The following is a 114,485-nucleotide window of genomic DNA, read 5'->3' as shown; positions in this document are numbered from 1 at the left end:
GCAGCCGGGCTCCTCCCCGTTTCGAGGGGGTGAAACGGCGTGCAACACGGTGCAACGCGTTGCGCGGACGTTTTAACGAACGCGGGCCCAGGTGTTTGAATACAGGGGCTTTTTCGGACTTTTCGTGCGGCTTTCCCCCGGCCGCGCCGGGGACGGGTCGCAAGTCTCCCGTTACGGTTCTTGCGCGCGAAACGGAGGTTGGCGAGCACCCTTTTCGCACGCCCGGGGGAAATAGGGGAAGCCGGGAGAGGGTCCCGGCCCCGCGCCGTCCGTCAGGCCGGCACGGCCCGGGGCTTGTCCATCGGGGCGAACAGGCCGTCCTCGCCCTTCTGCATGTCGACCTGCCGGTCGTGGAAGGCCGTCAGCGTCGAGCGGTGGCCGATGGACACCACGGTGGTGTCGGGCAGCTTGTCCTTGAGAACCTTGTAGATTTCCGCCTCGGTCGGCTCGTCGAGGGCCGCCGTGGCCTCGTCCAGCAGGAGCCAGTCGGGCTTGGCCAAGAGCGCCCGGGCCACCGCCACCCGCTGCTGCTCGCCGAGCGACAGGGTCTGGGCCCAGGCCCGCTCCTCGTCGAGCCGGTCGGCGAGCGCCGGCAGCTTGGCGGCGCGCAGGGCCTCGGCGATGGCGGCGTCCGGGTACTGGCCCTTCTCGCCCGGATAGGTGACCGCCGCCCGCAAGGACCCCATGGGGATGTAGGGCCTCTGGGGCAGGAGCATCATGGTCTGGCCGTCCGGCACGTGAATCCGGCCTTTCCCGAAGGGCCAAATGCCGGAAATCGCCCGGAACAGCGTGGATTTGCCGGACCCCGACGGGCCCGTGAGCAGGGTCGCCTCACCCTTGCGAAAGCTCACGCCGTCGGCCCGCATGAGCACCCGCCCGTCCGGCAGCGCCACCTGGACGCCCTCCACGGACAGGTCCCGGTTCCGGCCCGGCGTCAGCGCCACGTGGTCCCCGGCCTGCGCGCCCTGGCGCACCGATTCGATGGCCGACTCGAAGGTGATGAGCCGGTCCACCACGGCCTTGTAGTTGGCGATGGTCGCGTAGGACGTGATGAAGAAGTCGAGCGCCCCCTGGACGCTGGAGAACGCCCCCACGGTCTGCTGCATCTGGCCGAGCGTGATCTTGCCGATGAAGTAGTACGGCGCCGTCAGGATGTAGGGCACCACCACGTTGGCCTGGAAATAGCTCGACTGGAACACCTGGAGCCGCATGACCCGGCTCACGATTTGCATGAAGTTGCGCACGATCATGTCGAACCGGCCCCTGAGAGCCTGCTCCTCGGCCTTCTCGCCGTCGAGCAGGGCCACCTGCTCGGTGTATTCGCGCAGGCGCGCCAGGGAGAAGCGATAATCCGCCTCGACCCGCTCCTGCTGGAAATACAGGCGGATCAGGGGCCGGCCGATCACGTGGGTGAGCCAGGTGCCGAGCGCCGCATAGGCGATACACACCCAGACCAGCAAGCCCGGCACCGGGGTCTCGGAGCCCGGCAGGGTGAAGCCCGCCGACAGGGACCACAGGATCGCGATGAAGGACACCAGGGTGGCGGACTGGTTCATCAATCCGATGGAAAGGGTGTAGGTCTGGTCGATGTAGCTGCGCAGGTCGTCGGCGATGCGCTGGTCCGGGTTGTCCGCCTCGCGCCCCACGAGCTGCATCCGGTAATGGGTGCCATCCTTGAGCCATTCGTGGACGTACAGGCCGTTCAGGTACGAGCGCCAGCGGATCCGCAGCACGTATTGCGAGACGATCTCCACCAGCGCGATGGAGATGAACACCGTGGCCAGCGGCACGAAAATCCAGAAGAGCTGGTACCAGAACGCGCCCGCGTCCTTCTCCTGAAGCGCGTTGAACATGTCGCGGCCGAAGAAGTTCAGGCGCACGTTCAGCGCCACCTGGCCCAGGTTGATCGCGATGAGGAAGCCCAGCAGCGCCGTGCCGATCAGGCCCTCGGAGGCCCGCACCGGCCCGATCAGGGGCAGGCGGATCTCGCTCGGGGCCTTGGACGTGAAATACCGGTCGGCGATGCGCATGATCGCCTGGATCACCGGAATGCGGGACACCCCGTAGATCACGAAGGCGAAGATCGTGGCGCCCACCGCCATCGAGACCGGGGGCACGTAGCCCTTCAGGTCTCCCGTGATCCCCCCCGTCGCATCCGCCACCAGCAGGGCCGCGAAGATGAACTCCACCATGGCCAGCATGAAAACGAAGACCTGGAGGAACCGGGGCATGGACCGGGACAGCACCAGCGCCAGGCTCAGGCCCAACAGCGAAAAGGGCAGCAGGATCGAAAACGGAAGCGTCTCTCCCCACCGCAACCCGAAGAGCGCCAGTCCCGCCACAGCGGCCACGATGCCGGCCTTGATCATGAAGACATTCCTTAAAGGTAGCGAAGGATCCGTTTAAGCGGAGGAGCACGAGCCGATCAACCGAGCATATGGCGCTTTTGCGGTCGAGGACCTATCTGACCCATTACAATTCGGACACGTTGCCTCGAGCAAACTTCTATTCAGCCCAATCTGAAGCCAGAAATCGTTCCACAAAACAGAATATTCTTTATAACGGACAAATCCGTTGACATGAGGAACGAAATGGCGCATTTGTTCGCAACTGCAACATGAGACCGTTATGAACGCTCCCTTGGGATATCTCGGCGATCAATCGTTCCAACGCCTCGCGCCCGTGGAATCCATCGTGCGCCTGGAAGGCGTGTCCAAGGTCTATCCGGGCCGTCATGGCGAGCCCGTCACCGCTCTCGAAAGTATCGATTTGTCAGTGCCTCAAGGCTCGGTCTTGGGTGTCATCGGGCGCTCGGGCGCGGGCAAGTCGACACTGATCCGTCTCGTCAACGGATTGGATCGTCCAAGCTCGGGCCGGGTGATCGTGGACGGATCGGACATTGCGGCGCTGCCGGAAACGGCCCTGCGTCATGCCCGCCGCTCGATCGGCATGATCTTTCAACACTTCAACCTGCTGTCCTCCCGCACCGCCGGCGACAATATCGCCCTCCCTCTGGAGGTTGCGGGCTTCGATCGAGCTGCGATTGTGAAGCGCGTTGCCGAGTTGCTCGATCTCGTGGGCCTGTCGGACAAGAAGGACCGTTATCCGTCCGAACTGTCGGGCGGCCAGAAGCAGCGCGTCGGCATCGCACGAGCCCTTGCGACCTCGCCCAAGGTTCTCCTCTCGGACGAAGCGACATCGGCCCTTGACCCTGAAACGACCCGCTCGATCCTTGACCTGCTCACGCGCATCAATCGCGAGCTCGGACTGACCATCCTGCTGATTACCCATGAAATGGCGGTCATCCGCTCGATTGCGAAGGAAGTCGCCGTGATCGAGGCAGGACGCATTGTCGAGCAGGGCGATGTTTTCGACGTTTTTACGCGCCCGCAACACGACATCACGCGATCCTTTCTGGCGGACGAAGCCGGTCGCGCGCTACCGCTCTATGTGGCGAACCGGCTTCTGGACTCGCCGGTTTCCGGTGGGCAGGCCGTCGTCCGGATCGGCTTTCGCGGCCCCCATGCCACGGACCCCGTCCTGGCGCGCCTCGCCCGCGACCTCAACGTCGAAGCCAATATTCTGGCGGGCTCCGTCGACGAGATCGCCGGCCGCCCATGCGGCACCTTGGTGGTTGGGATCGCAGAACACGCCCTCGAAGCAACTCTTGGCTTTCTCGAAGCCCGCGGGCTCGACACGGAGGTGATCGGCCATGTCGCCTGAGATGATCCGCCTGATCGCCGGCGCCACCGGCGAGACCCTTCTGATGGTTGCGATCTCGGCCGGAATCGCAACGCTCTTCGGCCTGCCGCTGGGCGTTTACCTGGCCACCAGCGGCAAGGGCGAACTGTATGCGGCCCCCTGGGTGAACCGGGTCCTTGGCGTGATCGTCAACGCGACCCGTTCGACGCCGTTCATCATCCTAGTCGTGGCCATCATCCCGTTCACGCGCCTGATCGCCGGCACATCGATCGGCACCAACGCGGCCATCGTGCCGCTCACCATCGCGGCAATCCCGTTCATCGCGCGTCTCATCGAGGCCGCGATTCGCGAGGTCGATCAAGGCTTGATCGAAGCCGCACGGGCCTTCGGTGCAAGTCCGCTCCAGATCGTCACGAAAGTTCTCATTCCCGAAGCACTTCCCGGCATCGTGCTCGGCCTGACCCTGGCCGTGGTGTCGCTCATCGGTTTCTCGGCGATGGTGGGCGCAGTCGGCGGAGGCGGTCTTGGCGATCTCGGCATCCGGTACGGTTACCAGCGCTTCATGCCAGAGATGATGCTCGCCGTCGTCGTCGTCCTCATCGTTCTGGTGCAGCTTGTTCAGAGCGTCGGCGACCGGTTGGCCCGTCATCTCAACAAGCGCATCCGTCACGCCTAAGTCAGGTTCATTTCAAGGAGTAGCTCATGTCGTTGAAAAAGCTTACCGTCGCGGCCGTCCTATCGTTGGCGTCCCTGCCGGCACTCGCTCAGACGCAGACGATCCGCGTTGGCGTGACACCCGGGCCTCACGCGCAGATCCTCGAAGCGGTCAAGCCGATCGCGGCCCAGAAAGGCCTCGATATCAAGATTATCGAGTTTTCCGATTACGTCGTGCCGAACACGGCTCTGGCCGACGGCGAGCTCGAGGCCAATTCCTTCCAGCATACGCCATATCTCGACAACCAGAAGGCCGACCGGAAGTTCAAGATCGAGAAGGTGGCCGAGACCGTCAACTTCCCGATCGGGATCTATTCGAAGAAGGTCAAGAGCTTCGAAGCACTGCCCGCCGGCGCGAATATCGCGATTCCGAACGATCCGACGAATGGCGGCCGCGCGCTCCTGCTCCTGCAGGACAAAGGCGTCCTCAAGCTGAAGGACGGCGTGGGCTTCAAGCCGACCGTTCTCGACATCACCGATAACCCGAAGAAGATCAAGATCACCGAAATCGATGCTGCCCAGGCGCCTCGCGTGCTGGACGACGTGGACGCTGCGATCATCAACACCAACTATGCCACCCAGGCCGGCCTCGATCCTGTCAAGGACGCCCTCACACGCGAGAATCCCAAAGGTCCCTACGTGAACATTATCGCGGTGCGCGCCGAGGATAAGGACAAGCCGTGGGTCAAGACCTTCGTCGAGGCCTATCACACGCCCGAGGTGAAGAAGTTCGTGGATGAGAAGTTCAAGGGCGCGGTCCTCACGAGCTGGTAAGTTCTCCTAGTGGAGAACGAACAGGCCGGGTCGGTGCCCGGCCTATTTATTTCTGGCGAAGCTCGCGGAGATTCGATCCGGCCGATGTCATGCGACCGGACCGCTTGGCGATCACGGCCTCGCGCAAGGTTCGAGCGGCGTTGGCGACCTCTTCCTGCACGGCCTTGTCGGCATCGAGTTCCTCGTGGCTCGTCGCATACGGCTTCCAATAACCGATGTAGCGATCAACCTCCGCCAGGTCGCCGGCGGATTCGAGCTCCATATCCTGCAGCCAGTCGACGAGATTGCGCCTGAGAGATTCGGCGCCAGCAGAATCGCCGTGTGTCACGACCGCGAATTGACGGCCCGAAAGGTGCCGCGGGTAAGGCCAACCTGCAAGCTCAAGCTCTTTTGCGAGTTGCGCCTTCTTGCCTTGCGTGCTCGTCGGGTCGGGATTGCCGCCGTCGGCGCACACGAGGCGGTCAATCATGAGCTTCAGCAGTGACGTGGCCTGGTACCAGTTGACCGGCGTCACGATCATGATGCCGTGCGCGCGCACCCATAGCGGATAGATGTCGTTCATCCAATCGTGAGTCTGTCCGAGCGAATAGTTCGGGTAGCAGGAACACGGCCAATGACAAAGCGCTGCGGAGGTCGAGAAGCAGGACTTGCACGGGTGGATCTCACGCCCGTATTCAGCCGTCAGCCGGCTAAGGTCGAGAACTTCGACCTCGACATCACCCTGTTCGGACAGAGCAGCCTTGGCGATCTGCACGAGGCGGTAGCTCTTCGACATCTCGCCCGGACAAGTATGCTCGTTGCGGGCCGATCCATTGATCAGGAGAACGCTGTTGGGAGAGGCCTTGTCCTCGTGTCGCTCCTGGGCTTTTCGAATGGCCTCATGCGCGGCGATCCAGTCGACGGCGAGGTCGTAGTCGGGATCGGCGAAACCCGGCCCGGCCTTGCGTGTGCGAGGGCTCTTGCGATGATGGCTGTACCCATCCCAGGCCGCTGTTGAGATGCGATACAGCTCCTCCTTCAGGGATTCGAAAGCCGGATCCTGGAACTGGCTCAAGAAGCGGGCACGGAACTCCGACTCGCTCAAGGTCGGATCGGGCATGCCCTTACGGGGTTCGGGGGCGCTCACTTGAGAATCCTTCCAGGGATGATCGGGCTTGAGGAACGTGGTCTCTCGGGACTTCGTTCCCGCCACCCGTCCATGGGTCGGAAGGTGGATTGACAAGGAGCCGGCTAATCTTCTTGATCTCACAACCGATATGATCCCGCTTCGATAGAAGGCGGATTACCACCAGGGAGGAAGACACCATGCGCTTGACTGCGCTTCTGGGGCTCGCGATTGCGGCTCATGCTCTGCCCATCGCAGCGCAGGCCCAGGCACCGCTGACGATCTATTGCTCGATCCTCGAGGAGCAGTGCCGCGTAGGCGTATCAGCCTTCGAAAAGGCCACCGGCCAGAAGGTCACCATGGTGCGCAAGAGCACGGGCGAGACGCTCGCGCAGATCCGTGCCGAGGCCTCGATCCCTCGCGCGGATGTGTGGTGGGGCGGCCCGGGGGATTCCCATATCCAGGCCGCGGAAGAGGGGCTGACCGTCGAGTACAAGTCACCCAAGCTGCCAGAACTGTACGATTGGGCTCAGCGCTTCGCCGAGCAGTCCGGTTACAAGGCAACGGGTACCTACCTCGGCGCCCTCGGTCTTGGGTACAATACCAAGGTTCTCCAGAGCCGGGGCCTGCCGGAACCGAAATGCTGGGCCGACCTGCTGGACCCGAAATACCGGGACGAGGTGCAGGTCTCGGATCCGAACTCGTCGGGAACGGCCTATGTTTTCCTCGCGACGCTGGTCCAGCTCATGGGTGAGGACAAGGCGTTCGAGTACATGAGGGGCCTACACAAGAACATCAACCAATACACAAAGTCGGGCGCTGCGCCCGTGAAGGCGACGGCCCTGGGAGAAACCGCCATCGGCATCGCGTTCATGCACGACATGATCACGATGATCGCCGAAGGGGCGCCCGTGAAGACCGTGGCGCCCTGCGAGGGCACCGGCTACGAGACCGGCTCGATGTCGATCGTGAAAGGCGGCAAGAACACGGAGGGAGCCAAACAGTTCGTCGATTGGGCGCTCTCCGCCGACGCCCAAAAACTCGTGGGCGCCGACCTCAAGATCTACTCCATTCCATCCAACAAAAGCGCCCCGATTTCGCCCGACGCGCCGAAGCTCGGCGAGATGAAGCTGATCAGCTACGACACGCCGAAATATGGGTCGGTGGCGGAGCGGACCCGCCTGCTGAAGAAATGGGACGCCGAGGTGAAATCCGCACCGAAATAGGCTGTTCGTCTCAGCGCCAGGGAGCTGGGCCACGTGTCCGGCTTTTCCCTTGCGGGACATGGCAGACCTGCGCGGAAGTGGAGAGACCCATGTCCCCCGGAGGGTTGGACAGAGGCCCGCGAGGCCCTAAATCCGTGCTCGCCCTTCGCCGGCCTCCCGGCACCCCCATGCGACAGGATCTTCCCATGATGGCTTCCCCCACCCTCCCCTTCCACGATGGCAAAGCCATCCCGCAATTGGGCTTCGGCGTGTGGCAAGTGCCGAACGATGAGGCTGCGGCCGTCGTCAGCGAGGCCCTTCGCGTCGGCTACCGCTCCATCGACACGGCCGCCATCTACGGCAACGAAGAGGGTGTCGGCGCGGCCATCCGGCAAACGGACGTGCCCCGCGAGGAATTGTTCATCACCACGAAGCTCTGGAACGCCGACCAAGGCTATGACGAGACCTTGCGGGCATTCGACGAGAGCCTGCGCAAGCTTGGCCTCGAGAGCATCGACCTCTACCTCATCCATTGGCCCTGCCCGCAGAAGGACGCTTACGTGGAGACGTGGCGCGCGTTCCAGAAGCTCAAGCAGGACGGACGGGTAAAATCCATCGGCGTGTCGAACTTCACCATCTCCAACCTGGAGCGCCTGTTCGACGAGACCGGAGAAAAGCCGGTGCTCAACCAGGTCGAGCTGCATCCGCGCTTCCAACAGAAAGCCCTGCGCGATTTCCACGCGGAGCACGGTATCCTGACTGAATCCTGGAGCCCGCTTGGTCGTGGCCAGTTGTTCGACAGCGGCCCCCTGACCACGCTGGCGCGCAAATACGGCAAGTCGGTCGCTCAGGTCATCCTTCGGTGGCACCTGGACAGCGGGCTGGTCGTGATCCCGAAATCCGTCACCCCAGGCCGGATCCGGGAGAACTTCGACGTCCTCGATTTCAGGCTCGAGCCGGAGGACATCGCGCTGATCGCCGAACTCGACGATAAGAACGGTCGCGTCGGCCCTGATCCTGAAACACTGAACTGAGTTTTAGAGCTTGCCCCCGGCGGGCGGCTGGGGCTGCGCCTCGAACTGACGGTAAGCAGCCTCCGCCACCGCGAGAAGCCTCTCGCGGTCCACCCGCCCGGTGACCACATAGGACAGACCGTTGTCGATCCAGGAGAACGCTGACACGCCGTCCTGGTTCTCGAAGCGGAATGACGTGGTCTCGCCAGCCCCGCCCGAGCGGGCATAGAGCGTCAGGCGGTTGCCACGCCCGTCATCGTACATGAACAAAGCGGCGGGCTCATCCCCCGCCGGCAATAGCCGCCCGCCCATGAGCCGGAATCCTTCGGCCGTCAGATTGGGAGCCAGGAGCGGTTTGCCGACCCGGCGCGAGAGCCATTGCACGAGATGGGCTTCCTGCTCGGCCGGAACCTCAACGGCATGAAGTCGCTCGCCCACATAGGTCCGGTAGGCCGTAATCGCATCGGATGCCGCCAATTGAGCGACCGGGGTTGGGGATGCCCCGAGATGGCCGTACCAGGCCATTCCCCCCGCTCCCACGCCGATCCCGATCGCCAGCCATGCCACGGCCGCCGCGATGGACGCCCACGGGAGACGCGGCTCCCGGCTATGCTCGGCCAAGATGTTGGCGACCCTCAGGCGGGAGGGTATCGGCTCCTGAGCCTTGAAGGCCAGACGGGCGCGGAGCAGGTTGCGCTGTTCGATTTCGGCCTGCGCCTGTGCCTCGGCGGCCGGGTGCGCGGCAAGATAGACCTCCACGGCCTCCAGGCGCGTGGGCGGAAGCCGGCCGTCCACATAGGCCTGCAGATCGTCTTCGCCGATAGGCGGCCCGATGGGGCGCTCCTCCGTCACTTCACTCTCCTCAGGACGGTCCTCCGTCCATTCTCCATGAACTGCCGCATCCTCTCCCGGGCCCGGCTCAGCCGGGACATGACCGTCCCGATCGGGAGATCGAGGGCTCTGGCCGCTTGCTCGTAGGAGAAATCCTCCACAGCCACGAGCAGCAGGACCGAGCGCTGTTCCTCGGGCAGCGCCTCGAGCCCGGCGAGAACGTCGCGCAGCTCGGACGACTCGTCCGGGCGGGACTCGGTGGACGGCAGTGTCTCCAGGCTCTCCACACCCACATGCGGGCCGCGCCGCCTGCGCCGCCGCTCTCCGTTGAGAAAGAGGTTGCGCTGGATGGTGAAGAGCCAAGCCCGAAGGTCGCCTTCGCGGCGTCTCTGGGTCCAGTGGCCGATGGCCCGTTCCAGGGTGTCCTGAACGAGATCGTCCGCTGCCTCGTCGTCGCGCAGCAGGGCCCAGGCATAGCGCCTGAGGCCGGGAATCTGCGGCTCGAGAAGGGCGGCGATCTCGTTCAAGAAAGCGTCTTCCACGTGGAACGCGAGGGGACTTTACGGGGTGGCGACGTGCCAGACTTGGTTGACGCCGTCACCGGTCACGTCGCCGGCTTTGGCATCCTTCGCCCAGGTGTAGAGCGGCTTGCCCTTGTAGGCCCACATCATGGAGCCGTCGTCGCGCTTGACGGGCATCCAATCGCCGGCAGCCTTCGCGTCCGCCGAAGCCATCAGCGGCGGCCAGTTGGTGGCGCAGGTGCCGTTGCAGTTGGACTTGCCGGGCGCATCGCGGTCGAACGTGTAGAGGGTCATGCCTTTCGCGTCCACGAGAGCCTTGCCCTTGCTGGTATCAGCCACCTTGGCGGGAGCCATCTGGGCGAAGGCGGCCGTGGAGGCCGCAACTGCCAAAACCGCGAGGACGGAGCGCAGGGGGAATGTCATGGGATCTCTCCTTTGGGTCCATGGAGACCACGAAGCAAAAGACACCCCCTGAACCGCTTTATTCCGGCCGGCGCCGAATATTCTCTGCAGCGGATTATCGGCCGGTCGGGTGAAAGCTTCCCGGCGACCCCAGCGGCTCGCGCAGTTCCACCGTGCGATGTCCGTAATCGCTGATGAGAGCCGAACGAAAGCTGCCGTCGAGATCATCTTCCGGATCCCGCACGATCTCGACCCCGCTCCCGCGAAGGCGGCGAACCTCCCGATCCACGTCGGGCACGAGAAGGCTGACGACGGGGACGCCGGTGGCACTGGTGGTATCCACATCGGCGGCGCCAGCCTGAGGCGTCGCCTTGTGGTCCTCGGCGATCTCAAGCAGGAAGCCCTGGCGCTCGAGGACGACCCTTCGCGCCTGGACCCGGCTGTCCACCGAGACCTGCCGGAATCCCAAATGGGTCTCGTACCAGCGGACCGTCGGGCCAAGGTCGAGGGTCCGAAGCGAGGCCGAGCCGGGGCGGAGTGCCTGTGCGTCGGCGGCCTGTGCCATGGGCAACAAGGCCATCAAGGCGAGGGTGAGCGCGATCAGGCTGTGGAGGGCGCGACGCCGGGGGGCGCACCAGGACGAATGACGATCTCTCATGCCGTTCGCTTTCCTTAGCCGGTTCAGAAAGCAACGTATGGCACATGATTTCGTTCGGGTCGCGGCCAAGAGGGGTCAACGCATCAGGCGCGAATGCTCGACGCTGATGCAGCGGTTCATCACCATGGCGATACCGGCCGCCTCGGCTTGGGCGGCGGCCGCAAGGTTGACAATCCCGAGTTGCAGCCAGATGGCGGGTGCCCCGATCGCGATGGCGTCCTCGACCACGCCCGGGACATGCTCGGGCCGCCGGAACACGTTCACCAGATCCACCTGCTCCCCGATGTCCTGCAGCTTGGCCCGGAAGGGCTCTCCGAAGAGATCCTGCCCCACCGCCATGGGATTGACCGGGATCAGCCTGTAACCCTGCCGATGCAGGTACCCCGTCACGCCGAAGCTGGGCCGCCAGGGATCCATGCTGGCGCCGACCACCGCAATGGTCTTCACACGCCCCAGCAAGGCTCGCAGGTCCTCGGGGCGGTCGGTCAGGCGTGGGGACGGAACGGGTGCGGTCATGGCTGGGCCTCCCGGGGTCAATCGATGGGCGACAACGCCGGTTCCGGGATCCTGATCCTCAGGTCAGCCCGAAGCGCTTGCGGTAGGCACCGGGGCTGGTGTTCAGCCTCGTTCCGAAGTGGTGCCGCATGGTGGCCAGGGATCCGAAGCCGGCCTGTACGGCAACGTCGTCGAGAGATGCGGCGTCGCTTTCCAGCAGATCGCACGCACGGCGCAGCCGCGCCGCAACAAGCCACTCCCCCGGCGTCTGGCCCGTCGCGGCCTGAAACCGTCGCTGAAAGGTGCGCACGCTCATGCCGGCCTGCCCAGCGAGGCGGGCAACCGGTTGCTCCTCGGGCAGGCGCTCGCGCATCCAGTCGAAGAGCCGTCCCATCCGGGCGCCTTCGCGCGGTTCGGGCACAGGCATCCGGATGAACTGGGCCTGCCCACCATCGCGATGGGGCGGCACCACCAGGCGGCGCGCCACGCTGTTGGCAGCCTCAGGCCCGAAATCGCGGCGTACCACATGCAGGCACAGGTCGATTCCGGCGGCGCTGCCGGCGGCCGTCAAGACGGGACCTTCGTCCACGTAGAGCACGTCCGGCACCAGGCGGATGCCGGGGTAGTGCGCCGTCATGGCCTCCGCGTAGCGCCAATGGGTCGTGGCGGACCTTCCGTTGAGGAGGCCGGCCGCTGCCAGCACCGCGATGCCGGAGCACAGGGACATGATCCTGGCGCCGCGCTCGTGAGCGGCCCGCAAGGCGCCGACAAGCCAAGAAGGCACCGGTGCCTCGATCCCCCGCCACCCCGGCACCACGATGAGATCGGCCTCCGCCAAACCCTCGAGGCCCATCTCCACGGTGACCGAGAGGCCACCCCCGGCCCGCAGCGGTCCCGGCTCGATCCCGCAGACGCGGTACCGGTACCATCGATCCCCCAGTTCCGGGCGCGGAAGTCCGAACACCTCGCAGGCGACGCCGAACTCGAAGGTGCACAGGCCGTCATAGGCCAGGACGGCCACGAGGGGGCCATCGGGCTGCTCGGCTACGGCAGAAACTGTGTTCTCCAATGGGTTTGGCATGATCTTCACGGTACTTGGCGTTTCGGCCAGTTGGCAAGCTTTGTCGCGCCCAGGATGATCGACCCCTGAAAACCTCAGGAGTTCGCCCATGCCCAGTCTCGTATCCGACACCGCCGCCGCGGATGCGGAAGTCGCCGCCGCGCACTACGCCCGCCGTCTTTCACTGGAGACGGATTGCTGGGACGTCCACGAATCCCTTCGCACCGGTGCGCCGGACTTCGTGCTCCTCGACGTTCGCGGACCGGCGCTTTATGCCAGCGCCCATGTGCCCGGAGCGATCAACCTGCCCCACGGCAAAATGACCGAGCACCGGATGGCCGAATGGCCAGCGGACACGCTGTTCGTCGTCTATTGCGCGGGGCCCCATTGCAACGGCACCGACCGGGCCGCCTTGCGGCTCGCCCGCCTCGGACGATCCGTCAAGGTGATGATCGGCGGCATGACGGGCTGGGCCGACGAGGGCTTCGCCGTCGCGGCCGGCAGGGACCCGGGACGGATCTCCGAGGCGGCCTGACCGACAACGACGACGCCCCGGAGTTTCCTCCGGGGCGCCGATGAAATTCTGGTTGAACGACCCCTCAGATGACCATGAAATCAGCGGCGGTCAGCGCCGCCTTGGCCTTGAGGGCCGCGAAGGTCACGGCCCGCATGTCACCAGACCCGTCCGCATCGAAGGACAGGGTTCCCTTGACGGCGTCGTAGATGATCCGGTCATCCGCATCGAGAGCCGTCTTCCCGACCCGGAAGGCGTCCTTGTCGAGGGCACCCTTCCTGAGGCCCGTGAAGATGGCCTTGGACAGCGCAATGGTGTCCTCGCCCGAGGTGAAGTCGAGGAGTTTGTCGACGTTGTTCTTGAGCCTAGTGGTGAACGCGAAGGTGTCCTCGCCCAGACCACCCGCGATCTTGTCCCGTCCCAGCCCGCCGTTCAGGTAATCGTCCCCCGACCCGCCTTGCAGCACATCGGCTTTTTTGCCGCCCTTGAGGATCAGCGAGGTTGCAACGGATTGGAATACGGTCGGCAGGACGACGGCCTTGCCGGTGTCCTCAGCAGGCTTGATGACGACAGTGACATCGCTCGTGGTATCGGGTGTCGCCTTCGGGAGGGTGTAAATGCGGTCACTGAAGAGCGCAAACTCCACCCCCCCTAGAACATCTACGCCATCGCCTGACGCGCGCTTGTCGGTGATCGTTAGGCTGCCGCCTCGGTTCACAGCGATTGTGTAATCTAAGAATTTGCCGGTGAACACAGCCGTATCCACACCCGCACCGCCGACAAGGAGATCGTTGCCTGCTCCACCACTCAGAAGGTCGTTACCATCGTAGCCGTCGAGGGTGTCATTGCCTGCATCGCCGACGAGTGTGTTGGCATCGCTGTTACCGATGAAGATGTCCGAAAGCGTGCCGCCTACAAGATTCTCGATATTACGGGCAACGATCCAGCTTGTATGGGATACCTGCTGCTTCTCATGGATGCGTAAATCAACCGTATACCGAACAACCGATCCCAAGCTTCCATAGCTCATGAGCAGGTTATCGACCCCATCCCCTCCATCGATAAAATCGTCGCCCGCACCGGCATAGAAGGTTTCCGATCCTTCCCCGCCGTAAGCCACATCGTCTCCAGAACCGAGGAAAATGTCTCCGTTCACGATACCGCCACGACCGTCATAAGTGTCGTTGTCATATCCTAGGATGATCGATCCGTTGATGACGCCCTTGTTCTTGATGACGTTGGAGCCATAACCAACACCCAGAATGGCGGTTTTATCGCCTTGGATCAGACCTGTATTGGTCAAGGCCATGCTCTGGTTTGGGGTGTTGCTGCCCTCCACCCAGATACCGGCATTTCCAGCAATCGTGCCTGAATTCGAGATGACGCTATGCATAGACGTAATGATGAGACCGGCCGATTGCTGGCTTTTGATCAGGCCGGCATTGATGACGACATTCGGTCGTCCAGCCACCTGATCCTCGAACAACGAAACTCCACCCCACTTGCCGAAGATCTCCGCACTTGCCCCAACAACAAGCGCTCCATGCATCGCGATGCCCAAACCCTGTGCGCTATGAACACTCCCATCGATCAGTAAAGTCGAACCATAAGTGGCGAAGATCCCGTAGCCGCTTTCCCCATACGCATTAATCTCTGCACCGGCGGAGAGAACAAGCGTGCTGTTCTCATCCTGAAGCCAGAAACCAGGTTCCCACTCACCGTAAACTGGAGGAACTGGTCTCGAAGCATCGATCACATGAATGGCCATGGCTACTTCCTATTAATAGGGCTTAGCCATATCTACTCTAAGCTTTTCCAGAAACTCTTCGGACGAATAGTTTCCCAAACGTAAGAAGCCCCGGAGTTTCCCCCGGGGCCTATTTATTTCTGCGAAGGTGCGGGACTTAGAAGTCCATGCCGCCCATGCCGCCCATGCCGCCGCCCGGCATGGCCGGAGCGGATTCACGCTTGGGGGTCTCGGCGACCATGGCTTCGGTGGTCACGAGCAGGCCAGCGACCGAGGCTGCGTCCTGGAGAGCGGTGCGGACGACCTTCGCGGGGTCGACGATACCGGCCTGGAGCATGTCCACGTACTCTTCGGTCTGGGCGTTGAAGCCGAAGGTGTCCGAGCCCGTGTTGTCGGTGATCTTGCCGACCACGATCGAGCCTTCGACACCGGCGTTCTGGGCGATCTGGCGAAGCGGAGCCTCGAGAGCGCGCAGGACGATGTTGATGCCGGCCTTCACGTCGGCGTTGTCGCTCGACAGCTTGGCGACCGCAGCCTTGGCGCGGAGCAGAGCCGTGCCGCCGCCGGGGACGATGCCTTCTTCCACCGCAGCGCGGGTGGCGTTCAGCGCGTCGTCAACGCGGTCCTTCTTCTCCTTGACCTCGACCTCGGTCGCGCCGCCGACGCGGATCACCGCGACGCCGCCTGCGAGCTTGGCGAGACGCTCCTGGAGCTTCTCACGGTCGTAGTCCGAGGAAGTCTCCTCGATCTGAGCCTTGATCTGGCCGACGCGGGCTTCGATGTCGGCCTTCTGGCCGGCGCCGTCGATGATCGTGGTGTTTTCCTTCTCGATGCGGACGCGCTTGGCGCGGCCCAGCATGTTGAGGGACACGTTCTCGAGCTTGATGCCCAGGTCTTCCGAGATCGTCTGGCCGGCAGTGAGGACGGCGATGTCCTCCAGCATGGCCTTGCGGCGGTCGCCGAAGCCCGGAGCCTTGACGGCGGCGATCTTCAGGCCGCCACGGAGCTTGTTGACCACGAGGGTGGCGAGAGCCTCGCCTTCCACGTCCTCGGCGATGATGAGGAGCGGCTTGCCGGTCTGAACGACGGCCTCGAGGATCGGCAGCATCGCCTGGAGGGACGACAGCTTCTTCTCGTGGATGAGGATGTAGGGGTCCTCGAGCTCGGCGACCATCTTCTCCGCATTCGTGATGAAGTACGGGGAGAGGTAGCCGCGGTCGAACTGCATGCCCTCAACGACGTCGAGCTCGGTCTCGGCGGTCTTGGCCTCTTCGACCGTGATCACGCCCTCGTTGCCGACCTTCTGCATCGCATGGGCGATCATCTCGCCGATGTCCTGGTCGCCGTTGGCCGAAATCGTGCCGACCTGGGCCACTTCCTCGGAGGACGCAACCTTCTTGGCGCGGGCTTGGATGTCCTTGATGGCGGCGGCGACCGCGAGGTCGATGCCACGCTTCAGGTCCATCGGATTCATGCCGGCGGCCACCGACTTGGCGCCCTCGCGGACGATGGCCTGGGCCAGAACCGTCGCGGTGGTGGTGCCGTCGCCGGCGAGGTCGTTGGTCTTCGAGGCCACTTCGCGCACCATCTGGGCGCCCATGTTCTCGAACTTGTCGGCGAGCTCGATTTCCTTGGCGACGGTCACGCCGTCCTTCGTGATGCGCGGAGCGCCGAAGGATTTCTCGATCACGACGTTGCGGCCCTTGGGACCGAGCGTGACCTTGACGGCGTCAGCCAGGATGTCGACGCCGCGCAGCATCTTGTCGCGAGCATCGGAGGAGAATTTTACGTCTTTGGCAGCCATGGGCTATGCCTCCAGTTAATGGGAGTAATTCGGGGAGAAAGACGGTTCGCTTGAGGTTTAAGCGATCACGCCCATGATGTCGGATTCCTTCATGATCAGCAGGTCCTGACCATCGATCTTGACCTCGGTGCCGGACCACTTGCCGAACAGGACGCGGTCGCCGGCCTTGACGTCGAGGGCAACGATCTTGCCGCTCTCGTCGCGGGCGCCGGAGCCGACGGCGACGATCTCGCCCTCTTGCGGCTTCTCCTTGGCGGTATCCGGGATGATGATGCCGCCCTTCGTCTTCTCTTCGCTTTCAATGCGGCGGACGACGACGCGGTCGTGCAGCGGACGGAACTTCATGGAACTTCCTCTTCGACTGTTAGCGCTAAGCCCCAGGGGCCGCGGCTCATAATCTTCCAGCTGTTAGCACTGTCGGTCGACGAGTGCCAACGCTGGCCGCGAGATAAGGATGTCCTTGGACCGAGTCAAGACGCCTGTTCATATAAGATGAACGGCGGTGGAATTATGACGGTGGATCCCCCACAAAATGCTACAATATGACAGTCATCGCCGCGAGGTCATGAAGGCTGCGGCGACGATCAGCACGCCACCCACGGCGGTCGCCCAAGTCGGAACCTCGCTGAAGACCCCGAACCCGATGAGGGCCGCCCATATGAGCGCCGTGTACTCCAAGGGCGCGAGGCGAGCCGCGGGCGCCTTGGCGTAGGCCGACACCATCAGCATATGGCCCGCGAAGCCGAGCGCCCCCATGAGGGCGAACCAGGGCAGATGCTCGAGGCGCACGCTCTGCCAGACCCAGACCGCGAGCGGGAGCGACAGCACCATCGGCCCCAGGTTCTGGAACAGCACGATGTGCATGAACTTATCGCGCTGGGCCCGGGAGCGCAGCAGCACGATGCTGAGCGCATAGGTGAGCGCGGATGCCAGGGCCGCCGCCACGCCGGGGATGGACCGGGCCCCGGCTTCCTCGCCGGACTGGCCGAAGACCACGACCAGGGTTCCGGCGAAACCCATGGCCAGTGCCGCGAGGATGCGCCCATCCACCCGCTCCTTCAGCATGATCACGCCGAGCAGCGCGATGAACATCGGGGCCAGGAAGGACAGGAGCAGCGTTTCGGCAAGGGGGAGCTGGCTCAGGGCGTAGAAGAAGCTGAGAGCCGTCACCACGGCCACCACGGCGCGCATGCTGTTGGCCACCACGGTTTCCCGAGACGGCCAGCCCGGCCGCAGGATGCAGGCGGCTCCGACCGCGATGACGCTGCCGCACAGGAAACGCAGGAAGGCCACCTGGAAGACCGGGTAATAGGCTGCCATGCCTTTGATGACCGCATCCATGACGGACAGGACCGCGATGGAAGCGGACATCCTCACGATAGGACCGAACTGCATGGGGGGCTCGACGGTTATGGTTAGCGTAGCGGGTCGAAGGTTTTCGGCCTATGGCGTAGAGGCGTCTTACATCATGTTCGTCCCGGCACCGCCACTTCTTTGTGCAGCTCTGAACAGGAGAGTGCGCAGCGGTGATACGGGCGCCGAAATCCGGATGCCTTCGATCCGACAGTCGAAGGTTTATCGATATTCCAGGAATTGAAAGGGTTTTTCCGATGCGCGGGTGGTTGTGCGGTTCGGCTCTCCTCACTTTGACGGCTTTCACGGTTCCCGGTGCGGCCCTGGCCCAGTCCTATTACGGGGGCCCAAGGGATGTGTACGGGAACCTCTTGGTCGTGCCCGGATATGGGTCGCCGAGCGCCTACGAGCCCGGACTGCCTCCGGTCCAGTCGAGGCGATCCGCCCGGCGCGACCCGCGCTACGCGCCCATCGATCCGGCGACGGGATACCCTTACGGGGCGCTTCCGCCGGATCGGGAGACCGCCTCCCTCCCCTACGATCAGGACATCGGAGGCACTATCGGCATGGAGCCATCCGCCGAGTTCCAGCGTCAGGTCGTGGGGTATCGAGGCCGGGAAAGAGCCGGCACGGTGATCATCGATACACCGTCGAAATACCTCTACCTGGTTCAGGGCGATGGGACGGCCATCCGCTACGGTATTGGGGTCGGACGGCCGGGCTTCGAATGGGCCGGCCGCAAGACGGTGTCGATGAAGCGGGAGTGGCCGAGCTGGCGCCCGCCGGCCGAGATGATCAAGCGCCGCCCCGACCTGCCGCGCTTCATGGAGGGCGGGCCCGAGAACCCGCTGGGGGCCCGCGCGCTGTATTTGGGCTCGTCTCTCTATCGCATCCACGGCACCAACGAGCCCCATACCATTGGGCAGGCGGTCTCCTCGGGCTGCATCCGCATGCTGAACCGGGACGTGATCGATCTCTACAATCGGGTCCCCGTCGGCGCGCAGGTGGTGGTGATCTGATCTGCCCCCCTCCCCACCGGGGTGAAGAGGTGGCGGCGACGGGAGTTTCGGGCTAAGGGGCTTCCAGACGAGGAAGTTTCCCCGCCCATGAACTACGCTTATCTCTTCGCCGCAATCCTCTGCGAGGTCATCGCCACGAGCGCCCTGAAGGCCTCGGAGGGCTTCACCCGCCTGTGGCCGTCCGTCGTGGTCGTGGTCGGGTACGCCCTGGCTTTCTACTGCTTGTCCCTGACCTTGCGCACGATCCCGGTGGGGATCGCCTACGCGATCTGGTCCGGGATCGGAATCGTGCTCATCGCCATCGCCGGCTGGGTGTTCTACAAGCAGACCCTGGACTGGCCGGCGATCCTCGGCATCGGCCTCATTCTGGCAGGGGTGCTGGTGGTGAACCTGTTTTCCACCACGGCCGGACATTCCTAACGGCAGCCTGGAGAACAGGCTCCGCTGGAGGTCCGGCCGCCGGGCTGCCTACGTCCAGTCGCCGCCATCCCCGCCATCGCTGTCGAAATCGGTATAATCCTCACCGCCCTGGTCGTTCTCGTACAGCGCGTCCGTAATCCCCGCATTGCCCGAGTCGGCTGCTCCCGAGGCCTGATCGGTCAGGTTGTTGACACCCTCCGCAGCACCCTGGGCCGAATCCTGGGCTCCGCCGCCGAAGGCATGGGAAAGCGCGTTTGCGATCATGACACCGCCGGCCACGCCCGCTGCGGTCGACAGGGCGCCCTGGAGAAAGCCGCCTCCGCGCGGCTGCATCATGCCACCCCCGCCCCAAGGACCAGATTGCATGGGTCCACCTTGCAGAGGTGCACTCTGCTGAGGACCGCCGGCCAAGCCGCGCGGGTCGCCATAGCCCTGCCCCATGTTGCGGGCCTGAGCCTGTCCCCAGGGTGACGCCCCGCGCGGCGCGTTGTCGTATGACGGCTCCGGACGGGCATTGCCGCCGAAGAGGCCCGACAGGAAACCGCCGCCCGCAGGCTGCTGGCGCGCCTGCGCGGCCTCCGCTCGCAACTGCTCCATCTCGGCCTGGAGGTTCGCGAGAGCCTGCTCCTGGACGTAAATGGCTTGTGCCATCGCGTAAGGCGCATAGGGCTGCTGGCGCACCTTGTCGGCAATGAAGCGCTCGGCCTCGGGATCGCGCGGCTGGTTCGCGACACTCTCAAGCCGCTGGAAAATATCGGAAATGACCTGCCGTTCCTGCTGATCCATGACCATCCTCCTCACGGCAGTCTGACGCTGCCGCTTGGGAGATGGGGATGGGCGCGAGGAATGCTAGAGGATCATGAGGCGAACAGGCGGCTGAGAATACCCTTGCGTGAAGGGGACCTGGAGTCCGTGGAAGAGGCGTTCGCACCTGACTCCTTCAGCGATCCGATGGCCAACGACTTACCGGCGACCTCGCTGCATGCAGGCTTGGCGCGAATACCAATGATATCGCCTGCCATGGCGACCGCACCATCAATGAACTTATCGACATGCATCTTCGAGATGGTGCATCCCATAAATTCGTCTTTATGGATCGGGCGCCAGCATTCAAGACTTTGGAAATTGAATTCTATGAGCTTGCTTCCCGCCACTGGCGCGGCAGCGACATCATCGATGATCCAGACACCACGGTGCTTAGGTCCTAACCCGACGACGGCAACCATAGGACTGCCCCAGTTTTGAAGGCTGTTACGCTGGAATGTGTTCAAAGAAAACTTGTTGCCTGTAGTCGTTTTTACTTCCAAAAGACGCGTTACCTTTCCGCTTTTGCTTGTCACGAGAAAATCCGGCGAAGACCGAATGAGCTTCGCTTCCGATGGCTGGCCGCCACGTTTGACGTTCTCCTTGAGAAGCCCCGCCGTCGATTCCAAGCCATACGGAACGACCTTGAAGCCGAGGCTACTGAGCATACGCTCCACCACGACTTCACCCAAGCAGCCCAACAGCCAGTTTCTCTCATCCGCGCTGTTTTCACGACCCATTTAACTCAACTCCTGATTAAATTCTGCAATCAGGAGCTACAGTGTTCGCCATGCCGAAGGCAACATTTTTCGCTACTTAGTTACTCCCCGTCCGCCGACTTAATCGCCCGCACATTGGACACCTCGATCTCCTCGTCGTCGAACAGGGTCGGGTCTTCCTCCGGCGTGTCGAGGCGGGTTTTCTTGCGGAGCGAGACGTATTTCTTCTGGATCTTGGTCCGGCTCTCGCGGGCGATTTCGAGGGCGCCCTGGATGAGGGAACGTTCGGCCTTCTCGTTCTGCAGCTCTTCCGTCAGCCGTCGGACGGCCGCCTCCAGGGTGTTGCGCTCCTGCTCGGAACGCTTGACGAACTGGTCCATGCGCTCGGCGAGGTTGGACGCCTTGGTGTCGGAGCTCTCGATCTGGAAATCCTTGGCCGCCATGGCTTTGTTGAGCATTTCGATGCGCTCCTGGAGCTCCAGGCGGGAGCGCTGCAGCTCGTTGACCAGGGAGGTCTGGCGCTCGACCTCCTGCTGGGAGGCTTCGAGGCGGCGGTCGAGGGTGTTCTTCTCGATGGTCGTTTCCTTGAGGCCGCGCTCGACCCCGCGCAGGGCCTCGTTCTTGTCCCGCAGCTGGTCCCGGGTGTGGGCCAGGATCTTGTCGGTGGCCGAGAGGCGGGAGTTCAGGCCCTCGATCTTCATGTCGAGGGCGGACAGGTCGGTCTTGTGGGACGAACGCTCCGCTTCCACCTGGGTCTCGAGCCGCTGGCGCGTCACCTGCTCGCCCATGAGCTTGGTCTCGAGATTGGACGCACGCTGGCGGGAGACTTCGAGCAGGGTCTCAAGCTCGCCGTAGCGGTTGGTAAGGCTGGAGAGACGGTAGTTCTGTTCCTCGGTCATCTTCTGGAGGCGCTTGACCTCGTGGTCCATGAGGCCGTTGCGCTCACGGGTCTCGATCAGCTCTCGCTCGGCGCGGGCCACGGTCTGGTCGGCCTCGTGGGCTTCCAGGCGAAGGGCCTGGTTCTCTTCGGTGATGTTGCGGGCGCGCTCGGTCTCGATGGCGAGCTGGTTTTCGAGGTCACCGATGACGGCCTCTTTGTCTTTCAGGCCGAGGCGCAAGTCCTCCAGGAGGGATTCCTGCTCCCGTCCCTTCGCCTCGGCTTTGCGCAGCTGGGAGAGAGCCGATGACAAATCGTCGGTCAGGCGGGCCTGGGAGGAGGTCAGTTCGGAAACCTCGCGGCGCAGGGCCACGGTGGTGTCCGTCTCCTGGCGCAGGACCGCCTCCGCTTCCATGAGACGGGCTTGGAGTTGGGGGTAACTTCGGATGAGGTCGTAGACCGGCTCGGACAGCAGGGCGAAATCATCCTTGAGGCTGCGAATCTCGTCGAGGCGGTCGATCAGATTGGCGAAGCGAACCCGGATCAGCTCATTCTTCTGGCCGACGGAGTCGAGAGCGCCGTCCGGGCGCGGAAGAAGTGGCTCCGGCTTTGCCGAAACGGGTGTGGAAGTGTCGTGATCCTGGGCCTGGGACGCCTGAACGGTCGGCAAAGGCACGATTTCGTCCTCCGGCCTCTTTCCGAACCGATTTTTGAAAGACGTCCAACCGGAGGTCATAGGTCGCCCTCTGAGCGCAAGGATATATACTTGCTATACCCTTACCCGAGAGTTCGCCCGCAAGGAAACAGAATTTCGTAGCGCGACGGTGTCGCAGCCTCATTCCGCCGCTATGCTCAACGGCCCCCGGTGCATATGCCCGAGACCGGCACTTTCGAGGGCGGACGGGATGGGGCCTCCGGTTGCCCAATCCAGCAATTCGACGGTGTGCACGATCGGAATGGCGGTGCCCTGCCCGATCTGGGTCATGCAGCCGATGTTGCCGGTGGCGATCAGGTCGGGCTGCACCCGCTCGATGTTGGCGACCTTGCGCTCCCTCAGCCGCTCGGCGATCTCCGGCTGGAGGATGTTGTAGGTTCCCGCCGAGCCGCAGCAGATATGCCCCTCCGGAACATCCTTTACCGTAAAGCCCGCCTGCTTCAGGAGCGCCTTGGGCTCCGTCCGGATCTGCTGGCCGTGCTGCATGGAACACGCGGAGTGGTAAGCCACCACCAGATCGCTTTCGCGCACCGGCTCCATCAGCTTCAGGCTCGTCACGTACTCCGTCACGTCCTTGGCGATGGCGGAGACCCGGGCGGCCTTCTCCGCATAATCCGGATCGTCCCGGAACATGAAGCCATAATCCTTGATCGTCGTGCCGCAGCCCGATGCGGTGATCACGATCGCGTCGAGCCCCTCCCCGTCCATCTCGGCGATCCAGGCGTCGATGTTGCGCTTGGCGAAGGTATGGCTCTCCTGGTCCCGGCCCATGTGGTGCACGAGGGCCCCGCAGCAGACCTCGCCCTTCGGCTGGACCACCTCGACGCCATGCCGGTTGAGCAGGCGCACGGCCGCTTCGTTGAAGCCCGGCTTCAGGACCGGCTGGGCGCAGCCCGACAGGATGGCGACACGGCCCCGACGGACGCCGTCGGGCCGGAAGGTGCCCGGCGCGTCATAGGGCGAGCGGGGCGGAATGCGCGCGGGCGCGAGGTCGACCATGGCCTTGAGGCGCGCACCCAGGACCGGGATCAGGCCGATGGCTCCCTTGAAGGGCTTCGCCAGCACGGCCAGCAGGATCGCGGCTCGGAAGCGGTTCGGGTAGGGCAGGATGCGAGCGAGCATCCCCCGCAAGAGCCTGTCGTGCCAGGGCCGCACGTAGGTCGCTTCAATATACGAGCGAGCATGGTCCACGAGATGCATGTAGTTCACGCCCGATGGACAGGTCGTCATGCAGGACAGGCAGGAGAGGCAGCGGTCGATGTGCTTGACCACCTCCGGGGTGGCTGGCTTGGCGCCCTCCAGCATGTCCTTGATGAGATAGATTCTCCCGCGCGGGGAATCGAGTTCGTCGCCCAGCAGCAGATAGGTTGGGCAGGTCGCCGTGCAGAAGCCGCAATGAACGCAGGTCCGGAGAATTTTCTCCGAACTCGCCATCGTGGGGTCCTTCAACAGATCGGGGGCGAAGTTCGTTTGCATGGGTGCGCCTCAGATCATCCCCTGCCATCGGTTGATGGCCTCGATCGGATGGATCAGCATGATGATGTTGAGAATGAGGTTATCGCGGATCCAGTATCCCGCGACCACCTCCATGGCGATGGCGGCCGTCACCGTGAGCCAGATCGGCCATACGCGGGCCAGCCAGAAGCCGAGAGCCATGGCAAGGATGTCGGACACGGAGTTGATGACGCTATCGCCGTAATAGTTCAGCGCGATGTTAGTGGCACGGTAGCGCTCGATCGTCATGTTGGTGTTCTCGACGATTTCCCACGCGCATTCGAGGCCAAGAGCCAGGAGCAGGGCCAAGCCGATCGGCAAGGGTTTGCCGCGAAGCCTTCCGACGAGCCATGTCGCCCCGTAGAACAGGAATCCGTGGATCACGTGCGAAAACGTGTACCAGTCGGTGAGATGCTGGGAGTTGCCGGAGTCGTTGACCGTTCCGTGCCAGAACTCGACCGTGCCGCAGGTGCAGATCGGGACCCGTCCCATCGCCAGCAGGATGCAGGCCGTAAATCCGATCACGCCAACAGCCGCGATCGCGTAACCCGTCGTCATGCGGGAGGAGGCAGGTCGGCTCTCCGCGGTCAATGCTGCGTCGGTCATCTAAAGGCTCGCGTACATGCGGCCCGGATTGAGGATCCCGGCCGGATCGAAGGAGTCTTTGATGCCGCGGGTTACGGTCATGACCGGAACGGATGGCGGTTCGAACACATCCACCTCGGCCCGCACCCCATCCGGAGCCCGGACAAGGGTCGCATGGCCGCCGAAGGCCGCCGTCGCCGCGCGGATGACGGAGGCTCCCGCATCGCCGTCCACGGGGGTGGCGAGCCAGATCAGGCCCCCGCCCCAATCGTAGAACCAGCGCGCCTCCCGGCTTTGAGCGATCTGAGCCGCGATTTCCGGGCCCCGTGTCGGCGCGGCCGAGATCCTCCAGATCGCCCGGTCTCCGTAATCGAGGAGCAAGGTCGCGTCCCGCACGGCCTGCCAGAGGCCCTCGGACGGGCGGCCCTCGATGATGTCGCCGGTCCCGAAGCGCTTGAGCAGGCGGCGCATCTCGCCGAGGCGGTAATCGATGGAGACCGAGAAGCCTTCGAGGCGGATCAGCGTGCGCGATCCCTGCACGTCGGCGGAAGGCACATGAGCCGCGCCCGTCACGTCGAAGGGCGAACCGAGAGCCGCCGACAGCGCCTCCACGGCACGCCGGTCGTCGAGGCCCCGCAGTACGAGGGTCGCCGCCCGCTCCGGCTTCGGTAGCACCTTGAAGATGACTTCCGTGATGAAGCCTAGCGTGCCCCAGGACCCCGCCATCAGTTTCACGAGATCGAGCCCCGTCACGTTCTTCATCACGCGGCCGCCCGACTTGACCGCCTCGCCGCGTCCATTGACGAAGCGCACGCCGATGAGGCTGTCGCGGGCCGCGCCCGCCATGATCCGGCGCGACCCGGAAATGTTCATGGCGGCCACGGACCCGATCGTGGGCTCGCCACGGGTGCCCAGGAGCGGCCGGTAATCCATGGGCTCGAAGGGCAGCTCCTGCCCCCGCGACGCCAGCATGCGCACAACCTCGGAAAGCGGGGTGCCGCTGCGGGCGCCGATCACCATTTCGGAGGGTTCGTACAGGGTGACGCCGGTCAGTTCGGATGCCGACACGGCCGAGGACGCTTCGACCGGACGCCCGACGGATGACTTTGTGCCTCTGCCGGCAACGGACAGTTTCGTTCGGGCGTTGAAGGCGTCCGCGATCAGGGACGCGGCCTCATTCTCGTCGCGAGGGGTGTGGATCACGCCACGAGCCTCCCGTCGAGGGGAAACACCTTGGCGGGGTTGAGCAGCCAGAGAGGATCGAACACGCCGCGCACCCGCATCTGCTGGGCGAGATCGACGGCATTGAACTGATAAGTCATCAGGTCCCGCTTCTCGATGCCGACGCCGTGCTCGCCAGTCAGGCATCCGCCCACCTCGACGCAAAGCTTGAGGATCTCCTCTCCCACGGCTTCCGCCTTCTCCATCTCGCCCGGCTTGTTGGTGTCGAACATCACCAGAGGGTGGAGGTTGCCGTCGCCCGCGTGGAACACGTTGGCGACGCCAAGGCCGTAGGACGAGGCGATTTCGCCGATGCGCTTGAGCACGTGCGGCAATTGTCCGGTTGGGATCGTGCCGTCCATGCAGATGTAATCGGCGACGCGGCCCGTTGCCCCGAAGGCGGATTTGCGCCCTTTCCAGATGGCAGCGCTCTCGGCTTCCGACTGCGACACTCTGATCGTGGTGGGATGGAACGGCTCGGCGATGGCGACGATGCGCCGGAGCATGTCGTCGATCTCCGCATCAGAGCCCTCGACCTCGACGATCAGCATCGCCTCGACATCGAGGGGGTAGCCCGCATGGGCGAAGGCCTCGCAGATCTGGATCGCGGGCTTGTCCATGTACTCGAGCGCAACCGGGATGATGCCGGCTCCGATGATCGCCGCCGTGCAGGCGCCTGCGTCCTCGACCCTGGCGAAACCGAACAGGGCCGGACGCGCGCCCTCGGCGGCGCGCAGAATGCGGACGGTGGCCTCGGTGACGATGCCGAGCTGGCCCTCGGACCCTGTGACGAGACCCAGGAGATCGTAGCCGGCGCTGTCGAGGTGATCGCCGCCGATGGACGCGACGGTCCCGTCGAGCATCACCAGGGTGACGCCGAGCAGGTTGTTGGTGGTCACCCCGTATTTCAGGCAATGGGCCCCGCCGGAATTCATGGCGATATTGCCCGCGATGGTGCATGCGAGCTGGCTCGACGGGTCGGGCGCGTAGAAGAAGCCCTCGTGAGCCACGGCTTGGCTGATGCCCAGATTGGTGATCCCGGCCTCGACACGGGCATACCGGTTGGCGAAATCCACCTCGAGGACCCGGTTCATCTTCGCGACGCCCAGCACGATCGCGTCCGCCTGAGGGATGGCCCCACCCGCGAGCGAGGTACCGGCGCCCCGGGCGACGACCTTCACGCCGTTTTCGTGGCAGAACCGCATGATGGCCGACACCTCGGCCGTCGTGGAGGGCAGGACCACGGCAAGGGGCATTTGCCGATAGGCCGTCAGCCCGTCCGTCTCGAAGGCGCGCCTCTCATCTTCGGTCACGATCAGGGCCTCCCGGGCCACGAGGCGGGACAGGCCGTCGAGGATCTCGGTCCGGCGGGCGAGAACGGCTTCATCCGGCGTCGGAAAGGCGATGCCCATCGTGTCTCCCTGGCGGATCCTGGCTTATCCGCATTGTTCGGCTTTGAACGATTCTAGAGCATTTCCATAACCGGAGGGAACGTTCCATGCAAAAAAGCGGCGGAAAAGTCGGCCGCCATGCGATGGTTTTCGGAGCAGAGTGGAATATCTCTAGGGAACGTCCGCCCAGCACAGGAGTGTTTTCCATGCGTCGCCTCGTCCTCTCGGCATTGCTAACCCTAGCCGGGCTCCACGGAGCGCAGGCGCAGGATGCCGCCGCGGGCGAAAAAGTTTTTACCCAGTGCAAAGCCTGTCACCAGATCGGTGAAGGCGCCAAGAACACCATCGGGCCAGTCCTCAACGGCGTGATCGGGCGCCCGGCCGGCAGCGTCGAAGGCTACAGCTATTCCGCCGCGAACAAGAATTCCCACCTGACCTGGGACGAGGCCACCTTCAAGGAATATATCCAGAACCCAAGAGCCAAGGTGCCGGGCACGAAGATGATCTATGCCGGGATCAAGGACGAAAAGCGCATCGATGACCTGGTAGCCTATTTGAAGCAATTCGACGCATCCGGGAAAAGTGCGCCCTAATAAACCTGCCGAGCTTCACGGTATTCGAGCGCATCAGGGCGGCACGCCCGAGTAACCTTCAAACCCCAGTCTAGGAGACCAGAGTACAAGAGCCGATGTTTCGGACACCCGATCTTTTGGGGTGCACGGATCTTGCCGCTCAGCTTGAAGCTCGACAATAAATTCTTCGTCGAGAGGGTCTTGTTCAACTGTTAAACGATATTACGTTAAGTGACCTGATTAGCAAAACGACAGGATTGCATCGTGCCTATCAAGTTTCTCGACAAGCTCTTCGAAGCCAAGCTCGGCACTTTCGTGGCGGGCAACGTTTACGACATCCAACCCGTGGAGCCGACGCCGCCGGCAAAAGTCTTCAACGGTACGAGAGCCGACGACGTCTACACCGGCACGGAACTAGCGGAACAAATCAACGGCAATGCCGGCAACGACGTGCTGCGCGGAGGCGCCGGCAACGACACCATCGATGGTGGTCAGGGCATGAATCAGCTCTACGGCGATGACGGCAACGACGAGATTTATGGTGGTCCCGACGGCAATCTGCTCGATGGCGGCAACGGCGACGACATTGTGGCTGGCGCCGGAGGCATCGACAAGATCAACGGAGGCTGGGGCGATGACATCCTGTATGGGAATGCCGGAAACGACAAGATTAACGGTGGTTTCGGCAACGATGTCATCCACGGCGGCGCCGGGATGGATGTTCTGTCGGGCGGTGCCGGCGCGGACATGTTCGTGTTCGACACGGAACTCGGCGGCGGCAATATCGACGCCATCGGCGACTTCAACCAAGTGATCGCACAAGGCGATAAGATCGCCCTCGACACCGACGTCTTTCAGGCTCTGTCCGGTCGCGCCGGGAATGCCCTGAAGGCCAGTGAGTTCCTCGCCGGCACGACAGCCCAAACAGCAGCCACGCATATCCTCTACGACGCCAAGTCGGGCGTTCTCTCCTATGACGCGGATGGGGCGGGCGGGAAGGCAGCCGTGCAGTTCGCCCAACTGAAAGCTGGCACCATCCTGCAGCACTCGGATCTCATCCTGATCTGAGGATGCGCAGGACGCGCAGGTCGTCCCGCCGGCTTGGAGTTGTCGCGACTGGGAACGGTCGCGGGAGCTCGACGCCGACAACCTCAAGCATTCGCGGGCGGCATTTGCGTCGACCCATCCACGAAAGCTTGAGGTTCATCCATTTCACCCTCATCAGCCTTTTGCCGGACTGTTAGAAATCCTGCGACCTGGTCAAAAAGTTGAACTTTTATAACGGTATTACGTTTAGTTAGCGATGTCACAACCAGGAGATAAATAGTGAAAGTCAGGTCTCTATTTGCCGAACCGAGCTTCCAGTTGCGCGAATTCGAGTCCGGAGGCGTCTATGACCTGCCCACCTACAACTACGAGGGTGGGTCCGGGGCCGATTACTTCGTTGGAGGTCCCAACGACGACCGGATCAATGGCAACGACGGCAACGACGAACTTTATGGAGGCGGCGGCCACGACATCATGAGCGGCGGCTATGGATTCAACATCCTGTTTGGCAATGCCGGCAACGACATTCTGTATGGTGGCCCGGACGGCAACATCCTCTATGGAGGAGAGGATCAAGACATCATTTTTGGCGGAGTCGGCACCGACACTCTCCATGGCAGCTTTGGCGCGGATGATCTGAAAGCCAGCTTCGGCAACGATGTCTTGGACGGCGGCCCCGGCAACGACATCATCAACGGCGGCCATGGGCACGATGTCCTGACAGGAGGAGACGGGTCCGATGTCTTCGCCTTCGATACGGCCCTGGGGCCCGACAATGTCGACCTGATCAAGGATTTCCGCGGCGGAGGCCGTGACTCGATATGGCTCAGCGGCGCACTGTTCGAGTCCGTCGCCCGCGACGGTGCCATCCAACCCGATGAATTCGTCGTGGGACCCCAGGCCTTGGACGCCAACGACTACCTCATCTGGGATCCCACCAGCAGAAGCCTGTCTTACGATGCGGATGGATCAGGGCCCGGAGCGGCCATCATGTTCGTGCGCTTCAGCAAGGTGCTCAACCTCAAGAGCTCGGATTTCCATTTGATCTGAAGCGCAGGGGGCGGGCGGCATCCCGCCCCTTCCGCAATCGGAAGAACTTCCCACCAGTTTGGTCAACCTTGCGGCAGGTGCGCAGTTGTGACGCAGCGGAAATATTGTTACGATATATTATGTGATGTTCGGCACTTTCTCGTGAAGTGAATTCATCCCTAATGTGTGGAGCCAACATGTCCGTCAAGAAGTCAGCCATTCCGTCCGAGGTTCATCCGAGCGGTTTCTCGATAGAAAGCTACAGTTTCAGAGGCGACGCGAAGGGAAATGCGATTTGGGCCGGCAGCGGAAACGACATGCTCGTCGGCCGCGGCGGTGACGATAATCTCAGCGGCGGCCTCGGCCAGGATAGGCTGAAAGGCGGGGCCGGCTACGACAGCTTCATCTTCGATACGGCTCTCGGAGGCAACAACATCGACACAATCGTCGATCTCGACACGAAGATCGGCGAAAAGATCTTCCTGGAGCAGTCCATCTTCCAGGGCATCAAGACCATGCGCAACAGCGAGGTCGAGGGCGACTACACGAACAGGGGCGTCGTCAAGAAAGCCTCGTTTTATGTTGGCGCGGCGGCTCACGATGCGGACGACCGCATCATCTACAACAAGCAGACCGGCGCCATTTCCTACGACGCCGACGGGAACGGGTCCGGCGCGGCGATCCAGTTCGCCCAGATCAAGGCCGGCACACATCTGAAGGCCTCCGACTTCTTCGTGATGTAAGGCCTTGAGCGGGCGAGCGAGGGGCTGCGCCATAGGCGCGGCTCCTCTGCGTCCGGGAACACCCTTGACCAATTCCAGGGAACGATGCTGGTGTACTTCCAACCGGGAGCACACACTTCGTGACGCACAGCAAGAGCGGGAACACCCGCGTCGCCCTCTTCGTGACCTGCCTCGTCGACCTCATGCGGCCCAGCGTCGGTTTCGCAGCCGTGAAGTTGCTGGAGGAGGCTGGATGTTCCGTCGAGGTTCCAGTCCAGACCTGCTGCGGCCAACCGGCATTCAATTCCGGCGACCGGGCCACCGCCCGCGCCCTCGCCGAGCGAATGATCGAGTCCTTCCGGGGTTACGATTACGTGGTCGCGCCTTCGGGCTCCTGCGCCGGAACGATCCGGAAGCATTACCCGGAGATGTTCGACGACGACCCCAACTGGCTGCCCCGCGCCAACGACCTGGCGGCCCGGACCCACGAGTTGACGAGCTTTCTCGTGGACGTGCTCGGGATCACCCGGGTGGAAGCCGCCTTCGACGGAGCCGTGACCTACCATGATTCCTGCTCGGGCCTGCGCGAACTCGGCGTGAAGTCCCAGCCCCGGCGCCTGCTCGCCAGCGTCGAGGGCCTCAACCTTGTCGAGATGAACGACAGCGACGTGTGCTGCGGGTTCGGAGGCACCTTCGCGGTCAAATACAGCGACATCTCCGGCGCCATCGTGGAGGAAAAGGCCAAGAACGTGGCCGCGACCAGCGCCCCGACCCTCGTGGCGGGCGATCTGGGCTGCCTCTTGAACATGGCCGGCAAGCTCAGCCGCGACGGACGGCCTGTCGCCGTTCGCCACGTGGCCGAGGTGCTGGCCGGGATGACCGATGAGCCGCCCATCGGGACCCCGCGAGCCGGCCAGGGAGCCCTCCGATGAGCGTTCATGCAACCTCCCCCCGATTCAAGGAAAACGCCGTCGAAGCCCTCAACGACGCGCAGCTCCAGCGGGCGCTCGGTAACGTGCGGCAGGGCTTCATAGAGAAGCGCCAGCGCACGGCCGACAAGCTGCCGGAATTCGAGGCCTTGCGGGACTCGGCCCGGGACATCAAGAACCACGCCCTCGAGCACCTTGACCTGTATCTCGAAGCCTACGAGGAGAAGGTGAAGGCTTCCGGGGGCCATGTGCATTTCGCCCGCGACGCCGAGGAAGCCCGCGCCATCATCCTGTCCATCTGCCGCGAGGTGGACGCCAAGACGGTCACCAAGGGCAAGTCGATGATCTCTGAGGAGATCGGCATCAACCACCACCTGGAGGCTCACGGCATCCGGCCGGTGGAAACGGATCTCGGCGAGTACATCATCCAGCTTCGCGGCGAGTTGCCGAGCCACATCATCGCGCCGGCCGTTCACCTGAACGCCACGCAGGTGGAGGAGGATTTTCGCCGGGTTCACACCCATCTCGACGCGGACCGCGACCTCTCGGAGCCCGTGAAGCTGCTGACCGAGGCCCGCACCGTGCTGCGGGAGCGGTTCCTCGCGGCCGATGTGGGCATCACGGGCGCGAATTTCCTGGTGGCCGAGACCGGGACCTCGATCATCGTCACCAACGAGGGCAACGGCGACCTCACCCAGATCCTGCCTAAAACGCATATCGTCCTGGCCTCCCTCGAGAAGCTGGTACCGACCCTTGAGGACGCCAGCCAGATCCTGCGGGTGCTGGCGCGCTCCGCCACCGGCCAGGAGATGTCGGTCTACACCACCTTTTCCACGGGTCCGCGCCGCCCCACGGATGCGGATGGGCCGGACAACTACCATGTGGTCATCCTGGACAACGGGCGCTCCTCCATGCTGGGCACGAGTTTCCAGGAGATGCTGCGCTGTATCCGCTGCGGGGCCTGCATGAACCATTGCCCGGTCTACCACGCGGTGGGGGGCCATGCTTACGGCTGGGTCTATCCTGGTCCGATGGGCGCGGTCCTGACGCCAAGCCTCATCGGCGTCGACAAGGCCGGGCATCTCCCCAATGCCTCAACCTTCTGCGGACGCTGCGAAAGCGTCTGCCCCGTGCGCATTCCCCTCCCCAAGCTCATGCGCCATTGGCGCGAACGGGAGTTCGAACGGCACCTGACCCCGGCGACGGTTCGCTCGGGCCTGGCAGTCTGGGGGTTTTTCGCCCGGCGCCCGGCGCTGTACCGCCTCGCTACCCGCCTCGGCATGGGGGCGCTGGGCCTTGCGGGACGCACCAGGGGACGGTTCAAGTGGCTGCCGCTGGCGCGCGGCTGGACCAAGAACCGGGATTTTCCCGCGCCTCAGGGCGAAACATTCCAAGCCCGTTGGGCCCGTGAACGGGGAGGACTGAGCCGATGAGTGCCCGGGATGACATCCTCGGCAATATCCGCCGCTCGCTGGGCGTCACGGGCAAGGAAACGATCCGCCGCCAGATGGTGGCGGACAGGCTCGACCGAGCCCCGAGGGGCCTGATCCCGGCGCGCGGTCAGGTCCAGGGGCGAGAGAGGGTCGACCTGTTCAAGCTGCAGGCGGAGGCCGCCCTGGCGACTGTGACGGAAGTCGCGACGCCAGCCGAGGTGCCCCAGAGCATCGCGGCCTACCTGCGCGACCACAACCTGCCCGCGACGCTGCGCATGGGGGACGATCCGCGCCTCGAGGCCATGCCCTGGTCGGAGACGGCGCTCGATATGTCCCAGGGCCCGAGCCGAGGCTCGGACCTCAACGCCGTCAGCCATGCCTTCGCGGGCGTCGCCGAGACCGGCACCGTCGTGATGGTCTCGGGTCACGAAAACCCGTCGACCCTGAACTTCCTGCCCGACAACCATATCGTCGTCGTGGCCGCCAAGGACTTGGCCACGGATTACGAGTCCGTCTGGTCAAAGATCCGCTTCGCCCAGGGCAAGGGGACAATGCCTCGCACGGTCAACTGGCTCACCGGCCCCTCGCGCTCCGGCGATATCGAGCAGACATTGCTGCTGGGCGCCCATGGCCCACGGCGGCTGCACATCGTGCTGGTGGGCGACTAGGTTCCGACTCGACAGCCTAGCGAGCGCCACCATAATCCTCCCGTTCGACCGGGAGACCCGCATGACGTCCACGCTCATCTTCCGCTCCATCCGCTGGTCGGCCTGGGAGGGCTGCGAGGCCGGAATGGAGCAGGCTGACGTCAGCCCGGCAGAGGGCGGCCTCGACGTGGCCGGCGTGGTCATCGGGACGGAGGATGGGACGAGGTTCGGCCTGTCCTACCGCCTGCGGCTCGACGCACTGTGGCATGTACGCGAGGCGACCCTGTGGACCACGTCCGGGAAGGCCCTGCGCCTCCTCAGCAATGGACGTGGATCCTGGCAGGTCGACGGCCGGGAAGAGCCGGGCCTGCAGGGCTGCATCGACATCGACATCCAGGCCACGCCCCTGACGAACACCCTGCCGATCCGACGGCTCGACATGAAGCCCGGCGACGCGGTTGAGGTCCGCCTCTGCTATGTCGGCGTACCCAATCTGACGGTGTCGCCCCGGTCGCAGCGCTACACTGCCCTGGAGTCCGGGCTCGACTACCGGTTCGAAAGCCTGGACAGCGGCTTCACGGCGGACCTGCCCGTGGACCGGGACGGCTTCGTTCTGGATTATCCGGGGCTGTTTCGCCGGTTGGACTGAAGCAGGGCAGCGCAGCGTGACAACCGGGCGCAGCGGAAGGCCCTTTGCAACCAGCGGACAAATCGGTTAAGTCTCTGATAGATCTACAGTTTTAAACAGTTCTAAACTAGAAACCCCGATGATCGTATGCTCCTGCAATCTCCTGTCGGACGGAGATGTGAAGGCCTGTCTGAAGCCTGGCCCCGGCTGCCCCCGCACGCCCGCCCAAGTCTACACCTGTCTTGGCTGCAGCCCCAATTGCGGGCGTTGCGCGCGCACGATCCGCTCGATCATGGACAAGGCGCTCTCGGAGGCCGCGGAGGCCACCTGCCAGCGGGGTTGCTGCTCGCTGAGCGCCGCGAACGGCGCCGCCAGTTCCGTCGGCGCGGCGATCGCCGCCGAACCCTCGCTCTGAGTGCGCGAACGGAGACGGCCTCTCCCGTCCGGTCTCGGCGCCCCTGAGACTCGCCCTTCGCCAGGATGATTTCGCTTGCGCAGTTTATAGCGACTCTAGATAAAGAGCGCGGAGCGCGACGGCGCCGGTTTCTGACGAGAGGGTAGTATGAAGGGCGACGCAAAGGTCATCGAGTACTTGAATCGGGGCCTCCGCAGCGAGCTGACGGCCGTCAACCAGTACTGGCTGCATTACCGCATCCTGGACGACTGGGGCTACAAGGAGCTCGCAAAGGCTTGGCGCGAGGAATCCATCGAGGAAATGCACCACGCCGACCGCTTCATCGAGCGCATCATTTTCCTGGACGGTTTCCCGAACCTCCAAGTGCTCGATCCCCTGCGCATCGGCCAGACCGTCAAGGAAATTCTGGAATGCGATCTGGCGGCCGAGCACGAGGCCCGGAACCTCTACGGCGAGGCCGCCAAGTACGCCGAGAGCGTCGGCGACCGGGTCTCCAAGAACCTGTTCGAGGATCTGATGAAGGATGAGGAAGGCCACATCGACTTCCTCGAGACCCAGCTCAACCTCGTCGACCAGCTCGGCCTGCAGCTCTATGCGCAGAAGCATGTTGGTGACGTGAAGAGCGAGGGGCATTAAGCGCCCGCCACTTTCAGAATTTCAACCCCAAGCCCCGGGACGATCCGGGGCTTTTCTTTTGCGTGAAACCGACCGTCACGCATTTCGACCATGCGGCGTCACCGATCCGATGGTGCGTCAGGGGAGCGCGCCTCCGTCGATCTGCTCGATTGGCAGCGTCACCACCTTCAGCTCCGGGTCTTCGGGATCGTTCTTCACGGAGAAGCCAAGGCTTCGGCACATGGCCAGCATCGTAGTGTTTTCGCGCAGGACCTGCCCTTCGACGGATCGGATGCCCTCCGCCTTCGCCCACTCGATCATCAGGCGCATGAGGGCCCAGCCGAGGCCGAGACCCTTGAGGTCGGAGCGGAGCAGGATCGCATATTCGCCGGCCTCGTGGTTGGCATCCGCATGCAGGCGCACGGCTCCCATCATGTCGCCGCTTGCGCGGTCGAAGGCCACGAAGGCGATGGCGCGGCTGTAGTCGAGCTGCGTCAGCCGAGCCAGGAAGGCGTGGTTGAAGTCCCGCACCGGGGCAAAGAAACGGAGCCGCAGGTCTTCGTGGGTGATCTGCTGGAAAAAGCGCAGGAAGGCCTCCTCATCCTCGGGCCTGACCGGCCGCACGAAGGCCTTCCGACCATCGCGCAGGTCGAAGGTGCGCTCCCACTCCTTGGGATAGGGGCGAACCGCGAAACGGGGATGCCCTTTGCGTTCGTCGGGGCCGAGAGGCGCGATCGCCACACGGGCATCCACCGCGATCACGCCGTCGTGGTCGGCCAGAAGCGGATTGATGTCGAAGGCACGGACCTCGGGAAGGTCGGCGGCCAATTGAGACAGCTTCACGAGCACGAGCGAGACTGCATGCTCGTCCGCCGCCGGAACGTCACGGTAGGCCTTGAGAATGCGTGAAACCCGCGTGCGGGCCATCTGATCGCGAGCAAGCTTCAAGTCGAGGGGTGGCAGTGCCAGAGCCTTGTCGTTGATCACCTCGACGGCCGTGCCGCCGCGCCCGAACACCACGACAGGACCGAAGACGGGATCGTCCGCGAGCCCGGCGATCAGCTCACGGGCGCGGGGCCGTCGCACCATGGGCTGCACCAGCACGCCGGTGACGGTCGCGCCGGGCTTCAGGCGTTCGGCGCGGCCCAGGATATCGGCGGCGGCAGCCGCCACCTCGCTCTCACTCGAGAGATCGAGCCTGACACCGCCGATATCCGACTTATGGACGATGTCGGGCGACACGATCTTGACCGCCACGCGGCCGCCTTCGGCCAGAACCGGTCTTGCAGCCGCCACCGCCTCGTCCGGCGTCGTGGCGAGGATTATCGGCGCAACCGGAATCGCATAGGCTCGCAGCAGAGCGTTCACTTCCAGGGGGTCGAGCCAGACTCTCCCCTGCCCGATCGCCGCATCCACGATGCGGCGCGCTCCGGCAGCATCCGGGACGAAGTCCTGCGGCAGGCTGCCAGGGGTTTCCATCAGCTCGTTCTGGGCTTCGCGGTAGCGCACGAGTTGCAGGAAGCCGCGCACGGCCTCCGCCTCGGTCGCATAGCGCGGGATGCGAGCCTCCTCGAAAGCGCGAGCCGACGCTGCGTCCTCGCCGAGCCAGACCGCGAAAACCGGTTTCTTGGCGAAGCCGGCAGCGCGATCCTTCTTGACGGCGTTCGCGATCGCTTCGGCCGAATGAGATGCGCCTCCCAGCGCCATGGGCACGTTGAGAACGAGCACCGCGTCGTTGTCGCGGTCGTCCAGCAGAATCTCCAGCGACGCGGCGAACCGATCCGCATTCGCGTCACCCAGGATATCCACCGGATTGGACCGCGACCAGGCGGGCGGCAGCACGGCATCGAGCCGCGCCCGGGTGCTGTCGGAGAGCTCGGAGAGCTGTCCGCCGAGATCGATCAGGCGGTCGACGGCCAGGACCCCGATGCCCCCGCCATTGGTGAGGATCGCAAGCCGTTTCCCGGGAAACGGCTTCTGGCGTCCCAGGGTCTCGGCGGCGGCGAAGAGCTGGTCGAGGTCGAGCACCCGCAGCAGACCGGCTCGCCTCAGCGCCGCGTCGTACACCGCGTCCTCGCCGGCGAGCGCGCCCGTATGGGTCGCGGCGGCCCGGGCGCCGGGCGCGTGACGCCCCGACTTGATGACCACGACAGGTTTCGTGCGGGACGCCGCCCGGGCCGCGGACATGAACTTGCGCGCGTCGCTGATGCTCTCGATGTACAGCAGGATCGCGCGCGTATGGGGATCGGCCGCAAAGTAGTCGAGGCAGTCGCTGAAATCCACGTCGACCTTGTCGCCCAGGGAGACGACCGCCGAGAACCCGATCTGCCGATGGGCCGCCCATTCCACGATGGCTCCCGCCACCGTGCCGGACTGGGAGACGAGCGCGAGATCGCCGACCCGGGCGTTTCGGGCCGCGAAGCTCGCGTTGAGCTTGGCCCTCGGGGCGATCACGCCGATGCAGTTGGGCCCCAGAAGGCGCACGCCATGCCGGCGGGCGGCCAGCCGCGCTTCCTCGGCGAGGGATCCGTCTCCGTGGCCGAGGCCCGCCGTCACGACGATGGCGGCCGCCACGCCCCTCCGGCCCGCGTCCTCGATCACGTCCGGAACGGCCGAAGGCGGGATTGCCACGATCATGAGATCGGGCACTTCGGGCAGCGCCTCGACCGATGGGAAGCACGCCTTCCCGTCAATCTCCGTGTGGCGTGGGTTGACGGGGTAAACGGCTCCCGGAAAACCGCCTTCCGCCAGGTTGCGCAGAAAGGTCAGTCCGAGCGAGCCTTCGCGCGGACTTGCGCCGATGACGGCGATGGATCTGGGCGCGAGAAGCCTGTCGAGGCGGTAGGTGGACATGTCGACCCTGGGCTAAAGCATCGTGCCAAAGCTAATGCCGCTGGCGGCCGGATCAATCTCGCGGCCAAGCGTAGAGGGCGTCCGGCTCGTTCTCCTCGTTTCCGGACCCGTCGGTGAGCCTGACGAGCCCAAAACCGCGAGCTTCGTAGAAACGGCGCGCCGCAACGTTGCGTTGGAACACCCAGAGCCTCACCGCCGAGAGGTCGTCCGTCGCCACCGCGAGAAGCCGCGATCCGATCCCCAAGCCCTGCCAGTCCGGGTGCACGTAGAGGTGATCGAGCCATCCGGGACGCCACGCCGCGAAGCCGACCGCCATCCCGTCCGCCTCGGCCACCTGGACCGTGGAGGCGGGAAGGACGTGGTCACGAAAGAAGGCATGGTCCTCCAAAGGCGAGTGCAGCCGCGGCAGATACGGCAGGCAGGCCTCGCGCACGTGGCGATGAAGCTTGGCGAGCGTTTCGGCATCCGCCGGGACTGCCGGGCGGATCAGGGCGGTTTTCACCCCGCCAGCACCCGCGTCGGCGGAAAGATCACCTCGACCAGGGTTCCTTCCCGAGGGTGACTGGCAATCTGGAGCGCGCCCCGGTTGGCTTCCACGAGGGCCTTCGTGAGGGGCAGCCCCAGGCCCGTGCCGCCCCGTCTCTGGGACGTAGCAATCTGGCGGAAAGGCTCAAGAGCCGCCTCGATTTCCTTCTCGGTCATGCCGATACCCGTATCGCGCACCCGAAAGGCCACCTCGCCCCGGTCCGTCAGGGCTGTCGAGAGGATCACCTGTCCGCCCGCATCCGTGAACTTGATGGCGTTCGATACGAGATTCAGCAGGATCTGGCGGATGGAACGCTCATCCGCCACGACCGGAGGCAGCTTAGGCGCGAAGCTCGTGCGCATGACGATGCGATGGCGCATGGCCTGCGGCTGCATGAGGGTGAAGCAGGCGGATGCCAGGGTGTTGAGGTCGACGCTCGTGAACGACAGGTCCATGCGCCCGGCCTCGATCTTGGCGAGGTCGAGAAGGTCGTTGACGAGGCTCATGACATGGGCGCCGGAGGCGTGCACGTCCTTGAGGTAGTCCTTGTAGCGATCGTTTCCGATCGGCCCGAAACGCTCCTCCAGCATCACCTCGGCAAATCCGATGATGGCGTTCAGCGGGGTGCGAATCTCGTGGCTGATCTTGGCCAGGAGGTCCGACTTCTGCGCGCTCGCCTCCTCGGCCGCCCGCTTGGCGCCCATCAGCTCGCCTTCGGCTTTCTTGAAGGCCGTGATGTCGCGTAGAACGGCGCAAAACTTCCGGCTGGGCCCCTCGCTCACCGATCCCATCGTCATGAAAAGAGCGATCGAGCCGCCCTGGCGCACCCGGCCCCAAACCTCGCGGCCGTCGTTCAGCAGGCTGCCAACCCCTGGAGAGCGCAGTCGGTCGAGATAGTCGAGAGCCACCATGTGGCTATCGGGGGCAAGCAGAACCGTGATCGCGTCTCCGACCACCTCGCGCTGGTCGTAACCGAACAGGGCTTCCGCCGAGCGGTTGAGACCAAGGATGCGGCCGGTCTCGTCGAGGGCGATCACGCCGTCCGTGGCGGTATCGAGGATGGCCTCCAATTCGAGGATGCGGGCGGCTTGGCCCCGCAGATCCAGTTCGGAAGCGCGAAGGATCTGCGGCGCTTCGGGTTCGGGCACCGGGCGCAGGAGCATCAGGGCCGCAGGCGCGCCCTCCCACTCGACGGACGAATGGCGGACCTCGACGGCTTGGCTCGCCTGGTTCCGGTCGGTGAGTGCAACGGCAGGGCCGGCCTCCTCGCCGCGAAGGACGGCCGGGCTGCCCTTGAACAGTCGCGCCAGCGAAGCCTTACCCAAAAACTGCGCGAGGTCGTCGTACCCCGTCAGATCGAGAAGAAAGCGGTTGGCGTGGAGAATCCGCTCGCCCCTATGGATGAGAACTCCGGCCGGAAGCCCGTCGAGCACGATCATGGCGGCCGGCGCGGTCACCGGGACCCTGGTGAGGGGGGCCGGCTCCTCGCGCCCGCCAGCGAGAGGCTCGGACGGCGGATCCGCCGGGTGCTCGGCCTCGACACGGGCACCCAGGGCTCGGGCGATCTCGCGGAACGCGTTGCGCTCGGCGGAGGAGAGGCGCGATGGGGGTTCGCCGGGCTTGTCGTCGTGCCCATCCGACCCCGTCGGAGAGGCCTGCGCTCCCGCTGCTCCGGGCTGCGGCTGCTGGTTCAGGGAGGCGGCTACGCGCTCGCGCAGCTCCTCGAACCAGTTACCGTCCGGGATGGAGGCTTCCGGCGGCATGATCTGGTCGGCCGACAGGATCGAATCCTGCCCGGCCACATCGTCCGGCTCCGAATCCGGCTCAGGGACGGTTTCATGGCTGACGGCAGCTTCTTGACTGACGGCAGCTTCTTGGCCCGGCGCCGCTTCCGCTGCCTCGGAGCCCATCAGTTCGGCCGGGATGGAGGCTTTCGGAAGGCGGGCCGGCTCGCGGGTCCTTCGGCCGGCCGGCCGGATCAGCCCGAACCCGCGAAACCCTGCAAGGCTGCCATCGGCACGCCGGACGGGCATGCCCGCCAGGTCGATCGGGACCTCGTCCTGGCCGCCATCGACGGCCCAATGCACGGCGGCGCCGCTCCAGGTGCGGCCCTCGGCGAGGGCGTCGGCGATCCGCCCCTCCGGGTCGTCGGCCCATCGGCCGCTCACATCCTGCCACGTACGGCCCAGGATGCCGGAGGCCTCCTCGCCAACCACCCCGGCAAGGGGTCTGGAGACCTGCGTGAATCGGGTCTGGTCGTCCATCTGCCAGACGAACCGTACAGGGCGCTCTGGACCCACCTCGTCGGAGGATGCCGCCTTGTCCGGGAAGGGTGCCTTTTCGGGCGCCGCGACGACCCGTTCGGAATCGGGAAGCCGGGCGGGCGCGGAAGGCGGGACCGAGCGAACGGCGACCTTCGGGATCGGCCCGACCACCAGCGTGACGAGCAGCTCACGTTCCTCGAAGTTGACGAGGCGGCATGCGCAGGTCACCGGAGGCGCGAGCCGATCGGGGTTCAGGCCCAAGCGCTCGAGCCTGGTGCCCTGGCGTGGCGCCAGCCCCGACGCGAGAGCCGAAAGCCGATCCCTGCCTTTGACGGTCGGCAGGATCCTGCCCGAGGCGTCCGAGAGGGCCGCCCCTAGGGCGGCGGCCGCCTGCGACACCCAAGCCAGGCGCGTCCCACCCTCCTCCCAAATGAGGATCCCGGCGCCAGGTCGCGCAAGCCCGGCCGTGGCCGGCTCGGCGGACAGCCGTTCGATCAGGGCTTCGTAGGAATGAGGGCTTTCCGCCATGGACGATCTCGTCTCACTGCAAGGGTCGGTCACATCTTAAGGAGATTTAAACGATTGCGCAGGAGAGCGCCTGTGCGGGTGGGGACATCGCCATATTTACTTGATGCCAAGGTTAACGCTAGACCTTGCGGTTGATTTTGCACCGCACCATGTGATATTGCAGTGCACAACAAGCCCACCAGGAGGAGAGATCCATGGCAGCGAACAACCAGACCCCCTACGAAGTCCCGGCCGAAATGCGCGATTTCGCCGAGAAGAGCGTCGAGCAGGCCCGCAAGGCCATCGATGGCTTCATGGGCGCCGCGCAGCGGACCGTCGAGACCTTCGAGGGCTCCACGAACTCCGTCCACAGCAATGCCAAGGATGCGACCCGCAAGACCTTCAGCTACGCCGAGCAGAATATCGCGGCGGCCTTCGACCTCGCCCAGAAGATGGTGCGGGCCAAGGACATGCAGGAGGTCATGCAGTATCAGGCCGAGTACGTGCGAACCCAGTTCGAGGCGATGCAGGCCCAGATGAAGGAATTCGGGTCCCTCGCGCAGGCCGCCGTGAAGCAGCCGACTGCCAAGAAGTAACCCACTCTCTGAAATTTCAGCCGGGAGACAGCAATGGCCGAAACCAAGAAGTCGAGTTCGAACCGTTCCGTGAAGAGGGCCATGCCCGCCAAGGCCGCAACCCCGGCCGCCGATCTTTTGGCCAGCGACGTGCAAAACACGATGCTGGAGGCTGCCGAACCCGTCATGCCCGCTACCGTGCAGGCCGTCGTCCAGGCGGTGAAGCCGGAAGCGATGCTCGACGCCGTGCATATGGTGGCCGAGGCGACGCCCCAGGTCATGCGTCACGTCGCCAAGCGCACCGAGGAGTCCCGCGAGGTTCTGCGGGCCGCCATGCAGGAAGCCGCCACGGCCTCGACGCGCGGGGCCCTCGAGGTCAACGACAAGATGATCGAGGCCTTCCGGGCGCAGAGCGACGCAGCCTTCGACCTGTGGCAGTCCACCCTCCGGGCAGGCTCCCTGCCGGAGGCCGTTCAACTCCAGACCGCAGGGCTCCGCAACGCGTACGAGACCGCTACGGCCCAGTGGCAGGACATCGCGGCCACCACCAAGCGGTGGTTCGGCCAAAGCGTCGAGCCGATCCAAGCGGTTTGGACGAACCGCTGAAATAACTTGAGTCTGGAGAGGGCCGCCGCGGGGCGGCCCTTTCTCATTGGGCCGCGATGACCAAGTCGACGTCCGGGTAGCGGGCGAAGGCCGCGCGCAACGCCTTCTCGTCATAGGGTTTGGTCACCACCGGCACCTGGCGGAAGCGCTCGGGGATCTTGGTGCTCTCGCCATAGCCCGTGGCGAAGATGAACGGCCGCTTGCGATCCTTGAGATCGTCGGCAACCGGAAAGCTCGTCTCCCCCGACAGATTGATGTCCAGGACCGCGGCGTCGAACGAGCCGAGCCTCAAGGCCCGGCAAGCATCCGCGACCGTCCCGGCGATCTCGACCTCCGCGCCTACACCCTGCAGCAGGGCCTGGGCGTCGAGCGCGATCATCATGCTGTCTTCCACGAGCAGAAGGCGCTTGTCGCTCAGCGTCACGCGGGCCACGTCCTTGGGCAGGACCTCGTCCTCCTCCGACCCCGGCGTCACGTGAGCGGCCGGAATCAGGAACGAGGCCCGAAGGCCGGCAGGGTCGAAAGTGATGCTGGTCTTGCCCTGCAGCTCGAACGGGATCGTCTGCTCCGTGACGATGGTGCCGAAGCCCCTGCGCTGCGGCGGGGCCACCGGAGGCCCGTCCGTCTCCCGCCAGTCGATGCTCAGATCGCCGTTGGGCCGGAAATTCCATTCGACGATCAGGTGCCCGCCCGGGGTCGAAAGAGCGCCGTACTTGGCCGCGTTCGTCATCATTTCGTGGAAGACGAGAGCAATGGCCTGATAGGCCCTGCTGTCGAGGAGCGCCGGTGGCCCGTTCAGGTCCGGTCCGCTGGTGCCGTTCTTGGTCCAGGCCCGAGACTCCATGTCGAGGAGGCCGCGCAGGGTAGCGGCATTCCAGCCCGTTCGGGTCAGCTGATCGTGGGCCGAAGCCAGGGCGCGGATGCGGCTGTCGATGTCGCGGGTGAAGTCCTCGATGGTCTCGACGCCCTGGCGGCTCTGGCGCACCAGAGAGCTGATCAGCGCCAGGATGTTCTTGACCCGGTGGTTCAGCTCCTCGATGAGCAGCGACTGGCTTTCCTGGGCGGTGCGTCGCTCGCGCTCCACCAAGTCGGCCCGGCGAAGAATGACCTCCAGCAGCGAGACCCGGAGGGTTTCGGCCACGCGCAGCTCCCAGTCCAGCCAAGGCAGCGACTGGCCACGCACCTTCTCGCGCCAGGCCTCGAAGCTCTTGCGTGGCGAGATGCGCCTGTCGCGGCCGGGGAGATTCTCGACGGCCTTGTGAGGGTTGCCGCCCCAGGTGATGGTCTGCTCGACCTCCCGTCGGAAGAAGAAAAGATAGTCCCGGGGCGTGCGCGCGAATGGAATGGCGAGGAGGCCGCTCACCCGGTCCGCATAGAGCGTGGCCGATGGCAGGACTCGGCCGAGCTCCGCCGTCGCGAAGGGCTCGGTTGGGCTTTTCCCATCCAGGAACGCCACCAGCTTCGGGATCTCGGCTTCGGGAGGCGTGACGCCGACGCCCGAGAAGCGGCCGCCCGACCAACTGCCGACGCCGTCGCAAGCGATGAGATCGTTCAGGAGATCCCGGTACGGCTCGACGGAGTCGAAGACCGTGTCGGACGGGCCCATGCTGGCCAGGAACCGATCCTGGCACTCGCGCAGCCGGTTCGCCCGGGCCAGTTCCACCTCCTGCTCCTTCGCCTCAATCTGGAGCGAGAACACCTGCCCGAACAGTTCCGTCGCCGCGCAGGTCGCGGCCGAGAGGCGCCTGGGAGCGTCATGGTGGCAGGCGATGAGCCCCCACAATTCCTTGCCCCGCATGAGAGACACGGTCAGGCTTGCCCGCACGCCCATGTTCCGCATGTACTCGATGTGGATCGGCGACACGCTGCGAAGGCTGGCGAGGCCAAGGTCCACCGGCAAGCCCTTGTCGTCCAAGCTCGGCTCGAGGGGGACCGGACGATACTCGGCGTCCGGGATCAGGCGAAGCCACTGGCGCTTATAGAGTTCCCGAGCCTGGGCCGGAATGTCCGAGGCCGGATAGCGCAAGCCCAGGAACGGCGGAAGTCCCGACCGGATGGCTTCCGCCACGACCTGGCCCGAGGAATCGTGCAGGAATTTGTAGATCAGGACCCGATCGTACCCCGTCACCGCCCGCATCTGCTGCGCCGCCATTTGGAGGAAGCGGTCGATATTGGTCGCCCGCCGCAGCCGCCCGATAAGGCTCTTGACGAGCATCGTCGGGTCGGCCGTCACCACGTCGGCGCCGCTTTGCGGAATGATCTCGATCACGGCTCGGCTTCCGCTCAGGTGAACGGCGATGTCCTGGCGATCCAGACCGGTCCCGACATCGGCGTCCGCCAGCCGTTCGGCACTGTCCGAGATCATGGCGGACTGGAGCGTGTTGCGGAGGTCGTGCACCGTCTTGGCCGGCAGGACGCCCTCGAGCGTGACGTTCAGGATCTCCTCAAGGGGCCGCTTGAGGATGTCCGGAGCGTTCAGGGACGCGTGGGCAATGGTCCAATCCGGCAGCGTGCAGACCAAGAGGCATCCGTGAGGCTGGATCGCGCCTGGGATGTGGATTGGCTCCCGGTCGCAATTGGTCAGGTCGACGGAGGGGACCAGCGAAGCGGGATCGGTCGAGGGGATCAAGGGGATGTTTCCAAGGGCGGCACGCAAGGCGCTCAGACGGTCGACGAGGCTTGTTTCATCGGAAAAGATCAGGGCTTTTCTCGGGCCCGATGAAGATCCGCCCGACGTATGGTGTAGCCTAATGGACCCAAATCAAGCAAACGGTCCAGGGGGCTGCCCGCCCGGCGCCATTCGTGGACAACCTGTCGCATGAGGGGGACGGTCCGGGCACCCCGCTTCGAGAGGGTTCCGATGATGACCGACCCACCTTCCGTCGCCATGCCGATCGCGGCCGTGATCGCCGTGGTGGTCCGCCAGGACCGTGTTCTGCTCGTCCGCCGGGCGAACCCACCGGATGCCGGCCTTTGGGGCTTCCCGGGAGGCAAGATCGAGCTTGGCGAAACGGTCGCGGCGGCCGCGCTGCGCGAACTCGCCGAGGAAACCGCCGTGGAGGCCAGGACCGAGGCCGTCATGACAACACTGGATGTCTTCGAGAAGGACGGATCCGGGCGCATCGCCCGGCACTTCATCCTGGTCGCCGTCCTCTGCCGCTGGCTTTCGGGGGAGGCCATCGCCGGGGACGACGCTCTCGAGGCGGCCTGGTTCACCCTCGACGCCCTCGACCCGTCGACCTTGCCCATGAGCGCCGACGTGGATGTGATTGCCCGGCGGGCCTTGGGAGCGCCGGATCACACGACGTAGAAATCCTTGTGGGTCAACGCCGCCTTGTTCTCGAGACGGAGAAGTGCTGTCGCGGAGACGCCGCCTGCGCCATCGGGGTCGTAGAGGATTGTGCCGGACGTCCGGTCGTAGATCACGTGATCGTTCGCGTCCCCGGCGCGCGCGCCGAGGGCGAAGCTGGAAGCCTTGAGAGTTCCGGACGGGCCCTTGATGCCTTTCCTCGCCAGGGACGACAGGATGGCGCTGTCGAGGATGATACGGTCCTGCGCGGGAGCGAAGTCTTCGATCAGATCCACGGCGGCCGTGCGTCTGACGGGGTCCGAGGCGAGGAACAGATCCCGCCCGGCCCCACCGATCAACGTGTCGCTCCCGGAGCCGCCATCGAGGATGTCGTTTCCGGCTCCCCCTTGGAGAAGATCGTCTCCAGCAAACCCGAGCAGCCTATCGTTACCAATGCCGCCTGCGACCGTATCGTCCCCCTCGAAGAGGGCCTGGGCGAACCGGTTGTCGTCCCGCTGCGAGACCAGGGCCTCGAACGATCCGGCCCCCATATTCACTCCGATGAAACTGAGGAAGATCTTCTCGTTCTTTTTGACCGACAGGGCGTCGATGCTGCCGGTCATGGCCTGGAAGCGGTCGAGCTTGAGGGTCGTGCCCATGAAGAGCGTCGAAGCATCCTTGCCTTCGACCCGCACCATGCCGGCCTTGGGTGCGCTTCGCTTGCCCATGAAGGAGCCGCACAAATCGAGATCGAGCATGTCGATCGCCTCGCGCCGGTTCGGGTCCAGGGTGCCAAACAACATGGTCAAATCCAATAAAGAAATAATATTACGATTGCCGTAGCGGCTCTCGATCACTCTGTCCACGCCTGATCCGCGCGAAACCGCAACCCGTCACGGCCGTTGTCACAGACAGGTCTGAAAAGGCACATGGCATGAGCCGAGCATTCGTTCGGGAGGCCGACGGGAGCGAGTTCGAGGATCTGCCGGACCGGCCGATCAGCCCTCATCGCAATCTCGTCACGGAGGAGGGACTTGCTCGGATCGACGCCGAGATTTCGGGTCTACGACACCGTTTGGCCGATGCGCAGTCGAAGGGGGACAGGGCCGAGGTGGCGCGGGCCTCGCGAGACCTTCGCTACTGGTCGCAGCGACGCGCGTCCGCGGAACTGGTCGAAAGTGTCGGAGACCACGCCCTGGTTCGCTTTGGCTCCCGGGTCACCATCGAGCGAGAGGACGGCCGGCGCCACACCTACCGCATCGTGGGCGAAGACGAAGCCGACCCCTCCGGCGGCACCCTTTCATACGTCTCCCCGCTGGCACAGGCACTCATCGGCAGGCGGGCCGGCGATATCGTTCAGGCGGGGCGCAATGAAGCCGAGATCATCGCGATCGAGCCGGATTGAGATCGAGCCTCACAAGTCTCCAAGCATCAGCTGAGCCTGGGTGCGGGTCTTGGACGCCGGCTTCTTGGCACTGGTCACGGGCCGGGCGGCCTTCGGCCTGGGCTCTCGCGGCGAGCGGGCGGGCGCCGGCTCGCGCTGCGCCTTCTCCATGCGCGCCTTCGCGCGGTCGCGGGCGACGGCCTCGGGCGCGTGCGGATCCTCGGTGAGCCATTTGCCGCGCTTGATCACCTCGTTCACCCGGCCTTGGTTGACGCCGAGTTCGAACGCGATCTCCTGCTGGGTCATGCCGGTATTGGCGTGCAGCTCCAAGATCTTGCGGGCGAGATCCGGCGTCATCTTGCGGCCGGTGATCCGCCGGGCGGGCATCACCGTCCGGGCGGCTTTGTCCCGTTCGCGAAGCTTCTGCAGGATCGCGAGGGCCATGTTCATGCCTTGCTCGCGCAAAGCCTCCTCGAACTCCTTGAGGGTGGTCACCGGCACCTCCGTGCGCAGGTCTGAGACAGGCCTTGCGACTCAGATCCTTTCCCAGCTTAACGGCAAAGCTGAGGCTTGGTTTCCGCATCTTTCGCCGCCGTGGGCATCAACCCACAGCTTCCGCCGCCTGCTGGGCGAAGCGGGCCCTGGCCCTGGCGTCGGCCTCCAGGCCCTTCTCGGCGCACCAGTGCGGAAATCGATCCGGGTCGATGAACGCGCGCACGACCTGCAGCCCCGCCTGTTTTGCCACTGCCTCGTTGTTGAGGGCAGCCATGAGCCAACCGTCGTAGACAGGCGCGAGGTTATGTGGGTCGGCCATGGCGGCCCTGACGCGGGCATAGTCCTCGCGGGCGTACCAGGGAAGTCCGATCCTGCGAGGACAGGGAATGTCGCCCGAAGTGTCCATGTACATTCTCCGTCGCCTGTCGGCGATCACACCGGCCCTTTGTGGGGCGCGAGACTTCGGTCTCAACCGCCCCAACCCTCCCTTTTCACGATCTCGCCTCAGTTCGGGTGGATTTTTAGTGGTATTCACCGCGAGAGAAACACCATGGATGCTCAATCCCCCTGGACGCTCGAAGCCGTACAATCCCTCGTGGCCTTGGCCAAGGAAGGCGTGCCGATGTCCATCATCAGCCTCAAGCTGAAGCGCTCCATCGTCGATGTGAGGGCCAAGCTGCACGATCTCGGGATCACGGCCCCGGCGGAGGCGTGAAATCCCTCGTCTCTACTGCAAAGCTTTGGAATCGGTAGAGAAAACGTGATCGGCCTATTCTTCGGAGTTCAGGAACCGTTTCCGAGGTCGCGGGGTTGGTCCGTCACAGAGGCAGACCCCGCAATCCCTTGTAGCCTCTGTAAACTTCGGCCCCGTTCCGGCTCCCCTCGAACGGGGCTTTTTCCTGTCCGGACCCTGTCCTCCTCGCAACCATAGTCGATGGTCGAAATCCGCCGCAAAGACTTGACGCGCGGTCGAAAACCGGGAGAAGCGAAGGGATACGAGGGAGATCGACGATGCATCGTGGGGCTTGGGTTGGCGCGTTCCTGCTCGCCATGACATTTCCGGCTGGCGCCCAGACAGCTCCTGCCGCCGAGGAACGCGGTTCCTTCTCGCGCGCCGAGATTCGAGAGCTGATGGATGCCGTCAAGGCGACCGCCAAGGCATCCCGCGAGAATGTCGACTATTCCCGCGTCGTCCCGGACATTCTGTTCCAGATCCTGACGAAACTCGATAAGATCGAAGACAAGCTGGACAAGATCGAAGAGGCGACCAAGGCCAACCAAGCGGCCGCTAAAAAGCGCTGATCCGGACAGGGCGATCTTCTCGGCCGTCACGAGTTCGCCTTTCTCGCATCGCAGGGTATGCGGATTCCATCTCCTGCCGCTCTGGCCAAGGCTCGATCTCCATGCTGACCCGTCCGATCATCGGTCTTCTCGCCCTTACCGTGGGGCTGCCCCTCCTGCTTCTCTTTGCGGTGATCGCGTCTAATCCGAGTGTCAGCGCCTCGATCCTGAACCACATTGTCGGTGGCGGGATCATGGCTGTGTTCATTTTTCTGATGGTTGGCGAGATCAAGCGCATGGCGGACGTGCCCTCCCATCAGCGCGACGAGCGTCACCACTGACGCCTAGGAGGCGCTCCATCTCGGAGCGCCAACCGTTCCTCGTTTTCAAAGTTCAGCTATATCAGCCGACGGCGGGAGACCGTCGAGGGGGTCCCTGCGCGCCTCAACCGAGGCTAACAACGATGTACCTCGGACAACACAAGCTCAGGTAAAATTACAATATAAGTAATGCTCTTTTAAGTTGTATTTGTATTAGTCCTCATTTTCTCGCCTCAACAAATCAAATATTTGCCAGCATACGCAACGGCCAAGCTTGAAAGTCTTACTGGATAAGGCTTTTCAACCGTCGTGTCGCGATCTGTTTCACCGAACTATACTGTCGAATTGGTATTAATTCGGAACCAATAACTGCCTCGTTCGTCATCTGTACTCGACAACAGACGCCAAGCTGGCGTCAGAACTTCAATTTTCCTCGCAGGTATTCACTGATGCGCAAGATGACGCTCGCCATCGCGGGACTGACGACACTTGTTTCGTCGACCGCTCTCCTCGCCGCCGACTTGAGCACGACGGGCAGCCTTTACGGCCGATACGGTCAAGGGGGAGGTGCTCCCTACCAATCGGCCCCGCGAGCGGCACAGGCGACTCAACCCGGTCAAGTCGCGCCCATCGACGGAACGCCGTCGGTGCCCCGTTCGCCAGGGCGTCCGACATCCCTTCCCCGTCAGGCCTCTTCCGCGATCTGTGTACCTGCCGTGCCCAATCCATCCGACTACAGGAACTGCCAGATCAGGCATGTGCGGGGACAGGAGGTGTGCCGGTGTCAGATCGTGCCTCCGTCCCAGCGTCTCTCGGTGAATCCGCTCGACCGTGACGACATCGTGACGGGCACCGTCCCGGGCGGCTACGGCGTCGGCACGCCTGACAATCTGGTCGGCAGCGACAGACCCAATGACCAGGGAAGGCCTAACGATGGGCTTGCGTCGAACAACCCGCCGGGCGGCAATCCGGGAAATGGTGGCCCCGGGAGCGGCAATCCCGGCGCAGGAACCCCGGGGGGCGGCGATCCCGGCAATGGAAACCCCGGAGGCAACAATCCGGGCGGGGGCGGCGCTGGCAATACGCCCGGAGGCAATCCCGGCGGCAATAACCCCGGTGGGGGGAACACGGGTGGCGGAAGTTCCGGCGGCGGAAATCCCGGGGGCGGCAATCCTGGGGGTGGAGCCGGAGGCAATCCGGGAGGCGGCGCGCCAGGCGGTGGGTCGCCTGGGGGCGGCAATCCTGGAGGCGGAAACCCGGGTGGCGGCAGTCCCGGTGGTGGCACTCCAGGCGGAGGCAACCCGGGTGGTGGCGATGCAGGCGGGAACCCTGGGGGTGGAAATCCGGGTGGAGGCGGTCCGGGCGGTAATCCAGGGGGCGGCCATGGTGGCAACCCTGGCGGTGGCGGACATCACGGCGGCAACAACGGCGGAGGCGGCCACGGTGGAGGCGGTCACGGCGGTGGGGGCCACGGTGGAGGCGGCCATGGCGGAGGCGGTCACGGCGGAGGCGGTCATGGTGGAGGCAGTCACGGCGGTGGGGGCCATAACGGTGGCGGTCACGATGGCGGAGGCAAGGGAGATCACGGAGGCGGCAATGGTGGCGACCATGGTGGTGGAAAAGGGGGCGACCACGGCGGAGGCAAGGGTGGAGATAAAGGCGGCGACCATGGCGGCGGCGGTCACGGAGGTGACTCCGGCGGTAAGGGCGGCGGTGGCCATGGAGGCGCTGGCGGTCGTGGGGGCGACGGAAAAGGCGGTGGCGGCCACGGTGATGGCGGTGGACGCGGCGGCGACGGCGGCGGTCACGGCGGACGGAAGTAAGATGTCTATCTGATAGCGCGGCGGACACCCTGTCGACCCGTTCGACAGGGTGTCCGCCGCATCCAGTGGCAGGAATCCGGAGGAAACCGCACTTTTGTAGAATGCCTCAGTCGGCCGGCTTGAGTTCGCCGAGAAGCGTCGGGATGAGTTCCGAGACGGTCGGATGGATCGGCACGGCCCATTGCAGGATCGGATAGGCCGTCTTGGCGTTCATCATGTCCAGAATACCGTGAATGGCCTCGTCGCCATTCAGGCCCAGGATGGCGGCGCCCAGGATCTGCTGCGTCTCGGCATCGGCGACAATCTTCATGAAGCCCTTGGTCTCACCCTTCTCGACAGCCCGACCGACCCGGGTCATCGGACGCTTCGACACGAGAAGCCCGCGGCCCGATCGGCGGGCCTCCGTCTCCGACATACCGACGCGACCGAGCGGTGGGTCGATGTAGAGAGCATAGCCAGGGATCCGCGCATCCACGCGACGGTCCGCGCCATCGAGCAGGTTCGCGGCTACAATCTCGTAGTCGTTGTAGGCCGTGTGCGTGAAGGCTCCTCGTCCGTTGCAATCTCCCAAGGCCCATATGCCCGGAGCGCTGGTGGACAGCTTTTCGTCTACAAGAATATAGCCACGCGCATCCAACGCAACGCCGGCCCTGTCGAGGCCCAAATCGTCCGTGTTGGGCCTGCGGCCGACCGCCAGCAGCACATGGGAGCCGACCACGAAGGGATCGCCCGATGTGCAGTCGACATCCACTGCAACTCCATCGGCATGAGGCTTGAAGCCGATGCAGGTTGCATTCGTGCGAACCGTGATCCCCTCGGCGGATAAGATCTCCCGGATGGCCTCGGACACGTCCTCATCCTCCCGGGCCACGAGGCGAGGTCCCTTCTCGACGACGGTGACCTCAGCGCCGAAGCGGCGGTACATCTGGGCGAATTCGAGGCCGATGTAGCTGCCTCCGACCACCACGAGATGCTCGGGCACGACATCGAGTTGGAGCATCAACGTGTTGGTCAGGAAATCGACGGATCCCACGCCCGGCATGTCCGGCACGCTGGCGCGTCCGCCGACATTGATAAAGATACGGTCCGCCTCAAGGGTCTCGTCCCCCACCCTCACGCGACGCGGATTCTCGAAGCGTGCGTGTCCCTCGAAGACGGTCAGGTTCTTCATGCGCCGAAGCCATGTCTCCACATTGGTCCTGGCGTTTCGTGAGACCGTGTCGGCGCGCTCGCGCACGCGTTTCATGTCGACGATGACAGGCCCTCTCGGCACGATCCCGTAATCGATTTCCCGCCGTGCAAGGTGAGCCGCGTAGGCGCTGGCCACGAGGGTTTTCGTCGGCATGCAACCTGTGTTCACGCACGTGCCGCCGAAGAGCTTGCGCTCGACGATCGCGACCGTCATGCCCGCGGCCGTGAGGCGTGCCGCGAGCGAGGGGCCCGCCTGCCCAGCGCCGATCACGATGGCATCGAACGACTGGATCATGTCAGCACGCTCACGATCAAGACTGCTCCGAGAATTGCGACCGCATCCTCGATCAGGGCGGCTGGACGGTCGCGGCCGAAGGCATCGGCCAGGCGTGACCGGATGGCCGCACCGCCCAAAGTGCCGAGAACGGCCCCTAGGATTCCTGCAACCGCACCCAGCAACAGGGACCCGCCGCTTTCTCCAAGCGCTCCACCCGCGAGCGCGCCCGCGACGAGCCGGGCGCCGAACTGCGTCGGCACCTTACGGCTCGGGGTTGAGGGCAGTTGGTCTGCGATCAGCTCGCCGATGGCCAGCACGGTCAGGACCCAAGGCGTGTAGGGGTGGCTCAGGAAACCAAGCCACGTGTTGCCAAGATCGATCAGGCCGAGAAAGGCCGCCCAGCTGACGGCGGCAGGCGCGGTCATGGTTCTTAGGCCCGCGACGACGCCGATCAAAAGCGCTGAGAGGATCAAAAGCATTGGCCCCTTCCCCATCCATGCCACCGTCCCCTATGGTGGAACATGTTCCCAGGGGCGCGCAAGTCCCTCCATGACGCTCGAATCTGCAAGGCGGCACTGGGACTGGATTGTCCCAGTGCCCTAGGGAGCATCAGTTCGAGACTTTGACCCCCGCCTTGGCCGAAATCGTGCGATAGGCGTTGTCGGCGGCCTCGACGAGCTTTTCCATGTCCTCCGCGTTCCGGTACGCATAGCCGATGCCCGCCGTCGCATAAGCTTGCTTCACGGCTGGATCCTTCATGGTCTCCTCGAGGATCTTGCGCCAGCCCGCCACGATATTGGCCGGCGTCTCCTTCGGCAGCACCAGGGCGCGCCAGATCGAAAGATCGACGGCGAGTCCCTGCGACGTGAAGGTCGGGACGTCCGGCCAGCCTTCGAGCGCCCGGTCGCCGTTATGCGCCAGGATCTTGAGGGCGCCGGCATCGACCTGCGACTTCACTTCGGACGGATACAAGGCGCCGGCCTGCACGTCCCCTGACAGGATCGACAGCACGATCTCGCTGCCGCCCTTCTGCGGCACGCGGAGGAACTTGGCCCCTGACGCGTCCTCGATCTGGAAACGGGTGTAGTCGTGGTTCGTCCAGTTGCCGGAGACGCCGAAGGGGACCTTTCCGGGGTTATCCTTGGCGTAAGCCACGAATTCCTTGACGTTCATCTTGCCGAAAGGCCCGTCAGCCTTCACGACCAAGAGATTCTGGTCGGAGGAAATTTGGCCGAGATAGGTGTAGCTATCCTTGTTGTACGTGACGCCGGAGATCCGAAACTGGTCGGACACGACGGAGACCGAGATCTGTCCGACTGTGTATCCGTCGGGCTTCGCTTTCATCATCTGATTGTAGGCGACAACCCCGCCGCCGGCAGCTTGGTTGACGATGTTGATCGGCTGGCCCGCATATTTCTCCATCGTGCTCGCCAGGATGCGGGCGTTGTTGTCGTGTCCCCCTCCGGGGTTGGACGGCACGATGAGGTTGACGGGACGAGTCGGCTTCCAGTCCTGGGCCAACGCCGGAGAGGCCGCGGCAAGCGCCAGGCCGAAGGGCAGGAGCGCGGCGGCACGGATTGCGGAGCGGACGACGGATTGATGGGAGTGGTTCTTCATGGCGTTTCCTCCTGAGGGTGGTTGATTGAGTGCGGCCCTTAGGCTTCTTGATCTTGAAAAACTTCTTCTCGCTTGCGCCGGATCTTGGGCAGCAGCGCCACGATCAGCAGCAGGGCGACGACAGCCAGGAGCGAGGCGCTGATGGGGCGCGTGACGAACACGGTCGCGTCGCCACCCGAGAGCAGCATCGCCCGCCGCAGGTTGTCTTCGAGCATCGGCCCGAGAATGAACCCCAGCAGGAACGGCACGAGCTCGCAGCGCAATTTCACGAAGACGTAGCCGAGGATGGCGAACAAGATGCCGAAGTAGATGTCCGTCGCGGCATTCTGGATGCTGTAGATGCCGATGCAGCAGAAGAGCAGGATGACGAGATAGAGCAGCCTGTACGGCACTTGCAGGAGTTTCACCCAGATTCCGATGAGCGGCAGGTTCAGGACGACAAGGATCAGGTTGCCGAGCCACATGGAGGCGACGAGCCCCCAGAACAGTTCCGGGGTCGAGGTGATCACCTGCGGACCCGGGCGAATATTGTGCAGCATCATGGCGCTCATCATCATCGCCATCACGCCGTTCGACGGCACGCCGAGGGTCAGCAGCGGAATGAACGACGTCTGCGCCGCCGAATTATTGGCGGATTCAGGCCCTGCGACCCCTTCGAGAGCGCCTTTTCCGAACCGGCTCGGATCCTTGGCGATCTTTTTCTCGATCGAGTATGACCCGAAGGACGCCATGGTGACGCCCCCGCCCGGCAGGACGCCGAGCAGGGATCCCAGAACCGAACCGCGCAGGATGGGTGGCAACGCCTGACGCATTTGCGCCCGCGTGGGCCAGAGGCCCTCAATGGTCTTGGAGACAACGGCGCGCTTCTCGCCGGTCTCAAGATTGGCCAAAATTTCGGAGACGCCGAAAAGGCCCAGCGCGACGACCGCGAAGCTGATCCCGCTCGACACCTCCGGGATCCCGAATGTGTAACGCTCGAGTCCGGAATTGATATCGGTCCCGATAATGCCGAACAACAAGCCCAGGATTATCATCGACAGGGCTTTGAGGAGCGGCCCCGATGAAAGCACGATGGCGGCCACCAGTCCCAGGACCATGAGACAAAAATATTCGGCCGCGCCGAACTTCACGGCGACGGTCGCCAGCAAGGGAGCGAAGGCGCTCAGCACCAAGGTGCCGAACGTTCCGGCGATGAAGGATCCGATGGCCGCTAGCGACAGCGCGAGCTCGGCTTGGCCTTTCTGGGCCATCTGGTAGCCGTCCAGGGTCGTGATGACCGCAGATGACTCGCCCGGCAGTTTGAGGAGGATCGCGCTGGTCGAGCCGCCGTACTGAGCCCCGTAATAGATGCCGGCCAGCATGATGAGAGCCGAGATCGGCTCGAGAGCGTAAGTCGCCGGAAGCAGCATCGCCATCGTCGCGATGGGACCGATGCCCGGCAGGACGCCGACCAGTGTGCCGAGAAGCACGCCGACGAAGCAGTAGAAGATGTTGGTGGGGGATACGGCGACGCTGAAGCCCAACGCGAGGTTGCCGATGAAATCCATCACGGCATCTCCGGCCAGATCGGCATATAAACGCCCAGGCCCTTGACGAACACCAGGGCTGAAAACGCCGCCAGCAGAACCGCCGCTAGGGCGACCTCAGGCCAGCGGCGGTCTGGCGCGACGACACCGGCGACCAGAACGAGAAGCATGGCCGCCACCACGATCCCGAAGGTCTCCAGCGTCGCGGCAAAGACCGCCATGCCGCCAAGGACGAAGATGAGAGGCCTTACATAGAGCCGAGACGCCATCGAACCCCCGTGACCGGCTTCTCTCATGGCGCCGATCACCTGCAGGAGCCCCAAAACGAGCAGGCTCGCGCTGAGCACGCGCGGGAAGTACCCCGGCCCCATTTCCTGAACGGAGCCGTATTCATAGTTCAGCGAGCCGGCGAAAAAGCCGATGCCGAACAGAACGAAAGCCAGGCCAGCCAGAAAATCTGGGCTTGTCGCCAGTCGCCTCAAGAAACCTCTCCTCCGGGAAGAAGGCAGCGCCTCCTGGCGCTGCCCGTTGGGGATGGGCCCCGTTTCAGGAATACCGCTTGCGATAAAGCGGCAGCAGTTCGGAGATGGGACGCTTGTCGACGATCAGCTCCCGCATCTTCGCTTCCTCGTCGTGGATCGAGCGAACCTGCTGGAGTACCGTCTCGACATACTCGGCCGGAATGAAGCACATGCCCGAATCGTCCGCGCAGACCAGGTCTCCCGGATAGACGGCCACGTCGTGCACGGTCACGGGACCGTTGAGCTCGATTGCCTCCATGCGGAATTTGCCCGTGATCGGGGTGACGCCTGCCGCCCACACCGGATAGTCCAGCTCACGGATCGTCGACACATCGCGAACCGCGCCATTCACGATGGCTCCGGCAAAGCCCATGGACTGCGCTACGGTGCAGGACTGGCCACCCATGTTCGATACGTCGAGATTGCCGCCGAAATCGGCGATGAAGACGTCGCCGGGTTCGCCAAGATAGTAGGACTCGCGAGTGGACATGCGGATGATGTCCTTGTCGTAGTAGCCTTTCGTCGACGTCTTGCGCTCGGGAATGCTGCGCACCGTGGTGGCCGTACCGACGATTTTCTTTCCGGGGATGAGAGGCTTGACGAAGGAAGCCGCCACGGCGGCGCGAACGCCGAGAGAGTCGAGAACGTCCGACACGGTCGTGGTCAGGTCCTGCATCTCCATGAATTCTTGGATGATCTGCTTGGAGAAGCGGGGATACTTGATCTTCGCGATGCGTTCGCGGGGGACCTGCCCCCAGAGGCGACCCTGCTGCTTGTACTCGTCGTATTCCTGATCCACTTGAGAGGTCATGATCCTGGTGCTCCTTGGTTGATGATTGAGGTCACTGGGCAGCCGCGAGAGAAACGCCGCCCTGGCCCCTGACATTGGAGAGCGCGGCCGCGAGCCCATGCGCTTCCTTCGTCAGGTGATCGGTGTAGATGGCCACCAGTTCGTCCGTGAGCTTCGCGAGCGGCCCGGCAATGGTGAGCGCGTCGCAGCCTGCCTGGCCCTGCCGTGGCACGGGCACCGATACGGCGAAGCCGTGCGGAGTGGCCTCGCCGCGGCTGACGGCGACGCCTTGGCGCTGCACGCTCGCAATATCGGCAGCAAGACCGGATGGGTCGTTCACCATCGCCGCGTCGTCAAGGACGCGCCGCATCAGGCTGTCCGGGCCGAAAGCCAGCAGCACCTTGCTGGTTGCGCCGATATGCAACGGTCGCGTCTGCCCTTCCTGGATCGTGAAGCGCAATCCATCCGGGGATTCCTCGCGTGCGACGACAAGACGTTCAGTCCCTTGCACGATCGAATAGAAGGCCGTGTCGCCATTCAGCTTGACGAGGCGCTTCAAGCCGGGGCGAACCAAATCGGAGATGCGGGAGAACCGCTCGTGCAGCATCCAGCCGAGCGCATACAGCTTGGGTCCTAGGAAATAGAGCCCCTCATTCTCGTCATATTCCAGGAACCCGGCGGCGCGAAGCGTTCCCGCAAAGCGCAGGATGCGGCTCCGGTTGAGGCCGGTCCTTTCGTGAAGGTCCTTAAGCCGCAGGCCGCGATCCTGATCGAAGGCTTCGAGGATCTGCAGGCCGGACATGAGAGACTGGACGTGGCGTTCCGTTTCCTGGGTCATTTTCTATTGTGTAGAAATCAATTTCTATTTTCTCACGCTAACAGCCTGCCCTCAGCAGTGTCAATGTTGGCTGAATGAGTTTTCGAACAGCAGGAGCCGACGCGATCACAATGCTCCGGGCCTGGGGCTTAGCCGCTGACGACATGATTTCTGAATTTTCGGCCGCTCTAATTCGCTCCCGTCCGCCCCGCGCAGGCGCAGGTCGTCCTCACGCCTTCTGAGAATTCGGAACCTTAGGTCGAGCTTCACTACTTGAGATCAGGAGCTTACTAAACTTGCACGCTAATTGATAAGTTGTCACAACTTGATAAGACAACTGATGATTACGCAATTTTTGCGAGAGACTAAAGACTTAACCTCAATCAACACTCACAATGTCCAGTAATTCCAGAAGTTAATCGGAACGATACATCGTTTATCAAGTTGTCGATCCAACTGTCCAAACTTGGAGGTTGGCACATGAGTTACTTCGAGCCTGACACATACAAGCTGCAATCCGCTGGAAAAGATTGGAGCTATGCCGCCGACGGCAGCACGATGCGTTTCGAATTGCGACCAGGCGACCGGTGGGCGAAAGATTCCGATGGGAGCGTCGAGCGCTCGGAACTCGCGAGTTACAAAACGCTGGATTACGAACAGACCTACACGATCAGCTACAAGTTCATGATCGAGCCCGGCGAAACGAACACGTCTAAATGGATCGTACTCGGGCAACTTCATGCCACCGAAGACGCGGGGGATGACGGTGTGTCGCCGCCCTATGGTCTCGACCTGATCGGCGAACGGATGGAGATCCACGCACGCTGGTCGGATCAGGCGGATACGAACTGGGACAATGTCAACACCCTCGTTGCCTACAAGGACGAGCAGGATATCGAGCGTGGGCATTGGTACGACATGAAGGTCACGCTGAGGCTCGATCCGTTCGGAGACGGAATGCTCGACGTTTGGCGCGACGGCGTCCAACTCGTCGACTACGACGGCCCCCTCGGCTACCACGACGAGGTTGGGCCCTATTGGAAACATGGGGCTTACAGAAAAGCGTCCGACGAGACGATTGCGGTCAACTACAAGGACTTCAGTCTTGTCGAAGAAGCAGGCGGCCAGACACCTCTCGCCTTGGAGGCACAGAGCGATTTTGAGGTCTTGCATGATCCACCAGGTCGCTTCGCGGGTGTTGCGTCGGCGCTGAAGGATCAGTTAGACCTGTATGCGGACATGTTCGCGGAAGGCATCGTAGATACAGGCTCATTCGGCTCAGCGGACGTGTTCCAGAAAGCGTTGGAGAATTCGAGGACGGACTTCGTCCTTTAACCACGAGACCGCTTGACCCCAGCCATGCGGCCGGCTTGTCAATATTCTGCGGGAAGCGCGCAGCAAGCGCCTTTCCGCAGAACCGTTTTCTCGTGGACATCACGATGGACGGAAGGTGGATTGCCGGGCCAACGAGCGACTTCCCCTCTAAATCGTAGCCTGATTGGCTTCGGACGCCTCATGGGTGAAGACCAGTTCGGCGACAGGCTTCGGCACGCCGAAATAGTATCCCTGAATTTCTGTGCACCCGGCTGCGAGCACTCTCCGGTACTGATCCTCCGTCTCGACTCCTTCGGCGGTCGTCGAAATCCGCAGGCTTGAGCCAAGGGTGGTAACGGATTGAACGATCGCCGAGGAGACCGCGCGAGACGACATATCGCGCACGAAGGAGCGGTCGATCTTGATTTTGTCGAAGGGAAAACTGCTGAGATACTTGAGTGACGAATAGCCGGTCCCAAAGTCGTCCATGGCAATCCGCACGCCGCAGGTTCGCAGCTTGTGCAGGGTTGCCAGCGTCACCTCGTTCTTCTGAAGGAGGACGCGCTCGGTAATCTCAAGTTCGAGACGGTTCGGCGCTAGGCCAGACCGGTTCAGCGCCCTGCCGACGCTCTCCAAAAGACCGCGATCCCTGAATTGAACCGGAGACAAGTTGACGGCGACTCCTATCCTCTCGGGCCAACCGACCGCATCGGTGCAGGCTCGCTCGAGCACCCACTCACCGAGGGGGAGAATCAGGCCGATGTCTTCGGCGACCGGAATGAACTCGGAGGGCGGGACCGCGCCGCGTTCTGGATGGTTCCAGCGCAAGAGCGCTTCGAATCCGCAGACCTGTCTCGTGGCTGCGCAAACTTGCGGCTGGTAGTAGATCTCGAAGTCCCTGGCCGCCCAAGCCTTGCGGATGTCTGTCTCCAGGGACCGGCGGTCCTGAAGCCATTGGTCCATGGCCGGTTCGAAGATGCGCACCGCGCCGCGTCCGTCGGCCTTCGCGCGATACAAAGCCATGTCGGCCTGCTTCAGAAGGACGTCCGGCGCCACATTATCCTGGTCGTTGAAAGCGATGCCGATGCTTGTGCCGATGACGATCTCGTGGCCCTCGATCTCGTAGGGCGCTCCGATTTCCTCGATCAAGTGGTGTGCGACCCCCAAGCTCTTCTCGTGCATGCCGAGATCTGTGAGCAGAATTGCAAACTCGTCACCGCCAAGGCGGGCGATTACCGTGTCGCTTGGCACACATGCGCGAAGCCGCTGGGCGACAATCTTGAGGAGATCATCGCCAATACCATGTCCGAGAGCGTCGTTCACATTCTTGAAGAGGTCTAGGTCCAAGTAGAGAAGCGCGATGGTGCGACCGTCCTGCCGCGCCTCGTCCAAAGCAGCCACCAGGGTGTCCCTGAACAGAACGCGATTCGCCAACCCCGTGAGGGCATCGTGATGGGCGATGTGTGTGAGGCTCGCCGTCATGCCCCGCAGGTCCTTGTGGGCCCGCGTCAACAGATGATTATGACGGGCGAGAAGTCCGATCAGCCCGATCCCGAGCGCAATCAGGCATCCGACCAAGCTGGAAAAGATCCAGTGCAGACGCGTCAGCTCATGCTCGTCTTCAGTCGCCAGTTCCGCACCATGGTTGTAGGTCGCCGCCGTCAACCGGTTCAGTTCACCCTGAAGCGGAGTCAGGATGCCCAACATGGCCTCGGCCTGCCCGGGCTCGTTCAACCGGTCTTTATGCGGCACGGCCGTCTTCAGCGCGGCTTCGAGCTTCAGTACGACCGATCCCATATCGGGATAGCGCCTTGCCACATCCTCGAACGCCCCTCTGCTGAGGCCGCTCACGGTTCCGGCGAAGATATCGAAGCGAAGGGCCGCCGTCTCGGCGTCGCCGCTGAAGCTGCGGACCATTTGCAGGCTCTGGTGGAGCCTCATGAATTCTGCGAGCGTCTGGCTGGCCTGCCATGTAAGATTATAACGAGATATACGACGTAACGAGTGCTGGCGTTCGATGACCGCATACGAAAAGTAAGCGGCCGCAGCGGCGAAGCCGCACACCACCACGGCGAGCCAAAGCTTGAGTACGCGCAGCGACAATCGTGCCCCCTGACGCTCACTCCTGCCTTCCGAGGGAATTTCACAACCCGGCTATGGGACTGGCCAAGAGCGCCCGCTTTTATACGCGGACGACGGGGTAAGAGTATATACCTCTTCCGGGGGGCTTCTCATTTGTTATTCTTCGAAACACGAGAAGGGATCTTGATCGCAATACTGTATCGTAGACCGGCATTTAGTCGCGTTCTGGCGCATGCCGACCACGACGCAGGATTGTCCGTTGGATCACCCAGCTTTCTGATCGAGACCTGCCACCTCGTCTCTGCGATCCAAGGGCAGGTCATACGACCCCTTAAATCGGGTTCGGCTCGTCGCGATAGACGAAGAAGTCGAAGTCGGCCGGCAAGGCCCTCCCCGACAGGTCATGAGCGGCCATTCCCACGAATGCGCCAGTGAACGAACCGTGTGCACCGGGCCCAGCTTCGTCGGACAGGATGCTCGCGTCCAGCACCGGCCCGATGGATTGCCAGCGTTCACCGTCTTCCGACCAACGAAAGCGCAGTTCAGACAGGCGAACGTCCACCCCCAGATAGACGCGCCCCAGGGCAGGAATCGGCAGATCTCGCTCCAATCCGTAGGTCATCAGGGCGTCGGGATGATCACCGAGACTCGAAATGACCTGGAGAACGCGGCTTCCGTCATCGGCGACGGAGACCGCCAAGTAATGAAAACGTGCCCGGTCGTAATAGCAGATCAAGCCGGCGAGCTGCTGATAGGTGTCAGGCGAGAATTCGACCACCGTTTCGGCCGAGTAGAACCATGACGTCTGGCGACGGGCCACCAGAGCTTGCTCGAACCAGCTTCCAACCGACTCGCGGCCATAGAGCCGGAGATGCCCTGGCCGCGCTTCCAGCGAGAAGATGCGGTCCGGCTCCGGCGTCCGAAGCCATTGGAAGGCCGACGGCAGTCCGCCGTCGTCGAATTCATGCCGCTCGGGCTCAGCGGGAAAGGGATGCGGCGGCAGGTCGGGGCCGTCGACCTCGACGGCAGGAACCTGCCCACCCTGAGCCAGATGAAGCCAGCCGTCCTCTCCCCACACCACACGCTGAATCGCCGTTTCGCGACCGAGAGGCGAACGCTTCGTCCCTGGCAGAGGGCGACTGCACAGATGTGTGTGAAAGACCTCGCCTGCATCCGTCTCGACGAAGAAGCCGTGACCAGCTCGTTGGAGCGGCGCGTCGGGATCATCCTTGCTCGTGATGAGATGGATGTTGGGATGCAGATCGTACGGACCGTCGATGGTGCGCGATCTCGCCATGGTGACGGCATGATTGTAGGCTGTCCCGCCCTCGGCCACGGTCAGATAGTACCAGCCGTTCCGTTTCGACAGATGCGGTCCCTCGACGAGGCCGAGCGGGCTGCCCTTGAAGACGTTCTTGATCGGCCCCGCGAGACGCCGCTCCTGCGGAAGGTACTCCTGCAAAAGAATACCATCGAACGAGGTGCGGCGGCGGCGATGGTCCCAAACCATGTTGAGAAACCACTTGCGGCCATCGTCATCATGGAAAAGCGACGGGTCAAAACCCGAAGAGTTCATGTAAATTGGATCGGACCAAGGCCCCTCGATCGAAGGGGCGGTGACCAAGTAATTATGAGTATCTTTGAAGTTTCCCAGGCGCCGTTTGACGTCCGTGTAGATCAGCCAAAACAGGCCATCCGCATAGGTGAGCGCTGGAGCCCAAACACCGCAGCTGTCAGGATTGCCGCGCATGTCGAGCTGTGACTTGCGATCGAGGGGCCGGCCGGCCAGCCGCCAGTTCACGAGGTCGCGCGAGTGATGGATCTGCACGCCTGGAAACCATTCGAAGGTCGAAGTTGCGATGTAGTAGTCGCCTTCGACCCTGCAAATCGCCGGATCCGGATTGAAGCCGGGCAAGATCGGATTTCTGATGGTCGTCATGCGGCTTTCCAGGAGGGAAGGTGGGTTAGGGGACTGGGGTCCTCAATCGTCTGCCCGATCAACCAAGCGCTGCTGCCCAACCGTCGCCGGCTTCAGTCGCGGTCGGAAGCGATCAAGTCTCCTCCAGGACGGGAGGTTGAAGATTCTCTTAGCCCTCGACGAGCCATGATCGGATGAAAAGGCCTGAGCATCAGGCTACGACCTTCAGGCCTCGGGCCCTGCTCGGTGCAACTGAGGTCGTGCCGCGTTCGAGCAAGCGCAAGGGCATCCGAACATTCGGAATGCCCGTTGCCGCCTCTCCTTGCATCATGTTCAGGAGGATTTGAGCACCCGCGCGCCCCATGTCGTACATCGGCTGGCGGAACGTGGTGAGAGGTGGCTCGATATAGTCCGAGACCTCGATCCCATCGAAGCCGATGACCGAGACATCTTGCGGAATACGAATGCCGGCCGCCTGAACGGTCTTGACGAACCCGATTGCGCTCTCGTCGCAGGCTGCGAACACGCCGGTGGGACGTTTCTTCAGCCGCAGGAAGGCTTCTGCGGCTGCCACTCCTGTTGCGAATACGAAGGCTCCTTCCCAGCGGACGATATCCCGCTGGCTGAAGCCACCTGCGGCCACTCCTTCCACAAATCCTGCATAGCGCTCGACTTCAATGATGGAAGTAGGAGTGCCCGAGATGTAACCAAACCGCCGGTGTCCCAACCTAACAAGGTACTCCACGGCCTGGCGCGCAGCCTCTCGATCCTGGACGACCACGTTCGGAATGGACGGATCATCGATGGCGGCACACATCGCGACGATGGGCAGTCCCGCCTCTTTCATGTTTCGGTCTCCATCCTGGGGCACGTGGCCCGTCAGCAGGAGAACGCCATCGATCTGGCGCGAGAGCGCGAGCGCCACATAACGCGGTTCCCGCTCGCGCTGATTATCAAGATTGCCGACGATGATGCCATAGCCGCACCGCGTGAGTTCATCGTCTACGCCCCGCAGAACCTGGGCGAAAACCGGATTGGTCAGACGCGGCGCCACCACCAGCACGTTCATGGTGCGCCGCGTCCGCAGGTTCTGGGCTGTCCGATCCGGCGTATAGCCGCTACGGCGGACCGCCTCCATGACAAGGTCGCAGGTCTTTTGCCGCACCTTGTCGGGATCCGACAGGACCCGGCTGACGGTGGCCGTCGACACGCCCGCCAGTCGCGCAACGTCGGCGATACGGATATCCTTGACGGAATGCCATCGCTGGCGGCTCATGACAGTTACCTCAAAGCCCAAGACAAGATATGGCCCCCCTGTTCCAGGAACTCCAGCTTATCTGAACAGACGTCTTGACTAATTTAAAATCCGATTACAACCTATACCTCAAGATGTAATCGATTACAAAAAGTCGGTACAACGCTTCTGGGAGGAAGCCATGAGCCTGAAGACACGCGTGTCCGCGTATACACTTTCTATTGCCCTCGTTTGGAGCTCCGGAGCCTTCGCCCAACAGATGAAGGCGGAGGTGCTTCACTGGTGGACCTCGGCTGGCGAGTCGGCAGCCGTGAGGGTCTTTGCCGACCAGTTCACGAAGTCCGGCGGCACCTGGGTCGACAATGCCATCGCGGGAGGCGTCAACGCCCGGGCAGCGGGCGTCAACCGGATCGTGGGCGGGAACCCGCCGACCATGACGCAGTTCAACACCGGCAAACAGTTCGATGAACTCGTCGATGCCGACCTCCTACGGGACCTCGATGCTCAGGCCAAGGCCGGCAAATGGTCCGAGATCATGCCGAAGCTGATCGTTGACGCCGTGACCCGGGAAGGCAAGGTCTACGCGGTTCCGGTGAACATCCACGGCCAGAACTGGATGTTCTACAATACCAAGGTCTTCGCCGATGCCGGCGTCGAGCCGCCCAAGACATTCCCCGAACTGCTGCAAGCCGGTGAGAAGCTGAAGGCCAAGGGTATCATACCATTGGCACTCGGTGGACAGCCGACCTGGGAGCGCAACCTCTTCAACGCCGTTCTTGTGGGCCATGGGGGGCCGGATCTGTTCCGGAAGATCAACGGCGCCCGTGACCAAAGCGCTGCCAAGAGTCCGCAATTCAAGGAAGTGGTCGAGATCTACGGAAAGATGCGCGGCCTTGTGGACCAGGGCAGCCCTGGCCGCAACTGGAACGACGCCGCATCTCTCGTCATCACGGGCAAGGCCGGCATGCACTTCAATGGCGACTGGGCGAAAGGCGAATTCATCGCCGCCGGCCAAACCGCAGGCAAGGAGTATGGTTGCGCGCTCGTGGGCGCAAGTGGCGGCAAGCTCATCATTGGAGGTGACGTATTCGTCTTTCCCGCCACGAAGGACAAAGGTCAGCTAGCCACGCAGGACAAGCTCGTTGAGGTCCTTCTCGATCCGACCACACAGCTCGAATTCAACAAGAAGAAGGGTTCGATCCCGGTGCGAATGGACGTCGACGTCTCGTCCATGGATGCCTGTGCTCAAAAGTCCAGCGCAGTTCTGAAGGACTCCGCCAATCAGGTGGAAGCCCAGGAACTGATCTCGACCCCGAACTTCACGGGTGCGATGCAGGACGCGATCACCCAGTACTGGAACAACCCCAACATGACGGCTGACACCTTCATCGAGAAAGTGTCAGCAGCGATGCGCGACGCGAGCTAATCCGCTCCGGCTCGCCCTCGCACGGGGGCGAGCCCTTCAATCATGGGGCTTTAGCGCTTGAGGGGACCTTAGCATGGCCACTCTCCCGATCCGTGCCTCCAGCATCGGCGCGGCCGATACAGGAGCTCGACGCCGCATCCGAGCTCGGCTGCCTGCTGCATTCGCCCTCCTGCCGACCGCGCTGATCGTGCTGGTCGTCTACATCGGCTGCATGATCTGGACCGTGCGGCTCTCCTTCACCAGTTCGACACTGCTGCCGAAGTTCGACTGGGTCGGGATGGCGCAATACAACCGCCTCTTCCTGAATGACCGATTCCTGACATCGGCCGAGAACATCGTGATCTTCGGCGTCTTGTTCATCTCGGGGTGTCTGATCATCGGCTTTCTCATGGCCGTCTTCATCGATCAGAACGTGCGGGGCGAAGGTCTTTTCCGAACTGTCTTCCTTTACCCCTATTCCATGTCCTTCGTGGTGACGGGTGTGGCCTGGCAGTGGTTTCTCAATCCTGGCCTCGGACTTCAGAAGCTTGTCAGGGACATGGGCTTCGAAAGCTTCACGTTCGACTGGCTCGTCAACCAGAAGATGGCGATCTACACGATCGTGATCGCAGGCCTCTGGCACGGAGCGGGGCTGACCATGGCCATCCTGCTGGCCGGTCTGCGCGGTGTCGACGCCGATCTCTGGAAAGCCGCGAAGGTTGACGGCATTCCTACATGGCGCGTCTACACATCCGTAATCCTTCCCCTCCTCCGACCGATGGTCATCACGGCGACCGTGCTGCTGGCGACCGGAGTGGTCAAGCTCTACGACCTGGTCGTCGCCATGACGCTTGGTGGCCCCGGCATCGCCACGGAAGTGCCGGCCAAGTTCGTGATGGACCACCTGTTCGAGAGAAACAACATCGCCCTAGGAACGGCGGCCGCCACGATCATGCTGATCACCGTCGTGATCGTGCTCGCCCCTTGGGTCTACGCACGATACGTCCGCCCGCAGGGGAGGCCCGCATGACCGCCGCCATCGAACCGCAGGGCCGTCGTCCGCGTCGGCTCACCGCAGGACGGATCGGCGTCTACATGTTCCTGGTGACGGCGGCCCTCTTCTTTCTCCTGCCCCTTTGGATCATGGTGATGACCTCCCTCAAGCCCATGGAGGAAATCAGGCTCGGCAACATTCTATCGCTGCCCGCCGCCATGACTTTCGACGCGTGGAGCAAGGCTTGGTCTTCCGCTTGCACTGGGCTGGAGTGCAATGGCATCAGCGTCGGCTTCTGGAACTCCGTGCGCATCCTGATCCCCTCCGTGATCCTCTCGATCATTGCAGGAGCGATCAACGGCTACGCCCTCTCTTTCTGGCGGGTCAAAGGCGCCAACGTCCTCTTCGGCGTGCTGCTCCTCGGCGCTTTCATTCCTTACCAGGTCTTTCTCTATCCCCTCGTGCGCATCTTCTCCCTGACGGGAATCTACAATTCCCTCCTCTGCATCGTACTCGTGCATGTGATCTTCGGACTCCCGACCATGACGCTCCTATTCCGAAACTACTACGCCGGGTTGCCGATCGAGCTCTTCAAAGCCGCCCGCATCGACGGGGGCGGATTCTGGTCGATTTTCCTCCGGGTCATCCTGCCCATGTCGACCCCGATTCTTGTCGTCGCCACGATTCTTCAAGTGACGGGCATCTGGAACGACTTCATCTTCGGGCTGACTTTCGCAGGCCGTGAGAACCTGCCGATGACGGTTCAGCTCAACAACATCGTCCATTCGACCCAGGGCGAACGCGCTTACAACGTGGATATGGCCGCGACCATGCTCGCGGCCCTCGTTCCCCTGGTGATCTACTTCGTGTCTGGACGCTGGTTTGTCCGCGGCATCGCCGCCGGAGCCGTGAAGGGATAGGCCATGACTGCAGTTTCGGTTCGGGATGTCAGCGTCGCGTTCGAAGCCGTGAGGGTCTTCGACGGCCTGTCGCTGGATATCGAACAGGGTGAATTCATCGTATTGTTGGGGCCGTCCGGCTGCGGCAAGTCCACGCTGCTCAACGCGGTCGCCGGATTGCTGGACGTGGCCAACGGTCAGATCTGGATCGACGGCCGGAACGTCACGTGGGAGGAGCCCAAGGATCGGGGCATCGCCATGGTGTTCCAATCCTATGCCCTGTACCCGCGCATGAGCGTGCGGGAGAACATGTCCTTCGGCTTGAAGATGGCGAAGACGCCAAGGGCCGAGATTGAGAAGCGCGTGGCCAAAGCCGCCGACCTCCTCCAGATCACCCCCCTCCTCGACCGGCGCCCGGACCAGTTGTCCGGTGGCCAGCGTCAGCGGGTCGCGATCGGCCGCGCCCTCGTCCGGGACGCGGCGGTATTCCTCTTCGACGAGCCGCTCTCGAATCTCGACGCAAAGCTCCGGAACGAGCTGCGGGTCGAGATCAAGCGCCTCCACGCTCGCCTAGGCAAGACGACGATGATCTACGTCACCCACGATCAGATCGAGGCCATGACCTTGGCCGACCGCATCGTGGTCATGAAGGAGCAGAAGATTCAGCAGATCGGTTCGCCCGACGAGATCTATCGCCGGCCGGCCAACCTGTTCGTTGCAGGATTCGTCGGATCGCCGCAGATGAACTTCATCAAGGGAAGGCTCGAGAGCACCGGCGAAGGCCTGAGCTTCCTGGCGGGAGACAGGCATCTCCCGCTTTCTTCCTATCCGTTCGTCACGACACCCGTTCCAGGACAGAACGTCGTTCTCGGCGTCCGTCCCGAGCATCTCGAAATCACGGGCCAGGGATTGTGGCCCGGGTTCAAGGTGGACATCGTGGAGCCCATGGGCGCCGACACGGTCATCTGGTGCAGCGACGGGACAGGATCGCTTCAGGTGCGCACGACCGGCAGCCGACGCGCGGCTCCCGGCGACAACCTGACACTTCATGTCGACGCTTTGCAGGTCTCGCTGTTCTCGGCAGAGACCGGAGACCGTCTGTAACCTGAGCTATTCCAAAGGTTCACCCTTCTCACAAAGTCTCGCTGGATTCATTTCCGAACCATGAGGATCTCATGAGCGTTTCAGACGTACTCTCCATACAGCTCTATACCTTGCGCTCGCTGGAGGATCTCGATCGCATTCTCGACGTCACGGCCGGTGCAGGCTACCGTTACGTCGAAACGGTCGGATCGCACCTCGACATAGCGGCCGAGGTGCGCGCCAAGCTTGATTCTCACAACCTCAAGGCCTCGTCGAGCCACGTGAGCCTCGCGGCCCTGCGGGAGAAGCCGGAAGCGGTCGCCGATGCCTGCCGGACCCTGGACATCACTCATCTCTACATGCCAGCGGTCCCGCCCGAGGACCGTGACATGGCGGCCGACGGTTGGCGCTCCCTCGGACGTGAGCTGGGGCAGATGGCGGAGTGCTTCCAAAGGGAGGGGATCCGCTTGGGCTACCACAACCATCATTGGGAGCTGAAGCCCAAGGATGGGCCGAAGACCGCCCTCGAGTTGATTTTCGCAGAAGCAGAGGGCAGTCCCCTCACCTGGGAGGTCGATGTCGCTTGGCTCGTACGCGGCAATGTCGACCCGGTGGAATGGATCAATCGTTACAGCGGCATCGTCAGGGCTGCGCATGTGAAGGACATCGCCCCCGCTGGGCAGAACGAGGATCAGGACGGATGGGCCGATGTCGGCTCGGGCACGCTGAACTGGCGCGAGCTTTGGCAGGTCTGTCGCAACGCCGGGGCCGAATGGATGGTGGTCGAGCACGACAAGCCGGCGGACCCTGCCCAAACAGCCCGTAACAGCCTCGCGTTCCTTCGCTCCATTGAGGATTAAGGACCATGAGCACACTGAATGTCGGCGTCATCGGATGCGGCAACATCTCCGGCATCTATTTTCAGAATATCCCGGGCTATCGGGGCCTGACACTCCGCGCTTGTGCAGACGTGAAGCATGACGTGGCGCTAGCCCAAGCGAGCAAGTACGGCACGAAGGCGTTGTCGGTCGACGATCTTCTAGCCGATCCCGACATCGACCTCGTCGTGAATTTGACCATACCGAGCGCTCACTTCGGCGTTTCCCTCGCGGCCTTGAGCGCGGGCAAGCATGTGTTCTCGGAAAAGCCCCTGGCCGTGGACTTCGAGCAGGGCCGCAAGCTCGTGGACGAAGCGGAAGCACGCGGCCTGCATCTCGGTTGCGCGCCCGACACGTTCCTGGGGGCCGGTGGGCGCCTGGCCCGCAAGCTCGTCGACGACGGTGAAATTGGACGAATCCTCTCGGGCACGGCCTTCCTGATGTCCCATGGCATGGAGCACTGGCACCCGGACCCGGAGTTCTTCTTCAAGCCGGGCGGCGGCCCGATCCTCGACATGGCGCCGTATTACCTGAGCGCGCTCGTCAACCTGATCGGTCCCGTGCAGCGGGTCGTCGCGATCTCGGGCATCGGTTTTCCAGAGCGGATCGTGACATCCGACTCTCCGCGCAAGGGCCATCGCATCGCGGTCGAAACACCGACTCACGTGATGTCACTACTCGAATTCGCGTCAGGCGCGCAAATCACGTTCTGCATGAGTTGGGATGTCTGGAAGCACAGCCATCCGGCGATCGAGATCTACGGCTCCGAAGGGTCGCTTCGGGTCCCCGACCCGAATTTCTTCGGCGGTCAGGTGGATATCTCCGACCGAGGCGGGGATTGGCGCAACGTCGATTCCAGCGGAATGCCCTTAGGCTCTCCGAACTGGCGCTCGCCCAACTGGGCGCCCGAGATGCCGGACCGGGCGAACTACCGGGCCCTCGGCCTCGCCGATCTGGCGAGCGCCGTCCTGAACGGGACGCCGCATCGCTCCAGCGGCCGCCTCGGCCTCCATGTCCTGGAAATCATGCACAGCATCCTCGAAAGCGCGGCCACGGGTGAGCCCAAGCCCATCACGACATCGTTAGAGCGCCCTGCCCCGTTGGACGACGGCGAAGCAGCCGGTCTCTGGAGGGGCGTGACGAAGGCCAGTTCGGCTGCCTGACAGGAAAGCCGACCCCGGATGGTGCGGGATCACCGTCCGGGGCCTCGCCATGTCCAGCCCGGTTTTAATGTGCCGCCCGCTTCCGGGAACGCAACTGATCGAGATTGACGTACACCGTTCCGGCCGCTGCCATGAGCGCCAGAATGCTCCAGGTGATCGCATAGATCAGGTGATTGTTCGGAAAGGTCACGACTGTCAGTCCGGCGATGGGAAGGCCGCCGTCCGGAGCACGTTCGGCGTCGACGAAATAGGGCGCAACGCGACTGAGATGCTGCGTCGCCGCGATCGCACCTACGTCGCGCGAGAACCAGCGCCCCGAGGACGGATCGTTCGCCCGCAGGACTCCCCCACCCGGCTCCGACAGGCGCAGCAGCCCCTTCACGGTCACCGGCGCATCGACTCGTGGGTGCCAGGCCACAGAGTCGCGATCTGAGGCGGGAATGAAACCCCGGTTGACAAGGATGATGGTGTCATCGTCCCGAGCCAGGGGTGTTATGACCCAGTAACCACCACCCAATTCCGTCAAGGCTTGAACGAGGACCGAACGGCCGTCGATCCAACGCCCCGTCGCGACGACGCGGCGATATTCATCGTTCGTCGCCGAGATCCCGTCCCAAGCCTCTTGTCCTGGGGCGGGCACATGAGCCGCATGAATTCGCGTCTCGACACGTTCGATGAGGTCCAGCTTGTATGCTCGGCGATGGATCTGCCACACGGCCAGCAACGCAAGACCCGCCACGACGAGAAGCGCCACCGCGTTGAAGGCGACAAGCGCCGCGATTTTTCTAGTGCTCAGGGCTTCTGCAACGCTTCGTGCGGCGTCATCGGCATCATGTTCCGGTCCAGATGATACATGACCCATATCGAGCCGGCCAAGGTGATGACGACAAGGGTAAGGGTGAAGGCAAGCGCGAGAAACGTCCATCCCCCCTCGGATTTCGTGTTCATATGGAGGAAATAGATCATATGCACCACGATCTGAACTGCCGCGAACGCCATGATGACGATGCTCGTCAGCAGGGTGTCGTCCAGCACGTCGGCCATCACGAGCCAGAAGGGAATGGCCGTGAGGATGACCGACAGGACGAAGCCTGTCATGTAGCCCCTGAACGTCCCATGGGCTTCGGACATATGGGTGTCGCTCCCATCTCCAGCGAGGCCTTGGGTGGGGTGGGAGGCCCGAGGCCCGGCGGCTCGACTCATCGCATGGATCCCATCAGGTAGACGAAGGTGAACACGCCGATCCAGACCACGTCCAGAAAGTGCCAGAACATCGACAGGCACATGAGTCGGCGCTGGTTGTCCTCGATCAGTCCGAAGCGGCGCACCTGCACCATGAGGGTCACGAGCCAAACGATGCCGACCGTCACGTGCAGCCCGTGCGTTCCCACAAGCGCGAAAAACGAGGACAGGAAGGCGCTGCGCTGAGGCGTTGCGCCTTCGCGGAACATGTGGGCGAACTCGTAGAGCTCGAGGCTCACGAAGGTGGCGCCCAAAAGGCCCGTGACCGCCAGCCATATCAGGGTCTTTCTGACATTCTGCTGTCCCATCTCCAGCATCGCGAACCCGTAGGTGATCGATGACAGGAGAAGGAGGCTCGTGTTGAGCGCAACCAGCCGCAGATCGAAGAGATCGGCTCCGGACGGCCCTGCGGCGTAGTTGCGCCCCAGCACTCCGTACGTCGCAAACAGGACCGCGAAGATGAGGCAGTCGCCCATCAGGTAGAGCCAGAAGCCGAACAGCGTGCCGCCATCGCCGTGGGCGTGATCTTCCTGCTCGTAGAAAACCGGCGCCTTGGCGCCCGGCGGAGGAGTCATCTCGTGCATCGGCTCAGGCTCCTCCCGCGGGCTGCGCCATTCTGTGGCTTTCGAAGCGGACGACGTCCTCGGCCGGGATGTAGTAGTCGCGATTGTAGTTGAAGGTATGATGGATCGCGACCGCGATCAGCCCGACGAACGACAGGGCCGCCAACCACCAGATATACCAGACCAGGGCGAAGCCGAGAGCCGTGCTCAGCACGGCCAGGAACACGCCAGTGCTCGTGTTCTTGGGCATATGGATCGGCTTGAAGCCCTCGAGCGGATGGTCGTGGCCGCGATTCTTCATGTCCCACCACGCATCGAGATCATGCACCACGGGCGTGAACGCGAAGTTGTAGGGCGGCGGCGGCGAAGTGGTCGACCATTCGAGGGTCCGGCCATGCCAGGGATCGCCCGTGGTGTCACGCAGCTGCGCCCGCTTGAAATAGCTGACCGCGAGCTGGACGAGGAGGGCCAGGATGCCGGCGAGGATGATGAAGGCCCCGAAGGCGGCGACGAGAAGGTATGGCTGCAGGCTTGGATCCTCGAAATGCTGGGTCCGGCGCGTCACACCCATGAGACCGAGAGCATAGATTGGCGTGAAGACGACCCAGAAACCGGCCAGCCAGCACCAGAAAGAGACTTTGCCCCAGAAGGGGTCGAGCTTGAAGCCGAAAGCCTTAGGGAACCAATAGTTGACCCCGGAGAAAAGCCCGAAGACCACGCCGCCGATGATGACGTTGTGGAAGTGCGCGACCAGGAACAGGCTGTTGTGGAGCACGAAGTCGGCCGGCGGCACGGCGAGCAGCACGCCGGTCAATCCGCCGAGCACGAATGTCGGGATGAAGCCCATGACCCAGATCATGGGCGTCTCGAAGCGGATCCGCCCCCGGTACATGGTGAAGAGCCAGTTGAAGACTTTCGCGCCCGTTGGGATCGAGATGATCATCGTCGTGATGCCGAAGAAGGCGTTGACGCTGGCCCCCGAACCCATCGTGAAGAAATGGTGCAGCCAAACCAGCCAGGATATGACGGCGATGACGGCGGTGGCATAGACCATTGACGTGTAGCCGAAGAGCCTCTTGCCGCAGAATGTGGACACGACCTCCGAGAAGATGCCGAAGGCGGGCAGGATCAGCACGTAGACCTCGGGGTGACCCCAAATCCAGATGAGGTTCATGTACAGCATCGAGTTGCCGCCGAAGTCGTTCGTGAAGAACCGAGTTCCGACATAGCGATCGAGCGCCAGAAGCGTCAGCGTCGCAGTCAGGACCGGAAAGATCGTGACGATCAGGGCATTGCTGCAAAGGGTCGTCCAGCAGAAGATGGGGATCTTCATCATCGTCATGCCGGGAGCACGCATCTTGACGATGGTGGCGATCAGGTTGATGCCTGACAACGTGGTCCCGACACCGGCGATCTGGAGCCCCCATATATAGTAGTCGACCCCGACCCCGGGGCTATAGGCGGATCCCGACAGCGGCGGGTACGCCAGCCAGGTGGCTCGCGAGAATTCGCCGACGAAAAGGGACATCATGATGAGGATCGCGCCGCCGACGGTCATCCAGAAGCTGAAATTGTTGAGGAACGGGAACGCCACGTCCCGGGCCCCGATCTGCAGCGGCATGATGTAGTTCATGATCCCCGTCACGAACGGCATCGCCATGAAGAAAATCATGATCGTTCCGTGAGCCGTGAAGATCTGATCGTAATGGTGCGGGGGCAGGTAGCCTTCCGACGCCCCGACCGCCAGCGCCTTCTGGGTGATCATCATGATGGCGTCGGCAAAGCCCCGGAGGAGCATCACGATGGCCAGCACGATATACATGATGCCGATCTTCTTATGATCGACGCTGGTGAACCACTCCCGCCAGAGATAGCCCCATTTCCCATACCATGTGATGGCGGCCAGGATGGCCGTGCCGATCACCGCCACGACCAGGAAGGTCCCGACCAGGATGGGATCGTGGTAGGGGATGGCGTCGATCGTCAAACGACCGAAGATGAATTGCAGAAGGTTGCTGTCCGAAAACATGGGATCTCGTCCGAGTCAGTGCCGGTGAGGTTCGTTCGGCTGGGTGTTCAACTGGGATGGCGCGGGACCGCTTCCCGCACCAGGTTGGCCGGATCCGGGCCTGTTGGCATTGTCATCTCCGCGCGGCATCACGCCCTGGGGCTCCTCCGGGCTCCTGGGGGCGCGGCCCGAGGCCGGGAACGTCGCCCCAGATGGCTCTTCGCCGCGCTCCAGGCGCCGATTGTCGTAGTCGAGACGCTTGCGGTTCTCTTCGCTGCCTTCGCTGGACCCGCCCATGCGGTCGATGTGATGCATCTCGTGCACGCACATCTGCCCCGGAGCGACGCATAGGCCGAGAATGGCGTCGAACAAACCGCCCTCGACGGTTCCATAATGCTGAATGGGCACCGCTTCGCTAGGCTTCTCGAGCTCGGTATAGACGTTGCGGTCGAGAGGGCCCGTGGCGGACCTGACCTTGGCCACCCACTCATCGAAGCCCTGCTGATTCAGGCTGCGGAACTTGAAATTCATCCGGGAGAAGCCCGATCCGCTATACTGTCCCGAGATACCCGTGAAGTCCCCTTCCTGGTTCATGACGGCGTGCAGCTTCGTCTGCATGCCGGGCATGGCGTAGATCATCCCGGCCATGGCGGGCACGTAGAAAGTGTTCCAGACGGATGAAGACGTGATCCTGAAGGTGATCGGGACATTCGCGGGGGCAGCCATCTCGTTGACGCTGGCGATGCCCAGTTCCGGGTAAATGAACAGCCATTTCCAGTCGAGCGCCACGACCTCGACCGAGAGCGGCTTCACGTCGGCGGGCACCGGCTGGTTGGGCGCAATCCGGCTGAGGGGCCGATAGGGATCTAGGGTGTGTGTACTGATCCAGGTCATGGCGCCGAGTGCGATGATGATCAGCAGCGGCACGGTCCAGATGACCACCTCGAGCTGCGTGGAATGATGCCAGTCCGGATCGTATGTCGCATCCGTATTCGTCGCCCTGTAGCGCCAAGCGAACACGAAGGTCAGAGCGATCACGGGAACGATCACGAGCAGCATCAGCGCCGTGGATGCGATGATGAGGTTGCGCTGTTGGACGGCCACGTCGCCGGCCGGGTTCATCACGATCAGGTCGCATCCGGCGAGCCAGGCGGATCCGGACAATACCGCCAGCAGGCGGACGACTTTTCCCACCGACAGGCGGTTCGAGTTTGGCTGGATGGATGGAGAAGTGGAATGCATGGCTAGGGCCGTCGCTCCATGGTGCATCGCAGCCTCGGACCTTGGGAAGAATTTTGACACATCGGGCGCATCTGCGAACGCGTCCGTCAAACTTGCCGGATTTCCGAACGTGACAGGCTGAGCGCGATGAGGGTCGTGACCGCTCCAGAGAGCAGGTAGAGTCCCACACAGGCCAAGCCGTAGCGGGCTGAGAGGAAAAGCACGATCAACGGCGCGAAACCCGCACCGAGCAGCCAAGCAAGGTCGTTCGTGAGGGCCGCCCCTGTGTAGCGGTAGCGCTGGTCGAGTTCCGACGTGACCGCCCCGGAGGACTGACCGTAGGACAGCCCCAGCAAGGCGAAGCCGGCATTCACGTAAATCGTCTGCCCGATCGCGTTTTCCTCGATGAGCAGCGGGGCGATCGTGCTTCCGATGGCGAAGATGGCGATCAGGCCCGCGGAAACCATCAGGAGCGTGCGTCGCCCGATCTGGTCGGCGATGAGGCCAGACGCGAAGACCGCGCCCGCGCAAATGAATGCTCCCGAACATTGTATCATCAAGAACTCGCCGGCGGAGCGCTGTGTGAAAAGGCTGATCCAGCTGATGGGGAAGACCGTGACGAGATGGAAGAGGGCAAAGCTCGCCAGGGGAATCAGCGCCCCGGTGAGGAGCACGCGGGAATAGTTGCGCACGAGCGGGATGATCGGCGAAGGCTCCAGGCGCCGCCGCTCGAGCAGGCTCGAAAACTCGTCCGTGGCCACAAGCCTGAGGCGCGCGAACAAGGCCACGACGTTGACGGCAAAGGCGCAGAAGAACGGATAGCGCCAGCCCCAGTCCAGGAAGTCCTCCTCCGTCAGATTGAGCATGAAGAACGCAAACAGGACGCTCGCGACCATGAAGCCCAGAGGGGCGCCGAGTTGGGGAAGTGCAGCGTAAAAGCCCCGGCGGTGGATCGGCGCGTTCAGGGCGAGAAGCGATGCGAGACCATCCCAGGCGCCGCCCAGGGCCAGGCCCTGCCCGATCCGCAGGATCCCGAGGAGATAAAGTGCCCAAGCCCCGATCCGGGCATAGCCGGGCAGGAACGAGATGGCCATGGTGGAAAAGCCGAGCAGGAAGAGCGCGATCGTCAGCTTCACGCCGCGCCCGTAGTGTCGATCAACGGCCGTGAAGATGACCGTGCCGACGGGGCGGGCGATGAACGCCAGCGAGAACATGGCGAAGGCGTAGAGCGTTCCCGTCAGGGGATCCGCGAACGGGAAAAAGACTTTGGGGAACACCACAACGGACGCGATGGCGAACACGAAAAAGTCGAAATATTCCGCCGTGCGGCCGATGATGACGCCGATGGCGATCTCGCTCGGAGCGACCTTGTGATCGGTGGAGGCCAACCTGGCATCGCGCTCGAGCGCCGTGGATGTGGGTTGCGAGCCTTGAACCTGATCCACCGCCATCTAGACGTTCCCCTGCAGCGAAATCGTTCACCGGCGTCATTAAGAGGCGAACTCTCCCAGCGGCGCAAGCCAAAAAGCCGCGACAAAGCGCGGGCCCGGCCCTCCATCCAGAGGCATTTCGAGCGCCGCCCGCCAGCGGCAGATGTTGACCTTCGGCTCCTAGGATCGGCGTCCCGTCGGGTGCGCGGAACCCTCGCGACACCCGCGCCACGGCCAAGCCGGTCGGAGCGCAAGCACACCTCGATGGAGATTACCCATCAACGTGGCCATGATCGAGTTGTGCGGAGAATGGTACAGCCGCCCCGGCTCGAACGGGGGACCCCCAGATCCACAATCGGTTTTTTCCTATTCCCCGAGATTCCCCGCCACTCCCCAGAAACGCTCTAAGTTATTGATAAACAAAAATATTTATTTCCCGACACTCCCTGTCCTCTCGTTGACTTTCCCGTCCGCGTGGTCACCATGTGGTCACCAAACGCACTTGGTGACCACCGATGCAGACCCGATTTTTGGACGGATTCGTTATGCCTGAAACTACCACTCGCCTGACCAAACGCGCGGTCGATCAAGCCCTGCCGGGACCCTCTCGGTACATTCTATGGGATAGCGACATTTCCGGCTTCGGAATTCGGATCGAAACATCAGGCAAGAAGACCTACATTGTTCGATATCGCCCCAAGGGGCTGGGCCGCACTGCTCCCAAACGCTTCATGACCATTGGCCGTCATGGCCATCTGACCCCTGATCAGGCCCGCGCCCAAGCCCAGAACATCCTTGGAGCGGTTGCTGTCGGCTCAGACCCGGCGGCCCAAGTGGCAGCTGCGAAGGCAGCGATGATCGTAAAGGATGCCATAGACCTGTACCTAAAGGAGCACGTCAATCCGAAGCGAAAGGAGAGAACGGCACTGGAATACACCTCGGCTCTCAAGCGGCATGTCATCCCTGAGATCGGCAATCGTCCAGCGGAGAAGGTCACGCGGGCCGACCTCCTGAAGCTTCATCACAAGATGAAGGACAGCCCTATTCAGGCCAACCGGACCCTTTCCATCGTCAGCAGTCTTTATACATTCCTTGGCAAACGTGAGATCGTCCCTGAAGGCTATAATCCGGTTAGGGGCATAGACAAGTACCCGGAGCAAGGACGTGAGCGATACCTGACCTCTGAGGAGCTTGGGAGGCTAGGAGCTGCCCTTATTGAAGCCGAAACCATCGGACTCCCGTGGCAGGTTGATGAGACTAAACCGAAGGCGAAACACCTTGCAGCCCCCGAGAACCGGCGCACTAAGCCGGAGCCCGCAGCCATTGCGGCTCTACGGCTTCTTCTCTTCACAGGTGCTCGCCTAAGGGAAATTCTACACCTGCGTTGGCAGGAAGTGGATCTCGAAAGAGGCATGGCATTTCTGCCTGATAGCAAAACGGGCCGGAAGCCACTGATGTTTAGCAATGTTGCTTTAGAGGTTCTTAAGAGCCTTCCCAAGAACAGCGTCTATGTCATAGAAGGGGCCAAGAAGGATCAGCCCCGTGCAGACCTCAAGAAGCCATGGGCTGCGATCCAGCTTCGGGCAAGTTTGGAAGGTGTGCGACTTCACGATCTACGTCACACCTTCGCATCCATAGGCACTGGAGCTAGCCTCGGCTTACCGATTGTCGGTAAGTTGCTCGGACATACACAGCCTCGAACGACAGCACGGTACGCTCATCTCGATGCTGATCCGCTTCGGAGAGCTGCAGATTTAATTTCAACGCAAATTTCGTCTGCTATGGAGAGAGCTTGATGTTGGCAAGGCCGGATCATGAGGGCACCTACCATCTGACAGGCTCACCGTGTAGGCCAAATGTACCTAGGTCATCTAGCCATTGAGCAATTGCGACTTTCTGCGCATTCGTAAATCTACATTTGTGCCCTGGACCCTTTTTGACCATGAAGCGAAGCTCGTCTGGTATTAATGGTGCCCTTTTACCGAAGTAAGAAAAACTTTTCCCGGCAAGGACACGATTGGTTCGACCTGTGTCTCGCTTTAGATTTCCGATACTCACCACACCATTAGGTTCACTATGGAAGGAGTCGAGTTGGCGGATTTTTCCACTTCCATCGGTATAGTAAATATTGTCTCCAAATTGTTGGGCCTTGCTCCCGTTGAGTATTGGGCGCTTGAGGCGAAATCGGGGATCTCTCCAATACTCATCAAAATTCATGATGTATTCGACTTTCATCCAATAAATAAGATGACCTGCAAGCTTTGCTCCAGAGGATCCCGTGCCAATGACAATATCACCTTCGACCGCCTTCTTCCTGATCTGCGGTTTACAATTAGCGAGTGTGCATATACCCCAGAATGGATTAGGCGCGAAACCCATATCATGTTCGACGACATAAGTATAAACTGACAACTCAGCACCTATTCCGAGTCATTGGTTGTTGAGGCCGCTGCTCTCCGCTTGCCCCCTCCCATATCGCCTCACCTTGCAAGGCTTCTTTTACCTTGGGAGAGTCTATGGCAACAGCCGCAGAACCGAATTTCTCAACTCCTAAAGGTAAGGCATCTGCTGGATGAAGCCATATCGACACAACACGTATACCAGCAGCCATAAGGGCTTGAATGTATTCTTGAAGAGACGACTGCTCCGATAGATCAATCGGCAGGCAAACTACGCCTATGTCAACTTGAGGGTTCAGAGCAGGCAGATTTTCTGGGAAACCAAAATGGGGACTGTAGCCATTCTGCGTCAACAAACCTGCAATCGCTTCTCGATCGGCATTTGATAGCTTTTCATTTAAAACATATGCTTTTGGCATCAACTTCTCCGAGAAACTTCGTCGCTAAAGGGTCTGCCGCTTCCCATTGCATTCACGCAGTGGAAAAGCTCGGCTCTAGTATTAAAGTTTCACAGCTTATAATGGCAAGTCCCTTGCACGCATAAGTTTAATTTTCTACATTCTCATGATAGAAGGTGGCGAATTCCGTATACGGGGCTAGTATGAGCGACTATTCGATGACGCTTGATGAATATCAGTCCTTAGCGGTCAAGACTGACAGAACTAACCTTGTAACTAGTAGATTGTCATTACCAATATTAGGTTTATTCGGCGAAACTGGAAGCTTACTTAGCGAAGTTAAGAAAAAGCAGCGAGACTCTCAATCTTATGATACATATGAGAATGGTGTTGTTGAAGAATTCGGCGACACACTATGGTATTTAGCAATTATTGCTCACCACGCCAACCTAAGGCTTTCTGATTTAGTTTCAGAGAACAACCGAACAGCAGCCCTTCATATTAGATTCGTCAATTTGCAGCCTCAGGCTGGCTTACCCTTATCAGCACCATCTACTGCATTTGAGCGCACACTACTAAAACTAGCGACTGCTGTGGGTAAGCTCGCTGGTAACGACATGGATGATTTTCAAAACAGCACACTATCGTTACGCGATATGCTTTCCGGCGTTCTCGATACCCTTATTGACGCCGCCAATGAGGCAGGTGTTACTCTCGAGGACGCAGCTATCCGAAATATTGAAAAGGCACAGGATAGATGGCCAACTAATAGAACGCCCCCACCCCTCTTTGACATCGATTTTCCGCAGGAAGAACAGCTTCCTCGTCAGCTTGAAATCGAGATATTTGAGCGAGAGTCAGCAGGTAAGATGTACGTGTACCAAAGATGCCGTGGCGTGAATATTGGCGACCGCTTAACAGACAATAATGTTGTCGAGGATTTTTATCGTTTCCATGATGTCTTCCATTATGCTTATGCAGCTGTCCTAGGCTGGTCGCCCGTTACTCGTGCATTGCTCAAGCTCAAACGCAAGAGCAAAACAAAAATCGATGATGGTGAGGATGGAGCGCGAGCCGGAATTATCGAAGAAGGCGTTGTCGCTTACGTATTTAGTAGAGCTAAGGAGCACAATTTTTTCGAGGGTAGAAATGAACTCGATTTTACAATGCTCAAAGTTGCAAGAAGCTTCGTCAAAGGTTTTGAAGCAGAGAACTGCCCGTTGTGGCTTTGGGAGGAGGCCATCCTCAAAGGCAATGCAGCTTTTCGCTTCTTGCAGATGAAACGCCGCGGGCTACTCGTTCTTGATCTAGACAAGCGAGATATGATTGTGCAGGAGCTTCCGCTATGAACCCTGCAACGTTTGTAGCCGATCTCGCTTCGCTGCGTTTCGCGAATGCGTTTAACCCATACTCAGATTTGTGCCCTGATTGCGATGCCGAAGACGCACCTGCTATTCGTCGAAGGAATCTTGAGGCCGTCTTAAGTGCAGCCTTGGAACGTGGTGTGCATTCTTTTTGGATTGCACGCGATCTTGGGTATAGAGGCGGAAGGCGCACAGGGCTTGCCCTTACTGACGAGGTGCATCTGCCCTCGCACACTGAACTCTTTGGCACTGCGCCTCTTGATCGAGCAACCAAAGGCCCACCAGTCGCAGAGAGAACGGCAACTGTAGTTTGGCGTATGTTAAAAGCTATTGAGCAGCCGGTGTTCCTTTGGAATGTCTTTCCGTTTCATCCGCATGCTCCCAACGAGCCTTTGACGAATAGATGTCACACATCCGCTGAACGTATAGCGTGCAAACCACTACTGAACAGTCTGATAGAGGCTCTCAGACCCAAGCGTGTCGTTGCAATTGGGCGGGATGCACAATCGGCACTGCTCGATCTCGATATTGAGGCGGTAGCGGTGCGCCATCCCAGCTATGGCGGGCAAACTGAATTCATAGAGAGTTTAGAAAGCCTTTATCATCTCAGATGCCAACCAGAGAACAGTCATCAACTTCATCTGATATGACTAACGAGGCGGTCATTCATAGGAATATAGACCTTAATCCCTAACTTATGTGTGTGTAAAAGCTTGGTTCCAAAGAACTAAACTCTTTGGGAAAACGTTGACTGGACGGTACGCGATATGCAGTCGGCATGGTATATTGTGGAACGTTGGCTTCTGTATGGATGGTTGCGGCGGGGTATAGGGCACCGATAGGCATAATATGGCATCTGCTCAGCAACTTATTGGGCTAGTTAAAAGCCATGCAGAGGGGGACGAATCTCGGTTCTTCGACCTTGCTATGCAGCTTGCCGCAGCTGAAGCTCAAAAGGGGCACACGCGACTTGCGGAGCAACTTCGGCAATGGGCGGAGGCAGGCCAGGCTCCTACAAAGGTTAGTCGTCCAAATTTTACCCCCATAACCGCCCCGCGTGGAGACCTCGCTGGCTTACTTAGCGCGAGCTATCCAACGACACGTCTAGCTGATGTGATCCTGCCTCTTCACTTGGAAGATGAGCTAGCGCACGTTGTTACCGAAACCCGGATGACAGAGCGGCTCGAAGAGAAGGGACTAAGGCCACGGCGTAGATTATTGCTTGCAGGTCCGCCTGGTACAGGCAAGACCTTAAGTGCCGCTGCGCTTGCGGGTGAACTCAAGTTTCCCCTTTTTACAGTTCTGCTACATGGTCTGATCACAAAATTCATGGGGGAGACGGCACAAAAGTTGCGGATGATTTTCGATGCCGTCCGAACAACGCGAGGTATTTATTTATTTGATGAGATCGATGCCCTTGCAGCGACACGTGGTTCGGAGAACGACATAGGGGAAGCCCGCCGCATACTTAATTCCTTTCTCCAATTTTTGGATGAGGATATGGGCCCATCTATCATCGTCGCTACAACCAACATTCCACAAATTCTTGATCGTGCTGTCCTTCGACGCTTTGATCTTGTTCTTTCCTATGAGATGCCTGCTGGGTCTGCCATCGAGAAAGCGATGCGGCGCCGCTTAACAGGCTTTGACATTAGGCAGGTTAACTGGCCGGAAGTTGCTCGATGCGCAGAAGGATTATCAACGGCTGATGTTATTGCAGCTGGTGAGGATGCGGCAAGGAGAGCAGTGCTAGGAGGCTCAAGCCTTATTGAGACCCTTGCACTAATTGCATCTCTTGAACGGCGCCGCTCACTACAAGGGATAGGGGTAGGTCTGAATGGCGCGGGATCGCCAACACTTCATAATAAACGGCTTGGGGCGGGACGAAAAGTTCAAACCAAAAGGGCAGCCCATAACAAGACATCCAAATGATGTTACTGACCGGGTTGCGCACGCTCAATCGCTTCTACGAGCACTTGATGGTCTCCCTGATATAAGGACAGCGGCACTACCAGGTGTCTACCTCGATATTGAAGGTAGACCCGGCGAGATTATGGCTACCAAAAGCCTCAACGTAAGTGGCATAACACTTCTTAAGGTCGCCTCTAGCGTCGAGGAAGGGCAGCCGACAAGAGCGACTGTATTTGCATCACCTGAAGGGTTGGACAAGCTACGACGAAAAATTGAAGATTTTGGGGAGAAGAACCGGCCGCAGAAGGATGGTAGCGAAGGCCGCCCATTCAATGCTGATCTTGTCCAGAGTATCGCCTCTATAGTCGAGGCAGGACTCCGTGCGCTATGGCGGAGTCCAAATCACAAATTTCCCGAAACAGCAGGCCCGGTTTCATGGGAAGTTTGGCTCGACAAAGAACACGCGAACACCTTCATTGCCCACGCAAGAGAATACGGTGTTGCAGTTAGTGATGACCGCTTAGAATTCCCGGAAGACACTGTCGTAATCGCAGCTGCAACGCGCGATGCGCTTGCTCTCGCGATCCGCCGTCTTGCAGGAGTTCGTGCTCTCGCCGCTCCTACCGTCACTGCTGACTACTTCGATGCTATGCCGGTTGAGGAGCAAGCTGAGTGGTTGGACGCATTAACTGCTTTGACAACATTCGACGGCGTCGGCGATTTCAACTATATAACTCTATTAGATAGAGGCGTTAGTCGCGCTCATCCGCTGATCTCTCCTGCACTCGACTCAGCTGATCGGCACGCCGCTGATCCAGCATGGGGCGTAGAAGATCAGGTTGGGCATGGGACACAATTGGCCGGTCTTTCACTTTATGGCGACTTGACGCTCACTCTTCAAACTAGATCCCCTATTCAAATTAGATACAGGCTTGAATCAGCAAAAATAATTCCAGATGCAGGGCAAAACCCTCACCACCTTTTAGGTGCAACCACGGGGGCAGGCATCAATGCCGCTGAAGCAATGGCAGATCGCCGTCGCACCTTCACTATGGCGAGCACGACTGAAGACGACACACCTCATGATGGAGCCCCAACGTCATGGTCAAGTGCACTCGACCAGTTAACAGCAGGCGTATCGGGTAATAAGAAAATCCAGCGACTCATGTTGGTATCTGCAGGAAACACCAACCAGAACCATTTTGGTAATGATAACTACCTGCCTGTTTGCGATCTTCCAGACCATGAGATCGAATCCCCTGCCCAAGCATGGAATGTCATCAGTGTAGGTGCCTATACGAGCAAGAATGTTATTCCACCCGATGAGCCCGGTACACCACTGGCACCTGTGGGCGACTTGGCTCCGTCCTCAAGAACAGCTAGCTGGTCTTCTCATTGGCCGATCAAGCCTGATGTTGTATTTGAGGGTGGGAATTGGGTGGTCAATGGTCTACCTCCGCCGATGAAACATCCGGCGCTATCGCTGCTTACAACTGACCATACATATCCGCAGCGTGCATTTACCACCTGCGGGGAGACCAGTGGCGCGACCGCCTTGGCTGCAAAAGCAATTACAGAGCTTTGGTCCGACTACCCAAACCTCTGGCCAGAAACGATCCGGGCGCTGTTTGTGTCGTCGGCACGCTGGACGGATCAAATGCGGAGCCATCTACCTAATAATCCAGGGAAAGGGCATTATGCACCGCTCTTTAAGCGTTACGGATTTGGCGTCCCTGATATGGCTCGCGCACGTAGAAGCGCATCAAATGCACTGACACTTATTGTACAAGATGCGATCACGCCCTTCCGCAAAAGCGGTAAATCAGGATTAGAGCACACTCATAATGAGATGAAGCTCTTCACACTTCCATGGCCTGTAGAGGAGTTACGAAAGCTCACAAACGCACCTGTCACACTGCGCGTCGCGTTGAGCACGTTCATTGCTCCTAATCCTTCTGAACCAGCACGCGGCTCTAAGTTCCGCTATGCCTCACATAATCTACGATTCAAGCTCAACCGCGCGAACGAGAGTGAGTCCGACTTCATAGCTAGAATTAGCAAGGTTGCGGACCAACCAGAAGCTCCGGTAATCGAGGAAAACGATGGCTGGATGTTCGGACGCAACCGCAGAGATGTTGGATCACTTCACATTGATGAGCTTACCTGTGCTGCATCGGATCTTGCTCGCCGCAATATCCTAGCTGTTCACCCCGTAAGCGGATGGTGGAAGTCTAAGTCGGTCCCTGATCCAGACACCCGCTCGGCCCGCTTCTCGTTGATCGTCGAAATCGACGCTGGCGAAGTAGAGGCAGACCTTTATTCAGAGGTTCAAGCGATAATTGAAAACCTCAACGTGGCCATGGTTGTCGCCTAAAATATTGCTTTGCAATTACTTCCAATGAAGTCGTGACACGTCACCTCAGGGTATACCCTGAGGTGACGTCACTTAGGGCACTGAATTTCATGTCACATCTGGGTTGACGGGCCTATTTGTGACACTGCTACGGTCGGGCCTAAACCCTGAGGTGACATATGGCCCGCATCGGTTACGCCCGCGTCAGCACCACCGACCAAGATCTTGATACACAGCTTGCGAAGCTCAAAGCTGAAGGCTGCGAGGTCATTCGCTCCGAGAAAGTGTCAGGGGCGAGCCGCGATGGCCGTACTGAACTAGCGACTATCCTCGACTTTCTCCGACCGGGCGATGAGCTTGTGGTCACTCGGCTTGATCGTCTCGGCAGGGACACACGGGATGTGCTCAACCTGATCCACGAATGCGAGCAGAAGGGCGCTTTCGTGACGGTGCTAGATCCCCATGTCTCAACCAGAGGCGAGATGGGTCATATAGTACTGACGGTTCTCGGCATGGTCGCTCAAATGGAGCGACGCTTCATCAAGGAGCGGCAACGCGACGGCATTGAGGAAGCCAAGGCCCATGGCTCCTATCGCGGCGGCAAGCGTCGATTGGATCACGATAAGATCTTGAGTCTGTATACGCAAGGCAAGGGCCCGACTGCCATCGCGCAGGCAATCGGATGCTCACGGATGCAGGTGTATCGAATACTGGAAAATGGTCAGGCGGGCAAAGCAACCGATAGTCGATGAGCAGAATGCCGCTCTTCGCGGCCCAAGCTAGAAAAATCGATCAAGTCGAAATTCCATCAGCTAGATGGCCAAGAAGTTCCAAAAACCAGTAGCAAGCGGACCTTTGTAATCTCTGCCTTACTTCTCATTTTGACCCAGAGGAGACCGTCTGAGCCCAAGCTTGTGATCGAGGCGATTCAGGCTACTCGTGGGAGCGGGCTGGATACCCATTCGGCTAGCCCGCCCTGCGCCTGACTTGCCCTACCCGGTTCAGTACCTCACGCGGAATGCCGTAGTCCTTCACTACAGCGTCCTAATTCCGGAGACCGCAGAGCTCCCGCTGGATCATGAAGGCCAAGACGAGATCGGCTGCATCGTCCAGCAAGGCACGGTGACGACGCTCCCGGTCAGGCTCGTGCGCTTCGGCATCGAAGACCCGCAACGCCGCCAGAGCCTGCTCGACCTGGCTGCTCAAGGTGCCGAGCGTACGCGCTTTCTGCTCCCTGAGTTCATAATCAAGCACGCTCCAGCCCGTCTCCGGCTGAAGGCCGGTCAACAAGCTCTGGGGAATGCGAACTGCCATCTCAGATCTCCGCAACGAGACGATGTGGAGGAGATGGGGCCGCAGCCCTCACGGGTGAACGCGACACCCTGACGCAAGCCCGCAGCGGCCACGTCCGGCGGCATCTGTCATGAGGCGATGTGGACGAGGAGGCCTTGCTGCCTGCCACGGAGCTGAACTTGGCGGGAGAATTGGAACCTCGTGAGCCACTCCGGATCTCCCGCGGCGCGGATGCAATCCTCCGAGGCGATAATCGAGCCGCCAATCTCGCGCGTCACCTCCTCGAGCCTGCTCGCCACATTCACGACGTCGCCCACGACGGTAAACTCCACGCGTTCCCTGCCGCCGAGATTGCCTACTGTCACCGGGCCGCAGTGAACTCCGACCGAGACACGCAGCGGATTGGCGCCACGGCCGGACCTTTTTCGGCTCCAGCGCTCGATCTCCTGCTGGAGTTCAAAGGCGCACGCGAGCGCGCGGGCCGGCGCGTCCGATTGCAAGCCGAGGGAGCCGAAGGTGGCCATGAAGCCGTCGCCAAGATACTTGTCGAGGGTGCCGCCATGCTTGAACACGATGGCGCTACTCCGCTCCTGAAAGCTCCTCAGCAAGGCGAACGTGCGCTCGGGCGAGAGTATCTCGGTGAGCTTGGTGAAGCCGACGATGTCCGCGAACACAATAGCCACCGTCCGTGTTGCCGGCTCTCCGAATGCCGTTTCTCCACGCTTGGTGAGTGCCTCGACCACGTCCGGAGAGACGTAGCGCGCTAGATCAGCGCGCATGACTTCGGCCTTGACCTGGTTCAGCAAGGTCCGCCGGCTGCGCCAGACGGCCAGTGTGATGAGCAGGGTGAATAGTGAGGTTGCAACAAGCTGAGTGTACCAGGCCGTCAGGCCGACGAAGGCAGGCTTGAAGGAAAGATCCAGGACTGCGGCTGACGTGAGCGTTCCCTCGGCAGCCGCATCGTTGATCCGCAGCGTGTCCGGCAGGGAGTAGATCGTAAAGACGCCAATCGACCAGATGACGAGGATCGACACACCCGTCCAGAGCACTCTCCTCGGGGAGTAGGTGAGTGCAGCCTCCCCGAGGAGAAGGAGAACGTAGAGGAATTCCTGCCCGCGCAGGCGGGTCTGGATGGGCCATTCTCCGCCGAGGCTCGCTGGCGGCGGGGCCAGGATCGCTGCCGTTACCAACGCTACGTCCAGGACGATGAAGCCCAGTTTGATTGTTTCGCCGTGACGATGGTGCCTCAGGCGGTACGGAATATAGCCCAGGAGGAAGAATCCGAAGGCGTAAGTGCCGTAATAGAGATCGCGTGGCCAAGGTACGAGCCAGACCAGCCAGATGGAGACGATAATGATCGCGGTCAGCCGAGCGTAGAAGGCGAACTGGAGACCTTCGAGTTCTGCCTGTCGAATGCTCGCCCGAAGACGAACCCGTGAGTTTCTGCGAGACCTAAGGGATCCAAGCCTCTCCAAGGTTCTGGACACGAAGCCGACCATCCGGGTTGCCAAGTCAGACATATGCTCGCTCTGATGATCTCAAAGGCTCTGGGTCTGAATTTAGTGGCAACGGCAATTGAGCTAGCCCCTATCGGATGCGCTCGATGCGCAGCGGGAACTTGCCGCGCACCCGCAGCGGCTCGAAGCTGCCGTCGAAGCGACCAAGTCGGATCAGGCCGTCCCAGCGGTAATCGGCGTAGAACATAGCGAGATTGCCCCAGGGCTTGAAGTAGCAGAGATCGCCCGGAAGCTCGTTACCGAAGGGGCCGCTGCCGTCCTCAGTGAGCTTACGCGGCAGATAGGCGATCTTCTCGTTGTTGCCGTAGTCGTCGATGGTAAGATCCAGGGGGAGTAGCGTGGCCAAGTCGCGGGCCGACGGGTTGTCGTAGAGCGTGGCCGTCATGGTTTGACCACCGAAGGTGAGCCTGATCTTCACATCGGTTGGCTTCTGGCTTGCCGGATCCCTGCCAGTCTGACCGTAGGCCAGATGCGGCACGGCAGCCGCAAGCGTGGCGCTGAGCATCGTGCGGCGGCTGATTGTCAATGGTCTCATCGCCATGGACATGCTCCGTATTATTGGCATAGGCCCCTCCTATATCAGCCTTTCTATCTGGGCTAACCTGTGGCTGCCAGCTCGGAGAACCAAATAATCCCCGAGCCGACGAAGGCTTCATGATGTTGGCTGTCAGGCGGCTAACGGCACTCTCAACCGAGGTCAGGCTGCCAGGGATGCGGTGTCGATCACGAAGCGATACTTCACGTCGCCCTTGAGCATTCGCTCGTAGGCTTCATTGATCCCGTCTGCTCGGATCAGCTCGATGTCGGCGACGATCCCGTGCTCGGCACAGAAATCCAGCATCTCCTGCGTCTCGGGAATGCCGCCGATCATCGAGCCGGCCAGGCTGCGGCGCTTCATGATCAGGCTGAACACCTCCGGCGACGGATGCGGCGTCGCAGGAGCGCCCACCAGCGTCATGGTGCCATCGCGCTTAAGCAGCACGAGGAAGGCATCCAAGTCATGTGGCGCCGCCACCGTGTTGAGGATGAAGTCGAGGCTCTTGATGTGTGCCGCCATCTCATCCGCATTGCGAGAGACGACGACTTCATAAGCGCCCAGTGCCTTGGCAGCCTCGCGCTTCGACTCGGAGGTGGTGAACGCCACCACGTGCGCGCCCATCGCGTTCGCGAGCTTGATGCCCATGTGACCCAAGCCGCCGATACCGACAACGCCCACCTTGTGGCCGGGGCCGACGTTCCAGTGGCGTAGCGGCGAGTATGTCGTGATGCCTGCACACAGCAGAGGCGCGACGGCAGCCAGTTGCTCCTCGGGGTGGCTGATGCGCAGCACGTAACGCTCATGTACCACGATCTGCTGCGAGTAGCCTCCCAGTGTGTGACCCGGCGCATCGGGTGTGGGGCCGTTGTAGGTGCCGACCATGTGGTCGCAATAGTTTTCCAACCCGTCGCTGCAATCGTCGCAGCGCTTGCAGCTATCGACGATGCACCCCACGCCGACGAGATCGTCGACCTGGTGGCTCGTCACATGCGCACCGACCGACGACACCCGGCCAACGATCTCGTGGCCCGGCACGCAAGGGTACAAGGTGCCCGCCCATTCAGAGCGCACCTGATGGATGTCTGAGTGGCACACGCCGCAGAAAACGATCTCGATGCGGACATCGTGCGGACCGACAGACCGACGGCTGATGTCCATCGGCTCCAGTGGCTTGTCGCCAGCATAGGCGCCAAAGGCTTTTACAGTCATGGAAACATACTTTCGTTGATGAGATAATTGGGCAGGTGTTTGAGAGGGGCAGCGAAGCCACCAAGGCATGTATTAAGCCGCCCTCATGATCCCCTCTCAATCGAACAAGACGCTATCGGGTGGCGTATTCCTCATCGGTCACCAGTTCCATCCAATCAGCGTTCTTGCCGTTCTGGATATAAGTGATCGCGATGTGACTCATGCCGTTGGTGTCGGTTGCGCCATGCCAGTGCTTGATCCCTGCCGGAATCCACACGACATCGCCCGGCTTGATCTCCTGGCGAGCCTGGCCTTCGCGCTGTACCCAGCCCTTGCCAGCCGTGACGATGAGCGTCTGACCCGCCGGATGGCTATGCCACGCGGTGCGGGCGCGCGGGGCGAAGGTCACGAGACCCGACGAAGCCGGGGTCTCGACGGAAGGCGGCGTGAGAAGATCGACTACCACCTGGCCTGAGAAGTTCTTCGGATCGGCAATCACCGACGGCGAGGAGCCACTCGGGAAAACCTGGATGTTCTGTGCATTGGCTGGCGCGCCACCGAGTGTGGCTGCGGTCATGGTGGCTGCAAGGAGTGTGTTCTTCACGTTGAATCCTTTCAGAAGACAGGAAAACGGGATGACGATGGTCACTTGGATCGGTTCTTGAAGACCTCCGCAGCGACCGGGCCGGCAGAGAACGCATTGGGCCAGCCCGCATAGAAGGCGATCTGCGTAACCACCTCACCGGCCTGTTCCTGCGTCAAGCCGTTGTCCAAGGCCCTGTTCAGGTGGCCCGCGAGCTGAGCCACCTGCCCATTCGCCATCAGCGACGTGATGGTCACGAGGCTGCGGTCACGCGGCGACAGGTCGGGGCGCAGCCACACGTCTTTGAAGAGTGGATCGGTAGTGTACTGGTCGAGGCCAGGAGCTGCGGCTCCGAGAAGGCGTTGCACGCTCGCGACCCGGGTCGCCTCCGCCTGCTCGTTCAGTGGCAGGAGTTGCGGCAATGCGGCTGGCAACTGATCCGGCCCGATTTTGCGCTCGGCGAAAATGTCCTTGGTGACGGCAACCGCCGCCATGGCGTTCGACCAGCCCGCGTAGAAGGCGAGGTGCGTGATGGCTTCGGAGAGTTCGCGCGGTGTCACGCCGCTGTCGAGGGCAAGGTTGATGTAGTGCGGTAGGTCCAGCGTCTGATTGCGTGCGATCAGAATGGCCACCGTCACGAGGCTGCGGTCGCGGCGGGAGAGTTGAGGACGCTGCCACAGGCCCGCAACGTCCTCCTTGGCATAGCGGCCGAGGGCTGGCGAGACGGACTGGATGTCAGCCATCGAGAGTGCGGAGATTGCGGCAAGAGGTGACGACATGGAAGCGGTTCCTTGGGCAAAGGCGGGGGTTGCCAATGCGAGGGAGAGTGTGGAGGCCAGCAACTTCATGGACGATGATCCTTTGCACATAGCTCGATGGGTGAAGGAGGCTGACGCGATGATCGCGGCAGCCGACGTGGTGCTCACGTTCGTACGGATGATCCCGCACGCTTTGTCACGAACGCCATGAGGCCCGCAGCAGCTAGGATGGCCGCGCTCGCGGCGAAGGTGCTCTGATAGCCGCTCATGTCGAACAGGAGACCGCCAATGGTTGCGCCCAAGGTGATCGCCAGTTGGATGGCGGCCACCATCAGTCCGCCGCCGGCCTCGGCATCGTCCGGCAAGGTCCGGGTTAGCCAAGTGTTCCAAGCGACGGGTGCTGGAGTGCCGAGCAGGCCCCATGCCCCAAGCAGGACTGCCGTTCCAGCAAGCCAGTTTCCGAAGGCGATCAGGGCAACGGCAATCCCTGCCATCGCGAGCGGAATGGCGATCATCACGCCATACATGCCGTTTGTCAGGAAGGATCCGATGAAGGTCGTCCCGACAAGGCCAGTGATGCCTAGAAGCAGCAAGATCAGCGACAGGGTCGGAACATTGACATGGGTCACCATCTCAAGGAACGGCCGCAGGTAGGTGAACAGCGCGAACTGACCCATGAAGAAGAGCGTGATCGCCATCATGCCGGCGGTCACTACAGGCCGGCGGAGCAGCTTGAACACATTGCCAGAGCCGGTGGGCCGTCCAGCGTGCATGGAGGGGAGCTTTGCCAGCAGCCAGACCAATGCGATGGCCGCCAGGGGCACCACGCAGAAGAAGGCTCCGCGCCACCCGATGTATCCGCCGAGAAAGCTCCCCAGTGGGGCCGCGACAATGGATGACAGTGCGGTTCCACCTTGCAGGATTGCCAGAGCACGAGGAACGCTATCCGCCGGCACCAAGCGCATGACTGCTGCGGCCGACATCGACCAGAAGCCGCCGATGGCGATGCCGAGTACCGCTCGTCCGAGCATGAGGATCGTATAGTTCGGAGCAAGGGCCACGACCGTTCCAGATACGATCAGCGAGAGGGCCAGCACGAGCAGGACGGTACGCCGATCCCATCGGGACGTCAGGCCCGAGATCGACAGGCTCGTGAGCACGGCGAAGATGCCGGAAACGGAAATCGCCTGCCCGGCTTGGCCTTCCGTCATGTGAAGATCGGAGGCAATGGGCGTCAGCAGGCTGACGGGCATGAACTCGGAGGCGACGAGCACCATGCAGCACAGCGACATGGCGAGAACCGCCCCCCATGCCGGAGAGCGGTCGGTGACCATGTCACAGGTTGAGGCGGTTCCAGCTGTCATCAATGTCTCACGATAGCGATTGGAGGCTGGAAGATAGGCTGTCCTCATGGGGCCGATTAGGTGCTAAGACCTGCATGAACCTATGAGTGGAGTTCATGAATGGCCCGCGAAAACATCAACGACCTGATCGCCTTCCTGGCTGTCGCGCGGGAGCGGAGCTTCACGAGGGCTGCGGCACAGCTCGGTGTCTCCCAATCGGCCCTGAGCCACACGGTGCGTGGCCTTGAGGAACGGTTGGGCGTGCGGCTTCTGACCCGGACCACCCGCTCTGTGGCGCCTACACAGGCAGGGGAGCGCCTGCTCCGGACGGCAGGCCCCAGGCTGGAGGAAATCGAGGCCGAGTTGGATGGATTGAGCGAGTTCCGTGAGAAGCCCGCTGGTACGATCAGGATCACGGCAGGCTACCATGTCACTGAGACGATCCTCTGGCCTAAGCTCCGGACATTTCTTGCCAACTACCCTGACATCAAGGTGGAGATCGCCCTCGAAGAGGGCCTGACCAACATCGTCGAGCAAAGGTTCGATGCGGGCGTCCGCCTTGGCGAGCAGGTTGCCAAGGATATGATCGCAGTGCGCATCAGCCCCGATGTCCGTTTCGCGGTGATCGGGGCACCGTCCTACTTCGCAGGCAGGCCGCGCCCCATGACCCCTCAGGACCTCATCGGTCACACCTGCATCAACCTGCGCCTTCCCACTTATGGCGGGCTTTACGCCTGGGAATTCGAGCGTGATGGACATGAACTTGCCGTCCGGGTCGAAGGACAACTCGTGTTCAACGGAATCTTCCAGGTCCTCAATGCCGCAGTGGATGGCTTCGGGCTCGCTCACGTCCCAGAGGATATCGCGCTGCCGCACATCGCCTCTGGACGTCTTGTGCGCGTCCTCGACGATTGGTGCCCGTCATGGACGGGGTACCACATGTACTACCCCAGCCGTCGGCAGTCCTCCCCAGCCTTCAACCTCGTTGTCGAAGCTCTGCGCCATCGGAGCTGAACGAGAAGGCCTAATTCTTCAATTTCATGCCAGATTGATGAGCTGAGCTCATAAGGGCATGCACTGCCACTCCGCTAATCCTCTGCCTTCCCGCTTGCTACTGTTTAACCGGAGCCAGGCATCGGCCTGAGCAGGAAAGAACAGAGAGACTGGCATGAACAAGCAGAACGGTCCTGAGAATATTGCAGCCCAAACCTCTGGCCTTGGTCGGCGCGACCTCCTGAAGCTGACCGGAGCTGGCGTCGCCGCGATTGGTGCGGGCTCGCTTTTAAATACTCCCAACGCAAAGGCACAGAATGTGTCAGGTGGATGGGACAAGGTTTTCCCGCGAAGCGCGAACGTTGATCACCAGAAGGTCACTTTCAAGAACCGCTACGGCATCACCCTGTCTGCCGATCTCTACCAGCCGAAAAACCGTGCCGGCAGGAGGCTGGCGGCGCTTGCCATCAGCGGTCCGTTCGGCGCAGTGAAGGAGCAGTCGTCAGGTCTTTATGCGCAGACCATGGCGGAACGCGGATTCATCACGCTGGCTTTCGATCCGTCCTTTACTGGAGAAAGCGGCGGCGAACCTCGCAATGTCGCCTCACCGGACATCAATACCGAGGACTTCAGCGCGGCAGTTGATTTTCTGGGCCTGCACTCATCCGTCGATCGCGAGCGGATCGGTGTTATCGGCGTTTGCGGCTGGGGCGGCATGGCATTGAATGCTGCTGCCGTAGACAAGCGCGTCAAGGCCGTTGCGGCCAGCACCATGTATGACATGACGCGCGTCATGTCCCGCGGCTACAACGATAGCGTGACCCTTGAACAGCGCACGCAAACGCTTGAGCAACTCAGCCGGCAACGTTGGCAGGATACAGAAAAGGGAACCCCGGCCTATGGTCCGGTATCCCTCGAACTGAAGGGTGGTGAACCGCAGTTCGTGGTGGAGTACGCCGACTACTATAAGACAAAGCGCGGCTTTCATCCGAGAGCGATCAACTCGAACGCCTCCTGGTCGCTCACGACTCCGCTGTCATTCATGAACATGCCGCTCCTGACCTACATCAAGGAGATAGCGCCGCGCCCGGTCCTGCTGATTCATGGCGAAAAAGCCCACTCACGTTATTTCAGCGAGACCGCCTATGCGGCTGCCGCGGAGCCGAAGGAGCTTCTCATCATCCCGGGTGCCAACCACACCGATCTGTACGACCGTGTCGATATGATTCCATTCGACAAGCTCCAGTCGTTCTTCGATCAACACCTCTCCGCGTGAGCGGCGAAATGGAGCCTAGGCCGTTTGGTTCAGGCTCCATCAAAGCGAGGAGATAACCGCATGCTGAAGTCGTTGCCGGGTGCCGCCTTAGGGCCTGTTGGCGTCTGATTTTGCCTCAGCTATGAAAGGAAGAAGCGAATGAAGAGCACAACCTTGCACAAACCCAGGGGCATCCGAGGACTAAGACTGCTAGCCGTTGCGGGCACTGCTGCTGTGGTCGCGCTGGCAACAGTCCTGATTCCGGTGCTACCTGCTACCGCGCATCACGGATGGCCCGGTTTTGAAACTGATCGCCTCGTCTACATCGCGGGAAGGGTCTCTTCGGATGGTGTCTGGGGCAACCCGCACTCGCAGTTCGATGTAACCCTGGACAGCAACCTGCCTGCCGACACTCCCGAACTGGCAATTCCAGAGCAGTTGCAAGATCCCGAGGACAGTGTTCGGGTCAAGGCCGCTCTCTCGTACAAGGGCCCCCACAAGGAACTGGAGGTCATCATCGCGCCGCCGGCTTGGTCGGGCCAGTGGGGCTTGGGCCGCCCGCTGAAGACCGGGGAGCGCTTCCAGGCGGTCGGCTACATCAATCGGACGAATGACGGTCTGTTTCGTCCCGTTGTGTTTTGGTACGGGGATGACAACGTGCCGGTAAACCAGGTGCTCGGCAACACGCTCCCGGTCCGAGCGCCGCTGCCGAAGTAGGCTTCCTCGACGGCTGTGAGCACCACCCTGGCCACCAGGTAGAAGCCGCAGTGCAAGACTCTGGGAATCCGATGTTGTGGGCGGTGTTCGTGCCAGCATCGCCGCAGTCAGTGCCAGCAGGTCCTCTACCTGCGCCCTCGCATCGGGCGGGATTGAACGGAGTAGCTTGAATTGCTCGACTCGTTGCTGATGCTGTTGCAGAGCTCTACGCTCGGCGAGACGGTGCGGAGTGGCCAGTACCTCTATCCCGTGCTCGAAGCCATCCACATCCTTGGGATCGCTCTTCTGGTCGGCCCGGCTTTCACCTTCGACCTCCGCCTGCTGGGCGTCGGACACCGCGCCGTGTCCGCAAACACGGCCGCGCTCTATCTGCTGCCCGTCTCACACATCGGCTTCGCCATCGCCGTTACCTCGGGCATCGCCCTGCTCAGTGCGCAGGCCACCGTGGTCGCTGGTGCCGGAGCTGCACCGTGGAAGTTCGGCCTGCTGGTCCTCGCTGGCCTCAACATACCGGTGTTCCACTACGGCGTTTACCGCCGCGTCGATGAGTGGACGGATGCCGCCGTGACCCCGGTCGCCGCCCGCATCGGAGCAGCAGTGTCACTGATCGCATGGACGGGCGTGATCCTCGCCGGAAGACTCCTCGCCTACACCTGACTTTCTGAGCTTTAAGATACCTTGGTCTGTAACGGAGTGCTCAACTCCGCCACGCGGTGTGCCGGCTGGGCCGCTGAGCGTCTCCACCTAGGGGCCAGCAAGGATATGTCTCCTTCTGGCACTAAGCGGAAATGCAGCTTTGGTCAGCAGCTGTATCCTCAGCAGACATCACGCGAAGCAGCTTAGTATTCTTCAGCCAGCATGAGGGTCATGACCCGGCAGGTGACGTTGGGGTCTGAGGGGTCGGGCGAGGCATATTGCAGGTCGAGGTCGTAGGCGTCGATCTTGAACATCACCACATGGCCTTCGACAGTGAGAGAGCCGAAGTCAGTGAAAATTCCGCCCTTTGATCCTGATCTCTGATTTGGAGTTTCGATCAGTCTGTTGAAGGACTGGCGTCGAAACATCCTTCGATCCTGGCTGTAATCTATCTCTGGTGCACATTTTCGCCTCATCGCCCCGACCATGTCGCAACCGCAACGGACTATCGCGATCTCCCACGCTGCGCAGCATGTCCCGCAGATCGAAGAATTGCTCGGCAACCACATGGATCACACCGCCTTCCTTCTGCACGCGGCCGCGACAGCCAATCATGCCGGATGACAGGATAAGCCCGCGCCGCTTCTCGAAGAGAGCAGACCAGATCACGATGTTGGCGACATCGGTTTCGTCCTCAACAGTCATGAACGTGACGCCCCTGGCCGATCCTGGCTTTTGGCGGACCAGAACCAGACCGGCAACGTTGACGCGCCTGCCATCACGAACGGCTTTCAAGTCTTCGCACGCGAGATACCGCTTCTCCCTCAACTCCTGGCGCAGGAAGGTTAGCGGGTGCTGGCGCAGGGTGAGACCTTTGGAGAGATAATCCTCCACAACCTCGCGCCCTTCGGTCATGGGAGCAAGCCGGACCTCCGGCTCGATGCTCTCAGGTCTGATCTCATGATCACGCTCGTCCGCCGCCGCGAATAGAGGCATCGTCTCATTTGACAATCCGCGAATTGTCCAGAGAGCATCGCGGCGGTTGACCCCCATCGAGCCGAAGGCATCGGCGTTGGCCAGGGCTTCCAGGCACGATACAGAAAGCCCGGCTCGCCGCCACAGATCCTCAATGGAGGAATAGGGAGAGCCGCCTCGCGCCAAGGGGATCATGCCGCCGTCAGTATTCGCCAGTCCCTTCGCCATGCGTAGGCCCAATCGAACAGCGAAGCGGTGCCGGTTACGGGTCGGCTCCAGGGTGCAATCCCAACGAGAATGATTGATGTCCAGGGGACGGATCTCGACCTCGTGCGCCTTGGCGTCGCGGACCAATTGCGCGGGAGCATAGAACCCCATGGGTTGCGAGTTGAGAATGGCACAGCAGAACACGTCGGGATGATGCCGCTTCATCCAGGACGATGCATAGGCAATCTTGGCGAACGAGGCCGCATGGCTCTCCGGGAAGCCGTAAGAACCGAACCCTTCCAGCTGCTTGAAGGTGCGCTCGGCAAAGTCCCGATCATATCCCCGACTGGTCATGCCTTGCACGAGCTTGTCGCGGAACTTGGTGACGCCCGCCGTCATCTTGAATGTCGCCATGGCGCGCCGGAGCTGATCGGCCTCTGATGGGGTGAAGCCCGCGCATTCAATGGCCACCCGCATGGCCTGCTCCTGGAACAGCGGAACGCCAAGCGTCTTCTTGAGCACCCGCTCCAGCTCTGGACGCGGATATTCCGGCTTCTCTTTGCCGGCTCGTCGCCGCAGATAGGGATGGACCATGTCACCCTGGATCGGACCTGGGCGAACGATGGCAACCTGAATCACCAGATCGTAGAATTTTCTTGGCTTCATGCGCGGCAGCATCGCCATCTGCGCCCGGCTTTCGATCTGGAAAGTGCCGATGGTATCGGCCTTCTGGATCATCGCGTAGGTCTTCTCGTCATCGAGAGGAATGGTGGCGATGTCGTAGGTCTGACCCTTGTGATCCCGCAACAGATCGAAGGCGCGGCGCATACAACCCAGCATGCCGAGCCCCAGCACATCCACCTTCATGAACTTGAGGATGTCGATGTCGTTCTTGTCCCACTCGATCACCTGCCGGTTCTCCATGGCAGCGGGCTCGATGGGAACGAGATCGTCCAGGCGATCCTGGGTCAGCACGAAGCCGCCTGGATGCTGGGACAGGTGACGCGGCGCGCCGATCAGCTCGGAGGCCAGTTCCAGGGTCATGCGCAGGCGCGGATCGTCGAGATTCAGGTTGAGCTCTTTCGCTTCCTTTTCCGTCACCCCATCCGTGCCCCAGCCCCAAACGAGGCCGGACAGGCCAGCCGTGACATCCTCGGGAACGCCCAGCACCTTGCCGACCTCACGCACGGCTCCGCGCGCCCGATAGGTCGAGACCACGGCCGTCAGGGCGGATCGGGTGCGGCCATAGGTGTCGTAGATCCATTGGATGACCTCCTCCCGGCGCTCGTGCTCGAAATCCACATCGATATCGGGAGGTTCACGCCGTTCTTGGCTGACGAACCGCTCGAACAGAAGATCGTGCTCGGTCGGATTGATGGCCGTGATGCCAAGCACGAAGCACACGGCGGAGTTGGCGGCCGATCCGCGCCCCTGGCAGAGAATGCCGCGGCTCTTGGCGAAGGAGACGATGGCATGAACCGTCAGGAAATACGGCGCGTAGTCCATCTCCTCGATCAGATGCAGTTCATGCCGGCACGTGGTCGCCACCACATCGGGGATGCCATCGGGATAGCAGCGGTGTGCTCCCTCCCAGGTCAGCCGTTCCAGCTTCTCCTGTGCCGTCTCCCCTGGCTCAGTCTCGGATGGATATTGATAGCGCAGTTCGTCCAGGGAGAACCGGCAACGGGATAGCACCTCGCCGATCCTGCGGAACGCTTCGGGATGGCGCTCGAACAGGCGGCGCATTTCCACCGGGTCCTTGAGATAGCGGTCGGCATGACGCTCCAGCCGGAAACCTGCTTCATCGATGGTGCAGCCCTGCCGGATGCAGGACACCACATCCTGCAATTTGCGGCGGGTGGGGTGGTGGTAGAGCACATCGCCCAGAGCCACGGTTGGAACACGGGCTATCTGCGCGGCCTGCTCGACATGGAAGAGACGCAGATGCTCGTTGGGGGCAAAACGCCGGATCAGGGCCATGTAGGCCCGGTTGCCGAATGTCTGCTTCAGGCGCTTCAGGTTCGCGGCCAGAACCTCATCGGCCTCGTCGCCCAACAGGATCGCCAGCAATCCCTCATTCCAAGCTGCTACATCCTCCCAGGTCAGAAAGCATTTGCCCTTGCCACCTCGGCTCTTACCGATGCTGAGCAGACGGCACAATCTTGAATAAGCCGCCCGGTCGGTCGGGTAGACCAGCATCGACGTGCCATCCGTCAGGTCCAGGCGGCAACCGACGATGAGGCGAACGCCCGCCTCCTTGGACGCTTCATAGGCGCGCACGATTCCCGCGAGCGAGTTACGATCCGTGACGGCCAGCGCATCGATCCCTAGCAACTTGGCCTGCTGAAACAACTCAGAGGGGCTCGATGCACCGCGCAGGAAAGAAAAATGGGTGGTGATCTGAAGCTCGGCATACATCAGCGCAAATGCTTTCGTTCAGTCCAAATGCCTTCGCTCAACCGAAGAACCCATGCATCCACCAACGCCCGCCTTCATCCATTGGTGCGTCGCGGAAGATCCAGAAGCGCCCGCCTTGATCCGTCTCGACGCGGTAGTAATCCCGCGAGGGGCCGTCCTTGTCACCCTGCCACCATTCCGGCGCGATCCGCTCCGGCCCATCGGCCTTATCGACCTGATGGCGAACCTTGCGCCAGATGAACATCACGGGGGGATGATCCGGCAAAAGCGCCGTTGCTCGGATGGATTCCGGTGGATCGAGCAGACGGGTCGGTCTCGGCAGGTTCCGGGGCCATGTCTCACCCCTCGGCGGCGCCAGAGCCGGGACGCGTCGGGTCATGCGTTCGGGCACATGCGATTGAGCGGGCACGAGACGATAGACATGCTCCGCGCCGAGTCGTGAGGCGAGGCGATCCACGAGACGGCTGAGATCGATGTCGGATGCACCACTATCCGCAATGCCTTGAGCCATCATCTGCATCTCAACCATGGCCTCGACGCGGCTGGCGATCAGAACGATCTCCTCGATGCCAAAGCCTGGATCGACCGTCTCAAGCTGATCATGGAACAGCTTTGCCAGATGAGCGTGGTCGCGGGTCGCCTTGGCGGTTCCGATCCGCAACGCCGCCCCTTTCTGATCGACGCGGCGGAAGACGAGATCGAGGCGGCGAACGCCTTCGCCGCGCTTCGCCAAATCCGCGCAAAGCGTTTTAGAGAGACGGTGCAGAACGTGCTTGATGTCGTCCAGGCGTGCGATGGATTCTGCGAAAGCGAGGGCCGCCAACGGTGTCTCCTCGGGGATGAGGGGCGTGATCGGCTCGAAGGCATGACCCATGGCCTGATCGAGCCTCAAGGCGGTTTCCTTGCCGAAGCGGCGCACCATGGGCGCGCGGGGCATCGCCGCCAGTTGCCCAATGCGGTCGATTCCTAAACGATGCATGGCTGCGGGAACATCTGGGCTTAAACGCAGGGCGTGAACCGGAAGGCTCGCAATCGCATCGACGGCACGGCCCGTGGGTACAATCATCTCGGTGCCATAGCGCGCTACGGCCCATGCGGTGCCGGGAGCATCCGCGACGGCGGCCAAGGCGGAAAAGCCCCGGCTTGTGAGACGACTTGTCAGATCCGACAGCAACTTCTCTTCACCGCCGAACAGATGAGCAGCGCCCGCAATATCGATCCACAATCCATCGGGAGGATCGAGGGCCACCACGGGGGAGTACCGGATTGCCCAGCGGGCAAGCTCTCGCAACGCGGCCTCATCCTCATCGGGCGTCGCATCGAAAACGTGCAGCTGCGGAATTTGCGCCTGAGCCTTTGCCAACGCCATGCCGGGACGAAGCCCACTCTTGTGCGCCGAAGGGCAGACGGATGCCAGGATACGCCGCGAGCCGGCCATGCTTACCGTCACCATCGGCTCATCGCGCGGCGGCCCTCCGCGCTTTCGTCTGATGCGGTCGGTCGGCCAGTTCGGAAGGTAGAGAGAGACGGCCCGTCGCATCACATGCCTCGACAACCCAGGAGCGCGGTTCCCCGCCACGGCAACGCAGGAGTTCGACCTGCCATCTTGCTCGACCCAAACCCGGAGCCGGTGGTGCATGAGATGTGAACGGTGAGATCCGCCAGCGCGTGACGGCGGCGGTCGGCAAGGCGGTGAGGTCTTTCTCCCTCACATTCCACCAACGGCGGATGATTAGGGCGGTGACACCGGATTCCTCGGCGGCTAATTGAAGACGCCGCGATGCGATCAGGCTGACCCGTGTCGCTTCACCGACGACGGCGGCGAGTCCCTTCGCATGCAAGCCCTCTTCCACGACGGGAAGAACATCACTCTCACGAAAGGTCTCGGCATACACGACGCGGTCAGGGTGCAAGCCGACGCTGGCAAGGCTGGGGGCAAAGAGATCACGTCTGTTGAGGCACCAAAGCACAGGGCCCCCAAGACGCGCCGCGATCCCCGCCACGAAGAGCGTTGACGCGCCCGCGAATTCCGCAGCGGCTCCGCTCTCCAACACTTCATGCAGGGCACCGCGTGCGAGCCCCGCACCCGGCAGATGATCATCGAGCACGGGAACATCGAAGGCGAGTATCGCCCTGGTCTTAGTCGCGCCACCGTGCCGGTCAATTTGCTGGCGGAGATCGGCAAGGATATGTTGTCGCCCGGTATGGCCCATACCTTGCCCTGATCGTTCGCTGCTGCGGATGTTCCTATTATGTTCTCAGTTGCCGCAGAGTCAAACAGCCGCCATCATGTCTGTCTGATTGTGGAAAAGGGGGCTCTAAAGACTTGATTTAGTTAAACTAAGTCTTACCCTTCGCCTGTGGATAGGGAGATTTATATTTTATAACGATGCAGTAATCGGAAAAATAAACGCCACGAGTTTAGTCTTATTAGTAAGCTCTTATCGTATAGCTCCACCAAAGATTGCAGTTAGGATACTTGAGATGCGCGGAGATAGTCTTTATCCGGGCCATCAATACTCCTCAGCGAGCATGAGAGTCATGACGCGGCAGGTGACGTTCGGATCCGTGGGATCGGGCGAGGCATATTGCAGGTCGAGATCGTAAGCGTCGATCTTGAACATCACCACATGACCCTCGACGGTGAGTGAGCCGAAGTCATGTTCGCCATAGGGATCGTTGTCGGGCGTGAATGCATCAAATGCCCGTACCGCCTGATTGATCTTGTGAATCATATGCGGTTCGAGGGCGGCGACACCGCGTGTCATGACAACCCGCCCTCCAATGCGATGTTGGCGGAGTCTATCGTTCAAGTCACGAACACGGGTGTCCGTTTGGCTATCGATCTGAGTCATGATGCGTTTTCCAATGTTGGTGTGCTGGTGATTGGCCCGCCCAGTGCGCCAAGCGTGGCGTTAAGGCCGCTGGCAGGGCCGCAGGGCGGCTTTGACGAGGCGGCGGCAGGTGACCCTCAGGGCGCGATTGTTCTGCCCTGAGGGCTCGCTTTTGGGTTACTTGCTGTTGGCCGGGTGCAGCAGGGCAATGTGCGGGGCTTTGCGCACGAAGGCGGCTTCATGCGGCCAGTCCCGCCATGCAAGCAGATACAGCCCTTCGACCTTCACCTCCTTGATGATGGCCTCGTACCAGCCTTCTCCCGGCGTCTCGTTGGCGAGCACGATGCTGCCCACCGCGAGGTAGGCCCAAGACCCGGCATCCGCCTTCGGCCCCTCTGGCGTCGTCGCCTTGCCCCCGCCTTTGCTTGTCTTGGCCGCGTCGGCATTGAGCGCGGCCTCGATCAGGGCCGGATCGATCTCAGGCACTTCACCGCCCATCGCGGCCAGCTGCGCATAGAGCGTCCGGTTGACGAAGGGCACGAAAGCCTTGCCGCTCTCGAACACCCGGCCTTGCGGCAACCGACCCGCGAGCTTCTTCTGCTCGTCGGTGGAAAGCCGCAGGATCTTCATTTTCATGAGCCCTGCGGCTTTCTCGGCCAGCGGCGCATCGGCCTCATCGAACCAGGAGGCATGAGGCTTGCCGGTCTCATCCAGCCCGAACACGATCAGGGTAGCGGCAGCAGCTTTATCCTCGATGGGCTTATCGACCATCAGGCCCTCCATCAAAAGCGAAGGGGGCCAGAGGCCCCCGTGTCGATGGTTCAGATGATGTTTGCGGCAGTGCCATCAGGCGTATTTGCCATGGCCAAAGCGGCCTTGAATGGGGTGTCATGATCGACCTCATGGGTTTCATCAAACCAGGGCGTGACTGCCCTGATGGGCCTCATCATATAGGATTATAAGCCTATAGTCAAGCTTGGCGTGCAACAAGGGCTTCAGGCCCGGTTTTGCTCTATTCTCAAGGCGAGACGGTCGCAGGTCTGATGAGCCGGGCAATGGATGTTCCGGCAGCGGACCGTGTCATCGATCCGGTTGCCGTTGCAGATGTCGAGGCCATTCCCCGCGCAGAAACGCCACAGTGCAGATTGGACGAAGCGTGGAAACACCTTTGGGAAGGACGGGTTGAAGGCTCGGGCATCGATCCGCTCGGCCAGTTGTTTGATGAGACCGGCGCAGCCCCTTGGGCCATAACAATCGGGTCCGAACTCATGCAGGGCATCGAAGCGATGCAGCACGCCCGTCCTATGCAAGAAGTTATGCACCAGGGTGTCCACTGCGATCATGTGGGTTCCTGTGGTCACCCACCGCTCCCGGCTCGGATCTCCGCAGAGCAGCAGATCGGCCAGGGTCATCGACAGCACCTTGTACGACACGCCGAAGATGTGGCTCATGGGATGGAGCAGCGCGTTGCGCATCGCTTCCGCACGGCCGGGCTGTCCCGGTCCGATGTCCGCTCTCTCCAGCCGGTGATCAATCCAACCAATAAGATCGCTATCGCAGATATCGCGGATGAACAGGAACAAGCTGTAGGCGGCTTGGTTCAAACGCCCGTTCCGCAAGGGATGTCGGGGCAAGGTACAGCGATGAAGCAGATGCGGTTCCGAGCAGGTCCAGGCCGATTTCTCGAAGCGGCAGCGGTGGAAGTGCCAGTAGCTCGTCAGACGCCAGCACTCGGGTTCATCGAACAGGGCAGTCTCGATTTCGTGCCAGCGTACCGATCCGCGTTCGGCAGCGTAGGCAAACGCCACCGCATCCGAGATACCCTGGAGCTGGAACAGGCTCATCAGCCAATCGAAGATCGGTCCGCTGTCTCGACGAGCGACCGCCTCCTGAATGCCTGCATTCGATAAGCTGGCGGCGATGTCATCCAGAAAGCTTGATGGGGCCAGGATCAGAGTCGGGCGGGTGACCGTCTCGAAGTGCCTCCATGCCTGCCCTTCACTCTTGCCCACTCGCCAGACCGTTGTTTTACGCCAATTTGAAAGGGCGTACCCCGCGCGCAATAGGGCGTGTCAATATCGACGCGGATTATGCCTAGCGTTTTGGCCTGCGACCGCTCTTTAGCGGTTTGAGATCTCCAGCATTCGCCGGTAGCGGCAGTAGGAATTCGGAAATATCTATCGACAGAGCCTCGGCAAGTCGGTCCAACAGATCGATAGATGGATTGAAGTCCTCGCGCTCGATCCCGCTGATTGTCGTGCGGTCAACGTCAGCATCGACCGCGAGATTTTCCTGAGAAACCTCACGTTCGACCCTGATCCGCCGAAGATTCCACGCGACACGCGCCCGCCCATCCATGGGCGGCAAGCAACCAGCTTGCCTCTATTTAAACCATCGAATATATTCGACATATTATAGCTTTCAGAACCTAAGCCTCTCCGGCAGAAGGATTTTCCATGACGACAATCTTAACGGTTGGCGAAGACGTTCGCGTGAATGCGTCAACCGCCCATCGGGCCGAAAGCCCTCACATCGCCAGGTTCACGGACGGTAGCACCCTCATCGCCTGGTCCTCGGATGGCCGCGACGGATCGGGCAAAGGCATCTTCTTCCAAAAGCTCAATGCCTCCGGCCAGCCGGTCTTCACGGATGACCGCCTCGGCAATGTGGGCGACACCCCAGGCGACCAGATCCTGCAGGATGTCACCGCTTTGGGCGACGGCGGCTGGCTCATCACCTATCTCACCGGCTCCACCCTTCGCCAGATTCGCTTCAATCCAGATGGCAGCGTCAAGAGCGGCGCTCCCGTCAATGTCTCCAGCGATAAGCCGATCCTCGATGCCAGGACCGAACGTCTCGCGGATGGTGGCTGGGCCGTGGTCTGGTGGGCCAGCGGCAATGCCCTCAAGCAGGGCGACCTCTACATGCAGCGGTTTGCCGCCGACGGCACCCGCCTTTATGCCACGGATCGCCCCGTCAACGTCGTCACGGATGGCAATCAGGCCGAGATCGACCTCGTGGCCCTGCCCGGTGGTGGATGGGTGGTGACCTGGGTGTCCCTCAATCAGGCTGGAGCCGGATCGTCCTATGACGTCTATCTCCAGCGATACGATGCCTTCGGTAATCCTGCCTCATCCTCGGACATCCGCGTGAACCGCGACATCGACCGGGACCAGTTCGACCCCAAGGTCACGGCGCTCAAGGATGGCGGTTACGTGGTGACATGGTCGTCCTTTGGCACGGACGGCTCCATCGATGTCTACCAGCAACGTTATGCGTCCAATGGAACGAGCACCTGGACGACTGATAAGCGCGTCAACCTCTCGACCCCAGGCAGCCAAACCCAGGCGACCGTCACGGCGATGGACGATGGCGGATGGATCGTCACGTGGCAATCCTCGCAAGTAGGCCATGAGGGCACCTATCAGCAGCGATACGATGTCAACGGCAACGCCCTGTATGCGGCGGACCTGCGGATCGGTCCAGCGGGCACGACGCCCTGCATCGAGAGCACCGGCGATGGCGGCTGGATGGCAGTGCTGGAGAGCGGCTCCAACATCGTCCAACGGCATTACACGCCTGGAACCGCTCTCACGGCTGGCAAGGACATCGCCACCGGCAGGGACGGAGCCGATTGGCTCCAGGTCGAGGACGGCGGCTTGAGCCTTGGCGACAGCATCCAGGGGGGAGGTGGATTCGATACGCTGGTTTCCATGGGCGGCACGCTTGATCTGACCCAGCCCGCGATCCTCACCGGCATCGAAGCCATCACCGGATCGGAAGGGGCAGACATCGTCATCGCCAATGTGGAGCGACTGACCGGAATTGTCGGCTTTGACGGAAAGGGGGGCGTGGATGAACTCAGGCTGGAGGTCGGCACCTACGATCTGCGCGGCAAAACCTTCGTCGCCTGGGAGGCGATTAGCCTTGGCGGCGATGGGATCCTGACCTTCGACAGCAAGCTCTGGGCCCTGCTCAGCCATGCGGTAGTCGGATCGACGGCAAGCATTGTCCTCACCGCCGATGCCTTCACCAAGGCGGAACGGGCTTTGCTCAAGAGCCGGGGCTTTACCACCATCATTGACAGCAATGGGACGGAGCTGCCGAACGAGGCTCCAAGCCTGGACGCCCCCGCCTCGGTCACCAAGGTCAGCGATACCGATGGGGCACTGCCCTTCGCCCATGTCTCGCTTGCTGATGCCGATGGCGACATACTGACCGTGACCATTACCCCCGATAGCCCCGCCAAGGGCAGCCTGAAGGCCCCTGCGGGCGTCACGGGCAGCTTTGACACCCTAACCGGCACCCTGACCCTCACCGGCACCCCGGAGGCGCTTACAGCCGCGCTTCGGGCGGTGACCTTCGATCCCATGGATCGGCCCACGTCTGTCGCTGGATCCGTTGAGGCCACCAGCTTTACGATCTCGGTGACGGACGGCAACAGCGATTCGATTACGACGACAGGCATCATGGTGGAGGCAACCGCCGCCAATCGGGCTCCGGCCGATATCGGCCTCACCGGAGCGAGTATCGAGGAACTGTCCGTCACTGGCACCGTCATCGGCACGCTCTCGACCCAGGACACCAACGCGGGCGAGATCTTCAGCTATACCCTGACCAACAATGCGGGTGGACGCTTCTCTCTTGCAGGCAACAAGCTCGTGGTGGCGAACGGATATGCCCTCGACTTCGAGCAGGCAGCCTCGCATCGCGTCACAATCAAATCCACGGATCGCATGGGCGCCAGCATCGAGAAGAGCTTCATCGTTCAGATTACCGACCGAGCCGTTGAGATCGTGACCGCTCCCGATAGCGGCGTGAAGCTGGTCGGTGGGCGCAACAGGGATGTTCTCATCGGCGGCAGAGGCAGTGATACCCTGGCAGGCGGGCTCGGCAACGATACCCTCAAGGGCCATGCCGGGAAGGATATCTTCGTGTTCGACACCAAGCCGAACCGGAAGACCAACGCCGACAAGATCCTCGACATCAATGTGCGGGACGACACGATCCATCTCGACAACGCGATCTTCAAGAAGCTCGGCAAGGCTGGCAAGCTGAAGGCGGCGTACTTCACCATTGGCGAGCAGGCCAAGGACAAGAACGACTACCTGATCTACAACAAGACCAAGGGCACCCTGTCCTACGATGCCGATGGATCGGGCAAGGTGGCTGCGATCCTCATCGCCACCTTGCCCAAGAAGCTCAAGATGACCGCAGCCGACTTCTTCGTGATCTGATAAATGGGAAAGGGTGGACCGAATTATTCCGGTTCACCCTCAAGTTTAGAATTTCCTATGCCGCTTTTTCAAGCGTCAGATAATGCGCATAGGATTGGCTTTGCGGGACCCGAACCGAAAATTTTAGTTCGTCCTCAAGCGCCTTGGAGCTGCAAAGCCACCACGAGTTGTCCTCGAACACCTCGACGAAGTTCACCGCATAGTCGCCGCTTTGCTGAAGGAAGACCCATACCAAGATACGGTTGGCGTGCTCGAATGTGACGTGGCCAGAGACTGCCATTTCATCAGCGACGCGGCAGGCGAAGCGGACCAAGGCTGGCGCACATCGCATCTGAGGTGACTTTTGCTTCTTCCCGTATGGGGTCGCCATCATCGTGAGCAGATCGAAGAGAATGGTGCCACGCAGATTGTCCGTTCGGCCCAGGATTCGGCCTGCATCAAGACCATTCGGGATTTCCTTCAGAAGGTTCAGAACGAGCGCAACGGCCGGGACGGGATAAGAGGACGGAAGCATGTAATTCCGATAGAAGTCGGTGAGAGTCTGGTAGAGTTCAGATTCCGTTGTGATGGATTTCTTAGACATTTGATTTTTCCTATGAAGATACTGCGATGGTGCAGGCGGATATCCGATCCGCACCCGCCTGCTTTTGTTTACGTGTTATTGTCTTCGATGAGCGACTGGTCGCCCTTAAGCCTGTCGAGACACGGGATAAGCGCGCAGGCGATCCTCATAGAAGCAGAGCCATCGCACCCGGCCCTCACGCGGGAAACCAGACACGGCAATCTGAATCTCCCGCTTTCCGTTATTCGCTTGATGCAGAAGCCCTTTCTCAACGAAGAGATCGAGCAAAGCAGCACGTAGCGGACGTGAGGATGCCAGAGGCTTTAATCGGGCTGGATCGACGACTACAAATATCCGACCTTCCTTCACTTTGCGGCGAAAGCCCCAAGCCGTTTCACGCTGAGTCTCAGGCAGCGGCTCTCCTTTGGAAAGAATAGGGAAGCATCCATGATCGAGAGCATTGGTCAGTTGTGCTACAAAGACGTCTCCAACCTCATGGGTAGCGCGAAGTGCTTTCAACGCGGACTTGTAGGCTCTCTGAACGGACTCTCTTGCATGATCTTCTGTCCATGGCGCGACCCTGCAATGTACGGCCAGAACCATTCCGGCGAGGACGATCCCAAATTTCCTGGCGAACCGCTGCTCCCAGGGATCGCGGCCAACTTTCTCATTGATCAAGAAGTCTTCGATCACTTGCTTCGCCTCACGCGAAGCAGGCTCCCAATTGTTGATGAGAGATTCAATGTAAGGCCGCAGGGCTACTCCATGATGATCACGGATGGTCGCCTCGATTTGCTCCGCGTAGTCCGAGGCCCTATTGAGATTCTCAGCGTCGAGGCAATCGAAGATACCCCGCCTACCATTTGGAAGAGCGATATCGATATGCCGGGTTCTCTCACCATCCTCCCGCTGACGTGTCGCCCCTGTCTCCAGCGGCACCTCTCCTGTGGTCAAGCCGAAAGCGCGCCATTTGATATTGGGAAGATGCAGTGAGACCGAACGTGACCGGACCGCACCCTGTCCTCCTGGGATCATGAAGGCGAGATTGCGCTTCTGAGCATCTGTAACCCGCTTCCCACCGCTACCTCGACCCTCTTCGTCCAGAACTAGCATTCGATCATTGCGCTCGAAGCATAGTTCCTCCAGACCACGCGGTGTGATCGCATAGGTCGCGACATCGTTCTTTGCTGCTCTCGCAAAGACCGATTGGCTGGCACGGCACACCGTGCTCTTGCCGCGTGACGACCGGGCGTGGAAGTTGAAGACGGCGCCCTCATCCTCCCCGAGAAGGTGGAGAAGCGGAGCAGCGAATGCAACGCCAATACCGAAGCTAAGATAGCTCGATCCAGCACATGCTTCCTTGAGACCCCTTCTCCACGACTTCAACGCACCGGAAGCGCAATCAACTGGATTGTCTCCTTGAGTGGTCGGCTGAAGAACGAGATCTTGCTGCTCTCCAACTGTCCAGTAGCGGGTGACGAATGTCCTGCCGTGCCACCCTCCCCGCCTGGTGTGACGCTGGTTTCGGGCGGGCTCTTCATTGAGGGCTGCCTTGATCAGCGCCAGAGCTTCATCCTTCTGGCCGGAAAGGTTGGCTCCAGCGTCGAGCAGCTTCGTATGAATGAGGGATGGGGTCGTGGCCGCAGAGCGCGGGATCACGATACTCTGGCGTACACCGCTAACGGACTGGAATTCCAATTCGATGTCGTATCGGGCCTCATCGATATGGTGGATAAGGGTCTTGTAGACGAGAGACGGTTGGCCCGTAAGATTGTTCCTATCACCGTTATTCATATGCGTGGACGTCATTTTTTGTTATCCTATTTGGATGTTTAAATCGAAGTGAGCAGTTGAACTGCTCACTTGGTTTTCAAGGCAGCCGGTCGCGTTCGGTGTGGCGGTAAGCCATCCCGTGGTGCAGTTCACACCATTTTGGGAATTGGGCCTTTGGGGCCTGTGAGCCTGTATCGACCGGCCTGTTGGCCGATGTTTACGCGACAGACCTCATGGGTTTCAGCCGTAGGCCCTGAGGGATACGAACGAACTCGATGTCACGCAGGATCAAGCGGTCGTAGAGACCAATGCGATCCAACAGGACAGCCAGTTCGACCTTTTGCCATGCCCGCAAAGGACGATGGCGCGTGTTGCGGCGGGAGATTGTTTTCCCGTTGGAGTCTTTCACTGCGGGGATGATTTCCCTGCGGGAGAAGTTTCCCTTGAAGGCATAGGCGACACCCCGAAGATCGCCATCGTAACCGTAGACGTTGACTGGTTTTGGAGCATCGACAGTACGAGCAAAGAATGCTCGTAGAGCACGACTTCCTTGTTCGACTGAACAGCCATCGGCAAACGCCCAGAAGTGGATCGCCAACCGGGTTCGTGAAGGAAGACCTTCCACCTTGAACTCGTTGTAGCAAAAGTCCGCTGCACCGAAGACCATGGGAAGACCTGCTTCACGACACCCTTTGGCAAACCGCCTAAACGCATTTTTCGGATTGGAGGTCATTGGAGACTCCTTGAAGCCGAGACCGCCTTCGTGGGAATGATCGACAGGATCTTAAACCGACTACCCTCGACGCCTGGACAATGGAGTAGCTGCTCACCTGCAATCACCAACCATCGTTGGAAGGCACGGATACAGCATGGACACGCACCGCTGTGGCAGCGATTACCGTCCTGGCATCGCTCCAACCGAGTGAAGACACTGGTAGCATCCTCACAATGTGAACCATGCTTACGCAGACATTTCACAAGCTTCCTGCGCTCGTTCTCTGCTTCAAAGGCTGTCTTGCAGGGTTTACGCTTCTGCCCCTCAACCCAATGTGGCGGACCATCGCCATACAAACCTTCCTCGCTGAGGATTTCGGCAATGAGGCCGTCTTGGTACGGCGGACGAACCTGAAGCACCCCACGGAAATAACGGGAATGGAGACTGCTCATGCCATGCCTCCCATCGTCTGCGATGTAGAGGTTTGAAGGTGGCGACTGCGCCATTCGTGCAGAGAAGAGAGCGGGTAGCGGATCGAGCCGCGCAAGCCCGGTCCTTTTTGGAAAGCAGGGCCGATCCCCATTACTCGCCAATTTTCCAAAGTCTTAGGCTTAAGCCCAAGGACGCGCGCAGTCTCAATGGTCGTTAATGCTGGATCGTCGGTTAAATTTGGGGAACCGCCGGTGTAGGCGCAATGTGCTAGAGGTGGAGCGTAACGCATGAGGTCATCCTAAGGCGTTCGGTGTGACCGAGCGATCACTTGATTAACCGAAGCTGACCTAGGATTACTGGAAGACCTCTCAAACGAGTCCAGCACAGCGCCTGGTGACAACGTTGATCATGATTTTCTCATATAAATCAATGATATACCTCACTGCTCAATCGAAATTAGTCCTCTATTGAATCAACATCAGAGCTATAATCTTCAAACGCATCATACACATAATCACCAAGTCGTACTGTGGGAATCTCCTTGCTAATTAGAGAGTCCGGAAATACGGGCAGGCGAATATTTTTTTGAGCCTTTGGATGCAGCCGGCGCGACAATTGTTCACCTACCCACTTTGCCTGTGCGAACAGGTCATGAATTGTCGAGATATCTTCAGCTAGCGTATCTACCCTTGTGCTGAAATCTACATCCCGAGGGTCCAGCAGCAAGTCCCGCTCCATATGGTGATACATAACATACAATAATGACGAGGCGCTTCTATGAAGCGTCCATTGCTTGATGAAATATCGGCGCGAAAAATGCGCCCAATGCGAGAACCCTTCTTTCATAAGAAAGAAATAAGCTTTTTGTAAACTAGCTTGCTGCCTCTTATCATTACTTCTCGGCGCATACCATAATAGGAATTTTATCGCATCGGCGATGTATGGATACTCGTGATAATCATCTCCATACTCAGCAAACAACTCAAACTCTGGATAATCTGAGGTCGGCAAGATGCCATGCAGTGCATCTGTCAAACATCCAATCTTAATGACTCTCTGAAGAAGTGCAGCTTCGCCCGAAGGCAATTCAGAAAGATTAGCATCTCTACGTTTGACACTGAGATAACTGAGACAACCAGCCATACAGGCTACGTCATAAGCCACAGGCTGACCGGAGAAGCGCAGCCACATTGCCAATCGAATCACGAACTCTTGCCGAAGGAGCGGTGCCGCCTCTAAGTCAGCATGCAACAGACCAGCAACAACATCATTAATGTGCATTGAAAACCCTGATTACGATTCGATCAGAGCGTCATATTATTGCTTTATCGGTCTAGCAGCTATCTCGAAGCCTAGCCTTTTCGAGTGGTCACCATATGGTCACCACAGCTCGGCGAGTATCTAACCTGCGACTGCTAAGTGCCTGATTTAAATGGTACAGCCGCCCCGGCTCGAACGGGGGACCCCCAGATCCACAATCTGGTGCTCTAACCAACTGAGCTACGGCTGCACGCAGCGCAGGGTGTAATCGCCCCTGGGACGGATTTCAAGGCCTTTTGGGGTCCTGCCCCCGAAAACGATGACGGCGGGCGCTGGGCCCGCCGCTTGCATGGGTTTCGCTCGGGTTCAGCTTACTCGGCGGTGGCGCCGGCGGCCTTGAGGACCGGGGTCCAGCGGGCCACCTCGGAATCCACGAGCTTCTGGAGCGCTTCCGGGCTCCGCTCCGAGGCGGTGGGGAGCACGGCGCCGAGGTCCAGAAGACGCTTCTTGGTGGTCTCGTCGTCCAGGGCCTTCAAGAGAGCATCGTTCAGCTTCTTGACGATGTCGGGCGCTGTGCCCTTCGGGGCGAAAATGGCGTTCCAGGCACTCACCTCGTAGCCGTCCAGACCGGCCTCCTTCGTGGTCGGCACGTTCGGCAGGGCGGGCGAGCGCTGGGGCGTGGCGATCGCGAAAGCCTTGATATTGCCCCCCTGGATCTGCGGGGCCACGTTGACGATCTGGTCGGTCATGTAGTCGACCGTGTTGGCCATGAGGTCGTTGAGGGCCGGGCCGGTGCCGCGATAGGCCACCATGGTCGGCTTGGCCGCCAGAACCGAGCTCAGATAGATGCCGGTCATGTGCGAAACGGAGCCCACGCCCGCATGGGCCATGTTCACCTTATCGCCGTTCTTCTTCATGTATTCGACGAAGCCCTTGAGATCGTTGGCCGGGAAGTCCTTCTTGGCCACGATCAGGATCGGCGTGCCGGCGGCGAGGCCGATGGGTGCGAAGTCCTTGGTGGGATCGTATTTCAGGTTCGGGTAGAGGGCCGGCGCGGCGCCGTGGGTGCCCATATGGCCCATCATGATGGTGTAACCGTCAGGCTGGGCCCCCGCCGCGCGGGTGATGCCGGTGGTGCCGCCGGCGCCGGCAACGTTCTCGACCACGATCTGCTGTCCCAGGGTGCGGGACATGTTCTCGCCGACGATCCGCGCAATGACGTCCGTGGGGCCCCCCGCCGCGAAGGGCACGATCATGGTGATGGGACGCTGCGGATAGTTGCCTTGGGCCTGAGCGCCCGTGGCGGCAAGGCCAACGGCCGCCGCGAGGGCCAGAAGGGTGGCTTTCATTATGGTTCTCCCTGGAAAGGTTATGGCGTTATCTGAGAAGGTTTCAGGTCTCGGGCAATTATCACTTCGGTGAACACGGCCCCACTATTCCGTGAACACCTCGTCCCGTCCTTTTCGGATGGTTGGGAGGAGGGCGAGGACGAGGAGGATGATGGCGACGATGAGCAGTCCGGCGCTGAC

109 protein-coding genes and 1 tRNA gene are annotated in these 114,485 nt (G+C 61.6%); 44 read left to right on the top strand and 66 right to left on the bottom strand.

Translation table 11 applies throughout. The features are described 5' to 3' along the window. Positions 1 to 272: 272 nt before the first annotated feature. Positions 273 to 2,369 carry an ABC transporter ATP-binding protein/permease gene (locus tag ILT42_RS21580; RefSeq protein WP_204218071.1) on the bottom strand — a complete coding sequence of 699 codons (2,097 nt, stop codon included), beginning with the start codon at positions 2,367 to 2,369 and terminating at the stop codon, positions 273 to 275. Positions 2,370 to 2,628: 259 nt separating this feature from the next. Here ILT42_RS21580 and ILT42_RS21575 point away from each other — a divergent pair, with 259 nt between their 5' ends. From ILT42_RS21575 to ILT42_RS21565, 3 genes are read left to right on the top strand one after another with little or no spacing between them, the layout of a single operon-like run. Further along, complete coding sequence (locus ILT42_RS21575) at positions 2,629 to 3,723, top strand: methionine ABC transporter ATP-binding protein (protein ID WP_204218070.1); 1,095 nt, start codon at positions 2,629 to 2,631, stop codon at positions 3,721 to 3,723. Then, positions 3,713 to 4,378, top strand: a complete 666-nt coding sequence (locus ILT42_RS21570) for a methionine ABC transporter permease (protein ID WP_204218069.1) — start codon at positions 3,713 to 3,715, stop codon at positions 4,376 to 4,378. The genes ILT42_RS21575 and ILT42_RS21570 overlap by 11 nt, the downstream gene beginning before the upstream one ends. A gap of 26 nt (positions 4,379 to 4,404) precedes the next feature. Continuing rightward, on the top strand, positions 4,405 to 5,190 hold the full coding sequence (locus ILT42_RS21565) for a MetQ/NlpA family ABC transporter substrate-binding protein (protein ID WP_204218068.1): 786 nt from the start codon (positions 4,405 to 4,407) through the stop codon (positions 5,188 to 5,190). Positions 5,191 to 5,236: 46 nt separating this feature from the next. Here the strand turns inward: ILT42_RS21565 and ILT42_RS21560 are convergent, their stop codons facing one another. Next, positions 5,237 to 6,289, bottom strand: a complete 1,053-nt coding sequence (locus tag ILT42_RS21560; protein ID WP_229428858.1) for a flavodoxin family protein — start codon at positions 6,287 to 6,289, stop codon at positions 5,237 to 5,239. Between the two features lie 206 nt (positions 6,290 to 6,495). Between ILT42_RS21560 and ILT42_RS21555 the strand changes: the two genes are divergently transcribed. Both ILT42_RS21555 and ILT42_RS21550 read left to right on the top strand, forming a co-directional pair. Then, entirely contained in the window at positions 6,496 to 7,521 is a 1,026-nt protein-coding gene (locus ILT42_RS21555; protein WP_204218066.1) for an ABC transporter substrate-binding protein, read from the top strand. Positions 7,522 to 7,709: 188 nt separating this feature from the next. Further along, entirely contained in the window at positions 7,710 to 8,534 is an 825-nt protein-coding gene (locus tag ILT42_RS21550) for an aldo/keto reductase (protein ID WP_204218102.1), read from the top strand. Between the two features lie 3 nt (positions 8,535 to 8,537). Here ILT42_RS21550 and ILT42_RS21545 read toward each other — a convergent pair whose 3' ends face one another. From ILT42_RS21545 to ftrA, 6 genes are all read right to left on the bottom strand, one after another. Beyond that, on the bottom strand, positions 8,538 to 9,365 hold the full coding sequence (locus ILT42_RS21545) for an anti-sigma factor family protein (RefSeq protein ID WP_204218065.1): 828 nt from the start codon (positions 9,363 to 9,365) through the stop codon (positions 8,538 to 8,540). Continuing rightward, entirely contained in the window at positions 9,362 to 9,871 is a 510-nt protein-coding gene (locus ILT42_RS21540; RefSeq protein WP_204218064.1) for an RNA polymerase sigma factor, read from the bottom strand. The genes ILT42_RS21545 and ILT42_RS21540 overlap by 4 nt, the downstream gene beginning before the upstream one ends. A 33-nt stretch (positions 9,872 to 9,904) precedes the next feature. Next, the gene (locus ILT42_RS21535) at positions 9,905 to 10,288 is read right to left on the bottom strand and encodes a COG4315 family predicted lipoprotein (protein ID WP_204218063.1); all 384 of its coding nucleotides are present in this window, start codon (positions 10,286 to 10,288) and stop codon (positions 9,905 to 9,907) included. A 94-nt stretch (positions 10,289 to 10,382) separates the two neighbouring features. Further along, positions 10,383 to 10,925, bottom strand: a complete 543-nt coding sequence (locus ILT42_RS21530; RefSeq protein ID WP_204218062.1) for a VOC family protein — start codon at positions 10,923 to 10,925, stop codon at positions 10,383 to 10,385. Positions 10,926 to 11,000: 75 nt separating this feature from the next. Then, complete coding sequence (locus tag ILT42_RS21525) at positions 11,001 to 11,441, bottom strand: CoA-binding protein (protein ID WP_204218061.1); 441 nt, start codon at positions 11,439 to 11,441, stop codon at positions 11,001 to 11,003. A gap of 58 nt (positions 11,442 to 11,499) precedes the next feature. Beyond that, positions 11,500 to 12,501 carry a transcriptional regulator FtrA gene (ftrA, locus tag ILT42_RS21520; protein ID WP_204218060.1) on the bottom strand — a complete coding sequence of 334 codons (1,002 nt, stop codon included), beginning with the start codon at positions 12,499 to 12,501 and terminating at the stop codon, positions 11,500 to 11,502. Positions 12,502 to 12,589: 88 nt separating this feature from the next. Between ftrA and ILT42_RS21515 the strand changes: the two genes are divergently transcribed. Then, positions 12,590 to 13,015: a rhodanese-like domain-containing protein gene (locus tag ILT42_RS21515; RefSeq protein ID WP_204218059.1), complete on the top strand. Its 426-nt coding sequence runs from the start codon at positions 12,590 to 12,592 to the stop codon at positions 13,013 to 13,015. A gap of 64 nt (positions 13,016 to 13,079) precedes the next feature. On the opposite strand, the gene ILT42_RS21510 is transcribed toward ILT42_RS21515, so the two are convergent. The 4 genes from ILT42_RS21510 to ILT42_RS21495 form a co-directional block, all read right to left on the bottom strand. Beyond that, a complete protein-coding gene (locus tag ILT42_RS21510) occupies positions 13,080 to 14,762 on the bottom strand; it encodes a calcium-binding protein (protein ID WP_204218058.1) in 1,683 nt (560 codons plus the stop codon). 136 nt (positions 14,763 to 14,898) lie between these two features. After that, positions 14,899 to 16,545: a chaperonin GroEL gene (groL, locus tag ILT42_RS21505; RefSeq protein WP_204218057.1), complete on the bottom strand. Its 1,647-nt coding sequence runs from the start codon at positions 16,543 to 16,545 to the stop codon at positions 14,899 to 14,901. A 57-nt stretch (positions 16,546 to 16,602) separates the two neighbouring features. Beyond that, positions 16,603 to 16,890, bottom strand: a complete 288-nt coding sequence (gene groES, locus ILT42_RS21500) for a co-chaperone GroES (protein WP_204218056.1) — start codon at positions 16,888 to 16,890, stop codon at positions 16,603 to 16,605. 204 nt (positions 16,891 to 17,094) lie between these two features. Next, positions 17,095 to 17,940, bottom strand: coding sequence for a DMT family transporter (locus tag ILT42_RS21495; RefSeq protein ID WP_204218055.1), 846 nt, complete (start codon positions 17,938 to 17,940; stop codon positions 17,095 to 17,097). 215 nt (positions 17,941 to 18,155) lie between these two features. On the opposite strand from ILT42_RS21495, the gene ILT42_RS22960 reads away from it, so the two are divergent. Continuing rightward, positions 18,156 to 18,917 (top strand): L,D-transpeptidase, encoded by a 762-nt coding sequence (locus ILT42_RS22960; RefSeq protein ID WP_229428846.1) that lies wholly within the window; start codon positions 18,156 to 18,158, stop codon positions 18,915 to 18,917. Positions 18,918 to 19,004: 87 nt separating this feature from the next. After that, a complete protein-coding gene (locus ILT42_RS21485) occupies positions 19,005 to 19,337 on the top strand; it encodes a DMT family transporter (protein WP_204218054.1) in 333 nt (110 codons plus the stop codon). 48 nt (positions 19,338 to 19,385) lie between these two features. Here the strand turns inward: ILT42_RS21485 and ILT42_RS21480 are convergent, their stop codons facing one another. The 7 genes from ILT42_RS21480 to ILT42_RS21450 form a co-directional block, all read right to left on the bottom strand. After that, positions 19,386 to 20,123, bottom strand: a complete 738-nt coding sequence (locus ILT42_RS21480) for a DUF2076 domain-containing protein (protein WP_204218053.1) — start codon at positions 20,121 to 20,123, stop codon at positions 19,386 to 19,388. A gap of 71 nt (positions 20,124 to 20,194) precedes the next feature. After that, entirely contained in the window at positions 20,195 to 20,881 is a 687-nt protein-coding gene (locus ILT42_RS21475) for a hypothetical protein (protein ID WP_204218052.1), read from the bottom strand. Positions 20,882 to 20,961: 80 nt separating this feature from the next. Then, the gene (locus ILT42_RS21470; RefSeq protein ID WP_204218051.1) at positions 20,962 to 22,413 is read right to left on the bottom strand and encodes a hypothetical protein; all 1,452 of its coding nucleotides are present in this window, start codon (positions 22,411 to 22,413) and stop codon (positions 20,962 to 20,964) included. Between the two features lie 159 nt (positions 22,414 to 22,572). After that, positions 22,573 to 23,928, bottom strand: coding sequence for a glycolate oxidase subunit GlcF (glcF, locus tag ILT42_RS21465; protein WP_204218050.1), 1,356 nt, complete (start codon positions 23,926 to 23,928; stop codon positions 22,573 to 22,575). Between the two features lie 9 nt (positions 23,929 to 23,937). Further along, positions 23,938 to 24,552: a DUF2585 family protein gene (locus ILT42_RS21460; protein ID WP_204218049.1), complete on the bottom strand. Its 615-nt coding sequence runs from the start codon at positions 24,550 to 24,552 to the stop codon at positions 23,938 to 23,940. Then, positions 24,553 to 25,734 carry an FAD-binding protein gene (locus ILT42_RS21455; RefSeq protein ID WP_204218048.1) on the bottom strand — a complete coding sequence of 394 codons (1,182 nt, stop codon included), beginning with the start codon at positions 25,732 to 25,734 and terminating at the stop codon, positions 24,553 to 24,555. After that, a complete protein-coding gene (locus ILT42_RS21450; protein ID WP_204218047.1) occupies positions 25,731 to 27,164 on the bottom strand; it encodes an FAD-linked oxidase C-terminal domain-containing protein in 1,434 nt (477 codons plus the stop codon). Before ILT42_RS21450 ends, ILT42_RS21455 begins: the two co-directional genes overlap by 4 nt. A 185-nt stretch (positions 27,165 to 27,349) precedes the next feature. Between ILT42_RS21450 and ILT42_RS21445 the strand changes: the two genes are divergently transcribed. From ILT42_RS21445 to bfr, 10 genes are all read left to right on the top strand, one after another. Next, positions 27,350 to 27,736: a c-type cytochrome gene (locus ILT42_RS21445; protein WP_204218046.1), complete on the top strand. Its 387-nt coding sequence runs from the start codon at positions 27,350 to 27,352 to the stop codon at positions 27,734 to 27,736. 243 nt (positions 27,737 to 27,979) lie between these two features. Further along, entirely contained in the window at positions 27,980 to 28,783 is an 804-nt protein-coding gene (locus ILT42_RS21440; RefSeq protein ID WP_204218045.1) for a calcium-binding protein, read from the top strand. 258 nt (positions 28,784 to 29,041) lie between these two features. Continuing rightward, positions 29,042 to 29,812, top strand: coding sequence for a calcium-binding protein (locus ILT42_RS21435; RefSeq protein WP_204218044.1), 771 nt, complete (start codon positions 29,042 to 29,044; stop codon positions 29,810 to 29,812). Positions 29,813 to 29,988: 176 nt separating this feature from the next. Then, positions 29,989 to 30,534, top strand: a complete 546-nt coding sequence (locus ILT42_RS21430) for a calcium-binding protein (RefSeq protein WP_204218043.1) — start codon at positions 29,989 to 29,991, stop codon at positions 30,532 to 30,534. A 119-nt stretch (positions 30,535 to 30,653) separates the two neighbouring features. After that, the gene (locus tag ILT42_RS21425; protein WP_204218042.1) at positions 30,654 to 31,445 is read left to right on the top strand and encodes a (Fe-S)-binding protein; all 792 of its coding nucleotides are present in this window, start codon (positions 30,654 to 30,656) and stop codon (positions 31,443 to 31,445) included. Continuing rightward, on the top strand, positions 31,442 to 32,875 hold the full coding sequence (locus tag ILT42_RS21420; protein ID WP_204218041.1) for a LutB/LldF family L-lactate oxidation iron-sulfur protein: 1,434 nt from the start codon (positions 31,442 to 31,444) through the stop codon (positions 32,873 to 32,875). Before ILT42_RS21425 ends, ILT42_RS21420 begins: the two co-directional genes overlap by 4 nt. Continuing rightward, positions 32,872 to 33,543, top strand: coding sequence for a LutC/YkgG family protein (locus ILT42_RS21415; RefSeq protein WP_204218040.1), 672 nt, complete (start codon positions 32,872 to 32,874; stop codon positions 33,541 to 33,543). The genes ILT42_RS21420 and ILT42_RS21415 overlap by 4 nt, the downstream gene beginning before the upstream one ends. 61 nt (positions 33,544 to 33,604) lie before the next feature. After that, complete coding sequence (locus tag ILT42_RS21410) at positions 33,605 to 34,171, top strand: putative glycolipid-binding domain-containing protein (RefSeq protein ID WP_204218039.1); 567 nt, start codon at positions 33,605 to 33,607, stop codon at positions 34,169 to 34,171. A 118-nt stretch (positions 34,172 to 34,289) separates the two neighbouring features. Beyond that, on the top strand, positions 34,290 to 34,565 hold the full coding sequence (locus ILT42_RS21405) for a (2Fe-2S)-binding protein (RefSeq protein ID WP_204218038.1): 276 nt from the start codon (positions 34,290 to 34,292) through the stop codon (positions 34,563 to 34,565). Between the two features lie 147 nt (positions 34,566 to 34,712). Beyond that, positions 34,713 to 35,201: a bacterioferritin gene (gene bfr, locus ILT42_RS21400; RefSeq protein WP_204218037.1), complete on the top strand. Its 489-nt coding sequence runs from the start codon at positions 34,713 to 34,715 to the stop codon at positions 35,199 to 35,201. 117 nt (positions 35,202 to 35,318) lie between these two features. Here bfr and ILT42_RS21395 read toward each other — a convergent pair whose 3' ends face one another. From ILT42_RS21395 to ILT42_RS21385, 3 genes are read right to left on the bottom strand one after another with little or no spacing between them, the layout of a single operon-like run. Next, positions 35,319 to 38,033, bottom strand: coding sequence for a bifunctional acetate--CoA ligase family protein/GNAT family N-acetyltransferase (locus ILT42_RS21395; RefSeq protein WP_204218036.1), 2,715 nt, complete (start codon positions 38,031 to 38,033; stop codon positions 35,319 to 35,321). A 52-nt stretch (positions 38,034 to 38,085) separates the two neighbouring features. Beyond that, positions 38,086 to 38,535: a GNAT family N-acetyltransferase gene (locus tag ILT42_RS21390; RefSeq protein ID WP_204218035.1), complete on the bottom strand. Its 450-nt coding sequence runs from the start codon at positions 38,533 to 38,535 to the stop codon at positions 38,086 to 38,088. Next, positions 38,532 to 41,351, bottom strand: a complete 2,820-nt coding sequence (locus tag ILT42_RS21385; protein ID WP_204218034.1) for an ATP-binding protein — start codon at positions 41,349 to 41,351, stop codon at positions 38,532 to 38,534. The genes ILT42_RS21390 and ILT42_RS21385 overlap by 4 nt, the downstream gene beginning before the upstream one ends. Positions 41,352 to 41,545: 194 nt before the next feature. Here ILT42_RS21385 and ILT42_RS21380 point away from each other — a divergent pair, with 194 nt between their 5' ends. Continuing rightward, positions 41,546 to 41,926, top strand: a complete 381-nt coding sequence (locus ILT42_RS21380; protein WP_204218033.1) for a phasin — start codon at positions 41,546 to 41,548, stop codon at positions 41,924 to 41,926. A 33-nt stretch (positions 41,927 to 41,959) separates the two neighbouring features. After that, positions 41,960 to 42,511, top strand: a complete 552-nt coding sequence (locus ILT42_RS21375) for a phasin family protein (RefSeq protein ID WP_204218032.1) — start codon at positions 41,960 to 41,962, stop codon at positions 42,509 to 42,511. A 43-nt stretch (positions 42,512 to 42,554) separates the two neighbouring features. Here ILT42_RS21375 and ILT42_RS21370 read toward each other — a convergent pair whose 3' ends face one another. Next, positions 42,555 to 45,140 carry an HWE histidine kinase domain-containing protein gene (locus ILT42_RS21370; RefSeq protein ID WP_204218031.1) on the bottom strand — a complete coding sequence of 862 codons (2,586 nt, stop codon included), beginning with the start codon at positions 45,138 to 45,140 and terminating at the stop codon, positions 42,555 to 42,557. A 234-nt stretch (positions 45,141 to 45,374) separates the two neighbouring features. On the opposite strand from ILT42_RS21370, the gene ILT42_RS21365 reads away from it, so the two are divergent. After that, positions 45,375 to 45,821 (top strand): NUDIX hydrolase, encoded by a 447-nt coding sequence (locus tag ILT42_RS21365; protein ID WP_204218030.1) that lies wholly within the window; start codon positions 45,375 to 45,377, stop codon positions 45,819 to 45,821. On the opposite strand, the gene ILT42_RS21360 is transcribed toward ILT42_RS21365, so the two are convergent. Beyond that, entirely contained in the window at positions 45,809 to 46,603 is a 795-nt protein-coding gene (locus ILT42_RS21360; RefSeq protein ID WP_204218029.1) for a calcium-binding protein, read from the bottom strand. The two genes, ILT42_RS21365 and ILT42_RS21360, sit on opposite strands and share 13 nt — an antisense overlap. A 131-nt stretch (positions 46,604 to 46,734) precedes the next feature. On the opposite strand from ILT42_RS21360, the gene greA reads away from it, so the two are divergent. After that, positions 46,735 to 47,205 (top strand): transcription elongation factor GreA, encoded by a 471-nt coding sequence (gene greA / locus ILT42_RS21355; RefSeq protein ID WP_204218028.1) that lies wholly within the window; start codon positions 46,735 to 46,737, stop codon positions 47,203 to 47,205. A gap of 9 nt (positions 47,206 to 47,214) precedes the next feature. Here greA and ILT42_RS21350 read toward each other — a convergent pair whose 3' ends face one another. Continuing rightward, positions 47,215 to 47,679 (bottom strand): sigma factor-like helix-turn-helix DNA-binding protein, encoded by a 465-nt coding sequence (locus ILT42_RS21350; protein ID WP_204218027.1) that lies wholly within the window; start codon positions 47,677 to 47,679, stop codon positions 47,215 to 47,217. 106 nt (positions 47,680 to 47,785) lie between these two features. After that, entirely contained in the window at positions 47,786 to 48,091 is a 306-nt protein-coding gene (locus ILT42_RS21345) for a hypothetical protein (protein ID WP_204218026.1), read from the bottom strand. A gap of 138 nt (positions 48,092 to 48,229) precedes the next feature. Between ILT42_RS21345 and ILT42_RS21340 the strand changes: the two genes are divergently transcribed. The 4 genes from ILT42_RS21340 (at position 48,230) to ILT42_RS21325 (ending at position 51,116) form a co-directional block, all read left to right on the top strand. After that, a complete protein-coding gene (locus tag ILT42_RS21340; protein ID WP_204218025.1) occupies positions 48,230 to 48,394 on the top strand; it encodes a hypothetical protein in 165 nt (54 codons plus the stop codon). A gap of 296 nt (positions 48,395 to 48,690) precedes the next feature. Continuing rightward, positions 48,691 to 48,981, top strand: a complete 291-nt coding sequence (locus tag ILT42_RS21335; RefSeq protein ID WP_204218024.1) for a hypothetical protein — start codon at positions 48,691 to 48,693, stop codon at positions 48,979 to 48,981. A 101-nt stretch (positions 48,982 to 49,082) separates the two neighbouring features. Continuing rightward, entirely contained in the window at positions 49,083 to 49,301 is a 219-nt protein-coding gene (locus ILT42_RS21330; protein WP_204218023.1) for a hypothetical protein, read from the top strand. A gap of 1,014 nt (positions 49,302 to 50,315) precedes the next feature. After that, on the top strand, positions 50,316 to 51,116 hold the full coding sequence (locus ILT42_RS21325; protein ID WP_204218022.1) for a hypothetical protein: 801 nt from the start codon (positions 50,316 to 50,318) through the stop codon (positions 51,114 to 51,116). A gap of 93 nt (positions 51,117 to 51,209) precedes the next feature. Here ILT42_RS21325 and ILT42_RS21320 read toward each other — a convergent pair whose 3' ends face one another. The 7 genes from ILT42_RS21320 to ILT42_RS21290 all read right to left on the bottom strand — a co-directional run bounded on the left by ILT42_RS21320 (position 51,210) and on the right by ILT42_RS21290 (position 57,863). Next, complete coding sequence (locus ILT42_RS21320; protein ID WP_204218021.1) at positions 51,210 to 52,589, bottom strand: FAD-containing oxidoreductase; 1,380 nt, start codon at positions 52,587 to 52,589, stop codon at positions 51,210 to 51,212. Next, positions 52,586 to 53,050 carry a hypothetical protein gene (locus tag ILT42_RS21315; protein WP_204218020.1) on the bottom strand — a complete coding sequence of 155 codons (465 nt, stop codon included), beginning with the start codon at positions 53,048 to 53,050 and terminating at the stop codon, positions 52,586 to 52,588. The genes ILT42_RS21320 and ILT42_RS21315 overlap by 4 nt, the downstream gene beginning before the upstream one ends. Positions 53,051 to 53,180: 130 nt before the next feature. After that, positions 53,181 to 54,188 carry a tripartite tricarboxylate transporter substrate binding protein gene (locus tag ILT42_RS21310; protein ID WP_204218019.1) on the bottom strand — a complete coding sequence of 336 codons (1,008 nt, stop codon included), beginning with the start codon at positions 54,186 to 54,188 and terminating at the stop codon, positions 53,181 to 53,183. A 38-nt stretch (positions 54,189 to 54,226) separates the two neighbouring features. Next, entirely contained in the window at positions 54,227 to 55,735 is a 1,509-nt protein-coding gene (locus tag ILT42_RS21305; RefSeq protein WP_229428850.1) for a tripartite tricarboxylate transporter permease, read from the bottom strand. Continuing rightward, positions 55,735 to 56,196, bottom strand: coding sequence for a tripartite tricarboxylate transporter TctB family protein (locus tag ILT42_RS21300; protein WP_204218017.1), 462 nt, complete (start codon positions 56,194 to 56,196; stop codon positions 55,735 to 55,737). Before ILT42_RS21300 ends, ILT42_RS21305 begins: the two co-directional genes overlap by 1 nt. 64 nt (positions 56,197 to 56,260) lie before the next feature. Beyond that, complete coding sequence (locus ILT42_RS21295; RefSeq protein ID WP_204218016.1) at positions 56,261 to 57,046, bottom strand: RraA family protein; 786 nt, start codon at positions 57,044 to 57,046, stop codon at positions 56,261 to 56,263. A 31-nt stretch (positions 57,047 to 57,077) separates the two neighbouring features. Beyond that, positions 57,078 to 57,863 (bottom strand): IclR family transcriptional regulator, encoded by a 786-nt coding sequence (locus ILT42_RS21290; RefSeq protein WP_204218015.1) that lies wholly within the window; start codon positions 57,861 to 57,863, stop codon positions 57,078 to 57,080. Positions 57,864 to 58,322: 459 nt separating this feature from the next. On the opposite strand from ILT42_RS21290, the gene ILT42_RS21285 reads away from it, so the two are divergent. Further along, the gene (locus ILT42_RS21285) at positions 58,323 to 59,177 is read left to right on the top strand and encodes a heparin lyase I family protein (RefSeq protein ID WP_204218014.1); all 855 of its coding nucleotides are present in this window, start codon (positions 58,323 to 58,325) and stop codon (positions 59,175 to 59,177) included. 147 nt (positions 59,178 to 59,324) lie between these two features. Here the strand turns inward: ILT42_RS21285 and ILT42_RS21280 are convergent, their stop codons facing one another. From ILT42_RS21280 to ILT42_RS21270, 3 genes are all read right to left on the bottom strand, one after another. Then, the gene (locus ILT42_RS21280) at positions 59,325 to 61,259 is read right to left on the bottom strand and encodes a putative bifunctional diguanylate cyclase/phosphodiesterase (RefSeq protein WP_204218013.1); all 1,935 of its coding nucleotides are present in this window, start codon (positions 61,257 to 61,259) and stop codon (positions 59,325 to 59,327) included. 310 nt (positions 61,260 to 61,569) lie between these two features. Beyond that, positions 61,570 to 63,177, bottom strand: coding sequence for a glycoside hydrolase family 43 protein (locus ILT42_RS21275; RefSeq protein WP_229428845.1), 1,608 nt, complete (start codon positions 63,175 to 63,177; stop codon positions 61,570 to 61,572). Positions 63,178 to 63,367: 190 nt separating this feature from the next. Next, complete coding sequence (locus ILT42_RS21270) at positions 63,368 to 64,432, bottom strand: LacI family DNA-binding transcriptional regulator (RefSeq protein ID WP_204218011.1); 1,065 nt, start codon at positions 64,430 to 64,432, stop codon at positions 63,368 to 63,370. 160 nt (positions 64,433 to 64,592) lie between these two features. Between ILT42_RS21270 and ILT42_RS21265 the strand changes: the two genes are divergently transcribed. The 6 genes from ILT42_RS21265 to ILT42_RS21240 all read left to right on the top strand — a co-directional run bounded on the left by ILT42_RS21265 (position 64,593) and on the right by ILT42_RS21240 (position 70,833). Further along, the gene (locus ILT42_RS21265) at positions 64,593 to 65,837 is read left to right on the top strand and encodes an ABC transporter substrate-binding protein (RefSeq protein ID WP_204218010.1); all 1,245 of its coding nucleotides are present in this window, start codon (positions 64,593 to 64,595) and stop codon (positions 65,835 to 65,837) included. A 73-nt stretch (positions 65,838 to 65,910) separates the two neighbouring features. Beyond that, complete coding sequence (locus ILT42_RS21260; RefSeq protein WP_204218009.1) at positions 65,911 to 66,846, top strand: carbohydrate ABC transporter permease; 936 nt, start codon at positions 65,911 to 65,913, stop codon at positions 66,844 to 66,846. Next, the gene (locus ILT42_RS21255; protein WP_204218008.1) at positions 66,843 to 67,730 is read left to right on the top strand and encodes a carbohydrate ABC transporter permease; all 888 of its coding nucleotides are present in this window, start codon (positions 66,843 to 66,845) and stop codon (positions 67,728 to 67,730) included. Before ILT42_RS21260 ends, ILT42_RS21255 begins: the two co-directional genes overlap by 4 nt. A gap of 3 nt (positions 67,731 to 67,733) precedes the next feature. Continuing rightward, the gene (locus ILT42_RS21250) at positions 67,734 to 68,813 is read left to right on the top strand and encodes an ABC transporter ATP-binding protein (protein WP_204218007.1); all 1,080 of its coding nucleotides are present in this window, start codon (positions 67,734 to 67,736) and stop codon (positions 68,811 to 68,813) included. 71 nt (positions 68,814 to 68,884) lie between these two features. After that, positions 68,885 to 69,652 carry a sugar phosphate isomerase/epimerase family protein gene (locus ILT42_RS21245; RefSeq protein WP_204218006.1) on the top strand — a complete coding sequence of 256 codons (768 nt, stop codon included), beginning with the start codon at positions 68,885 to 68,887 and terminating at the stop codon, positions 69,650 to 69,652. 5 nt (positions 69,653 to 69,657) lie between these two features. Further along, positions 69,658 to 70,833 (top strand): Gfo/Idh/MocA family protein, encoded by a 1,176-nt coding sequence (locus ILT42_RS21240; RefSeq protein ID WP_204218005.1) that lies wholly within the window; start codon positions 69,658 to 69,660, stop codon positions 70,831 to 70,833. Between the two features lie 64 nt (positions 70,834 to 70,897). Here ILT42_RS21240 and ILT42_RS21235 read toward each other — a convergent pair whose 3' ends face one another. From ILT42_RS21235 to ILT42_RS21210, 6 genes are all read right to left on the bottom strand, one after another. Further along, a complete protein-coding gene (locus tag ILT42_RS21235) occupies positions 70,898 to 71,587 on the bottom strand; it encodes an SURF1 family protein (protein ID WP_204218004.1) in 690 nt (229 codons plus the stop codon). A gap of 38 nt (positions 71,588 to 71,625) precedes the next feature. Further along, complete coding sequence (cyoD, locus tag ILT42_RS21230) at positions 71,626 to 71,964, bottom strand: cytochrome o ubiquinol oxidase subunit IV (protein WP_204218003.1); 339 nt, start codon at positions 71,962 to 71,964, stop codon at positions 71,626 to 71,628. Positions 71,965 to 72,032: 68 nt separating this feature from the next. Then, on the bottom strand, positions 72,033 to 72,659 hold the full coding sequence (cyoC, locus tag ILT42_RS21225) for a cytochrome o ubiquinol oxidase subunit III (protein ID WP_229428844.1): 627 nt from the start codon (positions 72,657 to 72,659) through the stop codon (positions 72,033 to 72,035). Between the two features lie 4 nt (positions 72,660 to 72,663). Next, a complete protein-coding gene (gene cyoB, locus ILT42_RS21220) occupies positions 72,664 to 74,667 on the bottom strand; it encodes a cytochrome o ubiquinol oxidase subunit I (RefSeq protein ID WP_229428843.1) in 2,004 nt (667 codons plus the stop codon). 15 nt (positions 74,668 to 74,682) lie between these two features. Next, positions 74,683 to 75,888: a ubiquinol oxidase subunit II gene (gene cyoA / locus ILT42_RS21215; protein WP_204218002.1), complete on the bottom strand. Its 1,206-nt coding sequence runs from the start codon at positions 75,886 to 75,888 to the stop codon at positions 74,683 to 74,685. Positions 75,889 to 75,974: 86 nt separating this feature from the next. Beyond that, entirely contained in the window at positions 75,975 to 77,318 is a 1,344-nt protein-coding gene (locus ILT42_RS21210) for an MFS transporter (protein WP_204218001.1), read from the bottom strand. Positions 77,319 to 77,812: 494 nt separating this feature from the next. On the opposite strand from ILT42_RS21210, the gene ILT42_RS21205 reads away from it, so the two are divergent. Beyond that, a complete protein-coding gene (locus tag ILT42_RS21205) occupies positions 77,813 to 79,093 on the top strand; it encodes a site-specific integrase (RefSeq protein WP_204218000.1) in 1,281 nt (426 codons plus the stop codon). A gap of 28 nt (positions 79,094 to 79,121) precedes the next feature. Here ILT42_RS21205 and ILT42_RS21200 read toward each other — a convergent pair whose 3' ends face one another. After that, positions 79,122 to 79,709, bottom strand: coding sequence for an Nmad2 family putative nucleotide modification protein (locus ILT42_RS21200; protein ID WP_267874495.1), 588 nt, complete (start codon positions 79,707 to 79,709; stop codon positions 79,122 to 79,124). A gap of 1 nt (position 79,710) precedes the next feature. Further along, entirely contained in the window at positions 79,711 to 80,115 is a 405-nt protein-coding gene (locus ILT42_RS21195; protein WP_204217998.1) for a hypothetical protein, read from the bottom strand. A gap of 182 nt (positions 80,116 to 80,297) precedes the next feature. Between ILT42_RS21195 and ILT42_RS21190 the strand changes: the two genes are divergently transcribed. The 5 genes from ILT42_RS21190 to ILT42_RS21170 all read left to right on the top strand — a co-directional run bounded on the left by ILT42_RS21190 (position 80,298) and on the right by ILT42_RS21170 (position 86,474). Beyond that, positions 80,298 to 81,443: a nucleoside triphosphate pyrophosphohydrolase family protein gene (locus ILT42_RS21190; protein WP_204217997.1), complete on the top strand. Its 1,146-nt coding sequence runs from the start codon at positions 80,298 to 80,300 to the stop codon at positions 81,441 to 81,443. Beyond that, positions 81,440 to 82,108, top strand: a complete 669-nt coding sequence (locus ILT42_RS21185) for a uracil-DNA glycosylase (protein WP_204217996.1) — start codon at positions 81,440 to 81,442, stop codon at positions 82,106 to 82,108. Before ILT42_RS21190 ends, ILT42_RS21185 begins: the two co-directional genes overlap by 4 nt. Positions 82,109 to 82,307: 199 nt before the next feature. Beyond that, positions 82,308 to 83,390: an AAA family ATPase gene (locus ILT42_RS21180; protein WP_204217995.1), complete on the top strand. Its 1,083-nt coding sequence runs from the start codon at positions 82,308 to 82,310 to the stop codon at positions 83,388 to 83,390. A 121-nt stretch (positions 83,391 to 83,511) separates the two neighbouring features. Beyond that, positions 83,512 to 85,743 carry a S8 family peptidase gene (locus ILT42_RS21175; protein WP_204217994.1) on the top strand — a complete coding sequence of 744 codons (2,232 nt, stop codon included), beginning with the start codon at positions 83,512 to 83,514 and terminating at the stop codon, positions 85,741 to 85,743. A gap of 158 nt (positions 85,744 to 85,901) precedes the next feature. Beyond that, positions 85,902 to 86,474, top strand: a complete 573-nt coding sequence (locus ILT42_RS21170) for a recombinase family protein (protein WP_204217993.1) — start codon at positions 85,902 to 85,904, stop codon at positions 86,472 to 86,474. 292 nt (positions 86,475 to 86,766) lie between these two features. Here ILT42_RS21170 and ILT42_RS21165 read toward each other — a convergent pair whose 3' ends face one another. The 7 genes from ILT42_RS21165 to ILT42_RS21135 form a co-directional block, all read right to left on the bottom strand. Next, the gene (locus tag ILT42_RS21165; protein ID WP_204217992.1) at positions 86,767 to 87,036 is read right to left on the bottom strand and encodes a DUF6665 family protein; all 270 of its coding nucleotides are present in this window, start codon (positions 87,034 to 87,036) and stop codon (positions 86,767 to 86,769) included. 107 nt (positions 87,037 to 87,143) lie between these two features. Next, entirely contained in the window at positions 87,144 to 88,535 is a 1,392-nt protein-coding gene (locus tag ILT42_RS21160) for an adenylate/guanylate cyclase domain-containing protein (protein ID WP_204217991.1), read from the bottom strand. 67 nt (positions 88,536 to 88,602) lie between these two features. Then, positions 88,603 to 89,073, bottom strand: coding sequence for a cyclophilin-like fold protein (locus tag ILT42_RS21155; RefSeq protein WP_204217990.1), 471 nt, complete (start codon positions 89,071 to 89,073; stop codon positions 88,603 to 88,605). A gap of 156 nt (positions 89,074 to 89,229) precedes the next feature. Further along, positions 89,230 to 90,279, bottom strand: coding sequence for an NAD(P)-dependent alcohol dehydrogenase (locus tag ILT42_RS21150; protein WP_204217989.1), 1,050 nt, complete (start codon positions 90,277 to 90,279; stop codon positions 89,230 to 89,232). Between the two features lie 112 nt (positions 90,280 to 90,391). Then, positions 90,392 to 90,862, bottom strand: coding sequence for a (R)-mandelonitrile lyase (locus ILT42_RS21145; protein ID WP_407664651.1), 471 nt, complete (start codon positions 90,860 to 90,862; stop codon positions 90,392 to 90,394). 41 nt (positions 90,863 to 90,903) lie between these two features. Next, positions 90,904 to 91,689 (bottom strand): carboxymuconolactone decarboxylase family protein, encoded by a 786-nt coding sequence (locus ILT42_RS21140; protein ID WP_204217987.1) that lies wholly within the window; start codon positions 91,687 to 91,689, stop codon positions 90,904 to 90,906. A 74-nt stretch (positions 91,690 to 91,763) separates the two neighbouring features. Further along, a complete protein-coding gene (locus ILT42_RS21135) occupies positions 91,764 to 92,963 on the bottom strand; it encodes an MFS transporter (protein WP_204217985.1) in 1,200 nt (399 codons plus the stop codon). Between the two features lie 99 nt (positions 92,964 to 93,062). On the opposite strand from ILT42_RS21135, the gene ILT42_RS21130 reads away from it, so the two are divergent. From ILT42_RS21130 to ILT42_RS21115, 4 genes are all read left to right on the top strand, one after another. Next, entirely contained in the window at positions 93,063 to 93,956 is an 894-nt protein-coding gene (locus tag ILT42_RS21130) for a LysR family transcriptional regulator (protein WP_204217984.1), read from the top strand. Between the two features lie 154 nt (positions 93,957 to 94,110). Next, positions 94,111 to 95,211, top strand: coding sequence for an alpha/beta hydrolase (locus ILT42_RS21125; RefSeq protein ID WP_204217982.1), 1,101 nt, complete (start codon positions 94,111 to 94,113; stop codon positions 95,209 to 95,211). A gap of 138 nt (positions 95,212 to 95,349) precedes the next feature. Next, the gene (locus ILT42_RS21120) at positions 95,350 to 95,907 is read left to right on the top strand and encodes a hypothetical protein (protein ID WP_204217980.1); all 558 of its coding nucleotides are present in this window, start codon (positions 95,350 to 95,352) and stop codon (positions 95,905 to 95,907) included. Positions 95,908 to 96,078: 171 nt separating this feature from the next. After that, positions 96,079 to 96,564: a hypothetical protein gene (locus tag ILT42_RS21115; RefSeq protein WP_204217974.1), complete on the top strand. Its 486-nt coding sequence runs from the start codon at positions 96,079 to 96,081 to the stop codon at positions 96,562 to 96,564. Between the two features lie 182 nt (positions 96,565 to 96,746). On the opposite strand, the gene ILT42_RS21110 is transcribed toward ILT42_RS21115, so the two are convergent. From ILT42_RS21110 to ILT42_RS21075, 8 genes are all read right to left on the bottom strand, one after another. Beyond that, complete coding sequence (locus tag ILT42_RS21110; RefSeq protein WP_204217972.1) at positions 96,747 to 96,857, bottom strand: DUF3768 domain-containing protein; 111 nt, start codon at positions 96,855 to 96,857, stop codon at positions 96,747 to 96,749. 34 nt (positions 96,858 to 96,891) lie between these two features. Next, positions 96,892 to 100,143 (bottom strand): error-prone DNA polymerase, encoded by a 3,252-nt coding sequence (locus tag ILT42_RS21105; RefSeq protein ID WP_204217970.1) that lies wholly within the window; start codon positions 100,141 to 100,143, stop codon positions 96,892 to 96,894. 37 nt (positions 100,144 to 100,180) lie between these two features. Beyond that, complete coding sequence (locus ILT42_RS21100) at positions 100,181 to 101,596, bottom strand: Y-family DNA polymerase (RefSeq protein ID WP_229428842.1); 1,416 nt, start codon at positions 101,594 to 101,596, stop codon at positions 100,181 to 100,183. Between the two features lie 4 nt (positions 101,597 to 101,600). Beyond that, a complete protein-coding gene (locus tag ILT42_RS21095; protein ID WP_204217967.1) occupies positions 101,601 to 102,356 on the bottom strand; it encodes an ImuA family protein in 756 nt (251 codons plus the stop codon). Between the two features lie 300 nt (positions 102,357 to 102,656). Next, on the bottom strand, positions 102,657 to 102,998 hold the full coding sequence (locus ILT42_RS21090; protein WP_204217965.1) for a DUF3768 domain-containing protein: 342 nt from the start codon (positions 102,996 to 102,998) through the stop codon (positions 102,657 to 102,659). A gap of 156 nt (positions 102,999 to 103,154) precedes the next feature. Next, positions 103,155 to 103,748 carry a hypothetical protein gene (locus tag ILT42_RS21085; protein ID WP_204217964.1) on the bottom strand — a complete coding sequence of 198 codons (594 nt, stop codon included), beginning with the start codon at positions 103,746 to 103,748 and terminating at the stop codon, positions 103,155 to 103,157. A gap of 224 nt (positions 103,749 to 103,972) precedes the next feature. After that, a complete protein-coding gene (locus tag ILT42_RS21080; RefSeq protein WP_204217962.1) occupies positions 103,973 to 104,989 on the bottom strand; it encodes a hypothetical protein in 1,017 nt (338 codons plus the stop codon). Positions 104,990 to 105,071: 82 nt separating this feature from the next. Then, a complete protein-coding gene (locus ILT42_RS21075) occupies positions 105,072 to 105,335 on the bottom strand; it encodes a helix-turn-helix transcriptional regulator (protein ID WP_204217960.1) in 264 nt (87 codons plus the stop codon). Between the two features lie 98 nt (positions 105,336 to 105,433). On the opposite strand from ILT42_RS21075, the gene ILT42_RS21070 reads away from it, so the two are divergent. Continuing rightward, positions 105,434 to 108,214: a hypothetical protein gene (locus ILT42_RS21070; protein ID WP_204217959.1), complete on the top strand. Its 2,781-nt coding sequence runs from the start codon at positions 105,434 to 105,436 to the stop codon at positions 108,212 to 108,214. Between the two features lie 55 nt (positions 108,215 to 108,269). On the opposite strand, the gene ILT42_RS21065 is transcribed toward ILT42_RS21070, so the two are convergent. The 7 genes from ILT42_RS21065 to ILT42_RS21035 all read right to left on the bottom strand — a co-directional run bounded on the left by ILT42_RS21065 (position 108,270) and on the right by ILT42_RS21035 (position 114,305). Beyond that, positions 108,270 to 108,797 carry a hypothetical protein gene (locus ILT42_RS21065; protein WP_204217957.1) on the bottom strand — a complete coding sequence of 176 codons (528 nt, stop codon included), beginning with the start codon at positions 108,795 to 108,797 and terminating at the stop codon, positions 108,270 to 108,272. A gap of 105 nt (positions 108,798 to 108,902) precedes the next feature. Further along, positions 108,903 to 110,585: a DUF927 domain-containing protein gene (locus tag ILT42_RS21060; protein WP_204217955.1), complete on the bottom strand. Its 1,683-nt coding sequence runs from the start codon at positions 110,583 to 110,585 to the stop codon at positions 108,903 to 108,905. 181 nt (positions 110,586 to 110,766) lie between these two features. Continuing rightward, the gene (locus tag ILT42_RS21055) at positions 110,767 to 111,282 is read right to left on the bottom strand and encodes a hypothetical protein (protein ID WP_204217947.1); all 516 of its coding nucleotides are present in this window, start codon (positions 111,280 to 111,282) and stop codon (positions 110,767 to 110,769) included. 430 nt (positions 111,283 to 111,712) lie between these two features. Then, a complete protein-coding gene (locus tag ILT42_RS23320; protein WP_204217945.1) occupies positions 111,713 to 111,985 on the bottom strand; it encodes a helix-turn-helix domain-containing protein in 273 nt (90 codons plus the stop codon). 167 nt (positions 111,986 to 112,152) lie between these two features. Continuing rightward, the gene (locus tag ILT42_RS21045) at positions 112,153 to 112,977 is read right to left on the bottom strand and encodes a hypothetical protein (RefSeq protein ID WP_204217943.1); all 825 of its coding nucleotides are present in this window, start codon (positions 112,975 to 112,977) and stop codon (positions 112,153 to 112,155) included. Positions 112,978 to 113,129: 152 nt separating this feature from the next. Continuing rightward, positions 113,130 to 113,206, bottom strand: a tRNA-His gene (locus ILT42_RS21040). 121 nt (positions 113,207 to 113,327) lie between these two features. Further along, positions 113,328 to 114,305 (bottom strand): tripartite tricarboxylate transporter substrate-binding protein, encoded by a 978-nt coding sequence (locus ILT42_RS21035; RefSeq protein WP_204217942.1) that lies wholly within the window; start codon positions 114,303 to 114,305, stop codon positions 113,328 to 113,330. Between the last annotated feature and the right edge of the window lie 180 nt (positions 114,306 to 114,485).

The sequence above is a fragment of the Microvirga pudoricolor genome (genome assembly GCF_016892705.1).
Taxonomy (GTDB): domain Bacteria; phylum Pseudomonadota; class Alphaproteobacteria; order Rhizobiales; family Beijerinckiaceae; genus Microvirga; species Microvirga pudoricolor.
Note: the sequence above shows the minus strand (reverse complement) of the source record. Positions and strands in the feature narration are given on the sequence as shown.

Coding starts and splice junctions, on each gene's coding strand:
- ILT42_RS21045 (WP_204217943.1), bottom strand. CDS start 112,977: ATGCACATTAATGATGTTGTTGCTGGTCTGTTGCATGCTGACTTAGAG.
- ILT42_RS21190 (WP_204217997.1), top strand. CDS start 80,298: ATGAGCGACTATTCGATGACGCTTGATGAATATCAGTCCTTAGCGGTC.
- ILT42_RS21240 (WP_204218005.1), top strand. CDS start 69,658: ATGAGCACACTGAATGTCGGCGTCATCGGATGCGGCAACATCTCCGGC.
- ILT42_RS21475 (WP_204218052.1), bottom strand. CDS start 20,881: ATGGGTCGTGAAAACAGCGCGGATGAGAGAAACTGGCTGTTGGGCTGC.
- ILT42_RS21150 (WP_204217989.1), bottom strand. CDS start 90,279: ATGACTGTAAAAGCCTTTGGCGCCTATGCTGGCGACAAGCCACTGGAG.
- ILT42_RS21340 (WP_204218025.1), top strand. CDS start 48,230: ATGGATGCTCAATCCCCCTGGACGCTCGAAGCCGTACAATCCCTCGTG.
- ILT42_RS21310 (WP_204218019.1), bottom strand. CDS start 54,188: ATGAAGAACCACTCCCATCAATCCGTCGTCCGCTCCGCAATCCGTGCC.
- ILT42_RS21185 (WP_204217996.1), top strand. CDS start 81,440: ATGAACCCTGCAACGTTTGTAGCCGATCTCGCTTCGCTGCGTTTCGCG.
- ILT42_RS21275 (WP_229428845.1), bottom strand. CDS start 63,177: ATGACGACCATCAGAAATCCGATCTTGCCCGGCTTCAATCCGGATCCG.
- ILT42_RS21565 (WP_204218068.1), top strand. CDS start 4,405: ATGTCGTTGAAAAAGCTTACCGTCGCGGCCGTCCTATCGTTGGCGTCC.
- ILT42_RS21555 (WP_204218066.1), top strand. CDS start 6,496: ATGCGCTTGACTGCGCTTCTGGGGCTCGCGATTGCGGCTCATGCTCTG.
- ILT42_RS21210 (WP_204218001.1), bottom strand. CDS start 77,318: ATGGCGGTGGATCAGGTTCAAGGCTCGCAACCCACATCCACGGCGCTC.
- ILT42_RS21510 (WP_204218058.1), bottom strand. CDS start 14,762: ATGGCCATTCATGTGATCGATGCTTCGAGACCAGTTCCTCCAGTTTAC.
- ILT42_RS21375 (WP_204218032.1), top strand. CDS start 41,960: ATGGCCGAAACCAAGAAGTCGAGTTCGAACCGTTCCGTGAAGAGGGCC.
- ILT42_RS21165 (WP_204217992.1), bottom strand. CDS start 87,036: ATGGCAGTTCGCATTCCCCAGAGCTTGTTGACCGGCCTTCAGCCGGAG.
- ILT42_RS21445 (WP_204218046.1), top strand. CDS start 27,350: ATGCGTCGCCTCGTCCTCTCGGCATTGCTAACCCTAGCCGGGCTCCAC.
- ILT42_RS21335 (WP_204218024.1), top strand. CDS start 48,691: ATGCATCGTGGGGCTTGGGTTGGCGCGTTCCTGCTCGCCATGACATTT.
- ILT42_RS21180 (WP_204217995.1), top strand. CDS start 82,308: ATGGCATCTGCTCAGCAACTTATTGGGCTAGTTAAAAGCCATGCAGAG.
- ILT42_RS21305 (WP_229428850.1), bottom strand. CDS start 55,735: ATGGATTTCATCGGCAACCTCGCGTTGGGCTTCAGCGTCGCCGTATCC.
- ILT42_RS21410 (WP_204218039.1), top strand. CDS start 33,605: ATGACGTCCACGCTCATCTTCCGCTCCATCCGCTGGTCGGCCTGGGAG.
- ILT42_RS21260 (WP_204218009.1), top strand. CDS start 65,911: ATGGCCACTCTCCCGATCCGTGCCTCCAGCATCGGCGCGGCCGATACA.
- ILT42_RS21430 (WP_204218043.1), top strand. CDS start 29,989: ATGTCCGTCAAGAAGTCAGCCATTCCGTCCGAGGTTCATCCGAGCGGT.
- ILT42_RS21105 (WP_204217970.1), bottom strand. CDS start 100,143: ATGTATGCCGAGCTTCAGATCACCACCCATTTTTCTTTCCTGCGCGGT.
- ILT42_RS21580 (WP_204218071.1), bottom strand. CDS start 2,369: ATGATCAAGGCCGGCATCGTGGCCGCTGTGGCGGGACTGGCGCTCTTC.
- ILT42_RS21085 (WP_204217964.1), bottom strand. CDS start 103,748: ATGGTCGATAAGCCCATCGAGGATAAAGCTGCTGCCGCTACCCTGATC.
- ILT42_RS21535 (WP_204218063.1), bottom strand. CDS start 10,288: ATGACATTCCCCCTGCGCTCCGTCCTCGCGGTTTTGGCAGTTGCGGCC.
- ILT42_RS21125 (WP_204217982.1), top strand. CDS start 94,111: ATGAACAAGCAGAACGGTCCTGAGAATATTGCAGCCCAAACCTCTGGC.
- ILT42_RS21550 (WP_204218102.1), top strand. CDS start 7,710: ATGGCTTCCCCCACCCTCCCCTTCCACGATGGCAAAGCCATCCCGCAA.
- ILT42_RS21295 (WP_204218016.1), bottom strand. CDS start 57,046: ATGACCTCTCAAGTGGATCAGGAATACGACGAGTACAAGCAGCAGGGT.
- ILT42_RS21515 (WP_204218059.1), top strand. CDS start 12,590: ATGCCCAGTCTCGTATCCGACACCGCCGCCGCGGATGCGGAAGTCGCC.
- ILT42_RS21525 (WP_204218061.1), bottom strand. CDS start 11,441: ATGACCGCACCCGTTCCGTCCCCACGCCTGACCGACCGCCCCGAGGAC.
- ILT42_RS21090 (WP_204217965.1), bottom strand. CDS start 102,998: ATGACTCAGATCGATAGCCAAACGGACACCCGTGTTCGTGACTTGAAC.
- ILT42_RS21345 (WP_204218026.1), bottom strand. CDS start 48,091: ATGTACATGGACACTTCGGGCGACATTCCCTGTCCTCGCAGGATCGGA.
- ILT42_RS21330 (WP_204218023.1), top strand. CDS start 49,083: ATGCTGACCCGTCCGATCATCGGTCTTCTCGCCCTTACCGTGGGGCTG.
- ILT42_RS21405 (WP_204218038.1), top strand. CDS start 34,290: ATGATCGTATGCTCCTGCAATCTCCTGTCGGACGGAGATGTGAAGGCC.
- ILT42_RS21480 (WP_204218053.1), bottom strand. CDS start 20,123: ATGGATCAGCAGGAACGGCAGGTCATTTCCGATATTTTCCAGCGGCTT.
- ILT42_RS21100 (WP_229428842.1), bottom strand. CDS start 101,596: ATGGTGACGGTAAGCATGGCCGGCTCGCGGCGTATCCTGGCATCCGTC.
- ILT42_RS21395 (WP_204218036.1), bottom strand. CDS start 38,033: ATGTCCACCTACCGCCTCGACAGGCTTCTCGCGCCCAGATCCATCGCC.
- ILT42_RS21245 (WP_204218006.1), top strand. CDS start 68,885: ATGAGCGTTTCAGACGTACTCTCCATACAGCTCTATACCTTGCGCTCG.
- ILT42_RS21195 (WP_204217998.1), bottom strand. CDS start 80,115: ATGCCAAAAGCATATGTTTTAAATGAAAAGCTATCAAATGCCGATCGA.
- ILT42_RS21035 (WP_204217942.1), bottom strand. CDS start 114,305: ATGAAAGCCACCCTTCTGGCCCTCGCGGCGGCCGTTGGCCTTGCCGCC.
- ILT42_RS21070 (WP_204217959.1), top strand. CDS start 105,434: ATGACGACAATCTTAACGGTTGGCGAAGACGTTCGCGTGAATGCGTCA.
- ILT42_RS21255 (WP_204218008.1), top strand. CDS start 66,843: ATGACCGCCGCCATCGAACCGCAGGGCCGTCGTCCGCGTCGGCTCACC.
- ILT42_RS21060 (WP_204217955.1), bottom strand. CDS start 110,585: ATGACGTCCACGCATATGAATAACGGTGATAGGAACAATCTTACGGGC.
- ILT42_RS22960 (WP_229428846.1), top strand. CDS start 18,156: ATGCGCGGGTGGTTGTGCGGTTCGGCTCTCCTCACTTTGACGGCTTTC.
- ILT42_RS21170 (WP_204217993.1), top strand. CDS start 85,902: ATGGCCCGCATCGGTTACGCCCGCGTCAGCACCACCGACCAAGATCTT.
- ILT42_RS21110 (WP_204217972.1), bottom strand. CDS start 96,857: ATGTTCAAGATCGACGCCTACGACCTCGACCTGCAATATGCCTCGCCC.
- ILT42_RS21140 (WP_204217987.1), bottom strand. CDS start 91,689: ATGAAGTTGCTGGCCTCCACACTCTCCCTCGCATTGGCAACCCCCGCC.
- ILT42_RS21135 (WP_204217985.1), bottom strand. CDS start 92,963: ATGACAGCTGGAACCGCCTCAACCTGTGACATGGTCACCGACCGCTCT.
- ILT42_RS21055 (WP_204217947.1), bottom strand. CDS start 111,282: ATGACCTCCAATCCGAAAAATGCGTTTAGGCGGTTTGCCAAAGGGTGT.
- bfr (WP_204218037.1), top strand. CDS start 34,713: ATGAAGGGCGACGCAAAGGTCATCGAGTACTTGAATCGGGGCCTCCGC.
- cyoC (WP_229428844.1), bottom strand. CDS start 72,659: ATGCACGAGATGACTCCTCCGCCGGGCGCCAAGGCGCCGGTTTTCTAC.
- ILT42_RS21075 (WP_204217960.1), bottom strand. CDS start 105,335: ATGGATGGGCGGGCGCGTGTCGCGTGGAATCTTCGGCGGATCAGGGTC.
- ILT42_RS21420 (WP_204218041.1), top strand. CDS start 31,442: ATGAGCGTTCATGCAACCTCCCCCCGATTCAAGGAAAACGCCGTCGAA.
- cyoD (WP_204218003.1), bottom strand. CDS start 71,964: ATGTCCGAAGCCCATGGGACGTTCAGGGGCTACATGACAGGCTTCGTC.
- ILT42_RS21315 (WP_204218020.1), bottom strand. CDS start 53,050: ATGCTTTTGATCCTCTCAGCGCTTTTGATCGGCGTCGTCGCGGGCCTA.
- ILT42_RS23320 (WP_204217945.1), bottom strand. CDS start 111,985: ATGCGTTACGCTCCACCTCTAGCACATTGCGCCTACACCGGCGGTTCC.
- ILT42_RS21175 (WP_204217994.1), top strand. CDS start 83,512: ATGGCTACCAAAAGCCTCAACGTAAGTGGCATAACACTTCTTAAGGTC.
- ftrA (WP_204218060.1), bottom strand. CDS start 12,501: ATGCCAAACCCATTGGAGAACACAGTTTCTGCCGTAGCCGAGCAGCCC.
- ILT42_RS21320 (WP_204218021.1), bottom strand. CDS start 52,589: ATGATCCAGTCGTTCGATGCCATCGTGATCGGCGCTGGGCAGGCGGGC.
- glcF (WP_204218050.1), bottom strand. CDS start 23,928: ATGCAAACGAACTTCGCCCCCGATCTGTTGAAGGACCCCACGATGGCG.
- cyoA (WP_204218002.1), bottom strand. CDS start 75,888: ATGCATTCCACTTCTCCATCCATCCAGCCAAACTCGAACCGCCTGTCG.
- ILT42_RS21290 (WP_204218015.1), bottom strand. CDS start 57,863: ATGACCCAGGAAACGGAACGCCACGTCCAGTCTCTCATGTCCGGCCTG.
- ILT42_RS21575 (WP_204218070.1), top strand. CDS start 2,629: ATGAACGCTCCCTTGGGATATCTCGGCGATCAATCGTTCCAACGCCTC.
- ILT42_RS21365 (WP_204218030.1), top strand. CDS start 45,375: ATGACCGACCCACCTTCCGTCGCCATGCCGATCGCGGCCGTGATCGCC.
- ILT42_RS21270 (WP_204218011.1), bottom strand. CDS start 64,432: ATGAGCCGCCAGCGATGGCATTCCGTCAAGGATATCCGTATCGCCGAC.
- ILT42_RS21120 (WP_204217980.1), top strand. CDS start 95,350: ATGAAGAGCACAACCTTGCACAAACCCAGGGGCATCCGAGGACTAAGA.
- ILT42_RS21155 (WP_204217990.1), bottom strand. CDS start 89,073: ATGGCGATGAGACCATTGACAATCAGCCGCCGCACGATGCTCAGCGCC.
- groL (WP_204218057.1), bottom strand. CDS start 16,545: ATGGCTGCCAAAGACGTAAAATTCTCCTCCGATGCTCGCGACAAGATG.
- ILT42_RS21095 (WP_204217967.1), bottom strand. CDS start 102,356: ATGGGCCATACCGGGCGACAACATATCCTTGCCGATCTCCGCCAGCAA.
- ILT42_RS21065 (WP_204217957.1), bottom strand. CDS start 108,797: ATGTCTAAGAAATCCATCACAACGGAATCTGAACTCTACCAGACTCTC.
- ILT42_RS21160 (WP_204217991.1), bottom strand. CDS start 88,535: ATGTCTGACTTGGCAACCCGGATGGTCGGCTTCGTGTCCAGAACCTTG.
- ILT42_RS21285 (WP_204218014.1), top strand. CDS start 58,323: ATGAGTTACTTCGAGCCTGACACATACAAGCTGCAATCCGCTGGAAAA.
- ILT42_RS21360 (WP_204218029.1), bottom strand. CDS start 46,603: ATGTTGTTTGGCACCCTGGACCCGAACCGGCGCGAGGCGATCGACATG.
- cyoB (WP_229428843.1), bottom strand. CDS start 74,667: ATGTTTTCGGACAGCAACCTTCTGCAATTCATCTTCGGTCGTTTGACG.
- ILT42_RS21130 (WP_204217984.1), top strand. CDS start 93,063: ATGGCCCGCGAAAACATCAACGACCTGATCGCCTTCCTGGCTGTCGCG.
- ILT42_RS21265 (WP_204218010.1), top strand. CDS start 64,593: ATGAGCCTGAAGACACGCGTGTCCGCGTATACACTTTCTATTGCCCTC.
- ILT42_RS21325 (WP_204218022.1), top strand. CDS start 50,316: ATGGAAACCCCGGAGGCAACAATCCGGGCGGGGGCGGCGCTGGCAATA.
- ILT42_RS21415 (WP_204218040.1), top strand. CDS start 32,872: ATGAGTGCCCGGGATGACATCCTCGGCAATATCCGCCGCTCGCTGGGC.
- ILT42_RS21385 (WP_204218034.1), bottom strand. CDS start 41,351: ATGGCGGAAAGCCCTCATTCCTACGAAGCCCTGATCGAACGGCTGTCC.
- ILT42_RS21380 (WP_204218033.1), top strand. CDS start 41,546: ATGGCAGCGAACAACCAGACCCCCTACGAAGTCCCGGCCGAAATGCGC.
- groES (WP_204218056.1), bottom strand. CDS start 16,890: ATGAAGTTCCGTCCGCTGCACGACCGCGTCGTCGTCCGCCGCATTGAA.
- ILT42_RS21205 (WP_204218000.1), top strand. CDS start 77,813: ATGCAGACCCGATTTTTGGACGGATTCGTTATGCCTGAAACTACCACT.
- ILT42_RS21560 (WP_229428858.1), bottom strand. CDS start 6,289: ATGCCCGATCCGACCTTGAGCGAGTCGGAGTTCCGTGCCCGCTTCTTG.
- ILT42_RS21570 (WP_204218069.1), top strand. CDS start 3,713: ATGTCGCCTGAGATGATCCGCCTGATCGCCGGCGCCACCGGCGAGACC.
- greA (WP_204218028.1), top strand. CDS start 46,735: ATGAGCCGAGCATTCGTTCGGGAGGCCGACGGGAGCGAGTTCGAGGAT.
- ILT42_RS21450 (WP_204218047.1), bottom strand. CDS start 27,164: ATGGGCATCGCCTTTCCGACGCCGGATGAAGCCGTTCTCGCCCGCCGG.
- ILT42_RS21460 (WP_204218049.1), bottom strand. CDS start 24,552: ATGACCGACGCAGCATTGACCGCGGAGAGCCGACCTGCCTCCTCCCGC.
- ILT42_RS21250 (WP_204218007.1), top strand. CDS start 67,734: ATGACTGCAGTTTCGGTTCGGGATGTCAGCGTCGCGTTCGAAGCCGTG.
- ILT42_RS21530 (WP_204218062.1), bottom strand. CDS start 10,925: ATGAGAGATCGTCATTCGTCCTGGTGCGCCCCCCGGCGTCGCGCCCTC.
- ILT42_RS21495 (WP_204218055.1), bottom strand. CDS start 17,940: ATGCAGTTCGGTCCTATCGTGAGGATGTCCGCTTCCATCGCGGTCCTG.
- ILT42_RS21485 (WP_204218054.1), top strand. CDS start 19,005: ATGAACTACGCTTATCTCTTCGCCGCAATCCTCTGCGAGGTCATCGCC.